The sequence below is a fragment of the Sporosarcina luteola genome, assembly GCF_023715585.1.
GTDB lineage: Bacteria > Bacillota > Bacilli > Bacillales_A > Planococcaceae > Sporosarcina > Sporosarcina luteola_D.
In genome coordinates, this window is the sequence record NZ_JAMBOK010000001.1 from 1499341 (window position 1) to 1614683 (window position 115343).

A 115343-nucleotide genomic window follows, 5' to 3' on the forward strand; every position below is an offset into this window, starting at 1 on the left:
GCCCCTATATATATAACATGTCCCCCTACTTTTTATCCACTGCATTTGCAATAGATCCCCTTGACGTCTCAGCTGCGTCCAGTAAGTTGGATTCGGCTTTAAATAGATTCTTTTCGTACTCTTTTTCGAATGAAGCTAAAAGATCCACCGCCGGACCAATTCCCATGAATATGGCCGCACTGCTTGCTGCGACAGTGATTGCCAGTAGTATTGCAGCTATCTTTTTAATCGCTCTCACTCCCCCAAGTGATGTTCTTGTCTATAACTATACGGCTTCCCAGGGGATTAGAAAATTCAATTTTATTGATAAAATACGCCATCCACTCCTCAAAATCGCCAGTAACTAAAAAGAACCCATTTGCATCGACAGATTATATTGTCAAATGCTGAGGGAACTTGGGGAAACATTCATTTTTCGCAACATGCATATATTGAAAAAGGAAGCCGGTTTGCTGAGCCGACTCCCTTCATTTCAAATGATTTCAGTAAAATAGGCGACTGTCTTCATATCGTCCCCGACTTTTCGCAATGACCATGTATCTTCGATATAAATCTCTGCTAGTTTTTCAAATTTGCCTCCATGTTTCTTTGCCCATTCAAGCGCTATGACGCTTTCGTAGAGATGGGCCATACGCTTCATGAAACCTTTCGCTTCAAAGGTTTGGAGGTCATTGTCGTAGCCTGCAAATGCTTTAAGATCAGTGGATAGCTTAGTTAGTTCCTCCACTAACGCCTGTTTCATCTCGCTGTCATTGACAATGACGAGGCGGTTGCGCATTTCGTCGATGAACAGGTTATGTGCTCCGAATTTATTGACGAGGCGGATAAGTTCAAGTGCTAAAATATTGGCGGTGCCTTCCCAGACGGTGAGCACTTGGGCGTCCCGCAAAAGGCGCGGCGTGACGAAATCCTCGATATAGCCGTTGCCGCCATGCATCTCAATCGCTTCGTGGGAAAAGTGGATTGCCTGCTCGGCCGTCTCTTTTTTGATGAGTGCGATTAAAAGCCGGTTCAGAATCTTTTCCCGGTCGGACGCTGCGCCTTCCGTGACACGTTCGTATAGTTGAATGAAATCAAAGACGGTTGCCACTTCAACATGAAGCCTCGACGCCATTTTTCCGAGTGTGTCCTGCACCATCGGATAGTCGGTGAGCCGCTTGCCGAATGCAATCCGGCGGGTTGCGTACGCTTTTGATTCCAGCAAAGCGCGCCGCATGATGCCAATGGAGGCAACCGCGTTGCAAATACGCGACAGGTTGAGGGCTTCCATCATATAGTAGAGCCCTTTCGTCGGATCCCCGATCGTATAGGCAAGTGCGCCGCCGAACTCGACTTCTCCGGAAGGGACTGCCCGGACTCCTAATTTATCTTTCAAACGGCGGATGCGGAGCCCGTTCGGTTTGCCGTCTTCGCCTCTCCATGGAACCGCGAACAACGTCAATCCGCGTGATCCTTCCTGCGCGCCTTCCATTCTCGCAAGCACCATCGCAACTCCCGCCATGCCGGCATTCGAAGCGAAGTATTTCTCACCGTAAAGGCGGTGGTGATCCCCGTCTTTTACAGCTTTCACGACATTCGCCCCGACATCCGATCCGCCTTGTCGCTCGGTCAGAAACGTTGCACCTTCGTATAATGGTACTTCCCCTGTCGAGCACACATTGCCGAGGAACAGGTTTTTCACTTGGTCATCCGCGTAATGGTCGAGCAAATAGGCGGTCGCCATCGACAATGTGACGGGGCAATAAAACCCGGGCTCTGCATGTGACAGCAAATAGCCTTGCGCGAAGCTGTACGTGTAGTTCCCCTTATGGCCAAGCTCCGGGATTTCCTTATGGACATACCCGACAATCCCGGTGTCATACGTTTCCTGGACGGTTTTCTTGTAGCCTTCATTCACCCAAACTTCGGAAGCTTCCTCTCCGAATTTGTCGTATCTTATAAGGCGCGGCTCCCCTTCACTGTCGGTATGCTTTGCGCGCTCGTCGATTTCATTTGCGCAAAGCTCGCCGAATAGGGAAAGCTCGCGTTTCGCGTATTCGAGGAATGGCCCATGCAAATGCTCTTCGAGAATTAAACGGAGCGTGTCATCGCCTTCATAGAAGTTTTCAGTTTTGATGGATTCCGCTTCCTGCACGACTTTCATTGGACAGTCACCCTTTCATCCTTTGCTATGAATATACCATTGACGGTAACGTAGAGGTCAAGTGATTGTTTAGAATTATAAATCAAGTCCAACTACTTTTCTTCTACTGAATGAAACCAAGAAATATGTACGCTTTAATGTATTTTACAAGAATTTCAAGTTTTTGTTACATTTTGACTATTATTACACAAACCTCCGTGTTATACTAAATACACTATGAAAAAAGGAGGATGTCTAATGTCCTTGGAACGTTTTTCACATGACCGCCAGACTGTTCACGCCTTATGTTGGGCGAAAACGAACCCCGGCATGTCGGAGATCATTACGCCACATGGTCCTTATCTTTCTGATCTATCTCCTTTGGATTTGCTCAAGCAACTTCCCGAGGAAAATCAAGTACTTTTTCAAACAGAACCGTCAGATCATATCGATTGTGTATGGATCTTTAGTCGTTCTTTTGAAACCAACGAGGTGGAAGAGTATCTCACAGATGTTGTTTTCGCTGATGGAACAAGTCTTTTAATTCCTGTCCGTAAAACGTTCATTGACGAGACAAGTAAGCATTTACATACCTTCACGTATTCTGAAGGGCAGCTGAACTACATATTTCCTTGCATCAAAGAGTTCAACCGACAATATTACTCGATTGAATATACAAGATAGAAAACAGGCAGCCCACTATTGTAGCGGACTGCCTGTTCTCTTTTTATTGCTTCGGGTCATCAATCGAAGCGATGTTCATTCGCATAAATTGCTGATTGTGCGCATAAAACGTTGGATTCGCGCATAAATGTCGCAATCGAAGCATAAATGTCATTATCAACGCATAAACCATTACAGATAAGCATAAATCCCTGTAAAAGCTCATAAAACGTTGCAAAGACGCATAAACGTAACAAACGCGTCCCCACTGCATTCATAAAACGGTTATAATACTTTACATACACTGATCGCATCGCAAAAGGAGGCATCCGGATGCAAAAAACAATACCGCTATTAATGCTCTTGCTCGTCATCGGCAGCGTGTCGCTCGTTTTTTCATTGACCCTATCGCTACCGAACACTGTTGAATGGATTTTGCTCATTTTAGGTGTCCTGCTCAATATTACAAGCGCAGTTGGCCTCATGATTATTGGCGTAAAGAGGACAAGAGGATCATAACAAGCTGTTTCGAAGTCGGACTCCACTTCGAAGCGGCTTTTTATATTGTGGGGAAAAATTATGTCTAGTACGCAAAAAGGCGACCATATACATTCCATCGAATGTCAGTCACCTTTCTCTCCAATATTCATTCACTTTGATGTAAGCGTATTGTTTAATTCATCGTAATCAACCGATTTCAATAAACCATTGGACTGCATCTTCTTCACAAATTGTAAGAGCTCCATCTTCATCTTCATGATCTCGATGTCCAGGAATTCCTTGTCGCACGTTACCTCTTTGCTTGCTATCGTCATCCCCTTCACACTCCTTTTGTACTGTTTTATTTAGATGAACATCCATGGCGTGGGACTATTACCTATAATATAGCATGAGATGTCTTTCTAAAGAAGTATAACCGGTTGGGACATTTTTTTCAAAAACATCTTTTTTTTTCGCTTTTCCAAGAAAAGTTTCTTACTTTGCAGGAATATGCTTTATACTGTAAATTAGGATAAGATAGATAAAGAGAGGGATCGGCAAATGAAAATAGGTCATTTGATACGTGCGGAACGTGTACGGCAAGATATGAAGCAGATTGTCCTAGCCAAAGGGATTTGTACGCCATCTTATTTATCAAAAATCGAACGGAACCAGATTGAACCGAGCGAAGACATTACAGAAATGCTGATGGAGCGGCTTGGGATGGATCCTGGGAAGCTGCAGGAGAATGATGAGGAAACGGAACTAGAGTTTGAGAAGATGTTGATGGAGAGTTATCGACTAGTCATAACGTCCAGGGATATGGAGCTTGCTAAAGAAAAAATAGATTTCCTGGAGAAGAATAGTCCTTGGTTTGAAAATGACTCGCTACATTATACCTACTTGCTAATCCTCTTGAGGTTCAGATTGATCGTTGGTAAGGACTTTAATGAAATGGAAAAAGAGATTGAAGCGTTGAGCCACTCAGTTGGCGAGTTCGATGCTTACCAGATGTATTTATTTAAAATGAACAATGCATTGTACTATTATAATTCGGGGATTCAAAAAAAAGCGACTTCATTTTTCCAGGAGATAATGGATAATCTTGAAAAAATACCGCTTAGTGATTGGGAAAAAGCTGAATTTCATTATACAATATCTATAATCTATATAGCAGAAGGACAAATCTTCATCGCTATTGAATATATTAGAAAAGCCTTGGATTTCTTCATGGGAAATCTAATGATGAAACGTGTTCTGGAATGTTATATCATCATCGGAATTACGCGAAAAAGGACTGAACAATTCCCAGAAGCACTCGAAGCTTATTCAAAGGCTATGCAAATTTGCGAGGAATTTAATTTACACAGCGAAAAAGGTATAATTTACCATAATATAGGATCGCTTAATAGTACTTTACGTAATAGTGAACAAGCTATCGAATACTTCTTAAAGAGCATTGAGAGTAAATCGGAAAATGATGAAATGATGATTACAATCTTTTGTTTAATCGTAGAATACTCTAAGCTAAATATGAAGAAAAATGTTATTCATTGGGCTGAAGGTGGTATAAATTTATATCACAAATTAAATGACGAAAGTCTGATTTCTTATTTCCATCATTTCAATTTCTACAAATCACTTCATAGTGAAGGAGGCTTGTCTGTAGAAATCGCAGAACTCGCTATACAACATTTTAAAGAAATTCAGGATTTCAGACATATTAATAAATATTGCATTGCGCTAGCAGAATGGTACTATAATAATAGGAAATATAAGCTATCGTCTAGTTATTATCGCGAAGCGAATAGATATGGCTATATTTATAACAAAGTAGAGAAATGGGAGGATTTGTAATGAAGAAAATTGTAATGGCTTTTTTACTTATTGTTGTCTTAGGTTTAGCAGCTCAAGCTAATACTGCTTCGGCAAATAACTCTGGTGCTGATCAATTGCCTAGAGTCTTCAAAACATTCTCGTACACAATTCAAGACTGATTAAAAAAAGGAATGCATCGTTGCGGATGCATTCCTTTTCTACTATTCAACCTCCGTGAACATTCTCCACCACAACCGATATCCCCTGTCCGACTCCGATGCACATCGTTGCTAGTCCTCTTCTTGCATTTCTTCTTTTCATTTCGTGGATCAATGTCGTTAGAATTCTTGCTCCGCTTGCCCCGAGCGGATGGCCTAATGCGATTGCGCCCCCGTTGACATTTACTTTTTCGCTATCCAGCTCTAGCTGTTTCACACATTCCACTGCCTGGGATGCAAATGCTTCATTTATTTCAATGAGATCAATGTCGGATGGCCCCAAATTGTGTTTCTTCATTAATTTCTTCGTTGAATAAACCGGTCCCAATCCCATAATGGATGGGTCCAATCCTGCCGTTGCGGAACCGATGTATTTGACGAGAGGCGTAAGGCCGTGTGTACGCGCAAATTCCCCGCTTACGAGCAATATGGCAGAAGCACCATCGTTCAATCCGGTCGAATTGCCTGCCGTCACTGTCCCACCTTGGAAGATTGGAACTATAGCCGATAGCTTTTCTATTGTCGTGGCTGGTCTAGGGTGTTCATCCCGATCTACAATTTGCGTGCTGCCCTTCCTATCCCTAATCGCAACGGGAATGATTTCATCCGTGAACTTGCCTTCCTCGATTGCTAGTTTCGCCTTTTGTTGGCTGTTAACTGCAAAGGCATCTTGCTCTTCCCTCGTTACGCCAAAACGTACTGCAACGTTTTCCGCTGTCTGCGGCATCGAATCCGTTCCAAACAAGCGCTCCATTTCTGGATTAAGGAATCTCCAGCCGAGCGTTGTATCGTACATTTTCATGTCTCCGCGTTGAAATTCCGACTCAGGTTTCTTCATGACAAGAGGTGCCCTTGTCATGCTTTCGACGCCTCCGGCAATGACAGCCTCGCACTCCCCCGACAAAATGGAACGCGCTGCTAAACTTACCGCATCCAAACCCGATCCACATAGTCTGTTGACGGTTGTCCCGCTTATTTCTTTTGGAAATCCTGCTAGCAGCAACGACATCCTTGCCACATTCCGGTTCTCCTCACCCGCCCCGTTCGCGTTTCCGAATATGACATCATCGATCAGTTCCAATGGAAATCCCGGATTCCTTTCGGCCAATCCCTTCAGAACGATAGCCCCCATATCATCCGGACGGACATTCTTTAACAGCCCTTTATATCTACCAATCGGCGTCCGGACTGCATCGATGATAAACACTTCCCTCTCCATATCGCATACCTCAATTCCGAGTTTTTTTCGGTGCCTCTTTTTCGGTGCCTGTGCAGGGAACTATTCTGATTATTAACTACAATTGTATAAAAAATATGGAGAAGTCATCCATATCAATCTTCGGATGACCTCTCACTGTATTATTATTACTAAAGTTGAATTGTCATAATTGCACCTTGCACAGGCACCCATACAATTCTCGAACAATTTATAGCATTCCTGTTAGTCCTGGCAGGTATGAGAGGACGGTGGAGTCGCTTAGGAGTTTGAATAGGAGTCCGAATAGGATGATGACGAGGACTGTGTATGCTGCGTATCCGTGGAGCGGGTCGATTCCTTTTGGCTTTCTGGATAGGAGGACGCTGATCACATACCCCGGTGAGAGCATTAGGATATAAAGCAAACTGACAGCGAGTAGAAATAGTCCGTACCAGTAGGAGTTCATTGCCAACAAAAATAGGGATACGATTCCGATGACGAGTGCCGGCAAGGAGTGTGCACCGTATAGCACCACGATTTGCTTGAATGGGTAGGCGGGTCCAAAATTTTTCCCAATGATGAAGAGACCGAACGATATAATTACGATGCAAACTGCAACAAACCCCGCTACATTGAGGAAAACTGATGAAAAGGAAGGACTGCCAACTGTTTCAAGCGTAGCTTCTTTAAGTGTCGTGAAAACTGAGAGACCTACTATAATGGCATAAAGAAGCAGTGAAATGAAGCTGTTCCTGAACTCATCGTCCTGTTTTGTCAGGCTGATCGATGGGTGTTTCAGGTGCTGTACGAAATAGGACCAGTACTCCTTTGTCAGGTTACTGACGTTTTCAAGGTGTACGTTTGATTCAGCATTGATAACAGTCGCCTCGACGACCGTCTGTCCATTTTGAAAGCCGTCCGCCGCCTCGGCCATTCTTATGCCGCAACTTCCGCAAAACCGTCCGTTCGCCTGCTCATTTCCGCAATTCGTACATATCAAATTTTCTCCTCCTGTTTTTATTGTCAGTTCATCATCCGAGACTACGGCAGCCAATCAAGGTATTGGCCTTCTATAGTAACTGTATTACGATGATCCATTCATTACGACTGATTTGTAGATTATGCAGACAAAAAAAAGAGCACGTATCGTTACGTGCAGATAGAAGTATGAAATTGCTATCTCATTTACCCCCTGGCATGTGGCGGGCCTACATCCTCATAGCCAAGTCCATGCGTGCTGTAATCGCTAGCGTATGCAAGATTCATTGATGGAGAAAATACCGCTAACCCAAGAATGAGGCACATCATCAGCACTTTTTTCTTCACTTTTCTTCACCTCCCTTCAGCTCCATCGTTAATCGCCTGTAGGCTTCGATGCAAAGTTCCTGTAATTTGAAGGCGTTTTTATATTTTTTATTCGTTTCATAATGGAGGGATAGATGGCGGGCAGCGTCCTTCAGTGCATTCCAGTCTTCATTTTCATGCAAGTGGACTATGCAATTCTTCATCTTCTGTTCATACAGATCATACTCGCCAAGAGCGTGGTATAATTTCGCCTCAAAATAGTCGAGATTCGCTTGCTCCAGCTCATTCTGGATGGAGACTTGCAGTCGAGTAATATTTTCCCGCAATGCCAATAGATCACCGAGGCGGAATAAAATCCTCAATTTCAGCAGTTGCGAGTCAAAGAGAGTTGTACATTTCAACAGTTTTTTCAAATCTATACATTGATTGACCGTTTTCAATGCAAGGGCATAGTCGTTTTCTTTCATCATAACGGTAGCCAGATTATGATACAGCCGGCCATGAGTCTCTGACATGGGACTTCCCAAAACACTGAATCCCTTTTCAATGTATCGTCTTGCTTCTGTCGGCTTATGCTGTGCGAGATAAAGTGCTGCAATCAGATTATAGCAATCTCCGGACCTCCCCCAATTATGCATATGCAAATACTGCTCCTTTGCACGCTTTGCATATACGTGGGCGGCGCCATAATCATAAAGCTTGTAAAGGGCTAAGGAAATATTGTAGTTAATTTTAGCTGAAAGGGGTTCCTCTATCGTCAAGAGGAGGGCGTCTTCAAAATGGGTCATGCTCGCCTTATAGTCCTTTTTGAAATAGTAATACACACCTGATGTATACGTATATTTTTCAAGGAGCGATCTGCTGGCATTTTCAAAGAAAGCTTGTGGAATGTGGGCGACTTCTGAGGAGTAATGGGCTTGTGCATCTGGGATACGTCCGACTTTAACCAGTTCGGTGTATTTTAATAAATGAAACATGATTTCCTGATGGATGGAGGAGATATAGGAAAAACGCTTATGATGCTTCTCAATAAATTGTGGGATTGCCTTTATATCTGAAGCTAGCAGTTCCTCATATTGTGTCAATAAGGTTTGGAGGAGTGGATCATCTTCATGAATTTTTTGGAAATAGCTAACTGGCACATCGAGCCGATCAGCTAACAGTCCAAGGACATCGCTCGAGGGTTCAAAACGGCCGCTTTCAATATTACTATAGTGGGAAGTTGATATGATTCCTGAGCTCGCCTCCTTTTGAGAGAGGCCTCTGCTCTCCCGCAGCCTCCGTATCCGACTGCCGATGTGCATGTTGTCACCTCTTTTCCTTCTTTCCACCATTGTACGTAATTTATTTGTTATATACAACAAGAATTTTATGTATTGTTAATTTTCATTCTTTTGTACTTGTTTTGCGGACAGGCAAATGATTCTTCCATCACTATAGGGAAAATCCATTCCTCAATTTGTTCTATTAAGTTTTTTATCATTTCATTATTTCAAACGCCTATTTACCTAGCAAGCGGCGTTCATCTTTGCATATTCACAAAAGGTTCCCGGATTTTCATTCAATAAAATACTAGAATATAGTGCAAACCCCTTATTGTCACAAAATTTTAACTATTACATTATACATGCTATAGTGTAAGTATGTTGGACAACATACTAAATTGAAGGCGAAACTGGCCAGTTGCCTTCGCAAAAGGAGCGAGTAACGTGAAAAGATTCATTGCAATTGCATTGGCAGGAATTCTCGTTATCGGTGTTCAGTTCCCTATCCGCGCTTCAGCAGTCCAGCAACACAAGTTTGAAATCGTAATGAATCAGCCTAATGTCTACGTCGAGGATTTCGTATCTACTAGATTCCGCGAAATCAAGATCAACGGTCAGATGGACAAGGAAATGAATAAACAAAAGCAGTTGTCCATTACAATTGCCAAGCTGTTGGCCGAGCATTTCGGCAAAAATGGAAAGGTTCAAGGCGGGGGATCTGCAAACTATATCATTGGTCCGAGCGAAAGCGGTGATTTCTTCTATACACCGGCCTCGACCGCCTTCGTAAACCATGGTCATGTCGGATTATACTATTCCAACAACACAATTGTGGAATCCGTCTTCCCTACTGGCGTCCGCAGCATTTCTGCCAACGTCAAGATGGTAGAAAAAGGGGCAGTCGTGAAATCCGTTTCCACAACAAATACGGTCAAGCAAAATGCAGCAAACTGGGCGTACACCCAAATTGGACAGCCGTACTCATTGAACTTCATGAACAACCGAAACACAGGACATATGGGCGCGAAAAACTGCTCCAAACTCATCTGGTCAGCTTATTTATTGTATGGCGGATTGGATTTGGATGTAAATAAGGGCTTTGGCGTCTATCCACGAGATATCCGTGACGCAAAACAGACTAGATTCGTCCGTCAAATTTAATGATGCCGAGACGCATTTGATTCTTACAAAGGGGCTGTTCGTTAGAGACCAGCTCCTTCATTCAGCTAAGGGGGTTTCGGAACATGAAAAAGAAGTTGTTATTCGCCGGCATCACCGTATTGTTTGTCGTCGTCATGACCACTGCCTATTATGCTTTCAGCCGCCAACATTCGATAGAATTCCTATCGGGGTCTGACCTGTCAAGTCCTGATTTGCTGAAGGATACTGCGGCAATTCTGTATTTCTCGACGACTGCGAATCAGGACATGAATCGGGATGGTCTCAGCTTTACAGTTTTTGTGGATCAGGCAGGAAATACGAAGATGTTGAAAATGAAAGGCCTTGAGCTTGGAACAATCTTCGCAACAAAGGAATCCTTCTTTTTAGCAGACCGCGGTCATATCTATCTGGCCGATTCAGATGGGACTAAAACATTCGCAATGCTGCCTGAAGAACATACCGGTGAGTTGATGGCTTACAGTGAAAAGGACAATCTCTTTTACGCCATCTATAACTCTGGCTTCATGGAGGATGGCGGCTATCGGGCGAATATACGGTTTGGAAATGCGAACGGATTCAATACAAACCACATCCCCCATTATTTGCAAATGTCCGGCAAAGCAGACGGGAACCTACTGATGGTGATCGGTGTCGATGACGGCATTTCATTGCAAAAGATGCCCCTTCAAAAAGATGTCCAGCCTGAAGAAATCGTGTCGCTCGGCCCGATTGGCGAACGGATCGGATTGGCATCGATTTTGAAGGAAGGCGACTACTATTATCTTCTGATGGCCGACACGGAAAAGCTGACAAGCGATGTATACCGCATCCATGAAAAGACGAAGGAAATCGTGACGTTTCCACTAACCACTTACAAGGACATCAAAGAATACATCATCCGCCTTCCCTATAACCTTCGGAACGCCGCCACCATCCATGACGGCACCCTCTACTATGTGGATGGTATCGGGGATGTGTACACCCTCACCCCCGAAACAGGTGAAGTCCATATTGCCTTTAGCCTTCAAGGAGCGAGTCAAGGACAAATGAAAATGTCCGAACAAATATACTTCCGAGACGGCAAGCTCCACTTCTTCCGCTACCACGAATCTTCAGACACTCATTCAATCGACACATATGACATAACGACAGGTAAATTACTAAGCGAGCTTCCAATCAAAGGCCTCGATGAGATGTACCACTACGCACAACTAAAGCACAAGCGCCTCTCCTCGTATGACTTAATAGTACGTTGAAGGCGGTTAGGGCGGTGCCTGTGCAGCAAACTATTCAGACAATACACTACAATTGCATAAGCAAAATGCGAAAGCCAATCTCAATGCGAGGAGATTGGCTTTTTTGTGTATTATTAGTCAGGATGGTGAATTAACATAATTGCATCTTGCACAGGCACCGACACAATTCTGACTATGCACTACAATTGAATAGAAAATATAGAGAGTCCACTCGAATCACTAATGTGGCGGTCTCTCACTGTATAAAAATACCGTTGATTGAATTGTCATAAATGCACCTTGCACAGGCACCCGCTCATTATGCACCTTGCACAGGCACCCGCTCATTGGCACTCGATCATTACTGTTATTATCTATGCTTAATATATTTATAAAAATACTTATAGTTTGATATTAATATGATGCAATTTCAACCGAAATAAAGATGGTGAGAGAGAATTAGGGAGGATGAATGTTTGTGTTTAGTACTATTCGAAAGAAACTCATTTCGGCGTTTGCTTTAATTTTGATCATTCCATCGGTAAGCATCGGATTTTTATCCTATACGAGTGCGAAAACTGCAGTGGAAAGTCAAATCATGGGAGAAGCGACCGATAATATCGCCATTTTAAATACGACGATCGATAATACGCTTAGTCCGAAGATCCACGATATCGAGATGTTGAGCGGGAATATTACGTCAAGTCAATATGATGGGAATGAGAGCCAAGAACTTAGGAGTAAACTGGCTCACTACGCCGATTTGCATCCGGAAATATTGAGTATCTATGTCGGGACGGAGAAAGGGCAATTTTTCGAAGGAGGAGGTTCCACCGTCCCCTCATCGTATGATCCACGGACGCGCGATTGGTATAAGCAGTCCATGGAGCATAAAGGTGAACTCCAGATTTCAAAGCCTTATGAAGATGCGGCTGAAGACGTCATGGTTGTCACAATTTCCAAAACGACGAAGGATCATTCCGGTGTCGTTAGCGTCGATATTAGGCTGGATGTGATCAATCAGCTCACGAGCCAAGTAAAGATCGGCGAAAAGGGATACGCAATGTTGATGGATGAGGATATGAATTTCATTTCGCATCCGACAAGTAAGGCAGGTACAGTTGCGGAAGAGGCCTTCTATAAGAAGCTCTATGAGAAGGATAGCGGCTCTTTCAAGTATGATTATCAGGGCCAAGGGAAGTTCATGACATTTATTACGAATGAACTATCCGGTTGGAAAATTGGGGGATCGCTTTATGAATCCGAAGTGGGAGATGCTGCAGCCCCGATTCTGAAGACGACGATGATTGTCATAGTCATCGCGCTGCTTATTGGAATCCTCATCGTTTATTTCGTCATAAGATCCGTCCTTAGACCAATTCAGGATTTGAGGAATAAAGCAAACACGATCAGCCGCGGAGATTTGACCACGGAAATCGTTGTCAGTTCGAAAGACGAAATCGGCCAATTGGGACATGCATTCATTGACATGCAGGAAAGCTTGAAGAACCTGATCGGGAAGATCGAGAAAAACACGGAATTCGTCGCAGCCTCATCCGAACAATTGACGGCAAGCGCAGAACAGACGACGTACGCTACGGAACATGTTGCTGAAGCCGTTCAGGAAGTGGCGGGCAACGCGGAAAACCAAATGAGCAGCATCGAGAAGAACGTCCAACTGATCGAGCAAGTGACGGAAGGGATTGCACATATCGCGGAAAGTTCGCTTAAAGTGTCGGAGCTCGCCATCCATACGATGACGCAAGCCGAAGTCGGCGGCAAAGCGGTGACTGATACAGTGAATCAAATGTCGTCCATCCAGTCTTCTGTATCCGAATCGAACAAGATGATCAGCTCTTTATCCGAACGGTCGAAAGAAGTTGGCACGATCTTGAATGTCATTACCGGCATTGCACAACAGACGAATCTGCTGTCCCTGAACGCTGCCATCGAAGCGGCTAGAGCGGGAGAACACGGCAAAGGATTCGCAGTCGTCGCCGATGAAGTGCGGAAGCTTGCAGAACAATCACAGCAGTCCGCCACGGAGATTTTCAACATCATCCAAGGCATCCAGCAGGATACCGAAAGCTCAGTTGAGATCATGGCGAAAGTGACAGAAGACGTCAAAGAAGGAATGGCCATCTCGAACGGAGCAATTGAAAAGTTCCAGCAGATCTTGGCGAGCACTCAAGAGGTCACCCCGCAGATGGATGACATTTCCGAAACGGCGCATACCGTCCGAATCGCCATCCGGGAAGTGAATGAGACGGCGAACGAGCTCGAAAACATGGCGAAAAGCAATGCCTCTTCCTCCGAAGAAGTAGCGGCCTCCACTGAAGAGCAGCTCGCTTCCATGGAAGAAATCACCGCCTCCGCCAAAACCCTCTCCCACATGGCAGAGGAACTGCAAGAACTCATCTCGACCTTTAAACATTAAGACGGTGCTAAATCGGTGCCTTTTACCTTTTTACCGGTGCCTGTGCACCACACATTTATGACAATTCAAAAATAGTTATATAAATGCAACTAGAAGCCAACCAACGATTGACGTGGTTGGCTTCTTCTTTTATTTTATGCAATTGTAGTGCATAGTCAGAATTGTTTCGGTGCCTGTGCACGGTGCAATTATGACAATTCGATTCTATGAATAAAAATGCATATAAATTTATTAATTCTATTAACTCCACCGCATTTTCATTTTTCCTCATACAATTGTAGTGCATAATCTGAATAGTGTCTTGCACAGGCACCGTATTTTCCCAGGAATTTAACATTTACATATCAATGTTGTTACAATGCGTTGAATTGGGGATAAGGGGGTATATACTAGCAGCATAGTTAGGTAGAGGTGTTTGTTTATGAAGAAGAAAAGGTTAACGTGGGTGGATGTCACGAAAGGGTTTTTGATGATTCTCGTTGTCATCGGGCATTATCCTGGAGAGCTTGATTTTCCGCTCGCGAAATATATTTACTGGTTCCACATGCCGGCGTTTTTCATTTTAAGCGGGTTGTTTTTCAAGCCGGTTCTCGAAAAAGGGCTTATGAAACCGACAATTCACAAGCGTTTTATGCAATTGATCGTCCCCTATCTGTTTTTCCTTGTCAGCATTACGCTGATCCGTTACGGGATGGAGATCAGTTCGGGCAATCTGGATCTTTCATGGTATCTCAATGATCTGTGGACGCTTGCCATCGGCGGTCGCTTTATTCGCGGAGCGTACGGGGTCTTCTGGTTTGTTACGACGTTGTTTTTCACTTATATATTTTTCTTGCTACTCACGAAATATTTCAATCGGACGAAGCAGTTCATCATTCTCGGCGTTTTCTATATCATCGCCCATCTCGAAAGCATCATCGCCATGCATGTCATCGGCGGAAAACCATCCGAGGCGGCACAATCGATCCCGATGATTTGGAATATCGATGTCGCGCTTATGGCAATCGTCTACTTTGCAATCGGATATTATTTGAAGGATTTCTGGATGGATATTTCGAAGCGCGTAATGGTTGCGGCACTGCTCGTCAGTGTCACGGCGGTCCTGCTCGACAGTTTCAAAGTCATCGACTATCGGCTCAGCATGAAATTTTTACGGTACGACCATTTCGTATTGGACCTGGTCATACCACTTTCATTCACAATTCTATTGATCGGCGCTTTCCAGTTCATGACGGCCCGGCTGTCGCTCAGCTGGCTGCGGAAAATCGAGCAGCACTCGCTGTCGATCATGTATTTGCATATTTTTGCAGACATCATTTTGAATGATTATTTCAAGTATGGCCTGATCGGATTCACTGCCATTGGAGTTTTCATTCCCATCATCGTTTCAATTTTAATCAATAAATTGCTGCCGCATGGAAAACTTCTGCTTGGCGGATTTTCACCGAAGAAAAAGTCAACACCAATAGCGACTTAAAAAGCTGAACCTCCTAACAAGAGGTTCAGCTTTTTTCATACAAATCGTCATCTTGAACGGAGCCTGTCCACCCAAACTTCATATCCTTTCCCATTCAAATGCAATCCATCAACCGTGAACTTCTTATCCAGCTGCCCGTTCTTATCAGTAAAACTCAGATGCAGGTCGATATACTCAATTCCGTTTTCATCCGCAATCCGCTGTAAAATTTCGTTGAACCGCTTTACTTTTTCATTCGTTACTTCATTCCCGAAAAGGCCGTTATTCACCGGCAGGATTGATTGAATGAAAAGCTGGGTTTCCTTCCCTTCAAAAGAGTCGACAATCTTATTGACACGTTTTTCAAAGTCCTTAATGTCGGTTCGATAACGGATATCATTGACCCCAATCATCAAATACGCCTCTCTCGGATTCCGGTCCACGACTTCCCCGATCCGGTCCAACACACCCTTCGCTACGTCATTCCGGATTCCCCGATTCAATACAACCTCGGCAGGGAAATACTCCTGGAACTCCCCGTAATCGGTAATGCTGTCACCGATGAACACCTTATCCACATCACTCGCAGTGGACTGCTCAAAAACACTCTTTTTTGTAAAATAATATGCAGAATCCCTTTTCACAGGAGGCGTGTTTTGCATTTTCGTCTTTACAAACTCAATTCCACCAATCTTGTGCACCACATAACTTCCCGTTCCGATCAACAGGACATTTACTACTAATGATATTGCCAATAAAACATTTGCTTTTTCCAATCTAGACACTCCTGTTCTTCCTCAATAAATCTTGCTATACCCCGATTTGAATGGAAAATAACCGTAAAAGATGAAACCTATTTCATAATAGGCCGTAAGCATATACAATGGTTGTTTATAGGAGGGATATATTAATGCCATCTAAAATAACAAATTTATTCACTGGTATAGGATGTAGTACACCAATTTTTGGCTTAATTTTGCTTGGGTATTTCTTCTATAACCGATCCTTCATGCTTGGCATCGGCGCATTGGTCTTATGTTTCTTGGCTGGCGTACTAGTTCTCGTAATCGTATCGCAAGTTGAAGATAAACGTAAAAAAACACAGACGGAATTCCTTCAAACCTTCCAACCTGACCAATTCAATAGCAACAGACATAAATCCTTCACCTCTGACGATTTATTATCTAAAATCGCACTTGATGAGCAGCGGGAGAAGATCTATTTATGGATGCCGGACTTGTATAAAGATGTAAAAGTCACAAAAGCCTATATGAATATGCCTTACATAATTAAAACCTATAACTATTCCGATATACTGGCAGTGAACCTCAAAGAAGATAATTATGAAACTGCATCGTTTCAAAGAGATACGCATTTCGCCAACTTCCTAGTGAATAAAGTGAAAGAGGAAGAGGCAGCTGCGGGCTCTCCAGCCAATCAACCTATAGATAAAATTACTTCAATGGATCTTGAAATCATCGTTGACGACAATACGAACCCGAGACACCTCATTCGTTTTTATTATGCTCCTTACACCCCTTTACGAAAAGACTCACTTGGCTATGCAGCACATGTAAAAGAGCGCCAGGAATGGTTTACAAGGTTGAAAACCATTATCGAACAGCAGAACGCCGCTACACAGGAAGTTGAAAGCCCGATTAAAACGCTTGAGTCCCCTATTCATGCGGGAACTTCGAGACCGGTTGCTATGCAAAAAGAGACGCGACTTACGGTGGAAGTCGACATGGACCGATACGCAATGTCATTGCATGATCACACGGAGAAGAATGCGGAAGAAAACCCGGAAATCAACGTAGCCGAGCCCCAGCATGAACAAGAGATCGTCAAACCCACATCATACTTCGAACAACTTCTGGAGAAAAACAGAAGACAGCTCCGCGGCGACTACACCGACGAAGAAAAGTAAGCCGAAATTGAGCGGGTGCCTAATTGTGTCGGTGCCTGTGCATGGTGCAATTATGACAATTCATATCAGTGAATAAAAACACGGAAATCGCCAATCAAGTTGTTGACTTGATTGGCTTTTCATTTTTTCTTATGCAATTGTAGTGCATTATCTGAATTGTTTTCTACACAGGCACCGAAACTATTCCGAATAGTCTAATGACAAACAGACACAAAAGTCTATTTAGTGATAGTATTTTCATATTTTTGTAGGTATAATGAGATAGTAATATTCTTTTTGTTTTTACTACTTTGGATTCAGTCAGGGGGAAGTTCTTTGTTTAGGCAAAAGGGAAGCGTTCGGAAGAAAATTATTCTAGGGACATTGATTCCTATTTATCTTCTAACGATGCTGTTCGGCTTTGTGTTTTATTTCACGTCGATGCGCATTGTGGAAGTGAATGTCATGCCGGAGTTCGAAAAATCGCTGAACTCGGCGATGGATGACGTGAAGGAGAAAGTGACGGGGCGTCTCGTCAATCGCGCTTTGAAAGATAAGAATGCACATAACCAGCTTATGAACATCATCAATGGCGTGAAGAAGAAGAACGGCGTGGAGAACATTTCGATACATAGCAAAGTGGATGGACAGGACATGTTGCTAGCCTTCTCGGATTCCACGGATTATTTAGTGCAGCAGTCATTCAATGCTGATCATAACCGGGCACTGGATAAGGCCGAGCCGTTGTTCAGCGGCGTCTACAAAGATGGCAGCGGGGTTCATAAGTCTCTTTATTACCCGATTCCAGAGTCGGATACGGTACTCGTTGTGAGCCAGGATGCTTCGTCAATCACTGATCTGCAAAGGACAATCATCATTGTGAGCATTGCCCTTATTGTACTCGGCAGCATCCTTGGTGTCGCAATTCCTTCCATTATATCTAGAAAGATCACGCAGCCGCTTCAGGAATTGGTCCGTTTCACCGATGTCATTGCGCAAGGCGACTTGACGCAAACGGTTCAATTGAATAGTAAGGATGAAATCGGCCGGCTTGCTCACAGCTTCAATCATATGAAAAATGAACTGAGCGGCATGATTAAACATGTAAATGTTGCGGCGGACAATGTTGTTAACTCGTCCAGTGAATTGGCGTACAGCGCGGAGCAGATGAGTGACGTCGTAAATCAGTCGACTGTTGCGACGCAGGAAGTATCCACTGCAAGTGAATCGCTTTCCGTAGCTGCAAATCAAAATTTGACGGCACTCGAACAGATTACAACGGGAATTCAAGACATCGCGGACTCCACTTCGAAAGTGGCGGAAGAAACGTCGGAAGTTTCAGAAGCGGCTGAGCAAGGCAGACAGCTTATCACCGACTCAATTGAAGGCATCCATACGATCAATCAGTCCGTGCAGGCATCAATGAAAATTACGGAAACGATGCATATCCGTTCATCTGAAATTGAAAAGATCATCGGCATGATTACCGATATTTCCGGTCAGATCAACCTTCTCGCCTTGAACGCAGCCATCGAAGCGGCTCGCGCGGGAGATGCAGGCAAAGGTTTCAGTGTTGTAGCGAGTGAAGTGCGCAATTTGGCGGAGCAATCAGCCGCTTCGGCGAAGCAGATCCGCGGGCTTATCACTGAAATGCAGAACGGTTCCCGTCAATCTGTCGAGGCGATGGCCCAAGTATATTCAGATGTTGAACGCGAAACGACCATCGTCAATGATGCCGGCAAAACATTCGGCAGTATTATGGCAAAAATCGCGAATATCTCGGATAACGTCCAGTCCGTTTCCGCTACAGTCCAGGAAATTTCCGCAGGATCCCAACAGATTCTGGCATCCACCCACGATACCGTGCAGTCACTAGGTGTATCCTCCGACCATACGCAAAACATCGCAGCTTCCATGGAAGAGCAACTCGCATCAATGGAGGAAATGGTCGCAACGACGGATACATTGAACAACTTGGCAAATGAATTGAAATTGGAAATCAGTAAATTCAAAGTGGATGAAGAAGTGCCCGTTGAAGAAAATCAGATTGAAGAGATACATGAAACTCTCAGTGAAGAAGAGATCGTTCAGGACGAACAATCCATAACCTAAAGCAACACCGCCTATCAATTGATGGGCGGTGTTTTCATTTCATTCAACTTAGGTATGGTGCCAGTAGGTATGGTGCCTGTGTAAGACACATTTGTGACTATTCATCCCTAATCATATTCATACAGTGAAAATTCAACCGAAGATAGACATGGTCGACTTCCTGTTTTTTGATTATACAATTGTAGTGTATAGTCTGAATTGTGTCGGTGCCTGTGCATAGTACATTTATGACTATTCAACCGTAGGAATAAAAATTCACTTTTGGAGCTGTTCTCTACTGGTAGTAGTGGGTTTCTAGTTTTCAATATGCAATTGTAGTTCATAATCTGAATAGTGTGCTGCACAGGCACCACAAACTTCAAACCCACCAAAAAAGCCCTGTAGTATCGACTACAGGGCCATTCGAGTTTCATTTTTTACCCGCTCCGGGCTTAGGTGCCGGGGCTTCTTCCGCTGATGCAAAAATGCTGTTTGCCAGCATGCGGTAGTAATGTTTCGTATGGGCTCGGAATGCGAGATCGTTTGCGAAAAGTGTGATGGTTGCATCGTCCAATTGCTGTGTGAAGGCAAGGGTTTGTCCCTTCGCTCCTTCATGGCCTGGCCACCAACCGGCGACGTAGAAATCATCAGTGCCTTTCACTGTCGCCAACACTTCCGCTCCCTCAGGAACTGCGGTAATCCATGAACCTCGCGTTGTATAGAGGAGTTCATCTGGACGATAACCCGCCATTAACGGATGTTCCGCGTTGACCGCCGCCTTGATCAACCCTTCGTGTCCGCTTCTAGTCGTTTTATACTTAAATCCTTCCAGCAAGCCCGACTCATGGACCGCCTTCAACACGCTGTTGCCGATTCCAACAAACGTCTTACCGGCAAGCTCCTTCGGCAGATTCGAATCGGAAACAACGACATTAGCCTGTTCCTCGTCCATCAAGTTGAATCCTAATTCTTTCAATGAAAAGATCAATTGGCTGGATCCGTTGCTTGCCACTTTCGGTTCAGCGATCCATTTCAAATCAATTGCTTGGTAGGCAGGCAATACGGCAGCTTCGAACACGTACTTGTCCTTTAACGGAGCAATATCTACCGTCCTGACGACGAAATCGCCGACTTTGAATCCGAATTTTTCTTCTTGGACAAGTCCTACATGCTTGCCGTCCTTCAACAGTTCATTCACCAATCTGATCGTATCGTTATTGACATTTTTCAATACTTGCATCGCTTTTCTTTCATCCAAATTGCTGGCTGGCACCGCCATTTCCGTCACTTGCTCGGTCAGCCCTTCAAGCACATCTTTCTCGCCCATCCTCACGTCGACGATATCGAATCCTCTCAATGCCGGGAAGTTTGTAACGACCGGATCGTACATTGCCTTCCAATCAGAAACGTCGTCACCTTTATAAAGCATTGCGTTTGCCAAGCCGCGTTTCGCCTGCTTCATCGGGACGACATAGGCGCCTTTCGGGTACGTCGTCGGTCCAATTTTGACAGTTTCAGTCGTGCGCTCGACTTTTACGCCATTGCGGAGCAAATAATCTACCATATTGTATACTTCTGACACGTTCTTCTGATTCAACGAGTCAGTCGGGAGCAAATAATAATCAGGGAAGAAGTTTTCATGCTCTCCGCGGACACGCCCGATTGATTCCCCCGCCGCATTCGTTAATAGCGGGTCCACCGCGCGATTGTCTTCCCCTTTGACGCCCCTGTTGAAGATTTCTACCTGCCGTGCATACAAATCATCTTTATTCTCAAACACGTAATTGATCATACCGAAACCTGCGCCAACCATTGCATCATAAGCATCTTGGCTGAGCGTCGGCACTTCGACAGTATGGCCAAGCGTGCCGTGCAGCATTGAGAATATCGGAGTATAGGAAGGGCCCATATCATCCCAGCCGTCCTCATATTCTTCGGACGCCAAGAAGTACGACGTCAACCCCGAGCTGCCGATGCCTGCCTGTCCCATCGCATGTGCTTGCGGAATCATTCCTTCTATTAATAAATCATATTCGAAGTTCGGATTATGCGGAGGTGTTGCAGGCTCGATCAGGAACCCCTTCACATACCCGTGACCTTCCATCATCGCAAGCGGCGTCCATTTTGCGATCACTTGATTCAACTGGATCGTTTCAACTTGCGTCTGATAAGCATTATCCCGATTCAAATCGAATCCGTTCGCGTTCGCCCGCGTGTTGTGGACACGGCCGTCCGGGTTATGCGAGAAGTTGAAAATGAAAATCAGATGGTCGAGCACCTCGTCCACATTTAAAACAACTTCCTCGTCTTCCCCGTTCTCATTCGTTTTCGTGAATGAAACCTCTGATTCCAATGCGAATTGCTTCAACAATCCCGTTTGGAAATCAATCCCTTCCACTTCGTCCGGGTGGATATTATTGAACCAAATCGGAATCTGGTAATCACCCATCGTCCCGTCTTTCAGCTTCGCTAATAAATCTTCAGGAGATTCAAGCGCAGCCGGCAAAGTGTTCTCCAAATAATTGTTCACCGCGTTCTCATCTTTCGCTAGAACGACAAGGTGCATATCTTTGCCTTCCACACTTTTCCCGGGGCTTTCATAATGCAAATAACGATCATTCAATTCGTTAGCCTCTATAAAAATCCGGTCGATCTCAGGCTTGATTTCATCCCATTCAAGGAATTGGTCATATACATTCAATTCGACCGTTGTTGCAGCTTTCACTTCGTTTTCCGAATCAACTAACGCAAGCTCATAATCCCCAAGCAACTCCTTGTAGATGACCCGGATTGAGCGCGGCGATAGATCATCCGTACCGAACGGCAACCCGAATTCAAGTTCTGCTGAGATTTTCGTCGTGCCGTCTACATAATGGGGCTCTTTTTTCACGAGGATGAACGGCTTCCCGGAATACGATTTGGCTTCCGCATTCCATTGCTTCCATTCATCGAGCGCTTTCCCGCCGAATTGCAGTTCAAGGCCATCCAAATCAATATGTCGGCCAAAATCCGCCTCAATCGTCACATCTCGGATTTCCGTCAGCGACAATACCGACCGACTGACATCAAGTTCGACCGTATCGGCAACTTGTACCGTTTCAGCCGACTGGACAGCTTGTGCAGATAGTGGCACTGCCGTCGCAAACATCATGAACAACGCTAAGAATCCAACTAAAAACCGTTTCAACATCTCATCCCCTCTACCCTTTTTATTGCAGACTAATAAACTACAATAGTCTGACTATAACAAACCGGTAGACAGTTAGATAGCAATTCTCTTCGAAACTTGAAATAAATCCAAAAATGCGCAGAAGGATTCAGGCCTTGAATACTAGGTATTGCCCTCACTTTAGAGATTCCATCTAAACAATCTGCAATTTTTACCAATTCCCTGTGCATAAGTGATATGCCATCTTATTCTTTTTGACGGGGTGCCTGTGCACCGCACATTTATGACAATTCAAGTAAAAGTATATTAATACAACAGGAAGTCAACCAATGCCCGACAAAGTTGACTTCCTTTTTTTCATTATGCAATTGTAGTGTATTGTCAGAATTGTGTTGGTGCCTGTGTAAGAGACATTTATGACTATTCAATACAAAGAATATTAATAAACTAAAATGAGTGCGGAAAGTTGAAACGCTGAGATTACACCTTTTGAATATACAATTGTAATGCATAATCTGAATTGTTTGCTGCACAGGCACTGAAAAAAAAACCTAAAAATGAAAATATAATTTTGCCGGCATATTGCTGTTTTTAAATTTGATTCCCCCGCTTTTTCGCAGTAAAAATTCATTTTTTCGTTTTCTGATGAATTCGGACAGTTGTCAGTCTATTCGTCTAGCGATATGGTTGGAAAAAATGAAAGTGGTGATGAGCAATCGCATCGGTAATTATTAGTGTAGGGCTGCTAGGTATGAAGGGTCACAAGGTTGCTGTTGAGGCAAATGTCCGAGTGGACAGAGATCATCGGGTGGGTGATTGACATGGCGAGGAGAAGACGGTATTGGAATCCGTATGGATATTTCCACGTGACAATGCGGGGTAATAATCGGCAAGCGATCTTTCGAACTGAAGAGGATAAATTGAATTTGATGCGGGCTTTTGAATATGCGTACGAAAAGTATCCATTTTCCATGGTTGCCTATTGCATCATGTCCAATCATTATCATTTACTGATACAATCCGAGGTGGAATTAAGTAGTGTCATGGCCCGCATAAACCGCAGATACAGCGATTATTATGCCAAGAACTATGATCATGTCGGACGCATTTATGAGAAGAGGTATTATTCAAAACTCGCCAACGGACCGAGAGCCATCCTGGATATTAGCAGTTACATCCATCGGAATCCGATTGAGACGTCCGTCCGGATGGTGAAATCATTGGAGGATTACCGTCACAGCTCGTTTCCCTACTACGTTGACGATAATAAAACGCCGCCGCGGTTCTTATGTACGGATCTTGTACGGACGTTTTTGCCAAAGCCTTTTGAAACGACGAATCACGCGTACCACCTTTATTGCTTATCGTACAAACAGGAAATCGAGAAGATATATGAAGCGATGCCTTCTGAAGAATTTTTGGTGCCTGTGCAAGGTGTAATTATGACTATTCATGAGTAGGTATATAAATACTGCAGGAAGCTAACCAAAGAGTGACATGGTTGGCTTCCTGTTTTTAGAATGCAATTGTAGTGTATTGTCTGAATTGTGTTGGTGCCTGTGCATGATACATTTATGACAATTCAATACAGTGTATGAAGATACAATTTGAGGCGGCTGAATTGTTGATACTACTGGATTCTTAGATTTTCTTATTCAATTTTAGTGCATTGTTTGAATTGTTTGCTGCACAGGCACCGACTTTTGGGCACCAATTTTACTTAATCTTTCCTGTTTGAGCTGTTGTTTAACGGGAAACATGTTAAGACTGACGATATTAGTATTTAACGGATTGGAAGGATTGAGATGATGAAGCAGCAATTGATGAATATGCTAGAACAACGCAAGGACGAGATGATACAGATCAGGCGTCATTTCCATGAGTATCCTGAGCTTTCGTTCGAAGAGGAAAAGACTGCACAGTATATTGCAGATTTTTATGCAGGAAAAGATGTTGATGTCCAAAGGAATGTAGGAAATGGATATGGCATCATCGTGACGATTAAAGGTGGTAAGCCCGGGAAGACGATTGGGCTTCGAGCGGATTTTGATGCGTTGCCGATTCATGAAGAGACGGATGTGCCTTTCAAATCGAAAATCGAGGGAGTCATGCACGCTTGTGGACATGACGCGCACACGGCCTATCTGCTCGTGCTTGCGGATTGTTTGATTCAACTGAAGGACGAGCTTTCAGGGACGATTAAAATCATTCATCAGCATGCGGAGGAAGTTCCGCCGGGCGGTGCAAAAAGCATTGTTGAGTCTGGTGTACTGGATGGTGTTGATGCAGTATATGGTGTGCATTTCTTCCCAACGAATCCAGCGGGTGATGTCGGATACCGTAGCGGCTATTCGATGGCGGGCCGGACTTACTTCAAACTGAAAATTCAAGGTGTCGGCGGTCACGGATCGTCTCCACACTTGGCGAACGACGCCATTGTCGCAGGCGCCCATTTTGTCACCGCGATCCAAACCGTCGTGAGCCGCCGGTTGAACCCTTTTGACATGGGCGTTATCACAATTGGTTCGTTTGACGGGAAAGGGCAATTCAATGTTATCAAGGATAGTGTCGAACTAGAGGGCGATGTGCGGTATATGACCGCCGAAGTCCAAGAGTTGATCAGCAAGGAAGTTCACCGGATTACCAAAGGGATTGAAGAAGAATTTAGGGTGAAGTGTGAACTTGAATATGTGCCGGATTATCCACCGCTATTTAACGACCCGGAAATTACGGCTGAGGTTGTCGCCGCCCTTCAAAGCTCCACAGAGCCTGAAATCAAGTCAGTGATGGAGTTCCCTATGTTCTCCGGTTCGGAAGACTTCGCCTATTATGCAGCGAAGTACCCGTCTTGCTTCTTCTACATTGGCAGTAAACCGAAGGGCGTGGAAAAAGCGTATTTCAACCACCATCCAAAATGGGACATCGACGAAGATGCCTTGCTCGTCGCCGCAAAAGCAGTCGCTGAGGTTGTTTGCAAAGGATGAGAGATGCTCGCCTGATGAGGTGCTTTTGTGAGGTGCCTTTTCAGGGGTGCCTGTGTAAGACAGACTTATGACAATTCCATTTGATGTATATAAATTCATGAGAAAGCTGACCTGCAATTGACACGGTCGGCTTTCTCTATTTTGATTATGCAATTGTAGTGTATTAACTGAATTATGTCGGTGCCTGTGCAAGAAACAGATATGACTATTCATTGAAGTTCATTAACAAATAAAGCTTTCCATATAGCATTTATTCAATTGTAGTGAATAAACTAAATTGAATCCTGCACAGGCACCATCTCCATTCCGAGGGAGATGAACTGGCAACGAGCAGAAGATAAGTGTAGAATAAAAAAAACTGCTTAAAAGAGGAACAACAAATGCCAAAAACCCAACAAAAAACAGCTATATGGAAATTGTTTGCTCGCGGCGCCTTGGTTATGCTCGGTGCCCTCATTGCCGCCTACGGATTAGAATCTGTTCTTATTCCAAACAAGGTATCAGATGGAGGCGTGACAGGTCTAAGTATCGTTGGATCAGAATTATTCGGCTTTCCATTGGGACTTCTCATCGCGATTTTAAATATCCCTTTTGTCTTTTTAGGCTATAAACAAATCGGGAAAAGCTTTGCCATCTACTCTGTGCTCGGAATTGCTACACTGGCAATCAGCACGAGCTTGATGCATCATGTGCCCATAATCATTCACGGAGATACGCTGTTAATAACAGTTGTCGGCGGAATCATCCTCGGTTTCGGAATGGGGTTAGCGCTGCGTAATGGAGGGGCTCTTGACGGAATCGATATGTTAGCTGTCTTGCTTTCACGGAGAATGCCGTTCGGAACAAGTGATTTGATCCTATTTTTGAACGTCTTCGTTTTCGCTATCGTTTCGATTGTCTTCGGACTTCAAGGAGCTTTCTTATCCGCAATTGCATACTACATCGCCACTAAAGTGATCAGCATTGTCGAAGAAGGACTTAGCGGTTCTAAAATGTATAAGATTATTACGAATGAACCTGAAGATATGGTCGAAACGATTCGCGATCGTCTTGGCCGCAGTTCGACGTATAGTATCGTTCAAGGCGCATATTCCAATGAAGAATTCCGGGAAATTACGTGCATTATCAACCGGCTCGAAGATAGCAAAATGAAGGAAATCATTCTTGAAATCGATCCGTCAGCGTTTGTCACTGTTTACGAAGTCGCTGAAGTGCGTGGCGGAAGTTTCACAAAGCGCAATATCCATTAATAAATTATGTGAGAATTGTGTGGGTGCCTGTGCATGGTGCAATTATGACTATTCATTGAAGTTCATATAAATTCAAAGGGAAGCTGGTCAAAGATTGATTTGATCAGCTTCCCTCTTTTTGTTTATGCAATTGTAGTCAATAAACTGAATTGCGTGCTGCACAGGCACCGAAAGCAGCACACAAATTTCGGCATTAACAAATCACAATCACCTTATGTGGTGTAGTTTGGGCGGGAATGCTGCGGGTCGTAGTGCTATAAATGACAATCAGCTCACGATTTGCTGGACTTCCCGCAAATAACTGTCCATTTTCAAGTAAAATCGGCGTATTTCGATTTATGTTCAATTTCAAGGTTCCGTCGCTGCTTACTAAATTCCGATCAAAGAAATCTACTTTTACAAACTGGTCGGCTCTCTCTTTCGCCATGACAACCGTCCGATACTGCGGTGGGTAAATTAGAGGGGTCGGTGCATTCGCATCATAAAAACCCGTTACGATATCTCCGACCTTCACTAAAACATGATCGACAAAATATGTGCCCGGCTCGATGACAAAATTGACGACGGAACCTTCACGATCAGCGACCGTAAATATTTTATAGCACCCAGACCCTTGATCATCCTGCTGTATCGAAAAATCATTAATTTCCATTACTCTGCCGGTGAAGAATCTAAAATTCATTCGCATACCTCCATTGTAAAACTCTCGTCATATAGACTATGCAACGGGTGTTTTGGGTGTTCAGCAGAGATATGATAGTAATTCCCTCACGTCCAATCCAATACCCTATGCACTTTCCACTTGCAAATCGTTTCCATAGGAGTCAGCTCAGCGGTTTGCTATACTACACGTGTCAACGTATAAAGAAGGGAGATTTAACTATGCAAAACATATCTGGAAAGAATGCAATCATTACGGGAGCTGGACGCGGAATTGGCCGGGCGACGGCAATCGCTTTTGCGAAGGAAGGCATCAATGTCGGGCTTATCGGGAAGACCGAGGCGAATCTTCAAAAGGTCGCTGAAGAGCTTCGCGAATTCGGCGTAAACGTTTCGATCGCTGCAGCGGACGTGTCTGACAATAAATCGGTAACTGACGCTGTCGAGCATGTCAAATCGGAACTCGGTCCAATCGACATCCTCATTAACAATGCCGGCATCGGCAAATTCGGCAAGTTCCTTGAACTTACTCCGGAGGAATTCAAAAACATTATCGATGTCAACCTGATGGGCATTTATTACGTTACACGCGCAGTGCTACCTGAAATGATTGAGCGTCAAACAGGTGATATCATCAATGTCTCTTCAACTGCCGGCCAAAAAGGCGCTCCTGTCACAAGTGCATACAGTGCTTCCAAATTCGGTGTGCTTGGACTGACGGAATCCCTCATGTTGGAAGTGAGAAAGCACAACATCCGCGTCACCGCCTTAACGCCGAGCACAGTAGCAACCGACTTGGCATTTGAAGAGAATCTCACGGACGGCAATCCGGATAAAGTGCTGCAGCCGGAGGATCTTGCGGAATTAATGGTTGCCCAACTGAAACTGCACCCGCGCGTCCTATTAAAATCTGCTGGCCTATGGTCAACAAACCCTTAAGTAAACTGAATTGTTCCGGAGTTGTGTGGGTGCCTGTGCAAGGTACATTTATGACAATTCAATGGATTTCATAAAAACCCAAAGGGAAGCCGATCAATTGTTGATTTGATCGGCTTCCCTCTTTTCATTTATGCAATTGTAGTTAATAAACTGAATTGTGCCCTGCACAGGCACCGTTCCCTAGGCACCGTTTCCTAAAAAAACTCCCTACAGCTTGCTCAGTTCATCCAAAAAAGCGGGGCGGTTTTTGTATGCTTGCTCGAGCTCTTTGGCTAAGCTTAATTGTGCTTCACGACCGGCAACCTTCCGGAATCGCTTCAGCAGTTGGCAAACTTCTTGATACTGCTGGCGATTGAACGCATTTTCCGCAGATACCCTCACATGATATTCGAACAGCTCAATTGCCTCATCTTTATAAGACTCCAACAAGAGATTCAAATAACGTTCCACCAACGAAGGTTGTTCACGTACATATTCCAGAATTGCTTCTACATCGTTTTCAGCCTCAATGAGCTGTGCATAGACATAATTCCCCTTACCTGCCAATTCCCGTTTTAAGTCTTCATAAAGTGCAAGCTGATCCACAGCGAGCGCTTTCAACTCCCAATAATACTCAACTTCCCCTCCTGCCAACAGCTCCCGGCCAATTTTCATCTGCTGTTCGTGAGCATTTAAAAGTTTATACGCTCGATAGCGCCATTTTTTCCATCTCGTTACTAAGCCCGGATAGTCTTTGTCGATGACCTCTCCCTCAGAAGCCAACGCCAACACATTATCAAAATTGCCTTCCTTCAATTCAGCTTGCATCAACCGCTTTCGAAATGATGAATAATTCAAGTTCTCCTGTAGTAACTGTCTCGCTTTCTCTTCCTCGCCATGCGTTTCAATAATGTCATACATCAAGTTGTAAATCCGCTCATTTTCATAACGGCTATAATCATTCGCAGACGAATCGTTCACCATTGCCTCCAACTCATCCATTAACGTTTTCCGCAATTGGTCATTTCCAGCAAATTTCATACCAATGCCGAGCACATCGATTCGGAAATCATTCCACCCTTCGAATACGTCCATTTTCGATAAATGAATGAGCCTGTCCAACATCTCACTTTGTTCGGCAGCCCCTAAAGGTCCGTTCGCAATCGTGTCCATCGTTTCAATCGTTTGATCTAATAAATATCCGATATTGCCGCTCGAGTCATCTGCATATTGAAACGATTTTATCCCTTCAATTAACAGCCCTTGCGCAATTTCTATAGCAATCAACGGATTTTTCATCGTCTCGACTTTATTCAAAACGGCGGACAGTTCATTCGTGAAGTCGCCAACATATTTATATGTAATAAATCCATTTCCACCACAATATTTCTCAAGGATTGAATCAACCATCTTCTTGTAGCGAGCAGTCTCTTGCTTCTCATCGACAGTTGCATAATTGAAAAGCAACTCATTATGAAAACTCGGATCATCGTCCGCTAAATGAAGGAGTATATCGATCAGTTCCGCTTTGGGTAGGCTTTCAAGCACCAGTTTAAGATCTGGCTGAGTTGCCCCCGCCACCTCCGGAAAATCATCATCTTTCAGTCTGTCAATCAACTCATAATAAACCGCCACTTCATGTTTACACACCGGCCCCAAATCATAAGGGCAATCGCAATAAGATGAAAGGATATTGCCCTCCTCATCTAGCTGGATGGCAATCTCATACACATCAGCGCCCTCAACACGCGCACCATATCGCCCCGCTTCCTTGCGTGCTAGCGTTGAAACAAATCCTGCATGATAATACTCGGAACCACGATCGACGATAGCAGAACTCACTACCTGTTCAAAATCATAAAGATTCATCGACCTTCCCCCTCTCTCCCTACGGCACACCATCTATTCTTATACCAATACGACACCCAACCGGAAATTCCTTTATTCTGTAAGTGTTGGTGCCTCAGTGTTTGTGTTTGTGTTGGTGCCTGTGCATGGCACATTTATGACAATTCAACGGAAGGTATATAAATACCAAGAGAAGCAGCCTAAAGGTCGGTATGGACAACTTCCCTTTTCTATTTTATACAATTGTAGTGAATAAACCGAATTGTTCCGGTGCCTGTGCACGGCACATTTATGACAATTCATCGGTATGCATTTAAATAAAAAGAAAAGCAGGTCAAATATTGCCATGACCTGCTTCCCCTTTCTACTTTATACAATTGTAGTGAATAAACTGAATAGTGTGCTGCACAGGCACCGTTTTTTGGGTAACGCTTTTTTACTTCTCACACGCTATTCCGTCTTTATCACGGTCCATATTTGTGTGCATTTTATAGATTTCAGCTGAAACAAAAGGCTTGTACTTCGTTTTTCCGCCTACGTTCCGAACTTTAGCATCTTTAGCGACGCCGCCTGGATATGTTTTATTCAACTCGGTACAATTTTTGAACTTTGCAGGTGCTTCGTTAGCTGTGTGGATTGGCATTGTTATCATTAGGAATGCAAGGGACATTGCGATAAATCCAGGTAACATCTTCTTCACTTTCATCTCTCCAATCACAATTATTTGTAAATAATTGTAACATAAAATCCCTTTTACGCTAAAGTTTTTTCTTCCAACACCTATCCGATCAATAATTTTCTACCCATGTACCCGCTTTTAAAGAACAACTGTGATTATCAGCCCATTGCCTTGACTCTTCAACGTGAGGGATAATGAAAAGATTACACCATAAGAGAGGTTTACAGATGAAAGGAAGTTCACATGCACTTATCGGCATCACTGCCGGAGCATTTGCAGGGTATCAAGTGCAGCCCGATCTTTATACAATCGCAATCGCCTCTGCGGTTGGCGGCGTGTCGGCGCTCGTTCCCGACTTGGACACGAACGGATTGGCGAGCAATCGCATCACCGTTTCAAAGCAGATTACCCAATGGCTGATGCAACTTGTCGGCGCAGGCATTCTCGTCGCGATTATCTACCAGTACTTCACAAAAGGATTCAATCCGTCCATCTTGCTCTACGCTGGAATCGGCTTGCTCTTTTTCATCGTATCGCGCTTCATTACACAGAGAAGAATGTTGACACTCACGGGCGTCATGGTGATGTGGCTCGGAATTGTAATGCATCAATCGATCGGCATTTTATTTGTCGGAAGCTATATCGTAATCGCGTCCTTCCTATCACACCGATCCTACACCCACTCATTCCTCGGGCTCGCTTTTTACGCGTTCATTTTGAATCAATTACAACAAGAATCGCAGATTGACGTTCTGCTCATTGCGGGGATAGCCGGGTACGCCAGCCATCTAATCGCCGACATGAAGATCTTTCCAATGAACCGCCGAGGCGTAAAATGGTTTGCACCAATCTGGAATAAAGAATGGTGACTGAATTTTGTTAGAATTGTGCCGGTGCCTGTGTAAGGCGCAATTATGACAATTCACGTAAAGGAATAATAATACAAAGGGAAGTCTACCAGATACTAATCTGACAGACTTCCCTTTTCGACAATATACAATTGTAGTTAATAACCTGAATAGTGTGTTGCACAGGCACCCAAACAATTCCCAAACAATTCTCACTCAACCCTCTCCTCCTGCACGACGAGCCTGTATTCATTGGAATTGGCGGGGTAGCAGGTGATGAGGGACATGAGCGCTATTCCTTCCTGCGGCTCGCGCGACTTGATTCACAGGTCTGACCGCAGTTTCTTCAAGGGCTTCGTTCGCAATAAATTTTGTATCGTCATCTACTACCGATTCAGTAAATTCGAGGACTACCTGGGAATTAACCTTGGGACTCTGGTCGCCATCTGTCACATCTTCATTGGAATCAAAAACAGGTTTTCCAACCACTTCATCAGGCTGTACATTGATGGCGGGTGCATCTTCATTTTGTGGCGGTATTTCATTCCTAACAACCTTTTCAAATGAATCAGCCACCTCTTCAATTTCAACAATGTCCATCACCGTCGAAGTTGTAGTGCTTGCAGTTTCCATCGTCTTTTCAACAACCGGAACGACATTATCGACAGTTCCTTCGACAAATTCAACCGTATGATCCAAAATCTTAGAAACGGGCCGTTTCGTAGAAGGTTCGACAAGCGTTTCAACCGTATCTTCTGTGATAGAAACAGCATCCTTCACCGTTTCATCGACCCCCTCGACTGCAGATCCGACAACGTCTCCAACCGATTCAGTCGTTTCTATCACCGTCGTTTCCACCTTCTCCAGCACACCAGACATAATGCCCCTGCCATTCCCAGCTTCCTCTTCTGCATGCGCAACAGCAAGCGGCGCAACAAACACACAGCAAAAGAGACTGCCACAAAGGAGTACCCTCCTCACATAAAGTCACCTCCTTCGAACAAATCCAATAATTTCAAAATACTCGATCACCTTCTCACGTACCCGCATATCAAAGAGCTAAACACATTAGTTGGTACTGCCCTCTGTAGGTGCCTGTGCGTGGCATATTTATGACAATTCAACGCGAGGCATGAAGATACAATAAAAAAACATCCAGTTACTTATACAACTGACTTCCCCATCACACAATATACAATTGTATTGAATAAACTGAATTTTGTCAGTTCCTGTGCAGCACATATTCGCTTTATAAGAAGATAAACATGGGAAATCTAATTGTTTCTACACTAAATCTCTCCAAGAACTCATTTCAATTCAGCAAAGCGAATTGTTTTTTATCGACCAGTACTACGTCGTTCTCCATTAAGAATGAAGGCAACGTCTACCCAAGTTGGAGCCTCGATATTGAAGATGGCCGATTGAATCCGGGAATGAGCACAACTGCAACTGTCACTTTCCGAATGAAGGATTCCTACCTGATGGATGGGGAACCATTGATGATCATTAAAAGAGGTATCTTTTTCCCTACAATCATGCAGTTCGAGTTGGAGAAAGATTATTAATTAAACTGAATTGTATCGGTGCCTGTGAAAAGCGTATTTGTATCAATTCAACAGCATGCATACAAACAAAACAAAAAGTCAGTCAAGTCATTCATGGCTGACTTTTTGTTTCTCGAATATGCAATTGTAATGAGTAAATTAAATAGCTCAGGCACCCAAACAATTGAGGTTTTTCGTTTGCCTAAAAAGAAACACACTGGTAAAATAGTAATATGAAAATAGTAACAAGAAAGGATATAAAAATGAAACTACTAAAATGGGCGATAGTCATTATATTAAGCTTTTGCCTGCTACCAAAGACAGCATCAGCACAAGGTTTCAAGGATGTACCTACAGATCATTGGGCGCATGATGAAATCCATTTTCTGACGGACAAGCAGGTGATTCGTGGATTTTCGGATGGTTCATTCAAGCCAATGGCTGTGTTATCAAGAAAAGACGCATCTGTCATGCTTGTGCGGGCTATGCAGCTACCAACAATCCAGCTACCAAAAGTCAAACCTGTGGATCTGAAGCCGACGATGAGCGGTTATTCGGAAATGATGATAGCTGCGAATAAAGGGCTATTCACAATTTCATCAAACCGTTTCAACCCAAATGAGCCGCTCACTCGTGATGAGATGGCAAAGGCACTTGCCGTTGCATACAACTACAGTGGCAAAGGAAGCTCTTCCTTTAAAGATGTGGCGAAAGGCAATACATATTACAAATTTATTGACGGAATTGCGGAAAATAGTATCACTACAGGCTATAGCGACGGCACATTTAAGCCAAGCGTCGCTGTCAACCGAGCGCAATTCTCCACTTTCCTGAAGCGCGTCTATGATAAACCACATGAATACATAGTGAAAAAAGACGGTCGTGTAGTAAAATCCTTCAAAGATGAGGCGGCCGCTATCGCGTATGCAGTAAGCCAGAAGGGTTCGACGGTTCATCCCGTCAGCAACTCACTTATGAAATACGCACAAAAACCTGCCGACTTGAAGGCGACGGGAATGAATAACGGTGTGTTGATCTACAGCGGCACTGAAAAGGAGTCATTCAACAAAGAGTTCTTTGCTCCATACCTTGCTGAAGGCAGTGCTACCTATTTTGACACATATGTCATCATGGGTCGGCAATATCCTGGTGGTGAATTCCAAGAAACGCCTAAAAACAAGGCGAATTATAGTGATTGGAAATGGTTTGCGGATAAACTTTTCTCCACGACCGGTCCATTAAAGCCATTGAACGATACAGCCGTAAAGGCTAATAGAAAGGCAAAAGTCTATATTGGAATCCCATACCCGAAACGTAATGAGGCCATTATTGACGTGAACGGTAAAAAACTGCCAAACACTCTAGCTGCCCGAAAACAAATGGTCAACTGGTACATTTCAACGATCGAGCAGCAATGGAAGCGCGCAGGATTCACAAACCTGACGTTCGCCGGCTATTACTGGGTGAATGAAACTGTCATTCACGCGGAGGACGAATTGCTCGTTACAGCTACAGCAGAGACAGTCCATAAGCTGAAGAGGAAATTCATCTATGCACCACATGCACGGACAACGAATTTTGATAACTGGAAATACTACGGGTTCGACGGAGCTTACTTGCAACCTAACACATTCCGACTAAGTCTTGGTGACCCTCAGGCAAGACTACACAAAGCCTTCCTCGAAGCGCAAATTAAAGGAAGCAGTATTACGCTAGAAATCGACACGTACTCCCCTCACCAAATGGGCGCAGGCTTGCTGAATTTCGAAACATATCTTGAATTTGGAAAACGATACAATTTAAACGGTTTCCTTCTTTATCAGGGAACGGATATGGTCTATCGAATGGATACGATGAAAAATGATGCATATCAACGAGCTTATCAGCAACTATGGGATTTTATGAATTGATATTGGAGTTAATGATGATAGGCGCTAGGTTCCGAGGGCAACCGCTTTCCCGTCCTCCACTTTCGCAAAGTTAATATCGTCACGGAGAATGAAGTAATAATCCGAATTACCTTCACCAATCGCATAGTTATATGAAAGCGAACCGTCCGAAACGACTTGGTCGTCATCCGTCAAATTGACGAGGCGCACGCACATATTCGTATTCAACGTATTGATCGAGCCGTCATTCCCTTTAATCGGGTCAAGCGATGAATGCTTATTCGGCGGACTTTTCGTTTCTTAAATATACAATTGTAGTGAATAAACTGAATTGAACCGGTGCCTGTGCAAGGCACATTTATGACAATTCATCATTCTGGATGAAAATGCAAAAGGAATCCAATGATTTGTTGCAATCATTGGATTCCTCCTTTTCCACCATACAATTGTAGTGCATAATCTGAATAGTGTGCTGCACAGGCACCGTCAAAAGCGCTATCAAGAAGCTGTCAATTCTTCTCCCACTTTACCTGTTCTCCGTCTAGATAAAACAAACGTTGCCGCGAGGAGAAGTGCAATTGCTAAAATAAGTGTGTATGCACTTCCCGTCAATCCTGCTACTACAAATCCGATGAGAGCAACGGATGCGTTCAACGCTGCATATGGAAATTGCGTTTTGACATGATCCAGATGATCTGCACCCGCGCCTGTCGAGGATAGGATCGTCGTATCAGAAATTGGCGAGCAATGATCTCCGAAAATCCCACCGGATAAAACTGCCCCGATGCATACGAGCATATGGGCATCTAGTGAAACGGCCATCGGAATTGCAATGGGCAGCATAATCGCGAACGTTCCCCAAGACGTCCCGGATGCAAGGGACATGACAGCACCTACGATAAATAATATGGCAGGGATGATGAATGCCGGCACGTTTCCTTTCGTCACTTCTACGATGAAAGCCGCCGTTCCCATCTCCCCGATCACCTTACCAAGCGACCAAGCAAGGACAAGAGTCACCGCCACGTACACCATCTTCTGCATACCGGAAGTATAAATATCGAAAATCTCATTGAACTTTTTCACCTTATATACAATCATGAGGATAACAATCGTAATGGCTGCAAACAGATACGCCGTGCTAAGCGCGACACGGAAATCGCCGCCTGGAACCGGAGTGACCGGAAAGCCCTTTGAAACGAGCAAACCGAACAACGTAACGAATAAAACTAGAAGCGGAAGCCAAATGAGAATCGTGCGGCTGCCCGTCGTATATTCCTTCATTTCCTCTGCCTTCCGCAACGGCTTCGACTCAGGCCAATAAAGCTGGCCTGTCCGGCGTACACGGTTTTCAGCTCTCGCCATCGGTCCAAAATCAAGCTTCGTAAAGGCAATCAAAGGCACGAGCAATACCGTCAAAATCGCGTAAAATTGAAATGGAATCACTTGAATGAGTGTACTGAATTCAGAATCGGCGATGCCCAACTTATCGAACTCCGCGCGAATCAACCCCATAATATAAACGCCCCACCCGATGAATGGGATGAGAACAGCTACCGGCGAAGCAGTGGAATCAATAATCCAAGCGAGCTTCTCCCGGGATAATTTCACTTTATCAAAGATCTTTTCAAAAACCGGACCAACAATAAGCGGCGTGCCAAGGTCCGAGAAGAAAATGAGGATGCCCCCGAACCAAGCTGATACTTGTGCATTCGCCCGTGTTTTAATGTATTTCACCGAAGCAGCAGCAAGCGCCGCTCCCCCGCCCGACTTTTCCATAAGAGCGACAAATCCACCAATGAAAAACAATAGCACAAGCACAGCTGCATTATAACTATCCGTCAGCTGCGGAAATAAATAATCGCCAATCACACCTGTCGTAGCTGTTAGCGGATTTCCGCCGACGAGAATAATAACACCGACAAAAACGCCGGAGAATAATGAGATAATAACATTCTTCGTAACAATCGCTAGAATAACCGCAATAAGCGGGGGAAGTAAAGATAACAAACCCATATGTTCCATAGCCTACACTCCTTTTAATATTTATTTATAACATTGCATTATTATACATACTTAGTATTAAATATGCAACAAAGGATTTTTGCCCTTCGTCGGTGCCTGTGCATGGTGCATTTATGACAATTCACCAAAGTGGATGAAAATACGGTAGGGTGCTGTTTTTTTGTTGACCACATTGGCTTCATCCTATTTTATATACAATTGTAGTGAATAAACTGAATTGAACGGGTGCCTGTGCAAGACACATTTATGACTATTCATCAATTCGAATGAAAATACAAAGAGAAACCAATGACTTAGCTCAGCCATTGGTTTCTCCTTTTTCAATATACAATTGTAGTGCATTATCTGAATTGTTTGCTGCACAGGCACCGCTCTCATCAACAGGTCTCAATTATTAATATACTTCTCAAACACATCCCCAAAGTCTTTCACATGGTATTTGTCGCGGGCGGATGTTAGCCATGAGAAGCTGAACTCTGTTAAATGCTTGTATTCGTCGGCCAGTTGAATGTCGGACGGACGTGAGTTTTGCAGCACGCTGGCAGCTTTATCGAGGCTCTGCGTCGCCATCTCAAACAAAATATTGTTGTCGTGCGCCTTTTCCGAAATGTACACCAATGCTTTGTAAAGATCATTCAACTTCGCAAGCTGCTTCTTATCAACGTCAATGCTATAAGATTGATTGCCTAACGTAAACTTGATCTCCACATCCAAATCCACCTTGCCCGCCGTTTCCAGCAGCACATCCGTGATTTGATAGCGCGAATACGGGTAGCGTTTCAATACACGCTTCGAAGAAACCGCCTTCTCCCCATCGACATGAATAAACGCGATGTTTGTAAAGCAATATTCATCCGCTTTCGTCTTAATCAGGAAATAGATCTTCTCATTATCCTCATGTCGAATATAATCATCCGCATCCGTTTTATCATAATCCTCCGGTCCGATGATCTTACCAATATCCGATAACCCTAGAGCATCTGACGCCAACTTCTTCAGCATAGGACCAACCTCTCTTCTCTACTAGATTTTATAGTGGTATTATAACATTTTTATAGGAGAAGGAAATCAGTATTTAGAGGGGAGATACCATTTTCCCTACCAACTTCCCCGGTGCAACGAACCTTGTTTTCAGCTATAATACTAGTTATCATTTATATACACTTTCCCATGAGTTACATCTCATAAATTTAGAAAACGTAATAGAAAGGGATATTATCTTGAATCAGCATATAATAAAACGAAATCACGTGCAGGTGAGTGGGTCAGGTGAGCGGACAATCGTTTTCGCACATGGGTTGGGCTGCGATCAGACTGTCTGGAAGAATATCGTACCGGCTTTCGCTGCCAACTACCGTGTCGTTCTGTTTGATTACGTAGGGGCCGGTAGGAGCGATGCATCCGCCTCCTCCGCTGAACGATATAGTTCGCTACATGGGTATGCGCAGGATCTGTTGGAAGTTTGCGATGCCTTGCAATTGGAAAACATCATTTTCGTCGGGCATTCCGTCAGTGGCATGATCGGGTCACTGGCCGCCATCCAAAGGCCCGGTTTGTTTGACAAACTTATCATGATCGGAGCGTCACCATGCTATTTGAATGAACCCGGCTACAATGGGGGATTTGAATTGGAAGAAATCAGTGAACTACTGGACATGATGGAAATTAATTATAACGAATGGGCTAAATACTTGGCGCCGATTGCAATGCTAAACGAGGAAAAGCCTGAGCTGACAGCAGAATTTGAAATGATGCTCAATGCCAACTCACCTGTCATCGCCCGCCAATTCGCAGAAGCGACGTTTATGTCCGATCATCGGCATGATTTACAAAACATCCCTGTTCGGACACTCATCATTCAGACGAAAGAGGACGCAATCGCCCCTTTAGAAGTTGCTCAATACCTTCATAGGCATATACCGAACAGTGAACTGTCCATCATGGAGACAGCCAAAGGGCATAATCCACACATTAGCCACCCAGAAGAGACTGTCCAGGAAATTAAACGGATCATCGGATAAGATGGGAGCGAATTTTATGGATGAACAATTGAACGCTGCCCCTTGCGGCTACTTCATCATGCAACACGACTGGAAAATCATTGACATGAATCAAACCTTAAAGGATATGATGAAGACCGAACAGAGTCCTTCCCATATCCACGACGTGTTGACCGTACCATCCCGCATCTACTTTCAAACCTACTTCCCTCCTGCAATTGCAGTCCACAAAAAAGTAAGGGAAATGTATTTGAATGTCAAAGTGGATGGCCGGTCGGTTCCTGTCCTTCTGAATGCCAATGAGCGCAACGGTCTGTTGGAATGCGTCATCGTGCAAATTAAAGCACGGGACGAATACGAAAATCAGCTAATGACAGCAAAAAAGAATGCTGAACGAATCCAAAAAGAGACTGACGTCACCTATACAAAATTGCTCGGCATCCTGCGGGAAGTAGAAGAGAAGCAGCAACAATTACTGGAACTAAACAGCGTACTTGAAAAACTTGCGGCAAGAGACGAACTAACAGGTCTGCATAACCGAAGGATCTTTCAAATAGAGCTGGCTGCCGCCATCGAAAACGCTGAAGAAAATGACGATCAGTCATTTTCATTGCTGCTATTAGACATCGATCATTTCAAACATGTGAATGATACATACGGGCACGCGACCGGGGATCTTGTATTGAAGGAACTGGCAAGGAAAATGGAAAGCGCCGTTCTCCCCCCTCATACAATCGCAAGAATCGGCGGTGAGGAATTCGCAATCCTGTTGCAAGAACCAATCCCTGAAAAAGCGATTGAAAAGGCGGAAGACCTCCGCAAATTTCTAGTCTCCGCCAAATGGGAAATCCTACCGATTACAGTCAGCATGGGCATTACTCACTTCCAACAAGGTGACACGCGAAACAGCCTATACATAAGAGCAGATGACGCACTATATGCCTCCAAACGAAACGGCAGGAATCAGCTGACATGTAATTAATAATAATTTGGCTACAAACTAAAAGCCCCTTGCCTAGTTGAAGGGCGAGGGGCTTTCTGGAAGATGAAAGGCAACAAACTTCGGCACTCCCATGAATCTTTACAGCCCACAAAGAATAAAATGACTTAAAAAGGGGGCTCAATAGCTATTTCTAAAACGATTCTTCTGCCATTCCAAATCAAACATGCTGACACGTTTTGGAAGAGATTTATGGGGCGCATCAGTCACAATGGTCAGCTTGTCAATAAAGGGCTTCTACTGACACCTTGCAATTCTCTCCGGATGTTCATAATCAGGCATCCAATTGACGTCATCTTTCTAACCAAATCAAACCGTGTCATCAAATCAATGTCGTATCGTCGACCTTGGCGAGTCGTGCCTCCTGTAAAAAACGCACACTCGACCCTAATCCTCCCCCTTGGCACAATAAAAAAAGAGAAAATCCGCGTCGACGACACCCTCCAATTCAATTTCAACACAACTAACGAATCCTAATTGTGTCGGTGCCTGTGCATGGTGCATTTATGACAATTCAACTTTAGGTATTAAAATACAAGGAAAAGTCGGCCATTCGCTTTTATGGCCGACTTTTCCTTTCGAAAATATACAATTGTAGTTAATAAACTGAATAGTGTGCTGCACAGGCACCTTAGTTAAGTACTGACAAACGGCAGTTCGTTAGAGGATAATAAAGATAAATAAAGAGCAAATCGCTAAGAAGGAAGTGCTAAAAGAATGGATTTCGAAACAGTTATGCAAGAACTAGAAGCGCTTGGCAAAGAACGAACGAAGAAAATATACATCTCGAACGGCGCGCATGAACCGCTTTTCGGCGTCGCAACGGGTGCGATGAAACCGATCGCTAAGAAAATTGGAATTGACCAAGCTTTAGCGGAAGAGCTTTACGCGACAGGGAACTACGACGCCATGTACTTCGCAGGCATCATCGCAGATCCGAAAGCGATGACTGCAGCGGATTTTGACCGTTGGATGGATACTGCGTATTTTTATATGCTCTCCGATTATGTCGTGGCGGTCACGCTGGCGGAAGCGGATATTGCACAAGAAATTGCCGATAAATGGATCGCTAGCGGTGATGAACTGAGGATGTCTTCTGGCTGGAGCTGCTATTGCTGGCTCCTAGGGAACCGTCCCGACGTTGAATTTTCCGAGGACAAGCTTGCCGGCATGCTTGAAACCGTCAAAAACACGATTCACGATGCGCCAGAACGCACAAAGTCTGCCATGAATAATTTCATATACACTGTCGGCTACTCCTATTTGCCGCTCCATGAAATAGCGGTCGAAACCGCAAAAGAAATAGGCCCAGTCGAAATGAAACGGGACAATAAAAAACCCGCCATCCTCAACGCTTACGAAAACATCCAAAAGGAAATTGAGCGAGGAAGGATTGGCTTTAAACGTAAGTATGTAAGATGTTAAACAGTAGCTTCAAGAGCATTGATCCAATGTGGATGAATGCCTTTTTGTTGTAGTTGCCCATAGGTTGACCAACCAAGGACTCCCCAGATTACAACATATAGTAAGGGTGAAGCCGTAGGGAGGTTATCGTATGAGTTCACATAATTGCTGCTGTTCGCATCGACGGCATGAGAATTATGAAGGGATAGGCAGGTGCTGTTCAAAATGCTGCCGCCACTTCGATTGTTGTGGGCACTCCCACCATCGTTGTGGTTGTTGTCGGTGCAGTGGTTGCCATCACTTCAGTATCCGATTGGCTGGATTGCAAAACGGACTCCTTTCCAGGCTCCACCGGTTGTTGTGGAGTGAAGTGCAGTTCAAGTTGGAGGATAGCACTGAAGTAAAAGGGACCATCGTCTCGGTAGGGTCAAATTTTGTTGAAGTTCTCCTGTCAGACACCCATTCCCAAGAGAATGAGACAACCCTTGCCTTACAACAGAAAGGAAAAGAAGTGGACATCGAAGAAGAGTCGGCGACCGAAAAGCGGGAGCATCCAATTGGACGGTCTTGGATCTTTTCAATCGATAAAATCGCGCATGTGGAAGTCCCCTGTGAGAAGCCGCACTGACCTGGTCATTAACGATCCAATTAGAAAGAAGTCAGCTACCGTGGAGAACTAGCTGACTTCTTTATTTAGCACCTACACTTGGATAAGATAGATCGCACCAATTGGAATCTCAATATCCTTTTCCTTCATGGAAAGACAGACGGTTTCTCTGTCCACCTGTTTTAAAGTTCCGATGAATGTCGCATCTTCCGTAACGACTTGAAGTGCATGTGATTCCAGTGTCAGCAAATAGACGTCCAACCGGATTCTAAAGAACAGGTGGATCAATTCAGGCGAGGAAGCTACCATCTCACCGAAACGGAAGGTCAGTGCCTGCTGACAGCCCGGGGAGGCGTCCTTTAATCTTGGGTCAGGAAATGGTTCGGCAAATCGGCCTGCAGGCTTGATTTTTTCGATTTGTACATACGGTACAATGAAAGTGCCCTCCTCTGCTTGGAGTACGACAAAATCGAAACCTGCGAGCGTCGCCCTTCCCACGACAGACTTTCCTGCTCGAATGGGAACTTCAATGGACAAGCCAATTAATCCATCGAAGACTTTTTGATATACTTCATTCGTCGATCGATCATCTGATAGAGCCAAATCTAGCAATAACTCATTGGCATCATGGATTTTTTCTAGGAGTTCAGGAGGCAAATTATCCGTCGGAGAAGGGAGGTGAGGGTTTGGAAGGGTTTCCGGACATTCCTTCCGATTCTCTTCATTTTTCATTTTTCAACCCTCCTCTCCCTATTGCTCCAAAGGCGGCAGTTCAGCAATCGGTTTATCGTGGACGCGCATTATGCCCCACATGCCTTGTTCGATATCCCAGCGGATATTCCCGGATCGGTACAGATAGTCCCCCGGAAATTTCCCATAGGCCCCTGCTCCTCCAAGCAACTCCAAGTTCTTCACTGCTCCCGCGACATGGAATCCGACAAAGGCTTCTGTACGCGATTCGATGTCTTTCGTATCAAACCGCCAACGATGGCCATGCAAATGGAAAGAATGCGCCCTTCTTCTTTCTGCCGGCGTCACGAGCCGGATGGTTACAGGATCTCCTGCATAACATTCAAAAACGGGAGTCGCCGGGTCCCCGAACACGTTGGAATTGAACAACTCATGCAGCTTCGGATGTTTCCGATAACGATTGATTAACCGTTCGCTTCGATAATTAATTCCCCGGGAACCTTGGTCGTACGTATCGAGTAAATCTTCGTCGATCTCCGGAGGCGGGATGAGAATTCCGTCAACCGGATCAAAGATGACCTGCCCTTGCTTATCGTACAACCGCACCCCATCATGCAGTATGACGACAAACTCCCTAATGTCGGGCAAGAACGGATTGCGCAACACAACATTCGCTCCCGATGAAACGGGTTGCAGCGTATACGGATCAACATACTCCGTTCCTCTCGGCTCTGCGATGAATGCCCCGAACGCTCCTTGTGATTTATGGTTCCGGATATCCGCCATATCCCATAGCCCGCAAGCGCCTACTTGGGTATCCACCACCCAACGATACGTCCGTTTCTCCCCGGGTCCAACGGTTTGGTCGCCATTGAATCCGACAGTTTCCCCGGCAGACGTTTTGACGTCATATTGAATTAATTGAGGATGCAGGGAAATGCGTAAAGAAGGTGGGTAATACGCTTGTTCTTTAACAACAGGATATGGATAGATCCCATCCGGAAACGGAAACTTCTCCATTTCCAACTCGCTCGTCAATGTCACTTCAACGGTATCCCCTACATTGGCCCGGATAATGAGAGGCTCCGGCTTTTTCGTTCCATTTACAATGGCCTCTTGATCTTCTTTCAAGGCGACCATGATGCCATGCGGATCATGGTCGCCAAAGTCGTTATACATCAGCTTCGTTTGGAAAGCGACAACGTCAAAATAGCGGACCGGACCCTCCACAGGGTGGACAGTTGGATCTTCTGCTTGCGGCGGCTTGTCACCCGTGTATTCCGGCAACGGTTTGGAACGCTTTAACGGCTCGGGTCGGTCAGTTAATGAGATTAAATCCGGTACTTTCTCATCATACGCACGGATTAATCCCCATAGCCCGTTCCATAAATCCTCCTCCGTTTCAAACGCCCATAAGTAGTCGCCCGCTCTTTCAATATACGTTTCCATCGTGAAGGATTCCGATATTCCGATATGCTGCTGTTCTTTCAATGACGAGTTCAGACTGCCTCGCTCCTTATGCCATCTGAGCCCGTGCACATTGAAGCTATGGGACTCTTCCTGCGAGCCTTGCAGCAGCCGGATCCGGATCGAATCCCCTTCATAAGCCCTCAAAATCGGGGTTACGGGATCTCCATTCTGATAAGAGCTAAACGTATAAGCGGGATCACAATCTTTTCCTAACCGGAATTGCAGCGGCTCGTTCTTATAATTCACGCCGAATAAACCCGGATCGTCATCAGAACTCGGAAACTTTGGCGGTTGCAGCGGTTTTCCGTTTTTATCAAACAATAAAGTGAAATCCTGTACAAATAATGCAAAGTCCCGGTAATCCGGAATTAATGGATTTTTGGACGTGATTTGTGTCCCATGCACGACAGGCTCTCCTGTCCGCGAATCAAGGAATTCCGTAAAGCGGGGGTGGACGACGCCGGAGCCAAAAACGCCATGCTGCTGATGGGCGTTCGGATAGAGATGATCATGGAAAAACCACGCTTTTAATTCAACTTCGGCATAATAGCAGTACTGGATCGTTTCACCCGGCAATACAGAGGAATCATAGTTCCAGCCCACATTCGCCCCATCGTTCACGAGCACATCGAATTTGACAAAATGGATATGAAAACCGGTTTCATATGCTCGGGTGACTAGTTGAAAAGCATCCCCGTCCAAAATATGCGGCAAACGGTTCGTATAATTGATTCTAAAAGACGTATGGGCAGGTGTATGAATGACGAGTGGCTCCGGCTCTTTCCTCCCTGCGCAAATATCTTCCAAATCTTCATCCAGTACATATATTCTTCCTTTAGGATCATGCCAACCTTGCTTATTGTACGTAATCGGCAGCTCGATCAACGAGATGTTAAATTCCCGGACCGGCGCACTTTCGGGGCTGGGATCCGTAAAGACGGCTCCAGGTCTTGGATTCTCTATGGCGGCATGCCGCTCCAACTCTGTCAACCCCCGCCCCCCTACGATGCCGAGCGGTGGACGGGGTGCTTTATAACCCACCTTGCCGGGAATGAAATTCGGAAACCCCGGTTTTTCGAATGTCGGCTTAGGCGGCGCTTCCCGGTCGGGCAATGGGTGCAGCGGCTTGATCGGAACGCCATTCGGATAGCACTGGCTGCCATCTTGAAGCGTATTAAAAACCCGGTTCAGTCCCCACATGCCCGCCGCAAAATGCGGGTATAAGTGGCAATGAATGATCGAATCACCGAAAGAACCCTGCAAGCTGCCTAATCCATAAAGCGGTTCCACTGTATAATGGGTTTGCGGACTGATCGATTGAGCGTCAATAATCTCTGATTCCAAATCATCGGGATCGCTGAGCCATTGATGGACATGGTAATGAAAAACATGCGTTTCCTTTACTCCCCCGTGAACGACCCGGACTTTTGCGGGATCTCCGACATAGCCACGTAAAATAGGAGTCGAGGGATCTCCGTACACCCACGAATCATGGTGGACTTCCTCCCCTTCACAATTGGGGCAGACCACTCCTTCGGCAATCAATTGCTGCCGTCGGTTAATCGGTTCAAACCGATAATTGGCGCCGTGGAACGAACTTTCCTCTTGGTTTGTCAAATGATGGATCGGCCGATTCCCGGTTAGATCATCCACTTCCATTTCATCATGGAAGACCCAAGCATATTCGCGGAACGACGGCAAAATAGGATGATGGATATCCGCGAACACCCCGCTATTCATCGGCTTCCCCGTCTCCGGATCCGTCCACCACGAAAAACGCCGTTCAACAAACAGAGCCCCGAATAATCCATTGCCATTCGAGCCGTTTTCACTGCTTGCAGGATTCCCCAGATCCGAAAAGAAATAGATCCCCTCTTTTACAACGTTAATCCGGTACTGATATGATTCGCCGGGCGGCACCGTACTTTCTTCATTCAACCCGACGTTGGCACCATCCGCAGTCCGGACATCATACTCCGCTTGCTGGAAATGAAGCCCTGCGTGGAACGGCAATTTATTCTCAAGAAGAATTTCCACCGCATCCCCTTCATTCGCCCGAATAATGAGGGGCTGTACGAGAGGTACCGGCATGAACGGATTTTCCTTCACCGACTGCTTCACTTTTTCTTCGTTCTCTTTCAACACATACATCATGCCGTTCGGATTATGGTCGCCAAACGTGTTCAAGACGATTCGAATCGGAATAGCGACTACGTGATACTTTCTAAGCATTGACAACCCCCTCTTTTCTAGCTGTCTTTCAGATGAGGAATTTTGGCACCAAGCCCTGTTTCAATATAAAAGACTTCAATGGAATGGATATGCACCGTCCATTCCTTTCCCTCCAATGAGGGGATGGATGTCGTCTCCACATCCAAAACAACCATGTCTTCAACAATCGACTTGATTTTCCCAATGAACATAAAAGGAAACGCTTTGGTTAAAATAAAAACTCTGCGCCCCATATTCTTCCGGAAATAATGGACGATCCCTTCCTCTTTTTTGTCATTGTATGATTGACCCAATTACCATCGCTCCTCGCTTATGTTAGTGGAAATGCCATATCACTCGGCACATCAGTTGAATACGAGACAATTTGCTCAAGAGGAATGCTTAATGGAAAAGGAAACCGGTAAAACGGGGCATTCACCATTTTTATAATGACGGGTGTTAACGTTATATGGCCCGGTTGGACATCTGACACCGTCCCAGAAAAAACAGGGCGGAACACTTGACCTAATAAATTTAATTGTGTCGCTTTCGTAATGATAAGCATCTCTTCCCCTATTAACATTTCTAACTTCCCTTGCAAGTCTTCTTCTTTCAGTCCCATTCACTTCGCCCTCCATCCCTTTATTCTTTGGCTGCAGGCAGTGACTGCTTGTAGCCCGAACCTCTTCCATAAAGAAGCTGGCCCGATCGTTGTAATGAATCGTATTTCGCTTAACGGGATCCGGTGTTCACTACTCATTCGTTGTAAAACACATTCCGTTTTGCAAGCGCCTTTCAGTTTCCCGAAGAATGAACTTTCCACTGTGTTGACCTCTACCCAGACACCATTCCAAGTCGACAGATTCGTATGGAGCGTTTCCTCAAAAAATTGGCGAACCAATGCATCTTTTGCAGCTACGGTCTCACCGAAACGCAATACAAGCTTTTGTTGAAGTTGATTGTCATAGATATGGTGTTGATGCGGGGTTGAATAGGTTGGAAATCCAAAGGGGATGGTAGCGGAGTCGATGGCTTCGTATGGTATCCAAATCCTCTTTTTCAAATCGGTCACCATAACAAAATCTCTTCCGATTGTGGCAACCTTCCCCACGGTAGTGATCGTTTCATTCTGTTTGATTGCTGAAATTATGCTGACTTGCTGATGCCGTTTCATTTTAAAGAACTGCTTTAACAGAAGTGTTTTCCGGAGGGATTCGTCTCGACGAACCACATGGAATAGATTTTTCTGTTGGATATATTCTGCGAGAATCCGGGTTTCCTCCGCTGAAACTGCGCTCGTTGGTGATGAATACGGCGGAAAGCGTGGCTTGTTGGACTCCGGATGCTCACCTATCGCCAACTCACTGAACTTATTGGACATGCTGGGGACCCCCTTCCATTAGTTGATGAACTGCTCCAATTGGTCGGCAATTTCCTCGACATTGACCCGTTTCGTCCCCACTGACATGTTATGAAGCGATCGAATACGGTCCTCTGAATCGACGATATACATGGAAGTGGAATGAGTGACAAACCCATCGGCATTTTTCGTATATGTGAAATGAAAGCTTTGTGTAAATTGCTTCGTCTCTTCTTCCGTACCTCTTAGAAACAACCAATTGGGGCCTGTTATCCCCATATTTTCTGCATACTGACGTATTCTTTCCTCCGTATCAAATTCCGGGTCCAACGTAACGGCCAGGATAATGTACTCATCGTCCGCAATTCCTTTTTTCTGCATCTCCCCCTGGAGTTCTTGTAATTCAATGAAAGTCATCGGGCAGACATCCGGACAATTGGTAAAGAAAAAAGTCACAAGCTTCGGCTTATCTTGCCGGGACACCTCTTTTCCATTCACTTCAGTAAATGGCCATTCTTCCACAGTTCCGATTTGCGGGAGGTCAAGCGCACGAGGCCAAAACAAGTAGAACGCAGCCAACCCGAGAGCGAGGACAACGATACTCCATACAATTTTCAGCAACCTCATCCCTTCCTATTTTGTCAGCGAATTGCGTATGAAATGATGGACAAGCGTATGGAGCGCGGCACAAAAAAGGACAAGGCTCACTAGAGTAGATGTGAAGGATGCTTCCGTTTCAATCGGGATGTTGCAAATCGCCGGGTTTTGAAGGACAGCGCCAAACATCATGCCCATTATGCCGCCGATCGCGCCGTTATACATGCCGTTCAAAGAGGCAGGAGCTTTCATGAATGAACCAAATTTCCAACCGATCCAAAGCCCTGCGCAGGAAGGAAGAAAATACGTAACAAAGTGAAGCGGGAGAAGCAATTGCAAATAAAGGGCGATGACGAATGAAGAAATCGAGGAAAGCGCCATGCACATCGTCTTCGTATACCGATCGTCAAAAAGAGTTTGCTTCTTCCGGAAGATCCCGTAAATATAAACCATCTCGCCGACATTCCACAGAAGTAAAACGAGGATGAGCAACATGGCGCCTCACGACCTTATAACGGAACTCAAAATGACAACCATGACCATAGCGAATAAAATGTGAAGGCCCCAAACGAATCTCCCGGGCATCTCGGCAACTGTCCCGATCATCGGTGCCATTAAACCGACAATGGCCCCATTCGTCAGGCCAGCCACAAACGTCTCATAATCAAAAAGTTTACCGAATAGGGCCCCCGATCCCATTCCGATCAGGGCGGAGAGCATTGTAATATATGTGAAGTGGAAAGGAAATTGAAGAATGAACAGAACACCGGACAGCATTGCCATCATTCCGCCCATCACCATGCTTACATTCATCCCCAATTGAAAACCGATCCGCTTTTTGATTTTCCGTACATACAAATAACAGATGAGAAACAAGCAACTATCCACATAGATGAACAGCCAAATGGGTATATCCAAGACCTCACCTCTACTTACGTTATGGCAATTTGTTTCCAAACGAAACTAGTCCTAGTGAATTGACCCTATAAAAGAGGACGCACTGATTCAATTGTCCCCCCTCTGCAAAAGCCTTGGGCATATAGTAGATTCAGAGGATGTGGTGAAGGAGGAAATTTAATGGAGCGGTGTCCAAAATGCAATGAGAATGCCTTTTGTAAATGCAGTAGTGAAAGCAGAGGACGAAGAGGCCCGCGCGGCTATCAAGGACCACCAGGAGAACCGGGGTGCCCTGGGCCAAAAGGAGAGCGGGGACCCCGGGGTTATCAAGGACCGGATGGCCAGATAGGAGAACGGGGCGAAAAAGGAGAACGGGGTGAAAGAGGACCTCAAGGACCACAAGGGGAACGCGGGCCTGCCGGGACGTTTGATACGACATACGGATATGCCTATACAACAACGAAAAGCTCGGCGTCAGGGACTGTCAATTTCCAAATTGCCGGACCGTTACAAGACATCAAAGTCGTTCGCAATGGATTACAAGTATTAAAGGACGGAATTTACCAAATTAGCTACACCGTCGTTCTGGATTCGAAAGTCATCAGCTGCACCCCTTCAACATTTCGGGTAAAAATAAATGACAACGTCCATGTCCATTCATCCGGTACGGAATCCTTGATTTCCACGACATTGACAAACACTCAACTAGTCTCCTTACAGGAAGGCGATATCGTCCAACTGATCGCCGACTTACAAGAACATTGCAGTTATAAAATGGCTAGTCTGCAACTTATGCGAATTGGATAGGCACGCAAAGGAAGACAACCTGACAGTATCAATTCCCGCTGCCAGGTTGTCTTCCTCATGTAGAGTCCCCTTCTGGTCTAGATTGTCTCTTTGGAAAAACAGTTCAGCAGTTCCTGCTCCCGTTCCCGTGAGATTCCTGCTTTCCATTCTGTTTCCTTTACCTTTACGCATTGATAAATATCGGAAATTGTTTCCTCAAGCGGTCGGAAGGACAGGCCATCTGTGACCGCTTTCTCTATACTAATGAATGAACTACCTTTCCAAGGTTCGGCTGCTCCTTCCAACGCGAATTGTTCAGGAATCCATAACGGCATTTCCGTCCATGGCTACACCTTTTGCTCAAGCATGAATTGTTCGTCCGCCCATACAAATTCGGCATTACTTTCCGTCACGGATTTGCACGTGTTCAAGAACTCTGCCATCGTTAATTCACTACCCGGCCCCGTTACATTGAACGTACCCGCTTTTCTGTTTTCCGCCTTATGGAGCGCCCATGCTGCTAGATCTTTGACGTCAATGAATTGGACAGCCCGCTCCGGACGCCCTGGCACCAACACCGTCCCGCCTTGCGCAACACGCTGAACCCAGTACGGAAGCCGGTCAGTATAATCATACGACCCAACGAGCAGCCCGGCTCTCAATTGCAATACCCCACCAGGCCAATACTTCTCCGCTTCCGCTTCACATGCTACTTTCATTCCACCGTAAAACTCGTAAGGAGATACAGTACCCTCCTCAATGTCTTTCAGCACATTTTCCGGTGGGATGGAATGCACATGATAGTCCTCCGCAATATTTAGAGGAATCCAATCCGGGTAAACGGAGATACTCGAAATATAGGTCATATGCTTTACGCTATCCCCAAGTACAGCAGCGATTTTCCCGATTTGATGCGGCGAAATCCCACACGTGTCCATGACAACATCCCACTTCCGATTTTCCAGTTGGGACACATCACCGTTGCGATCGCCAATCAGCTGTTCCACTTCAGGAAAAACTTCAGGATTAGTGCCACGATTAAACAAAGTTACCTTGTGCCCTCTATTTAACGCTTCCTCCATTAAAGCCCTGCCTAAGAATCTTGTGCCTCCTAATATAAGAACATTCATCTATCTCTCCCCGTTCGCTTTAATGAATTTCATTTTCAAATACATTCGCCACAAACGAATGGAATCCTCTTTATAAAACCCACTATCATATGAAATAACATTACTTTTTATCCTTCAATCGCCAGGCGGATAGTCCCGTATTGGTGATAACTTCCCATAAATAGATAACTTCTTGGATTCGATAGATAATTAAAACCCATTCAAAGATCGCATACCATTTGACAATAGGGAGGAGGGCAAGGTACTTTTTCTATTGATTGAGCAAAAAATAAGTGTGCTTTGTACTAGTTAATGATATAATTATAAATAACTATAAAGTTTTCTGAAGGGGAGAATAAGTTGGTTAATTGCTATGTTCATGCCGAGGCAAGTTCCGTTGGTACATGTGTAGGATGTGGGAAATTCATTTGTGAAAACTGTAACACTGAAATTAAAAGAAAGAACTATTGTAAAAGTTGTGTTGATGAACTGTTTGATGATAGTAAAAGAAAGATTGAAAGACTAGAAGACAACATGAATAAAAATCAACCAATGGTATTTATGAATGCAGGTGGGGCTAGTTCAAGTTCCTCATCCTCCTCAAGTGCAGCAGTTGGAAATGAGGGACAGGCATTTGGACTCACAAAAAGTAAGACAACTGCAGGTTTATTGGCAATCTTTTTAGGTGGTTTAGGAATTCACAAATTTTACCTTGGTAAGTGGGGTTGGGGGATTCTTTATATTCTTTTTTGTTGGACATACATCCCCTCACTTATCGGATTAATTGAAGGGATTATCTACCTTGTATCAAACCAAAATAATTTTGCAAGAAAGTACGATCCAGGATTCCTGCGATAAATGTGACGGTACCTGTGCATAATGCATTTAGTTAAAACTCAACAGGAAGAATGAATATACAGAGGATAGCCAGTCAATATCAAATATGACTGGCTTTCCGTTTTTCTATTATACAATAGTAGTTAATAAACTGAATTGTGCGTTGTGCAAGCATCGTTTATTCAGCATTTTGAAGCCACACTTCCAATAGCTCCAATTCCCGTTCTCCTGAGATTCTTGCTTTCCATTCTGTAGTCTGACCTATTGCCCTCTTTCCACTGTTTCCTCCACTAAAGCTTTTCCTAAAAAACGTGTTGTCACTAATATTAGAAACTTCTTAGCTCTCCTTATAAAACTCAATATCCTATGAAATAACATTACCTTTTATCCTTCAATCGCCAGGGGAGAATTCCACAAATTCGATAGATAAATCGCCGTATTCAATCGATGACTTTGTTCATTCAATAGATAATACTAATCTTTCCCTAATCTACAGCTAATTTACACGGCCTAGAATGCAGTGGTATAATTAGTTGAATAAACCTAAATATTCTAAAATAAATCACGAAAACAGGAGGAAATTATGGGGAGATTAGTTCATTTTGAAATTCATGTAGATGACATGGAGCGGGCAAAGAAGTTTTATGGCGAGGTATTCGGTTGGTCATTCCAGGATTGGAGTGATTTTGCGGGAATGCCTTACTACGGAGCAGTGACGGGTGATGACAGCGAACTTGGAATCAATGGTGCTCTAATGCAGCGACAAAGCCCTCCACCTCAGGCAGGACAAGCCATGAATGGATTTGCTTGCACAATGGGTGTGGAGAATTACGATGCAACCGAAGAGAAAATCCTGGCAAATGGCGGCACCGTGGCCATGCCTAAATACGCCCTTCCCGGCATGGCGTGGCAAGGCTATTTTATCGACACGGAAGGCAATGTGTTTGGTATCCATCAACCTGATGAGAATGCCAAGTAGAATGTAATTCAACGAGATCAGGGTTGTCATGGAAAATCGGTTTGCGCCGGATTTCTGGACAACCCTTCCTTACTATATAAAGTGTCCTGGAGAAGCCCTGCATTCTGCTCAACTTGGTCCGATTGCGACATAAGACAAAGCAAACAAATAATAATCTGCTGACTGCGTCATTTCCGTACAACTACATCCTTAAGCATTCTACTATTGTGCCAGAATGGAAAGAAGAATACATATACCCGCTAAGGTGAAGAAGATGAGAGCTATTTTAAGATTCTTTCTGAACTTAAAACCATAGGTGCAAAAAAAGATAGCAGCAGCTAATTTTGAATAAACCTGAAAGACAATGTTATTGGAGAATAATGAACTACTAAAAACAATTGATAAAAGCAAACTTGCAGATATTAGGATTTTAAACCACAAAGGCTCTTGGAGAAATTGCAAGATCGTAAGTTTAATTCGTTGCAATACTAAAAAACTCTCCTCACATTTTTTGATTTTAACTTAACGTAAAAGTAATCTTATTATTTTATGCGAGCATTTTAAATTAGTCTATTCTGTTTTTAATTGCGTTATTCTTTGGTGGTTACTGCCCAATACCCCCACTATGAAGTTGAATCAATAACGATCAGTAAATTAGAAAGGGCTGTCCCGAAAGTCGGTTTTCACCGCTTTTCGGGACAGCCCTTCTTCCATACGCCATCTATTACACTTTCCGTGCCTGTGCATGGTGCATTTATGACGATTCAAAGCAGGGTATGAATATACAGTGAAAAGTCAGCCAAATGTCTATTTGACTGACTTCCCTTTTTGATAATATACAATTGTAGTTAATAAACTGAATAGTGTTGGTGCCTGTGCACGGCGCATTTATGACAATTCACCTAAATGTATAAACAAACAAATAGAAGCCAGTCATTTCCCTAAATGACTGGCTTCCCAATTTACCAATATACAATTGTAGTTAATAAACTGAATCGTGTGTTGCACAGGCACTGGTTCCAAGGCTTACACTAGCACTTCACACAGAAGGCCTTTTCCTGACCGGCATGCCGACATGGCGACTGCTTGAGCTACACTATCCACCACTCTGCTGTCAAATGGATTGGGGACGACATATTCCTCAGATAACTCCTCTATCGAAACGAGAGAAGCAATGGCTTTGGCGGCTTCCCTCTTCATATCTTCATTGATTTGACTTGCGCGAACTTGCAGGGCGCCCTTGAATATTCCAGGGAAGGCAAGCAAATTGTTAATCTGATTTGGATAATCCGAACGGCCAGTGCCTATGACGCGTACGCCTGCCAATTTTGCTTCCTCCGGCATAATTTCTGGCGTGGGATTAGCTAGCGCAAATACGATAGAGTCTTTATCCATCGATTTGATCATTTGAGCCGTTAATGCCCCGGCAGCTGATACTCCGATAAATACGTCTGCGCCTTGGATGACATCCGATAAATCCCCCCGTTTGCGTTGGAGGTTTGTAAATTCAGCAATGACGTCTTTCAATCCATTCATCCCAAGTGGGCGCCCTTTGTAAATCGCGCCCTTCGTATCGCAGACGATAATTTCATTTGCTTCGAATGAATGCAACAGTTTTGCAATCGCAATACCTGCTGCACCCGCGCCATTAATTACAATTTTCATCTCACTGATTTCTTTGCCTACAAGTTTTCCAGCATTCAACAGAGCGGCAGCTACAACGATTGCAGTTCCGTGCTGGTCATCATGAAAAACAGGAATATCCAATTCCTCTTTCAAACGTTCTTCTATATAAAAACAATCAGGAGCCGCAATATCTTCTAAATTAATGCCACCGAATACAGGGGCAAGGTTTTTAACGGTACGGATAAAATCTTCAGCATCACGAGTATCCAGGCATAGGGGAACAGAGTTAATCCCCGCAAATCGCTTAAAAAGCGCGGACTTCCCTTCCATTACCGGGATTGCCGCCTCCGCTCCAATATCGCCCAAGCCTAGGACAGCTGTCCCATTACTGATAACTGCCACCGTATTACCTTTCATCGTATATTTATAGATGGAGTCCTTTTCGTTGGCAATTTCAATACAGGGACCTGCAACTCCTGGAGAATAGGCCTGACTTAGATCCTCCGCATTATTAATAGGAGCTTTGACCGTAATCTCTAATTTCCCTTGCCACATTTCATGAAGATCCAAAGACTTTTGATATCTTTTCATTTTTATCCGCTCCTCTATTATTCTGCTCACTCTGGGGGTTATAAGCTGCCCATTCCCCATAGCTATTCATTCATTATCGCTCCCGAATACAGAAAAATCAATATATACAATTAAATTTAATGTAAAATTTAAATCCCGGTGCCTGTGCATGGTGCATTTATGACAATTCAAAGCAGAGTATGAATATACAGTGAAAAGTTAGCCAAATGTCTATATGGTTGACTTCCCTTTTTGATAATATACAATTGTAGTTAATAAACTGAATTGTGTTGGTGCCTGTGCACGACGCATTTATGACAATTCACCTAAATGTATAAATAAGCAAATAGAAGCCAGTCATTTCTCTAAATGACTGGCTTCTCAATTTAACAATATGCAATTGTAGTTAATAAACTGAATAGTGTTCTGCACAGGCACCTATTTCTAGAAAGGGCTGTCACGGAAAATTGGATTACGCCGTTTTTCTGGACAGCCCTTCTTATACTCCACCTATTATGTTCTTACATTGATATTATTTTAGGGTGTCTTTTCAATGACCTTCACGTCCGTTTGACCAGCAATAATAATCGTATCGGTCATTCCGATGAACAAGCCTGTTTCCACAACTCCAAGCATTTGTTTCAATTGTTGGTGGAGTTCTTGTGGATTAGGAATCGTTTTAAAATCACAGTCAACAATGTAATTTCCGTTATTGGAAATGAAGGCCTCTCCCTCAACCATTCTCAATCTGGGGCTACCGCCAATTCCCATAATTTTTTTAGCTGTAAGCTCCCAACCAAATGGAAGGATTTCAACTGGCAAAGGAAATTTGCCGAGTTGGGTAACCATCTTGGATTCATCACCGACAATGATCAATTTCTTCGAATGAACATCCACAATCTTCTCCCGTACTAATGACCCTCCTCCTCCTTTTATCAAGTTAAAGTTCGGGTCGATTTCATCGGCTCCATCGATCGCCAAATTCAACATTCCAACTTTCGAGAAATCGGTCAGCGGAATACCGAAATCGTGTGCCCATCCCTCTGTTCTTTTAGACGAAGGAATTCCTTTGATATCCATGCCTTGCGCAACGAGTTCGCCTATCTTTTTCAATGTCCAATAAACAGTGGATCCGGAACCAAGTCCAATGACCATGCCATCTTCAATATATTCCGCAGCCTTTTCCCCTGCTGCTTTTTTTAACGTATCGATTTGCTCCTTCATTTTGCACCTTCTTTGGTATGTATGACTCTATTCAGCTTAAATAGCCGACAACCTCTTCTACCGCTTCTTCACAATCTTCACCGATTGCGCTGACGACAAGATGATCTCCATTACGGAGCTGCAATGTTATCAGGCCAAGAAAACTTTTTAGATTTATTTCATGAATGTGTCCATTTACATTCTTTTTAAGATAGATTTCAGATGTAAACTTCTGCGTAGCTTGACTGACCTCAATAATCGTTACATCCTTCGAAATATTAACGACAACATTTTCAGTGTATTTTTTCTCCATATACCTCTCTCCTTTACTTAGTCTTTTTCTTTCAATTTAACCTGTTCTTTCACGTCTTTATTTACGAGATAGGTTGGATAAAAACCGGATAAGACATCTGCAACATTTTGTGCGGTTTTCTTTTTCAGTTCATTTTCCGCTTCTATAGAATAAAAGGCTGCATGTGGTGTGAGGATGACATTATCCATTTTCAACAACAATGGGTTCGTCAGGGCAATCGGTTCCACTTCAAGAACATCCAGCGCCGCCCCAGCAATTTTCCCTTCTTGTAATGCTTGGATCATTGCTTGCTCGTCAATGATGGGCCCTCGGGCAGTATTAATGATAAAGGCCTCTTCCTTCATTTTCGCAAACTGATTTACACTGATCATTCCTTCTGTATACTGATTCAGCGGGACATGAACAGAAATGAAATCCGACATTTCACAGAGGTCACCTAAACTCACCAAACGGATACCCAGTCCACTTGCTACAGTTTCAGGCACGAAAGGATCAAAAGCAATGACGTCCAGACCGAATGCCTGGGCTTTTTTCGCAACTGCACGGGGGATATTCCCCAGTCCGATGAGACCTAGTGTACGTCCTCTTAAACGGAAAACAGGAACAGCAAGGTTGAAATCCCATATCCCTTTTTTCACTGCATTATTCAGAGTTGTAATTTTGCGGGCACTTGCAAGAAGCAAAGCGATTGTATGATCCGATACTTCATCCAAACAATAGTCAGTCACATTCCCCACAATAATGCCTTTTTCGGTTGCCGCCTCCACATCGATTGTATTGAAGCCGACTCCATAACGGGCAATCACTTTACATTTTTCAAGATTTTCTATGACATTCCGGCTGATAGGTGCATATTGACTGATCAAAGCATCAGCATCTTTACACGCAGAAATGACTTCCTCTTCTGTATGACATTGCTCCAAGGTCAGTTCTACACCGATCTTACTCAACACCTCTTGTTCTGGTGCAAATGTTTCGTATTCATAATCTGTCACTACGACTTTAAAACGGCTCAAATCAGCCACTCCTTCTCGCCCCGACTCGTACTTCTATTTTGAATGTATATGGAAATTGCTTACCACTCGGCGATTGTCCCATCTTTATGTCGCCACACAGGGTTCTTCCAATTATGTCCTATCTTTGCTTGTTCCCTTACAAACTCTTCGTTTATCGAAATACCTAGCCCAGGCTGATGCAACATGTCAACATAGCCTTCTTTATAATCAAATACCTTCGGATCGTTCAAGTAATCCAATAAATCACTGCCTTGATTGTAGTGAATGCCTAAACTCTGCTCCTGAATGAAGACATTATGAGATGTCGCATCCACTTGAAGACAAGAAGCTAATGCAATCGGACCGAGTGGACAATGCGGTGCAACAGCAACATCATACGCTTCAGCCATTGAGAAGATTTTTTTACATTCCGTGATTCCACCAGCATGGGACAGATCAGGTTGGATGATATCCACATAGCCATCTTCGAGCAGCTTTTTAAAGTCCCATTTGGAATACATGCGCTCCCCTGTCGCAATCGGAATATTTGTCACGCGTGCGACTTCACGAAGGGCTTCATTGTTCTCAGGCAACACAGGTTCTTCGATGAACATTGGCCTGAACTGCTCCAGCTCCTTTGCCAATAGTTTAGCCATCGGTTTATGTACGCGTCCGTGGAAGTCAATTCCAATCCCGATATAGTCCCCGACAGCTTCACGAACGACCGCGATTCTTTCGATTGCTTCATCGATCTTTTGATATGAATCAATATATTGAAGTTCTTCCGTTCCATTCATTTTTAAGGCCGTAAACCCGGCAGCAACCGCCTCTTTCGCCGCTGTTCCTACATCACTCGGACGGTCACCCCCAATCCAGGAATAAACGCGGACTGAATCCCGGCATGCACCGCCCATTAATTCATAAACCGGCGCATTATAAAATTTACCTTTGATATCCCATAAAGCCTGGTCAATCCCTGCGATTGCGCTCATCAGGATGGGACCTCCCCGATAAAAACCGGCACGGTACATCGTTTGCCAATGATCCTCAATTCGAAGAGGGTCTTTGCCGATAATATACTCGCTTAATTCCTTGACGGCTGCTTCTACTGTGGCCGCCCGACCCTCGACAACCGGCTCTCCCCATCCGACAATTCCTTCATCCGTTTCAATCTTCAGGAACAGCCATCTGGGTGGTACGATGAATGTTTCCATTTTGGTGATTTTCATGTATATGGCCTCCCTTAATTGCAACAACAAGCGGGAATCTCAGTTCCTTGCCTGTTGGATTTTCTTGATGAACTGCTCGGCAATCTTCGTAAGCTCGTCATAACGCTCTTCAGCGATCGCTTTTCCATCAACCAACGTTCCGCCGACTCCAACTGCAACCGCGCCATTCTTAATGAACTTCTCTACATTATCCAGACTCACTCCGCCTGTTGGCATCATGGGTATATGTCCAAGTGGACCTTGTAAATCTTTCAAGTAATTGGCACCAAGTGCATCACCCGGAAAAACCTTAAGAATATCAGCCCCCGCCGAATAGGCTTGGACGATTTCTGTAGGGGTCATAACACCAGGGATGGAAATCTTTCCGTAGCGGTTCGTAATCTGGATCGTATTAACATCGAAACTGGGAGAGAAAATAAAATCTGATCCTGCATCAATTGCCGCTTTTGCTGATTCGGCATCCAACACAGTACCTGCTCCGACGAGGGCTCTATCTTTGAATGTCTCTTTTAAGCTTTTTATCATGGCAAAAGCGCCGGGGGTATCAACTGTAATTTCCAAAGCGCCAACTCCACCGAAAACGAGCGCTTCCGCTATTGAATGGATCTGTGATTGAGTAGGTCTCCGGATCACAGCGACCAATCCCGATTCTTTAAGCCGTAAAAGATCCTCCCATTTTTTCATGAGTGAACGCTCCCTTTATCATCTTTTTACATCCCGTCCATCAGCAGTAGGATCCATGTATCTTTCGACAGCAGAAAGTGTCGGCAAGCCTTCTACATCACCATGGACACCGACAACCATTGCTCCGATGGCATTCGCCCGTTTGACGACAAGTCGCAGCGGTTCTTGACGTAAAATCCCACTAATGATTCCAGCCGCAAAACCATCGCCTGCACCTACAGGATCAACTAATCGCTTAACAGGAAACCCTTCTATATAAGCTTTTTCATCCTTTGTCTGTAAGTAAGCTCCTCTACTTCCGAGCTTTATGATGATTGTCTTATCGCTATCATTCATTAAAGCATCAGCCACATCTTCCACTTCCACCATGCCAGTCATAAATTGACCTTCGTCAAGTCCGGGCAAAATCACATCTGCATAAGAAGCAATTTCATTGAACACGTTTTTTGCTCGCTCCGCAGACCAAAGCTTCAGGCGTAAATTCGGATCAAAGACAATCATCATGCCGTTCTTTTTTGCAATTTCAATTGCTTTCATTACAGTTCGATAACATGATTCACTAAGAGCGGGCGTGATCCCTGTAATGTGAAGAATTTTGGCTTGCGCAATATATTGTTCATTCAAATCGGTTTCTTTCATTAAACTGGCCGCGGAATTTTTCCGATAATAGTAAACGTTGATATCTTCCGGGGTCAATCGCTCTTTAAAAATCAAACCTGTTTGTGCGTCATCCGTCAGAAGACACGAAGAGACGTCCACGCCTTCCCCCCGAACAAGTTTGAGGATGTACCTTCCGAAAGGGTCATTGCCCAGTTTGCTGAACCATCCGACAGAATGTCCCAACCTCGTCAAGCCGATTGCTACATTCGATTCGGCGCCGCCAATGCTTTTGGGGAATTGATGTACATACTCCATAGGTAGAAATTGTTCAGGTTGAAAAAGAACCATCGTTTCGCCAAGTGTAAACACATCGATTTCATTCACTAGAGAACCTGCCTCATTTAATGTAATCATTTCGCAAACCCTACCAAGAATAACGAAAGCTGCGGAATGAATGTAATCAGCAATAATGTGAAGATCATTGCAAAAACAAATGGGATTACCGCACGGGATAACGACTCAAGCGAAAGTCCCGAAATTCCTGAAGCAACAAACAGATTCACTCCAAGCGGTGGTGTGATGAATCCGATCGCCAAGTTGACGACCATCAGAATGCCGAAATGGATTGGATCATAGCCGATCTGAATAGCAATCGGCAATAGGATTGGTGTCAGAATGATAATAGCGGCAAGGGTGTCCATGAACATTCCGACAACCAATAAAAGTGCAGTGATGAGCAAGATGATGATAATCGGCTCACTTGAAACATTCATAAGAGCATTTGCCACTTTCGTCGGGACTTGTTCGATTGTCAAATATCTTCCGAACGCGGTTGCTGTTCCGACAATGATTAAAACAGTTGCAGTCGTCAATGCTGAATCAATCATGACTTTCGGCAAATCTTTAATCCGAAGTTCGCGATATAAAACAGTTGAAGCGAAAAGACCATAAACAACCGCGATAACTGCTGCTTCTGTCGGCGTGAAGTATCCGCCGTAAATCCCTCCTAAAATAATGACCGGAATTAGCAAAGCCCATTTAGCTTCCCATATGGCAACTCCTATTTTTTTGAAGGATGTAGGTTCATCCAACCCTTTGTATCCTTTTTTCTTCGAATAAAAATACGCGTAAATGATCATCGATAGTCCGACTAGAATTCCAGGTACAATTCCAGCGATGAATAGATTCCCGATTGATGCGTTTCCAACAACACCGTAAATGACCATGGGAATGCTCGGAGGGATAATGACTCCGATTGAACCCGCAGCGGCAACAACCGCTGTTGCAAATTTCTTATCATAACCGTTACGGACCATTGCCGGAATCATAATACCGCCGATCGCCGCAACAGTAGCTGGACCGGAACCGGAAATCGCAGCGAAAAACATACATGTGATGATCGTCGCAATTGCAAACCCACCCGTCTTGTTCCCGACAATTGCATTTGCCACTTTAAATAACCTTTCGGAGATTCCGCCTTTCCCCATGATTTCCCCAGCCAAAATAAAGAACGGAACTGCCATTAAAGGGAAGGAATCAACAGAAGTAACTAACTCTTTCACTAAAAACTCAACTGGCAAACTGCCGGTATATAAAATTGTAATAAGCGTAGCCAGACCGATAGAAATCCCGATTGGCACAGTTAGGAATAACAGCAGCGCAAAACTACCAAATAATACAGCAGTAGTCATCTCTTAAACCTCCACGATGATTCAGAATCATTGTCCCTATTTTTATACTTCCGTTTGTTCTTCGAGTACTTCTTTTCCTAGTAATACTTTGAAATAAGTAATAAGGTTTTGAATAAGTCGAATGACCGTCAATCCCATTCCGACCGGCGTGGCCATATATACTAATCCCATCGGTATATGTAATGCAGGTGATTGTTGACCAAAAGATAATAATTTATTCGCGATTTCGTACCCGTAGTAAACTACGAATATTGCAAATACGATAAATAAGACAGTTGATAATATATTTAAGATGACTTTCCATTTTTGATTTAACATGACGAGCAGGACATCCACTTTGATATGCCTTTGCTTTTTAACTCCGTAACTGATTCCAATGTAAACCAGCCAGATGAAACAGTACCGGGCCAATTCTTCTGACCACGATAAAGAATTATCAAGTCGTCTCATTACGACCTGAACAAATATGACAGTAACCATAATAGAAGTGAAGATTGTCAACAACAGTTCTTCAATATGCCGATCAAACCATCGGATGATTTTCATTTCGATCTCCTTTTCACTCAAAATTTACATTTCGATGAGTATGAAGCCGTATTTATAAATAAAAAGACTTAGGGGGATGCCCCCCTTTAAGTCTTTTTAGGTTCCCTTACTTTGAAGCTGCTTCAATAGCATCGAATACTTCTTGCACCGTTTCCTTACCGATTTTTTCTGTATATTTTTCAATTGCAGGTTGTACAAGTTTCACCATCTCTTCACGTGCCTCAGGTGTGACTTCCGTGTACGTGATGCCTGCTTCTTGAAGATCAGTCAAATACTTTTCGTTCGCTTCACGATTCAATTGACGCTGGTATACACCTGCTTCGATTGCTGCATCTTTAACAATCTTTTGTTGTTCTTCTGTCAACCCATCAAAGAATGATTTGCTCATTAGAAATACAAACGGGCTATATATATGATGTGTGTTTGATACATGTGATTGTACTTCGTAATATTTTTGAAGGTAGATCGTCGCCAACGGATTTTCTTGACCGTCTACAGTTTTTTGCTGCATTGCTGTAAATAATTCAGTGAAAGCCATAGGAGTCGGATTTGCACCTAATGCACGGAAAGCCTCTAAGTGAAGGTCGTTTTCCATTGTACGCAATTTAAGTCCTTTGAAGTCCGCCGCAGTTGCGATGGCATGTTTACTATTCGTTACATCACGGAAACCATTTTCCCAATACGCTAGCCCAACCAAGTTTTGGCTATCCAGTTTGTCTAGGAATTTCTGACCCACTTCACCATCTAATACTTTATCCGCAACTTCTTCACTCGGGAAAAGGAACGGGAAGTCAAACACGCTGAACTCAGGAACAAAGTTGGCCAGCGGTGCAGTTGAAGGGATCGTAACTTCCTGAGAACCTAATTGCAAAGCTTCCGTCATCGTACGGTCATCGCCAAGTTGTCCGCTATGATATGTTTCAACGGTAATGTCACCATTTGTCTTTTCTTCAACGATCTCTTTAAATTTCAATAGACCAAGATATTGCGGATGTGAATCATTTAAACCGATTCCTCCACGGATAGTTTTCTTTTCCCCTGTGTTTTTACCTTCAGCAGCACTGCCTTTTGAATCGCCGTTGTCGCTGCAAGCAGCTAGTGACAAGACCATAAATGCAGCTAATAAAACCGTCAACAATCTTTTCATACCTAATTACCCCCTAATTTTTATGTTGTAAATCTTACTTCCCGACAATTTCATGCCCACCGAATTCATTTCGTAACGCAGCGACCACTTTACCCGTGAAAGTATCATCTTCCAAGGAACGGTATCTCATTAGAAGTGACATCGTAATAACAGGCGCGGGCACTTGCAGATCCAACGATGTTTCTACGGTCCATTTACCTGATCCAGATGAATTCATGATTCCTCTCACTGCTTCTAACTTAGGATCTTTTGAGAATGCGTTTTCAGTCAGTTCCATCAGCCAAGAGCGGATGACAGAACCGTTGTTCCAAACCTTCGCCACTTTCTCAAAATCATAGTCGAAATCACTTTTCTCAAGAATATCGAAACCTTCAGCAATGGATTGCATCATACCGTATTCGATTCCGTTATGAATCATTTTCAAGAAATGACCGCTGCCTAATTTACCAGCGTAAAGATAGCCATTTTCCACTGCAGTGTCTTTAAAGATTTCCTCAATCGATGTGAATATTTCCTTATCCCCGCCGACCATCGTACAGATTCCATTTCTCGCGCCGTCCACACCGCCACTTGTTCCACAGTCAAGGAAGTGGATTCCCTTGGCCGCAAGCTTCGTCCCTCGACGTATTGAATCTTTATATTTTGAATTTCCGCCTTCAATGACGATGTCCCCTTCTTCCAACAAAATCTCCAATGAGGAAAGGATATTTTCGGTGACTTCACCTGCAGGCACCATTAGCCAAACGACCCGGGGAGTCTCTAGTTGTTGAATAGCCTCTTCCAAGCTAGTTGCTCCAATAGCGCCTTGTTCAGTGATTTTCTCCACTGCATCTCTATCAACATCATAAGCAACTACTTCATGTTTGTGGTCGATCAGGTTCAACGCTAAGTTAAAACCCATCTTCCCGAGGCCGATCATAGCCAATTTCATTGTTGTAACCCCTTTCAAAATGCTTTAAAAGAAAAAATATTTCATGTAAGCTAATTATATATCGAATTTTTTTTAATACAAGAGTTATTCGAGAATTCATTTGTGAAAAATTTCGTTATTATTAATAAAAAATATCATGTATGATTAATGAAAGATTTAATCAAGGGAGACAACGATGATGAGAGATGTAACACCACATTGCTTTACACTCATACGTGCCATTTATGCGCAACTGAGTGATAAAGAAAAAGCGATAGCAGATTTTATACTCAACCAACCAGAACGTTTCATCCATTCTACGATCAGTCAAATAGCTGAGGAACTTTCCGTAGCAGATGCCACTGTTTTCCGCTTTTCCAAACGGTTAGGTTACAAAGGTTACCAAGCAATGAAAATAGCCCTTGCATCTGAAATCATTTCAACAACGAAAGATATTCACGAAACGATTGCGGAGGGCGACGATGAAAAAACGATAGCGGAAAAGGTATTCAAATCAAATATCAGAACACTCGAGGACACACTCCAAGTAATCGATCCACAACAACTCAAAGATGCAGTGAACGCATTGGTCAACGCTAGAAAAATCGAATTCTACGGCAACGGCGGTTCCGGTTCAATCGCATTGGACGCCCATCACAAGTTCCTTAGGAGCGGCTTGTACACAAGTTGTTATACAGACGGACATCTCCAAATAATGAGTGCTGCACAATTGACTGATCAAGATGTCGTTGTCTGCATTTCACACTCAGGCACAAGCCGGGATGTCCTTGATGCATTGGAAACAGCAAAAAAAAATGGAGCTACCACTATTGGAATCACCCATTTCTCAAAGACGCCTCTAAGCGAAAAAGCTGATATCGTCCTTCAGACGGTTTCTTTGGAGACAGAATACAGATCAGAAGCATTGGCATCCCGCCTTGCACAATTAAGTATTATTGATGCGTTATATGTAAATGTGAGCATCCGACTGAATGACCGGATGAAAACTTCTTTGCAAAAAATGAGAAACGCAATTTCTGTGAAAAAGCTTTAATCAAAAAGTGATTATTAAATAAAGAAGGTGCCTCAATTGACTAACTCAATCGTCATAGGACTTGATATTGGGACTACTAGCACAAAAGCCATTGCATTCAATAGAAACGGTATTGTTATCGGTGAATATGAAGTGGAATATCCATTACATACTCCTCATCATGGATGGGCGGAACAAGATCCTCTCGAAATTGAAAACGCAACAATAACGGCAATTAATTCATTAATGAAAACTGGCACAATTGAAGCTGATGCCATTTTGGCAATTGGGTTATCGAGTGCTATGCATTCCCTAATTTGCATCGATGATGAAGGTGAGCCTTTGTCACCTTCCATTACATGGGCAGATGGGCGTGCAGCGAACCAGGCAAGGCGCTTAAAGGAGCAGAGTCCGAATCTATACCAATCTACAGGCACTCCGATCCACCCGATGTCTCCGCTCGTTAAACTAATGTGGATGAAGGAATCAGGCTATCCGCAATTTATTGCGGCTGACAAATTTGTTTCGATAAAAGAGTTTTTATTATTCCGATGGTTCGGATCACAACTTGTCGATTACTCAATCGCATCCGCTACCGGCCTGTTCGATTCACATACGTTGAATTGGAATCCAGACGCACTAAAGATAGCTGGCATTACTGAGGACAAACTGTTTACTCCTGTTCCCCCGACAACCGAAATCAGAGGATTGAAACGGGAAATTGCATACAAAACAGGTTTAGGGGAGAATGTTCCCTTCATAATTGGGGCAAGCGATGGGCCTTTGGCAAACTTGGGCATAGGGGCTATCAAACCGGGTGAAGTTGCAATCACAATTGGAACGAGCGGAGCAATCCGGCAGTTGGTACCTCAAACAAAAACAGATCTATACCAGCAGACTTTTTGTTATACGTTTACCGAATCGTTGTCACTAATTGGCGGACCGACAAACAGTGGCGGAATCGTGTTGAAGTGGTTGAAGGAGTTGGTAGGGGAAAACATGAGCTACGAGTCAATGAGCTCTTTAGCTGCGTTGGCCCCTGCCGGATCGGATGACCTCTTATTCATTCCTTATCTAAATGGAGAAAGGGCCCCGATATGGAATTCTAACGTTAGGGGTAATCTATTCGGACTCTCCTTACGACATAAAAAAGAGCATCTCGTCCGAGCAGGCATGGAAGGCGTCGTTTTCAGCATCTTCCACGTCGGCCAAGCATTAGAACGACTTGCAGGTAAACCGGAAAAAATATTGGCGAGCGGCGGATTTGCCCGTTCACCTCTTTGGCTTCAAATACTAGCAGATGTATTCAACCAGCCAGTGTACGTCCCCCTCAGTCACCAAAGCTCTGCATGGGGTGCTGCTTGGCTGGCATTATACAGCATAGGGGAAGTTGCTAGTCTCGAAGCCATCAAAGAACACATCCCCATGCAAGGCCATTTCATACCTAACATAGAAAACCACCATATCTATCTGAAAATGTTTTCTCAGTATAAAAACCTCTCAGAAACAATAAACAAACATTATCAGCTATCGTAATTATTTGGGTGCTTTTTTTTGGTGCCTGTGCATGGTGCATTTATGACAATTCAAATCGGAGTATGAATATACAGTTAAAAGTCAGCCAAATGTCTATATGGCTGACTTCCTTTTTTGATAATATACAATTGTAGTTAATAAACTGAATTGTGTCGGTGCCTGTGCAAGACACATTTATGACAATTCACCTAAAGGTATGAAAATACATAGAAAAATCAGCCATTACATGTATGGCTGATTTTTCTCTTCTGGAATATGCAATTGTAGTTAATAAACTGAATAGTGTGATGCACAGGCACCAAAAAAAATCCACAATAACTCTCAACGGAAAATAGGTCTATAAAACTATGCGGGTGATACCTGAATTACAATATCAAAAAAATTCATTCTTTTTTTCTGCATGTGTATCGTACAGGCACCCAAATTGAGCAGACACTATTTCCTATAACTGTTTTAGTAAAAAGTTTCATATGGTACTATTATCATATTACGAGAGAAGGAGGTTATGTTTTGAAAAAAACGATAGTTGGCCTATTTATTGCGGTTTATTTTTTATTCGCTAGTATTTCTGTTCATGCTGCTGTACCAACATATCAAGATGTCCCCCTTACTCATTCCGCAAGCAAGGAAATCGAGTATCTCGTCAGTCATGGGATCCTAACAGAAGGCCCATCATTAGGCGTCAATAATAGGATTTCCCGCATCGAAGCGGCTGAAATGATTATAACGGCGTTAGGGATGGAGACGGAAGGATTACCGGATGTCGATTTCATTGATGTCACCCCTTCGGATGAATATTATGCCATCATCCAGGCAGCAGCATCTGCGGGATTCATGAACGGAAATGCAAATCGGGAGTTCAAGCCCCATGAACAATTGACTCGGGCAGAAGCCGCTTCCATTTTGGTTTCCGCTTTCAGTTTGGAGGGAAAATCTCAAACGCTTTTCCGCGATGTACCTTCATCCTATTGGGCGAGCGATGCAATTGGTATTCTAGTTGAGAATGAAATTACTTTTGGTTATTCAGATGGCTCGTTTAAACCGACAGCTTCATTGACAAAAGGGCATTTCAGCATTTTTTTAGCAAGAATTCTTAACCCAGAATTCAGAAAGCGTCCTGTCTGCTATTCAACGGACAGCAAAAAGTCATACGCTATAAATGTACCGGTAACGAACGTATGGCATGTCCCTGGCAAGACGCGCCCTATCGATGAAATTTCAATCCAAGCAAAGCCGGATATGAAAAAATGGTCATCCCAATTGACGATTTCCCAAAAGCTTTGGCTCATAGGAAAAACAGATACACAAGCGTTGTACGGGGATCCTGTCGAGATTATAAAATCAAGCGGGAACTGGCATTATATCGCAATAAAGGATCAAGCGAAAACCGGACATAAGAACGGCTATCAGGGGTGGGTCCCAAAATCGCATGTTGCCGCCTCCTCTATCAACGATACGAAATGCCCAATTGCAATTGTGGATGCAAAAATCGCCACACTCTACAATGTGGCGAAATGGGATGACAAACAGAAATGGTTGGATGTGAGTTACACGACAATCCTGCCAGTCGTGGCAGAACACGGTCAGTTTCTGGAAGTTCTAACCGTTGAGGGCAACACGAAATTCATGTTGAAACGGGACGCCAAAGTATACGCGAATTATGCCTCCATTCCTAAACCGACTGCCAAAGACATCATTGACAGTGCCAAACGGTATTTGGGACTCCCATATGTATGGGCCGGGACTTCCGCTTATGGTTTTGACTGTTCCGGCATCATCTATTCCGTCTATAAAAACCACGGCATACTTATTCCGCGGGATTCCTTCGTCCAGGCGACTCACGGAAAAGCGGTCAGCCGGAGTCAGTTGCAGCCAGGAGATCTGATGTTTTTCGCACATAATGGCGGTAAGGGAGCTGTATATCACGTATCGATCTACATTGGCGAAGGCAAGATGCTCCATGCACCGAACTCATCACGGAGTATCGAAATTATTTCAATCAACACGCCATTATATAAGAAAAATCATTCCGGTTCACGCAGATATCTGACGTCGAATTGATCGACTAAATAAAAATCCGTCCACAACTTTCTCTTGTGGACGGATTTTCCCTATTTAATTAAAAGTATCTATTATTTCACCAATTGCAGAGTCGGCGATGAATAAACCGATGATAATGCCGAATATCACATTAATTACCAAATAGAACAAATAAGCATAAAAGCTATCAATTCCTTTTGATTTCAAGCTAAGCTGCCTGATCATCACAAATACAGGAATCAGTCCAAATGCGATGATCAATCCGAGATAGATGCTCATTCCAGCAATTGTATAGGATTTTATAAGAGACAAAATGATACCAAACGCCGTAAGCACAATCGGGATTACATAGTAGCCTCCGAATTTAGTAATTACCTCGGTGAATTTCAGGTTTTCCGAGAATAACATTGATGTTATGAATACTGCCGCGGCGCTGATTACGATCAATAGAACAAAGAATATGGTTGCATAGATTAAGATCTGGAAAAACGATGGACCCATATAACCGAAATATGAGTTGCTCAATAGATTCTTAATTAATGTGTATACTGCTACTACGGTCAGCAAGATATACAGTCCTATGCTAATAAGGCTATTCCTCATGTCTGATTGACCCGATGGGGATTTCAGTTGCCTTACGAAATAACCGAGATACATCTTCGATTGTTCTTTGATTTTCTCGAGCTGTTCGCTATTTTGTTGAATTGGTTGTTCTGTTTGTACTGCAGCTGCCGTCTGTTCCCCTGCATGAGATTCGAGTTTCCCGCCACATTTCCCACAAAAGTTCCCGTCATTCTGCACATGTCCGCATGCTGAACAAGTCTTCATTCCTGACACTCCTCACATTACTTTTTCGTCTTTTTCGTATCCAAATCTACTATTTCGTCAATAAAAATTTCATCGTTACTATAGGAGAAGACATATTTCTTTTTCCTCTCATAATGGAGATGGCCATCCGATTCGGAAGAGAAATTGAACGTCTCAAACGTCTGAAGTTCAAACTTGCTATCCGAGATCACTTTGAAATCAGTGATGTCATTTAAAATGAATTCATAATAGTACCCCGCGATTTCATCATGATCCGTGACGAATTTCGCATAGTCCTTTTTTATTTTACTGCCCTCTTTGAAGTACCCCTCAATATAACTGAAATCTGCATAGTAAATTGCGCTCGCATAATCAGAACGGAATCGTTTATATGCATCGCGAATTTCCTCTTCTTGTTCAGCCATCCTTTGTTCTTTCCGGAAAGATTCAAAAGGCAGATAAATATATTCTTCATCCAATGCAATGACATCGGATTTCACTTCATTCCCATCCTTATCCTTTGCCATAGCAAAGACTTCGATAGCAGGATTCACCTGCGCCGGATAAAGTGAATCCAATTCACTTACCTTCTTGCCGGTGGACTTTCCTCCAACATAGACAATCGCGTCCGCTAAATCGGAATCGATCGTAATGCTGGTGAAATCCCAATCCACATCGACAGAAGTGGAATTTGCAGCGTTATAAGAAGGTGAATACGTCCCTTTGCCGGATAACGGCATGACGCCGTCGTATTCATATGACCATTCGTAAGTGCCAGGGATGAAATTGCCGATAACAATCTCCTCATCCTGCTCCTTGCTGACGACTTCCTTGTCGGCGAAACGGAACTTCATGTTCTCGAATGGCGCCCATACGCTCACTTCGAGAGGGATGACATTGAATTCCACTTCGTTATACAATCCAAAGAAAATCGGCTTCTTATGTAGGGAAATAAATTCGCCTTCGTCATTATAAATAATGTCCATATGTCCTTTGTTCTTTATTTTTCCGATTTCTTCGGAGAGATTGTCACGCAGACGAGTCCATCCATACTCATTGACTGTTGAGTAGAAATCTTTTGCGTTTGCAACAGTCCCTTCTTTGAAATGAAAAGCATTGAAAAACGCTTCTTTGTCTTTGCTGTTATACGCAGTATTCATCGCCTCAATCTTTTTGACTGGATCATATAGATTGGACACGACCAGATGGGCAATAATGCAAGCCAAAATAATAAATCCAATAACTGATAAAAGGGCTTTCTGCATTTTGCCCATCGGCTTCCGAGGAACCGGCGCTGTTGATGACTTTGTTTCAACCGACTTTGATTGGGGCGTTTTTGCTACTGTAGGATGTGTTTCCGTTCCCGTCTTAGGTTCTGTTTCCGCCTGGAACGTCACTCCGCAATTCGTACAAAAAGCAGCCTCTTCACTGCTCTGCTGCCCACAATTCTTACAAAACTTCATAGTTCCAACTCCTTTCCAAAATAATTCCTATACTAGTATACAGGGTAGACTTCAAGAAAAACAGAATGAGTATATAGACACGTTTGTCAATAGCTATTATTGGTTCTATTTTACTAACAGACATTTCGTGTTTCGGGTACCTCGTGTTTCGGGTACCTGTGCATGGTGCATTTATGACAATTCAAAGCAGAGTATGAATATACAGTGAAAAGTCAGTCAAATGTCCATCTGGCTTCCCTCTCATTTTGAGAATATACAATTGTAGTTAATAAACTGAATTGTGTCGGTGCCTGTGCACGACGCATTTATGACAATTCACCTAAATGTATAAACACGCATAGAGAAGCAAGTCATTTCCCTAAATGACTTGCTTCCCAATTTAACAATATACAATTGTAGTTAATAAACTGAATAGTGTGCTGCACAGGCACCGAACAAAGTGGGATCTGACTTGGCATTGTGTTATTTTGCCAGAAACTTTATAATTATATTTGAGCTTTTATTTCATCTTTCGGCGTGGCGGGAACGGCTACGTTATTTTTTTGTAATATTGCGGAAACATGTAGAGTAGAACTTGCATCATTGAATGATAGATTCGGAGGAGAATATGAGAAATCAAGACGCTTTTTACATAGTAGAATCGAATCATTTTTGTGTTGAGGCTGGCATGGATCCGAATATTGTCGCCAAGCCAAAACGATTTTTATCGGTACAGGAGCTCGCCGAAAAAAGGAATTCCTACAGTGAAATTTTATCCGTCGTCAGTTATTTTTCCAATAAATTGCTAGACTCATTGAAAGGTACGCCGATTCTCGTTGTTGTATCAGACTCCAATGGATATCTTCTGGAAATTGAAGGGGATGAAAACATTAAGGAGACAATTCAACAATTCGGTATACAGCTCGGCAGTCTGTTCGTCCGTGAAGATACGGGAACGAATGTAGTCAGTCTAGCTTTACAGCAAAAGCATCCGATCAGCATTATTGGTGAGCAGCATTTTCATACATTTCTCCATGAGATTGCTTGCTATGGGACTGCATTTCATTATACCGATGACAATAATTTGCTTGGCAGTGTGTCCATTATGATGCCGATACAATTCCAGAATCCTCTCTTCCTTACGATGCTGACGCAAGCGGTGGATTCGATTGAACGGGAACTTTTATTGCGAAAACAGAATAGGAAGCTCAACATTCTGAATCAAATCATGATGAGCAGAACTAACAATGGCATTGTCCTTACGGATGAAAATGGAATCACTACTGAATTCAACGAGTTCGCCCAGCAACTTTCGAATACGGGCAGGGAGACGGTAATTGGGAGAAATATTCGCGAATCCCCAATAACCGGGACCTATTTCAAAGAAGTTCTGGGGCAAGGGAAAATTTTCAGAGATGAAGAGATTCAATTCATCAACCAAAAAGGGAAACTTGTCGTCTGCCTGTTCGATGCACAGCCGATCCATGAAGACGGCAAGATGATTGGCGCATTCGGACAGTTCCGTGACATTTCGGACCGCCATTTCTTGCAGGAAAAATACAATTATCTTGCTTATCACGACGACCTGACAAGCCTTCCGAACCGCAGATTCATTAATGAAGAAACCGAAAAGATTATTGAAGAAATCAATTCCGGCCACAAGCGGACTCTGGCTCTCCTCTTCATCGATCTGGACAGGTTCAAAGTGATAAACGATAATTTCAGTCATGCATCGGGGGATATGTTGCTGAAAAAGGTGAGCGAACGACTTTCTGATTGTCTTGGGAAAAATGATATGCTCGGCCGGACAGGGGGAGATGAATTCATTTTCCTGCTGAAGGATTTTGAGGGCTCCGACTACGTCACGGATAAGGCTGAAGAAGTTCTACACGTGTTTGATGCCCCTTTCCACATTGAAGGTCACGAATTGCATACGACGGCGAGCGTGGGCATCGCAATCTATCCGGACTATCCCATTACGATGGAAAAACTGATGGTTTTTGCAGATAATGCAATGTACGAGGCAAAAAAACAGGGAAAAAATCGTTACAGTATCTATACTTCAGCTCTGCTGGAAGAGGCAAAGGATGAATACAGGCTTGAGACCGAATTGCGAAAGGCGATGGAGCAAGAGGAATTCGTCCTTCATTACCAACCGCAGATCAATCCTCAAACCGGTAAGATATTCGGAGTGGAAGCGTTAATCCGTTGGCAACATCCGTCGCTCGGTCTTCTGTCTCCCGACAAATTCATCAAGTTGGCCGAAGATAACGGGTTGATCAACCAAATTGGCAAGTGGGTCATTAAAGAGGCTTGTTCCCAAAATAAAAGATGGCAGGATGCCGGGTACAAGCCGCTCAAAGTATCCGTCAACCTATCCACACAACAATTCCTGACGAGTGATCTCGTCACGTACATGGAACATACACTTCGGGAAACCGGGCTGGATCCACAATGTCTCGTAGTTGAAATCACTGAATATATGGCAATGGAATACGAGTATTCCTTGAAAGTGTTGAAGCAGCTGAAGGAAATCGGGATCGGGATTAGTATAGATGACTTCGGGACCGGGTATAGCTCGCTCGCTTATTTAAATAATTTTCCGATCGATTTCATTAAAATCGACAAATCGTTCGTCTTTGAAATCATCAATGACCAACCAAGCGCCTTTATCGTGAAAGCGATCATCACGCTTGCACATAATCTTCAGATGCAAGTTATCGCTGAAGGAGTCGAAACTGAGGAGCAGCTCGACTTTCTAATTAATCAACAGTGCGACTTAGTTCAAGGGTTTCATTTCAGCAGGCCCCTTCCGGCAATTGAAATCGAGAAATCTTATTTGGACGGAAATCATAATGGGAAGAGAGAGAATACGAAATGAGAACAGCGGCTTCTGTGTTAGCAACGAACTTTAAACATTGGGGACTTCAGCATATTTTCGGCATTCCAGGAAAAGCGATATCCCCCATTCTTTTTGAGCTCTTAACTGAAGAAATCCAATTTGTATTAAGCAAGCACGAAGCGGCGGCCGGATTTGAGGCGGCCGGCTACGCCTTAATGAACGGGAAAATCGGAGTGGCCATCGGTACGTCAGGGCCTGGCGGGACAAATCTCATCACGGCAGCCGGTCAGGCAAAAGCCTCGAATTTGCCGCTATTGATCATCACGGGGCATCCTTCCATGAAGGATACAGGCAAGGCTTTGGGACAAGACTCCAGTACATTCGGCACCGATTTAACGAACTTGTTCAGCCATGTAACAAAGTTCAGTGCACGGGTCGAGCGTGGCGACATGTTGAGGCCTTACTTGCAGCACGCCCTCGAGCAAGCACTATCGGGAGTAAGGGGGCCAGTGCATCTATCCATTCCATTTGATGTGTTATTGGAAGAAATCGAACCGTTCACACTGGATCTTCCGACACCGTATGAAATGATTTCACCGAATTTGCCGGATGTGATCGATAAATTGAATGGCGCAACCCGTCCCCTTCTTTTCATTGGAAAAGGAGTTCATTCCAGCAAAGCATATGAAGAAGTGCAACATCTTGCGGAGCTATGGAAAATTCCGGTCGTCACGACACCTGGAGGCAAAGGGGCATTCCCGTCAAACCATTCACTGTCGTTAGGCGCGTTTGGACTCGGCGGCACGCCGGAAGCGATGGCATATTTCCAGGAAAATATTGATCTCTTACTCGTCATCGGCTCCAGCCTCAGCGATATGTCCACCGCCGGATTAACCGAAGCCATGTATCCAAAACATGTTATCCATTTTGACTATAACCCGACGTTCATTGGCAAGTCGATCAATGTTCCAACAACACCAGTACTCGGCGATATCAAATCGAACTTGAAGACAATGCTTAAGGGAATGCCGGCAACAAACAGTGAAGCGTTTCGATTGACCCCGGAGCCGATGACGCTTCAACAGAACATCCCAGGCGAACGGATGTCAGCAGTCCAAGTATTGCATGCGATGCGCAACACATTGCCCGAAGACGCCATCATATTCGGCGACGACGGAAGCCACTCCTTCTATGGAATTAAGCATTTTGACATTTACAAGCCAGGCACTTACTACTTCGACGATATTTTCGGAGCGATGGGCAACGGGATCGGCTACGCCGTCGGTGCGCAACTAGCTGCTCCAGAGAAAACCATCGTCTGCTTAGTCGGGGATGGCTGTATGTTCATGCACGGCACAGAAGTGTCAACAGCATACAACTATGATGCGCCTGTCCTCTTTATCGTCGTCAATAACGGACGATTGGATATGGTGGAAAAAGGGATGCGGAAAATGATCGGCACATCCATCGGGGGCATTTATGAAACGCCGCTCGATGCAAAACTTTTCGCGGAATCAATGGGAGCCCAAGCTTTCACATGCCTGACCCCTCACGAATTGAGCTACCGTATCGAGGAAGCTCTTCAACTCATAAAAGAAACAAACAAACCGATCGTCATCGAAGCGTTAGTAGATGAAAACGAAATTCCACCAACGATGGGGAGACAATGAAAACGCAATTCGGCGCGTAAATCGGTGCCTGATTCGGTGCCTGATTCGGTGCCTGTGCAAGACACATTTATGACAATTCAATAAAACACATATATATACACGTGGAAGTCAACTAAACGCCAATTTGGTTGGCTTCCTAATTTGCATCTATGCAATTGTAGTGCATTATCTGAATAGTGTGCTGCACAGGCACCCTAATTACATTGGTGGAAATAAATTTCAAAAAAGAAGCCCTTTTTATTTAAATTATGATACTATTTATGTAGGTCTAACATCATGGAATCAGTCCGTGTAAGTTTAGGATTGATAAACACTCTACAGAACGGAGAGCCAAGTTGAAACTATGAGAAAAATAGACAAAATGGATACATACCTTAAATCGTTTGGTGAAAAAGTAAAGGGCAATGAAGTTCGGAAAGCTGTTAATGCTGTATTTAACATTGACTTAGATTACGTTTCTTTACACAACTACGGAAACAAGTTAAATAGTTATGACCCTGCTATTATGAAAACCCTTCGTGAAGCTAAAAAACTGACTGATGCAGAAATCATGAAATTGCCAAAAGCGAAAGTTATGGATGTCTATCTCAAAGCTCATGATTATGCCTTAACTGGCGCTGAACACCGAGTTTTAATCAATCAGATCTTTGGAGTGAATCTTGATGGTATTTCTTCTGTAGAAGGTCTGCAACTTGGAATTAATTCCAAAGGTACTTGGATAACTAGAACACCAACAGATATGTTAGTGATTTCATCCAGCCTTGATGACGTGGAGTTATATGTCTATACAACAGCTTATTGGGAGCAAGTAACAGGAACAAGCGAAGTACCTGATTCATTAAAACAATACCTGATCGACAACAGATTTACGTATGATGAATCCACTAAAAAATTTACATGGGTTAACCCTACTAGCGAATCTGCTCCTGAAAAAATTAAGACTCAAACCATTAACAATTTAATCGAAACTATTAAGCAGGTAAACGATAGTCTATAAGCAAAAGAAATGTACGGTGCCTGTGCAACACACATTTATGATGATTCATAAAAATGTATAAACAAACAATTGAAAGCCAGTCATTTCCCTAAATGACTGGCTTATCTATTTAACATTATACAATTGTAGTTAATAAACTGAATAGTGTGCTGCAAAGGCACCGAAAAGAGATTAAGAAAAATCGTTTCGGTCCGCGTACATATCAATCGTCTAATTAATCGATTGACTAAATAAATATCCATCCACAACTTTCTCTTGTGGACGGATTTTCCGTTTACCTGAAAACAATCTTTCACAATACACCATTCGCAAAGTCGGCTTAAAAGACCGATGGTAACAAAGTTGTTATACTAATTATTCGGCTTTCCCTCACCACAAATGCATTTGAACCGTTCATTATTAGTTATTGCTTTGTGTCGGTGCTGTGCAAGGTTCATTTATGAAACAAAAGAATTTAATTTGCGTTAATAAATAATTTTCCATCGGCGATTTTTCTTGTTTCGTTGCCATAAATATCTCTGACTTTCACTTCTATAGCAGCCCCTTTTACAGGTGTACCATATGATATAGTCCAGTAGCCCTCATAACGACCAGGTCTTACTTCTCTTAATGGCAACTCAAATGCATTTGTTTTCTTAACGCTAAATGTGGTTAGTGGCATATTAATAGAGAAAGTCGCAGTTAATCCGGCTTCACTATCAAACTCAATCTTCAATGCTTTGCCAACTTCACCATGAAAATCCTTTGTAGGGGTTAGGTTTTTAATCTTAAGTTCTGCAGTTTTAGAAAAAACTGTAACAGTCTTTGTTTCTTCATTGCCGGCAGCGTCTTTAGCAACTACTGTGATGATGTTTTCACCTTGTTCCAAAAGAATACGTTTTGTGTAATTCCCCCTAATTAAGTCGGCTTGCTGTCCATTAACAGTTACCATGTTTATATTAATACTGGAAACTTTACCTGTAACAGTTATTACTTCTTTATTCGTTTTCAAACCATTTCTAGGACTTGTGATCAATAGTATTGGTGTCACCGTGTCCAATGTCTGATAACCCAGTGTAGAACCTGTGGGTTTTCCCTTTTCCTCGGCACTTACAAAATTCGGCATGATCATTGATAACGCCATGAGAAAAATGGCGGCAATAATGAAAGTTCTATTTCTATTATGACGATGTGCTCTCTTCAATTTTACTTCTCCTTTCTTAAACATATTCTCCTTCATGCAATACATACCTTATCACTGTAGATTGACTCAATCAGTTCCCCTTATGACTAAAAATGTACTGATGGGCTTCCAACCATGTAAGCGCCAAGCCTCATGCGTAACTTGCTCCATTTTTAAAAGAAAAATATCTACCATTAACTGTACAGACGATTACTCAGTTACTTTAAAACTTAATGGGTACAGAGAAAAAGCCACCTTCCCTTTTATCCGTTCTTTCGATACTAATCCGAAATCTTTGCTTCTACTATCTAAACTTTCACCCGGTGTTCGGTTGTCACCTACGACGAAATAAGAATTTTCCGTCACCATTATGCGCTCCATATCATTTGGAATACCGATAGCATAGCTATTATCAACCTGATCACCGTTCACATAAATGACTCCGGCATTTATTTCTACAGTGTCGTTAGGCATAGCAATGATTCTCTTAATTACATCAAAACCATGTACGTCTGAAAATTGAACCACATCATTTATTTGAGGATTATAAAATATATTAGTTGTAACAATAACATCTTTATTTTGGATAGTTGGATTCATGGAGTTACCACTGATGACCGTAATACCTATCACATAGCGGAAAACAAGAAAAAGAGCTAACATCAATAATGCAAATTTTAACCAACTGAGGAAAGCATCTCTTGAACTCCCTCTATCATTTGTATTCTCCATTACTTGTGTCTCCAGTTCAATAGTAGGTCTCATTCTGTATCACGATCCTTTTTTAGAGCTGAAGCAGATTCGCCAACTGAACTTGATTCATGTTCTGGCGCAGGTTCGTTACCTTGTTCTGTACCCAGTTCAGACTCCGATTCCGGATCAAGTCCTTCTTCAAAATCATCTTCATCATTAGTTTCGGGCTCCGAACTGTGCTCTTGCTTTGAACTTTCATTATTAATTACTACTCTATCCATCTCAACAATAGCTGCTTGAAAGATACCTTCCAATTCATTCCTTAAGATTCCCTCTTCTTCCGAGCTATTAATTTCGAGGTTATTAATTAACTCATCAGTATAACGTCGCAATTCACTTGTTCGTTTCTCCTTCTCTTCCGTAGTGATTGACTGAAGTCTTTCATTGGCAGATTGAATTTCCGCTTGCAACTCTTCTTTTAAGCGTTCCGTTTGGATTTCACGTTCTGTATCGATTGCTTCCTTAATTTCTGTAATTGCGTGCCCCCTTTGGGTATTAAACCAGTTTGTCAGTAGTGATTGGATATCCTGATTCGCAAACGTAATCGATACACTGCTTCCAATAATTCCAATTAAAAGAACAGCTCCAATTAGAAATTTAGCCTTTCCCATAAGGCTTTTCTTCTTTCTTCTTCGTTTCCGAGCTTCTTTTTTATTCACAGCACACCCTCCAAATTAAATAGTAGGGCCCACAATGGGCGGGCCCTATTAACATTTCACCTATTTTCAGATTCCGTCAACAAGAGCATCTAATGCTTCTTTTGCATCTTGTTCAAGTTCATCAGCTTTATCCCGAATTAATTCTGCTTGTTCTTCTACGAGATCATTTTTAATTTGAGTGATTTGACCACGTAACTCTTCAATTTTTTTGTCAATGTCCGCTTTTAAGGTCTTTACTTCTGTATCCGCTTGAGTGTTTATTTCTGTAGTAATTGCGGCTTTGGCATTACTAATCGCAGTATCTAACGCTGACACCGCCCTCGTTTTAGCAGCATCTAAATCAGTTTGAACTTTATCTAGAGCTAATTGTCCCTTATTTCCCGTAAAAGCTTCTAAATCATTTTTAGCGTACTCTTGTGCTACTCCACCCAATCTATTAAGTTCAGTAATTGCATCTGTATAAATCTTATGAAAATCTTGACCCATACCAGCCATAATTTGGCCTTTAGCAGTATTTACAGCACCAATATAACCTTGGCTGGCAGTATTAATGGCCGTTGAAGCTCTATTGATTTCATAATTTCTTGTACTATTAATACTACCTTCTGCGTCAGTTTTCATTCCATTGTATTCATTTTGCAAACCAGGTAGCTTTCCTGCAGCGTATCCACCCAATTGACTCTCCATTGAACCCACCGCGCCATCAAATACGCCATCATACCAAGACTTTAGTGCTCCACCAACGTCCTTATTAGCAAATGCCATTCCTACACCGGATAGTAATCCTACCGAAATTGTTCCTGCCATGATTTTCTTTTTTAGTGGTGTCATTTTCATTTAAAATTCCTCCTAAGTTTTGTTGTTTCTTATTTTTAGGATTCACTTTTCAGTGAATCCGTCAAAATCATTGTCAGATAAAAGTTCAGATAAAATGTCGAAAGCTTCTTTCTCGATTACCATTTGTGTTTCTTGCATTTCTTGTTCAACTTCCATGAGATCCAATTGTATAAGTGATTCCTTTGTTTCTTCCAACCGCTGAAGGTAATCCTTTTTATAATTCTCGATATCTCCTTTTGCACTACCAGAAGCGATCAGAAAGAAATCACTCAGTTTCTGCTCAATCTCTTTTAGCAACTGCTCTTCTTGCGTTTCTACTGATTTCTTCATAGAGCTGAATCCAACTTGCACCTCTTTATTCATCTGTTCAGACACCGAATGTAACTGTTGCCTATACCAGTCTGAAAAGGTCAAGCCTGATGTCGATTGGGCATATATTGAAGTACCAATAAAAAGGAAAGAGCATATTACCAATGCAACTACAATCTTTCTCACAATCACCTACCCCCTACTCATTCTCTGAGAAGCATCATTCATTTCAGTAAAAATTGTTACGATGATTCTCGTCAGCTCCCCGTTGTCATAGTGCAAGATGCCTGATGAGCTGTGTTTTTTTAACTATTTTTAGTATAGAGTCAATTCCAATGTCCTACACACCTCTACCGGCTACTTTTACGCTATCCTTTAGATACTTCATGTTATACGCTTTTGTAATCCGCCCTACTACCTTTGTCGTAATTGGTAGACGAAAGTATAATACCGAGTAGGCTTATTCATAGAACCACTACACCTTTCAACGCTAAAACGCCAGATCCCCTTCGAACAGGATCTGGCGTTTTTGCTATTAATTGTATTTTTTCAAATTAACAGTTAATTAACAACGTATCGGACTAGACCTTTTGCATTAGCGTATAAAGCTGCTTGGGTCCTATCTGCCAAATTCAACTTTGCCAATACTTGACTGACATGTTTCTTAACTGTGTACTCCGTTACGTATAATATCTGGGAGATTTCCTTATTGGATAACCCTTTACCAAGTTCCATTAGTACTTCCATTTCTTTTGGAGTCAACTTGTCGACATCTTCAGTTGCTTTAGTAGATTTCCGAGATTTAAAAATGGCCTCAAATAGTCTTTGGTCGAAATAGTTCCGACCATTACTGATCATTCGCAATGCATGTATGAGTTCTTCAGGCAATGATTCTTTTAATATATAGCCAGAAACCCCTAAGCTTTTAGCCGCCTTAAAATCTTCTTCGCCGGATGTAGAGGACAATACCACAAATTCACAAACGACCCCTTGATTTTTTGCTTCTGCTATTAATTCTAAGCCGGATTCACCCCCTAATTGGAGGTCTACGATAGCAATATCAGGTCTCAACGAAGTAAAGACGGACAGGGCTTCCTTACTATTAGAAGCCTCCCCCACTATGTTCATTATTCCCTCATTGATAAGAATGGAAGATAACCCTTTTCTAATTAAAGGATGATCATCGACAATTACTATATTCATAAACCGAAAACCTCTCTCAATTTTTAGTTTGATCTCTATGCTCATCGTTGTTGTCAATAAACAAATATCGGAGTAGATCCTGCAACTTTAACTACTAATAACCTAGAATAACAGCTATACATACGACTCCCCCTTGTTAAATAATAAAAACCTAACTAAATTCGGAATATCCGAATTTAATCAGGCCGGTTGCACCAATAACTCCATACGCCCCAGGTGCCCAAATACAGAACGTATTTCACAGTATCCATCTTCTGTTTCATATTCTAATAACATTGTAAGCCAAATATCCCGTATATATTGTCATATAACGGAGCAATTCAACTACTATTTTTGGTATTTTCTGTCTGCAAACGTCGAATATATAGTATCCTGTTTCAATGGCCAAAACAGCAAGCTAACCAATCTCAAAACCGGTCAGCTTGCTGTTTCAATTATAAAACATCACCTCTCCCCAGCCTCCCAAATCCGAGCCTCCAACTCCCCCCAACACAACTCCTTCTCCTCATCTGTCCATCCCATCAAAATAGCCATATACTCAATAACATCCTTTTTCCACTTATTCACCCAATCGATGTCGAACAATACCGCGCCCGTCCGTCGAATGAAATAATCGCTTGGGGTTAGGGACATTTCTTCTTCGATCGCGTAGTGAAGGGTCAGTTTGATGGCTAGCGGCAAATCGGTTTCATTCAAAACCTGGTCCGCATACCTAAGCACTGATTCCGTATTGGTGGCGTATGTCGCGAGGATGCTAGTCGCATCGACCACTGAGATTCCCACCTTTGCAACTTCCCCAGCCCTGTCGTGTATAAATCGCGAATACTCTTCTGGTCTCTCAAACTCGCCACCCGATAACTTCAAGCGCTTTGTCACGGATTTGGAGCAATCCTTCCCTTCTTCATATAGCTGCTCACAAACCATATCCGTCACCGTCTCCGCCATTTTCCGGTACCCGGTCAGCTTTCCGCCGGCAATTGTAATCAACCCGGTGTCCGATGTCCAAATTTCATCTTTCCTCGAAATTTCGGACGGTCCTTTCCCTTCCTGCCGGATGAGCGGTCGTACTCCTGCCCAGGAGGATTCGATGTCATGCATGCCGAGCTGCACTTTCGGGAACATGAATGCAATGCTCGCCAACAAGTATTGTTTATCCTCTTCCGTTATTTCAGGATGGATCAAATCGCTATGATACTCGGTGTCTGTTGTACCCACATATGTCTTTCCATTCCGCGGAATGGCAAATACCATCCGGCCGTCCGGTGTGTCGAAGTAGACGGCTTGTTTCAACGGAAACTTGCCGCCATCGATGACGATATGAACACCTTTTGAATGGAAGAGACTCTTCCCTTCGATATCCTTATCCATCCCGATGACATCTTCAACCCATGGACCTGTTGCGTTGATAATCTTTTTGCCAAAAACATGATATTGATCACCACTGAACATATCCTTAAACTGCAAACCCGACACCTTACCATCCGCGCCATACGTGAACGACTCCGCCTTCACATAAGTAAGCAAGTCTGCCCCCTTCGCAAAAGCAGTTTTCGCCACTTCGATCGTCAACCTTGCATCATCCGTCCGATATTCCACATAATAGCCTGCGCCGAGTAATCCTTTCCTATTTAATAAAGGCTCCTTCCTCAACGCTTCCTTCTCCGTCAACATTTTCCGGCGCTCTTTCTTCTTCACGCCCGCCAGGAAATCATACACCTTCAATCCTAACGATGTGGAATACTTCCCGAATGTGCCTTTGCGGTAAATCGGCAAGAGCATCCATTCAGGGTGTGTGACATGGGGAGCATTCCGATAGACGACCTCCCTCTCCTTCCCCACTTCCGCGACCATGCCGACTTCAAATTGCTTCAGATAACGCAGCCCGCCATGGACAAGTTTCGTGGATCGGCTTGAAGTCCCCGCTGCAATATCCTGCATCTCGATAACAAGCGTCTTCAATCCCCTCGTCACACAGTCAAGGGCGATGCCCGTCCCCGTTATTCCGCCACCGATAATAATGACATCGTATTGCTTGTTTTCAATAACGTTCAATAGTTCCCGTCTGCCGGTAAATGAAAATGATTTCATCTGTAAAACGCTCCTATCATTGAAAAAGACCATTACAATAGCCCTGCTCAATGCAGGGTAATTGTAATGGCCTTCTCTCGTAATCTCTGACCTTATGAAATTTTCCTTTTCCTTACTACACGCTATGGTATTATAATAGTACACCACTTCGCATTTTTCGAAAGGATGAATAAATTTGAGTCTAGTTGACATGGTCGAATCCCAAATGATTGCCTCCGTAAAGAATGAGGAGGATTTGCAGCACGCCCTCACGTCCAATTGCAACATCGTCTTTCTGCTCACCGGGAATTTGATGACCATTGCAGACTATATTCGGCAGCTACGCGAGGCGGACAAGTATGTCTTTCTTCATCTCGACTTCATCGACGGCCTCTCCAATTCCAAAAATGCGCTCAACTACGTCGCAGAGTACTGGAATCCTACAGGCATCATAACAACGAAAAGTCATATTGTGAAAATGGCAAATGAAGTTGGATTGAAAACCATTCAACGCATCTTCCTCATCGATCGCGCTGCCATAAAAAAAGGAATCGAGATGGTCAAATCCTGTCAACCGGACGCCGTCGAAATTCTTCCTGGCATCATTCCGAAAGTCATCGACCAACTCTCAAGGGAACTTGATTACCCAATCATTGCTGGCGGATTGGTCACTAATCTTTCGGAGGTCCATGAAGCCCTGGAAGCAGGTGCTCTGGCGGTTTCCTCCGGTGACCCTGCAATGTGGAAATTCGATTTATAATGTAATAAGATCCTTGACGCTGTCCAATACGAGTTCAGGTATATGCTCGGAACCTTCCAGCATTTCTTCAGTCGTAATGCCGGACAGGACAAGCACGGAGTGGATACCGGCATCGTTCGCCATCTTTACATCCGTTTCCAGGCGATCACCTACCATAAAGCATTCATCCGCTTTCATGCCGAGCACATTGTCCAGTACATATTCAGCCATCAATGAAGAAGGCTTTCCAGTGATCATCTTCACCGGCTCGCCGGTCGCGCCTTCAAGGGCACCAATCATTGCGCCGCAATCCGGGATTTCGCCATCCTTGACCGGACAAGTACGATCCGGATTGGTCGCAAGTATTTCGGCTCCATTCCGCCATGCTTGGAAGGCATTGTTCAATTTATCATACGTGAATTGCCGGTCCCAGCCCAACACCACATGAGATGCGCTGGCGGGGACATCCGCCAGCTTTATGTTTGCATCCGCCAGTTCCTCGAATAAAGGCTCTTCGCCGATCACGTAAGCAGAATCCCCCTCGCCCATGACCGTTTTCAAATAGTGCGCAGTAATATAATTCGAATTAATGACCTCGCTGAGTTCGACTTCAATCCCGAGACGGTTCAACTTCTCAACATACTCCTTGCGATTCGCAATTGATTTATTCGTAAGGAACACGACTTTATCCCCGCGGCCTTTCAACGCTTTTATCACTTCAGGCGCCCCGTCGATAATATGGTCGCCAAGATAAATAGTCCCATCCAAATCAAAGATAAACCCCTTCAACACCCTCACTCCAAGTCAGTCCATAACGGTATTTGTGTACAAGCCCCAATTCCCTCTTCCAATTAAAGACGTTGTTTCTTCCCGATAATATTCGCAATGCCTTGCAGAACGAGCACTAAGACGACAAGGACGACAGACATCGCAGCTGCTGAATAGTACTCCGCACGTAGGATGTTCTGGAAGATCGCCAAACTCATCGGTGCCCATTCAGGCGGCGCCAGCAGGATTGAAACACTTGCCTCTTTGATGACTGTAATGAAAACAAGCACCGATCCGGCTGCAATTCCAGGCAGCATTAGCGGACCTACGATTGTAATCGCCGCAGTCAGAGGGGTGGCCCCCAGATTCACCGCCGCTTCTTCAATGTCCTGTTTGATCGCCCGCATGGATCCCATCGTTGAACGGACCATATAAGGAAGTCGTCGGATCGTATAAGCGATGATCAATAGCACAGCAGTCCCCGTCAATTGGAGAGGCATCGTATTGAATGTCTGGATCAGCGCGATCCCGAACGCGATTCCCGGTACGACCAACGGAATGGAAGCGATGAAATCCAGTTTCGCCGAATTCTGCCGGACGACGAAGTAGGATACAAATGTTGCGATGATCACACTTAGCACCAACGCGCCAGTCGCAAGCATGATACTGTTCTGGATATTGCCCATCGACGTTGAAAAGATCGTTTTATAATGGTTCAATGTATAGCCGCTCGGCAATAAATCCTTGCCCCAGGTCGTTGCAACCGATTGAAGAGCAACGGAAAGCATCGCCAATAGCGGAATCAAGACGACAAAGAGGGAATAGCCGGACAGCACGCGCGTCAATAATTTATTCTCAATCAGCTTCTGCTGCTTCGGCTTCCCGGAAACCGAGCCATAGTTCTTCCCCTTCGTATAGAGATGCTGTAAATAGAAGAAGAATGCCGCCACGATCACCATGACTACCGTCAGTATGGCTGCCCCGCCCCAGTTGAAGAACCCGGAAATCTCGCGATACGCTTCAACGACAAGCAAATTCAATTCTTTTGGTGCAAGCACAATCGGACTTCCGAAATCCGAGAAGCTCACCGTAAAGATGAGCAATGCGCTCGAGATGACGCCCGGCAAAGCAAGCGGGAACGTCACGAAGATGAAAGTGAACCAGTTTTTCGCCCCGAGATTTTGGGAAGCCTCTTCCAAACTGATATCACTGACTTTGAATGCCGCCACCAACGGCCATAATGCGTATGGGAAAAAGAAGAATACTTGCACGGCGACAACCCCAGCCATCGAATAGGGGTTCAACAACATGCCTTCCCCGCCCAGAGCGTTATAGATCTGCGTCACCCAACCGGCACGTCCGAACATGATGATAAACGCATATGCGGAAATGAACGTCGGTACGATCAATGGAATCATGCATAATGCGGAAATCGTCTTTTTAAAAGGCATTTTCGTCCTTGCAATTCCATATGCAAGGGGAATACAAACGAGGATAATGATGATGGTGACGGTAAACGCCAACGCAAGGCTGTTTTTCAATGCCGAGAAATACCCTTTGCCCGAGAAGATCCTCTTATAATTATCCAATGAAATGTTCTTGAACTTCTCAAGCGTTGAATTGAAAATAGCCGGATCCGTCAAGGAACCTAATAGATTTGTCGGTTCCCCGGTGAAACTGACCACGAATACGGAGAGAAGCGGCAGCAGCATGAACAGGCCAAAGAATGCATAAATAAGTACTTTTACGACCGTCAGACCATTGAAGCTGTTTTTGATACGGTTCATATTAACAGCACCCTCTCGTGGTCCACAGTCAACTTCACTTTCTTCCCTTCCTCAAAAATATTAGCGCCTGAGGAATACGTTGTATCGACAACCAATTGATAGGATCCGACTTGGACGTCATACCTGACAATCGACCCTAAATAAGTGGACATGATAACAGTTCCTTCAATTACATTCGTCGTCGCATGATCGATCACACTGTCCGCAGCTTCCACTTTTACATGTTCCGGACGGATGATGACATCCACTTCTTTTTTCTTCGCTTTAGTGGATGATCGGAGTAAAAACCCTTCCCCTTTGACGACAGTGAATCCATTCTCTTCGCCTTCGACAGTGCCTTTCAAAATGTTAGAAGTGCCGACGAAATTTGCGATGAATGGCGTAGACGGATTACTGTACAGCTCTGTCGGAGTTCCGATTTGAACAATTTGGCCTTTATCCATGACCGCAACACGGTCCGCCATGCTCATCGCTTCTTCTTGGTCGTGCGTGACGAAGATCGTCGTAATGCCCAAATCCTGCTGAATCGTACGGATCGTGTTCCTCATCGAATGCCGCAGTTTCTGATCCAAGTTGGACAATGGCTCATCCATCAGAAGAACCGCGGGCTCCATGACCAATGCTCTTGCAAGGGCCACACGCTGCTGTTGGCCGCCCGACAGTTCGCTCGTCAACCGTTCCGCATGATTTTCCAATTCAACATACTCTAATATTTCCATTACTTTTTTCTTCAGATCGTCCGGATATTTTCCGAACCGCTTCGTCAAGAGACGTGCATAGATCCCCATCTGTTTAATCGGATTGCTCGCATTGAGCTGCTTGATGTTCAAGCTGTACGCTACGTTTTCAAACACATTCATATGTGGAAATAATGCATAGCTTTGAAAGACCATACCGCAATTCCGCCGGTTTGCCGGAATTTTTTCCACTTCACGATTTCCTATGTAGATGGATCCCGACGTAGGATTTTCGAAACCGGCAATACACCGCATCGTTGTCGTTTTCCCACATCCCGAAGGACCGAGAAGAGCGAAAAATTCGCCCTCCTCGATATCAAGGTTAATGTCGTGAAGGGCAGTAAAGTCCCCAAACGTTTTTGTCATGTTCTTAATTTTCACTGACCCCATACATATTCACCCTTATTTATTGAAATTTGTCTTTCCAATCGTTACGGACGCGATCGTAGTTTGCATTCACCCAATCGATATCTAGATCGACAGCATGTTCTTTCACCTTGTCGAGCGTCAATGGAGTTTTAGATTCTACGTCCGGGTTGATCGGGATATGATACCAATCCGCCATGATCTGCTGAGCTTCTTTTGATAGAAGGAAATCCATGAACTTCTTGCCGCCTTCAGCATTCGGACCGCCTTCAATCAATGTTGCAGGATTGACGAGCACCGGTGTCTTATCAGGAACGATGAAGTCGACCGTTTCCCCTTTTGCCTTTTGCTCATACGCCATGAAGTCGAAACCGACGCCGATATGCGCTTCACCCATCGCTACAGCTTTCGTAGGAGCTGAACCGGAGTCAGGGATTGAGTTTGCTTGCTTAACAAGTTTTTCGAAGTATTTCCAGGCTTCGTCTTCACCTTGCTGCATCATTTGGTCCATAACCATTAGAGTTGCTGTACCGGATGCTGCAGGGTTCGGGAACTGAATTTTCCCTTCCCATTTCGGGTCAAGCAAGTCTGCCCACGTCTTCGGAGCCTCTTCTTCAGTCACCAAGTCCGTGTTATAAGAAAACCCTAATACGAAAAGTTCTACGCCGACATACTTACCGTCTTGATGCTTTAATTTAATGCCATTTTCCACAACATCCCAATCCGCTGCGAAATCCGGGATATAAGAAGCAAGGATGCCACGGTCTACCGCCGCCTCAAAAGGAAGGATCCCTCCACCGCCGTACCAGACGTCAGCTTTCGGATTGTCTTTCTCTGCCATCATCTGATTGACAAGGATATTCGTACCGGCGTAATGCACATCGACTTTATCGCCATGTACCTCTTCATACTTCTGCGCCAATTCCTTCGTGAAATCAGGCGTTTCCGGTGAATAAAGAGTGATCCTGCCCCCTCCTTTTCCATCTCCATCGCCTTCTGAAGCTCCCCCTGCACAACCTGCCAGCAACCCTGCAGCCAACAAGACACTCGCAGCCAACCCACCAAATCTTTTCATACAAATCCCCCTAAGATTTTATTAGGCAAGAAAAAAGAGAGGAACGCCAAATGAACCCCTTTTCCAGAAAGAGCTTACATTCTAGGCTTTCTTCTCATCGTCTCTGCCTATATTCAACTACCCATAGTATACAATAGATTCATATAATTGCAATAGTTTTCTGTTTTTTTATAATCACTATTTGCACCTTTCACGCATTTCCATAAATTTATTATGAGTAAGGCTGTAAACCTACAAGGAAACCTAGTTCATTTGAAATGAAATATGTGCAGCATCAGGTTAGAAAGAATTGTTTTTGACCACTTTACAATAATTTAACTTTCAAACAATTAAGAATCATGTATACTTCTAACCGATTGCTACCTAGGTTGCTAGATTGGCAATCTAATCTGAAAGGAGGAATTGGGATGAAGAAAGGGATTAAGAAGTTGGGCATTCTTGGCGTTATCACTTTGGTGGCGGGTCTCGGCTATTTGTTCGGCACTGGCAATATGGCGAGTGCCGATCAGACCGTACTCGTCGAAGAGGATTTTGAACAATTGGATGGCGTGCTGCCGGAAGGATGGAGCGTCATTCAAGGACAAGCATCCGTTGAAGATGGAGCATTGAAGTTGACTTCGCCTTCGTCAGCTTCACCCGCAAGAGTGCTTGTACCGCTCCCCGATAAGAACGGGAACATCGTGTTTGAAGCGGATATGACTTTCGTTTCCGCAGTCGAAGATACTCGGTGGGCATCGATGATGTTCCGTGTGCAATCTGTGAATTATCCATACTATCAATTCGCTGTCCGGAGAGGCACGACAGCATTGAATGGTGCGGAGTTTGCAGAGCGGAATGCCCAGAATAAATGGGTCGTGCCCGAAGCGACATTCTTCACGGAAAAGTTCGAGTACAACAAGCCGTACCGCATCAAAATCATTGCAAGCAATAATCGCGTCCAGCAGTTCATCAATAACAAACTGGTCATCAATACCGACCAAGCGTCCGGTCTGCTGAACGGCGACATCGGCTTCCAAGCGAATGGATCCACTGTCCGATTCGACAATGTGAAAGTTTCATCTTTCGGGCAAGGGTTGCCGCCAGTTGAAAACGCAGGTGCTTTTCTTCCGAAAGAGCCGGAGACGAATATCATAAATGCCCCTACGTTAATCGGACAATCCTTGGCTGCTGCCGAATCTTCAAATACGGCATCCGTGCTCCTGAAAGTTGAACGGAATGGTGCGGGTGAATTGGTGACCGATGGCGTTCCTTTGCATGAAGCGCTCGCCAATGTACAAAACAAGCGCATTCCAATCTTGCACGTCGAAACGGCAGGCATCGAAGAAGCACTCATAGAAAAATTGGATGCTGCACAGACGACTGACGTTCATATCGTCTCGTCCCATCCGGAAATCGTGAAGGCAATCACCAACCTGATGCCTACAGCAAGAGGAGGAATCATCTACAAGAAAAATTCCTTCAACAAGCATGACATTAACGAACTGATCCGGACCGTCCATGCGAGCAATGCAAAAGTCGCGCTCATTCCGGAAAAACTGCTCGATGCGGAAAACGTCCACTACTTGCATACGAGAATGGTTGCTGTATGGGGGATCGGTGCCGAAGATGAAGACCGTGCGCATGCGCTCATCCATACGGGAGCTGACGGCATCATCACGAATAACCCAGCCGCTTCCATCGAGGCGCTTGGAAAGTACCCTGAAAACACGATCGTCAAACGGCCAATCGTCGCCGCCCACCGCGGAGTCCCGTCGCTGGCCCCTGAAAACACAATGGCCGGGTACCGACTTGCTTACGAGCTTGGCGCAGACCAAATCGAAACGGATTTGCAATTGACGAAAGACGGCCATCTCATCATCATGCATGACCTGACCGTAAACCGAACGACAAATGGAACGGGTGCGGTCAAAGATCTGACGTTCGATGAAATCCGTCAGCTCGATGCAGGCATCAAATACAGTGAAGAATTCGCCGGCGAGCAAGTGCCGACATTCAAAGAGTTCCTTCAAGAATTCAAAGGGAAAGACGTCATCCTTCTCGTTGAATTGAAAGGCGTCGGCATCGAAGAGCAAGTGATCCGGGAAATCGAAGAAGAAGGAATGGTCGACCAAGTCGTCCTGCAAAGCTTCGACCTCGGCAGCATGATCGATTCCTTTGAAATAAAACCTGAAATCCCTGTCGGCTACCTGTATTCCGCCGCTGTACCAGCAACGACAGAAGCAAAAATCAAAAATGCCCAAAAGATGATGGACTACGGAACATCGAACCAAGTCACATTGAATGCAAGCTACGGCAGCACATACGAAGAATTCATAACGTACACGCGCCAACGCGGCATGCTGACGATGCACTGGACATTCCGCACTGAAGAGCCGTTCCGCGATAAACTCGCACAAGGACTCATCGGCCCGATCACCGACTACATGCAATGGCTGACAGATTCACCGATCAGACTCGAAACACCGATCAAGAAAATCAACCTGAAGCCAGGCAAAACATCCACAGTCCAAGCAAAAGCCTTTGTCAATTACCGCACAGCTAAAAAGGAGAACATCACCTCCGAACTATTTGTCGCTGAAGACAATGGCGTCGTCAAACTGACTGGCAACACAATCGAAGCTGTCTCTCCCGGAACCGCACAAGTATTCGTGAAGCACACATTCACGATGCTCGGAACGGAATGGAATATTGTCGGGGAGCCGATTGAAGTGATTGTGAAATAGTATAAGGCTGTAGTAAATAAATCCGTAAAGTAAGAAATTATAGAATAAACCGCCCACATCTTTCCTCAGTGGACGGTTTATTCTGATTCAATTATAAGCATTTAACCAATCGAGGAGTCTGCAATGAAATGATGATGACTCCGAAAATCCTGTTAAAATTCAAGTAGAGCATATATGCATTGAAGCTATCGATCCCTTTGGATTTTACAAAATACATAAATGGCGGTCGGCAAACTTATATCTTACTGTTCTTACCATTAGTAAGAGCTCACGCCGTTTTACATGAACCCAAATCCACCCAAAACATCTCGAACTCTTCCTTGGTGTTCTTCCAGTTTTTCACTTATTTCTTCTATTGGTGCGCCTGTTAAAAGGTATACAATAGCGGTCTTGACTTGTTCCTGTGAAATCCTAAAGGATTCCGCTGCTTCTTCATATGTAGCCCCTGTTGCCTCCACAATAATCCGTATAGCCCGATCTTTCAACTTTTCGTTGCTTGCAACTAAATCCACCATTAAATTCTTATATACTTTTCCTGCTTTTATCATCGTGGCGGTTGAGAAAATATTTAACGCCATCTTTTGGGCAGTGCCTGCTTTTAAGCGGGTTGAACCTGCAATCACTTCAGGTCCTGTATCAATCTCTACGGGCACATCAACAAAAGGAGATATCTCCGCTTTTTTATTACAACAAATTAACCCCGTGAAAGCCTGTTGAGATGCGGCATATTGGAGTGCACCCTTTACAAATGGCGTCCTTCCGCTTGCAGTTAATCCGATCACAAGGTCGTTGGAGGTGATTGAATAAGCTTTAAGGGCGGCTATCCCTTCGGACTCACTGTCCTCGACGGTTGGTTTGGAAGTTCGAAGTGCCTCATCACCACCAGCAATGATACCAATGAATTGGTCCGGCTTCAGATTGAAGGTTGGAGGAACTTCTGAAGCATCCAAGACACCCAAACGCCCACTTGAACCTGTTCCTATGTAGAAAATCCGTCCGTTTCTCTGAATACTAGTATATGCAGCATCAACCAACTTAGAGATTTGCGGGAGTTGTGGCCTTATTGCATTTGCAACGGTTTCATCTTCTTTATTCATCAAACTGGCTATTTCAAGAGATGAGCATACGTCAATCCCAATAGTTTTCGGATTGACTTTTTCAGTATTCAATTTCCCTAAATTCATTGTTTCTCCCCCTACGAACCCGTTATTTGTCGTTTCTTTCTAAAATAATTAGTGGCAGTAACACTCACCAATAACGTGAATACGGTCCCTATAACTGTCGGTAGATTTATATAATACCTTTTATAAAAATCGATAATATCCACATAAACAGTTGGGTAGTTAAACATGTAAATAACGGCAAATGTTAAGGTTAGTAAAGAAGTTAGACCTAGAATGATAATAATCTTCCAAAAATTCAACTGAAAATTATACTGACGTATTTGTTCATCATAGTCAATGTTCATATTCGCTAGTCTTTTATTCATATTCAAAAGGCTCTCCATCTCTTTCTCAAGACCCTTTTGTTTTTCTAGTTCTGCCTTAACTTGATCCTCTAATTGCATTTTTTTCTCAGTTAACACGGTTATATCATTTTTATAATCGTCTATTACTTTAAATGCCATTTTATTATCTAAGATTTCATTACTTGTTCGCGAGTAGCTAATAAGTGATTGAACCATTTCTGTAACAGGAATATCCATTAATTCCTCTAAATTCAGTATTGCGCTTATGCATTTTAATGTAGTATTCGCTTTATTATCCCAGTGGAAATTGTTTCCCAGAATGCCACTGTTATGATTAGAGAACTTTTGTATATAAATGATCGTCGGAAAAACTAAATCCTCTATCGTCTTTTCAATATCTTTGGTATCCTCTTCGCTTTCCTGTAAAATCACTAATGCTTCCATCAATAAGTTCAAGATGTTCGCAGAGACGGAAATATCAATCCAAAGATTTTCAGCGTTCTTCTTCGCTTCCAAGGTAATCACAAATTGCTTAATTAGTTGAAGATCCTTTAAGAGAATCGCGGCTTTAATGTAATGAATGATTTCAATCTCATTATATCCAGATAAATCTTTACCTCTAATCAGCTCGGTTAATTGTTTTGTTGCAAGCTCCGTCTCTATTTCTAATTCTAAAAAAGTATTATAGGCTAAAATACATTCCGATTCTGCCTCTTCACCACTTAACAGCGCCTTTCTCATCCACTCAACAGTTTTTTGATATTCCTCCTGATGTTCCCCGTAAGTAGCCCGCAGCCATAATAACGCGGAAGTTGGGACCAGTAATCCGTTATAGGAGTCTTTTTCCTTTTCCTTGACCAAGATTGGTTTGACTAATTCGGATGTAAACTTTGTATAACTGACATCGCTTTTTTCTAACGCTTTATGGGTCTTTAATGTATCGAAAGTGCTCCAAAAGCTGTCATCAATATACGTTCCTTCTCTGAGAATTTCGTGAATCTTAAGTTCCGTGTCCTGAAGAATTCTAAGTGCGGATTTTTCTCGGCCGGCAACAAAGAATTGTTTTAAACTATGATCGTTTGAGGCAATGCCAATATATTTAACATTTCCGGAAACTATATACTTATGAAGAAAGTCTTCAATCCCCTTGAGCTTTTCCTCTTGATCATTCTCAGCGTCCGAATGCGTCGGCCCCAAGACAACAATCGAATGGGTACCTTGCGTGATTTGTTTTTTGAATTCATCAATCTCATTAACAATTGACAAGTCATATTCCTGGTAACGGTAATTTAGCGAATTTAAGGTTTCGAGGAAGAATTCGAATGCCATGCTTTTATGGGATGAATCCCTTAAGATCGCAGTATTGCATTTTCCATCACTAACAAACTTAATAATATTCTCAAACAGAATCGTTTCACGTTGCCAATCAAGATTTAGCGATGAAATGACCATTCGATACTTGGATGTCTCCCTTGTAGCAATCAGTAACGCTTTCCTAGAATGCGCTTCACTTTCATCATGTATTAACGTGTCCCACTCTGCAGAACAATGGGCGTCATGCAGGTAATGCCAATATAAACCTTTTTTCTTAATGCAATACTGGCTCAGTTCATGTAGGGAGACATTGTTAGGATAATGAAAAATCGGATGGTCTTCTGACAATTTAGAATTTCGAAGATCACCGTTAATAGAATCCCCTTTTCGACGGACGGCGCATGGCGCTTCAATCGGTAAGAAATCATAGGCAGCAAATGGTTCGAAAACCTCTTTTGGAATGGAGTTTAATTGGTGTAGAATCAAGCAGCCCTTACCTTTTGAAAGAAATTCCTCTAACGACCGCTTAAATGACTCGGACTCTACTTCCGCCTTAATGGTTTTTTCACTTAATGAATTAGAAGTGAAAAGAACCATTGCTATATCGAGGTCTCTCAGATCGAACTTCAATCTTGGAATATTATGAGCGGTATATAAAATGATATCTTCAGAGTCAATGAAATCAAAGCTCTCCAACAATGGGCGAATATCCGATTTAGCAGAGTAGGACATATAGACCTGGTTTTGAATAAGAGCAATTTTCCCCATACACTCACCTTTTCTCAAGACTATCTACTTACATATTATCACAGATTGATAAAGTACCAAGCTAAAACTATGAAGGTGCTTGCGCAAGAAATATTCATGACAATTCAACCATTTTAAATGAACATAAAGGGATCCAAAACCATAATCTATTTATTTTCATACAATTGTAGACGCATGCTTTAGCGCGTGCTTTTCTTACTTTACTTTCAGACGGAAGGCAGGTGAATAGGTAGGATCGAACAACATAATTAAAAAGTGGATACCTTCAATAAAGAAGATACCCACAAGAAAATTTAAAGTGGCGACTCCAGCGAGAAGAGGACGAGTTAAATGCCCTGGGCTGAGCGAAAGACGGCACGATGTACAGCTTTTGCGACCAAAAGCGAAGCGTTCGGAGCGCATGCTGTCTAATTCCTGAAATACCGCGGAAATCTATAGTAGTAGAAGAATCATCTACTATAAATAACCTCTGTAGCAGAATTTCTATCATTGGCTAATATCTTATTATTCTTCTTATCCCTGAACACATCATACTTCTTAAACCCGTCTGGGAGTTCAAATACAACATCCAGGGAATCTGACCAGAAAATCGGCTCCACTTCAATGCTTCCATTTTGATTTTTATTTTTATAGACAACTGTATCGGTAAGTTTGGAAGGAGTGTAAGTGATTTTCGCTTCTTTTGCAGTAATCGTCACGCCATTCGTTGCCCCGACTCCGCCCGATACATTGTTGGATAGAGTAATAGAACCTTTCAGGGTCAGTTTCTCTTTCGTTTCTTTCCTATCCGAGTTCCCCACGTAGATTGCGCCTGACTTGGAATCCTTCAGCGATGAATTTGAAAGCGCCAACGAAGCTCCATTGCCGTTCACTTTAATCAGATGATCCTTCATGTCAATTCCGGCAGCGAAGTTCAGATTGTCAATGACAACGGAAGAGCTGATCAAAAGTCCTTGAGCGTTCTTTTTTGGATCCCCTTTTGAGTTGAGCGTAATCGTCTTTCCGTTCCCGTTTATGGAGATGGCTCCGGTAACAGTAAGCGGTTTGTTGGCAGTGAAATTATCGGCGATATTCATTTTCGAAGACTGCTTTTCTGTTTTTCTTAGCTGTGTGAAGGCATGAGAAAACTCCAGGTCATTGTCGATGTGGTAATAGGCATTTTGTATTTTCGTGTAAAGATGAAAATCTGCAAGTTTAAAATCGACTTCCCCATTCCCCTCCGTCAGAAATGCCGGAGTCGGTACACCTTCATAACGGTCATTATGCCTGTTATCTTTTCCGTTAACGATAATTCTACTGTTTCGTTCCGCAACTAAATGGATTCCAGTGCGCTGATTATTGGATGTTTCAACGTTGGTTAGATTGACGGTCGTTGGGGATGAAGTTCTTGATGTATAGACATGCATACCACCTTTGGAATTAGATAGTTTCACTTTATTCAACGTAACGGCTGTCGTGTTATCTGCTACAATATTGAACCCTGCAAAATTTGCGACTTCTGCATTGTCGAACGTGACATTGTCAGCATAGACAAGTATTCCATGCCCCCGGGTACTCGAATGTCCGACCAACTTCAAATTCAGCCACTTTGCATTCTTTGCATTTTCCTCAAAAGTAATGGCTGCTTCTTCAGCTTTGTATAGTAAGCCATCAGAAACCTTAATCGTCGCTCCATTGATCGCTTGGATCTTCACATTCGGATAGTTGATCGATACCGGCTTGGTGATTGTGATGTCTTTTGAGATCGTTATGTCCGGAACCTTCAAGGAGAGTGCTCTCTGTAATTCGGTTTCATTCGTAACGTTCCCTGTAGGAACAGAAATCTTCGACCCGGCAATGGATGTATACGATCCTTTTGTGCCCAAGACGGAAAATGTGGTGTTGTTCAGGAAAGTTGATGGATTATCTGTGAAACCGGTGTCGACTTCCAACCCCAAACTGCTGACGCGGTAAGTGATTTCCACTATCTTGTTCTTCAAGCGGGTATCCTCATAGAAAGTAACCGTCTTCCAGTTGCCATTCGAAGTGACTGCCGAGTAGGAAGTGGAATATTGGTTCTTTCCTTCCGTCCACGTGAATGTCCCCGCTTGGCCGTTCGTATAATTTCCATTCGCAACAGCAAGGTTTGTCAGTTCAATCGTTTGGTTTGTCTTGACGTCACCGGAATACATTCCAGTTTTCGTTGTCATCTTGTATTTCGTAGGATTTTGGTCAAATGTCATGGAGATGACGCCATTGACATCCATACTTGCAGCCCGGATTGTAATGTCCTGATAAACCGGCGGCTCATAAGGAGGCGTTTGATCCGGGTTTTTGACTCCGTTGATGCGGTCGATTCGATATTTTGCCGAATCGTAGTTCCGGATGACATCTTTAATGGAAATATTCCACGGAATGAGTACATTGGACACCCACGTCTGCGTGCCTACGTTTACATAGCCATCACGTGGAATGTCCAGCGTTGAGATCGTTCCAGCTGTATTGATTGTCACGAGTCGGTTTGTCAGAATGTTGAAGGTTGTAACCGTACCGGATCCATTCAATGTTACGTCCCGCGTAGTGGAGACCGATAGTTTAGGGACATTCGAATGGATTGCGGCTTCCGACACTGCCCCTTCCAATGAAACCTCTTCAACTCGGGAAGTATCATATGTTCTGAACGTACCGTTTGCCTTCATTGTAATGGATTTTGCAAATGACTTGTTTGTGAGTGTGAAATTCGTGTTGGATTTGGATAGTTGTACAGTAGTTAGCGTGGAGTTATTGAATGTGAAGTGTAGAGTTCGATTAGTAGTGGAAGTATATTCGTTGCTGATTGTGGAGCCTTTAATGTACAGTGCATCTCCAGTGAAATAATTTTGCGTTCCGGAACCGAAGCTGAGGTTTTTAGTGACGGTCAGATCCCTGACATTGAGGTAATCGGCATCGATAACGAGATTGCCAGTCAATGTTACGTTGTTTCCGTACAATGTGAGCACATTTGACGAAGTTCCGGAATTCCTGAGTTCAAGTTGAGTGATGGACGTCAAAGCACCTTTGTCATGAGTGAATGAGATTTTTGCGTTTTTCAACGCATCGCGGTTTTGAGAAGAGAAGAAATAGCGCAAGGATGCAGGGATGTCGAATGTGCCTTTATCAGTTTGCAACGAGTACCCATCGAACGTTGAAATCGTTGCGTTCACAGTATCCGTCCGGTTCGTCGCTAGTTCGCTCCGGTGCACGAACATCGCCATCTGTCCGCGGTCTACATATTGGTTCGGTGCAAATCGGGTAGGCGTGATCCCAAAGGTGATTTTGTTGTCAATTAAGGACTGCAAATAGCCCGCGTAAAATGCATTTGCAGAGACATCAGTGAACTTCGCTGTACGCAATGGCTGCTTTTCGAGCTCATAAGCAAGCGCCAATAGTTTCGCCATCTGCCCGCGGTTCAACGGATCATTCACTCCGAAATTGCCGTTCGAGTACCCATCAATGATGCCTGCTTCGTAAAGTGCCGCAACGTATTTGTAAAACCCATGGGAGGTCGGGACATCACGGAAATGGGGATTACGGACATTGTTCAGGTCCAGATTCAATGAAATAGCCAAGATCTTCGCAGCCTGCCCACGGGTCACTTTTTCCGAGGGGCGGAAAGTTCCATCAGCATACCCGTTAATAATACCCTTACCGGACATATACATAATGGAATCATAAGCGACATGAGATTTCGGTACATCCTTGTAATACGTCGGGGCGGCAGCAACAACAGCAGGTGCCACAATGGCACTCGTCAGCACGGCAGCTGACGTTAACAGCTTACCGTGTTTATGGTTTTTGACCAAACAGTTTCCTCCTAATTTGTTCATTCCATAACTTAGACGACAGAAGTCCGTAAAGGTTACGCTGATTTTTCAAATATCTTTTCCTAGCAAACTGCTAGTATCGTCATTCCTTTTCTAGTATAAGTGGACAACTAGTTCGTTATTCCAAATATCATTATATAGTTGGAGATCGGTTTTCGTGCTAGGTCCTTTGCACGTGACCAGGTATCGAATACCCGCTCCTGAGTTAATGAGTGATTCCGGATCCTTACCATAGAACATTTTCAGGATAGCCGCTAGTGTCTTCAACGTGATCTGCCGAATCCGCTTCCGGAATGGCAAGCTTCTCAATCTCCATCTTAATTTTCATATACTTAGCATCTTTATTTGCGACGCGTTTGGCAACGATGCTTACGTTATCCAACCGCTTCGCCTTATCCAGTTTCAAAAATTCAGTGTTAAGATAATCAATATATTGGGTGAAAAAGTTTTGATAGTATCCAATATAATTGGGAGTTAAAGAGCTCCTTAACAGCCTGAACTTACTTTCTCCAACAGTATTTTCAAGGAATTCACCAATAACCGATTGAAATAGGCGGATTTTGGCAGGAGTAGGGTCCCAGAAATGTTGTCTATTTTTTGCTGACAGTTCAATGAAATCATTCAAAACGAATCCGAGAAACAATAATTCTGGCCATAGGATCCGGATTCGAAAGTACACATTGTTCTCCGTAGAATTGATTGCCAGGCTATTCATACTCATTCGTTCCGGACCAATCGGCAGTAACGTCGCTTCCTTCTGCCCCTTCACCGCTTGATTCAATTCATTGCACAGATGAAGGACGCGAAGCCTCACCAGCTCATACCCCGGATATTCTCCCTCTTCCCCGACAACCAAATTGATCGATTCAGTTAACGAAGCAAGATCGTTCCGGTCACCTGATAGACAGACTCCCGCATAATTTGGTGTATGTTCCAACCAGATCATTTTCAGTTCTCTCCCCTGCTAGTACTAATCATTGATGTGTATAATAACACTCTAGCATAAATAGGTCTATAAAACTATCATTTATCCTGATATTGCAATCGACAAAGTTCATATTATTCATCCCCTAAAAGACCCTACCCCTACTTTTGATTCCTGGACAAAAAAAAGAAGCCAATCATAAACTACTGATTGGCTTCCCGGTTCATTCAACTTCTCACAATGTTAACCTCGTCAGTAACACTGCCAAAACGTCGGCTCCGCATTTGGAACTCCTCGATTGCCTCCAGGAAATATTCCTCGTCAAAATCCGGCCAATACACATCTGTGAAGACAAATTCGGAATAGGCTAATTGCCACAGCATGAAGTTGGAGAGCCTTACCTCGCCACTTGTTCGGATAAGCAAATCAGGCTCAGGCAAATGGCTAGTCATTAAATGCGATTCAATGAGGCATTCATCAATATCAGTAAGGTCAATTTTGTCGTCTTTAGCAAGTTCACTGATCTCTTTGACCATGTTCACCAATTCAAGCCGGCTGCCATAGTTCATAGCAAAGTTCAATATGAGTCCATCGTTATACGCTGTGGCTTCCATGGCATTTTTTATGGCATTCCTTGTATGTAGAGGTAGGGCGCTGAAATCACCGATCATTTCAACCCTGACATTTTCTTTAATAAGTTCGGGGAGATAGGTAGTCAAAAATTCACCGGGCAGTTTCATAAGGAAATCCACTTCAAATCGTGGTCTCTTCCAATTTTCAGTGGAAAAAGCATATAACGTCAACACACCAATGCCGAGTTGATTTGCAAATCTAGTCACTTTCCGAACTGTTTTCATGCCTTCATGATGACCCGCAACTCGTGGTAGATTGCGGAGTTTGGCCCAACGCCCGTTTCCATCCATGATGATTGCAACATGAATTGGGACGGAATTCTTTCGGACCTTATCCACCCGAACCGAAAATGGTTCTTCATCTATACTCGTCGGTTTCTTCCTCCAGATTTTCTCGAGCATGTTGTTCCTCCACTCCACTTTCCAAACGCAAGATTTATTACTTAATAATCAATTTCCGACTATCTTTATGGATAATTTAAATAACAGAGTAATAGAGTCACTATATCACTTTTCGTGTTCTAATGGAACACAAATCCTAATTTATTAGTTTGATATACCTATTACATGAATATGCTTCAACAGCAGTTGTCATTTTAGGTCGAAATACGCGGTCGGAATTTATCGATTAATCAATACAGAATTGTGTAGGTAAAACTACGCATACGATGTATAATAAAGAAGCCGTTATATAAAATCGTTAATTACTTCTTTACTAGTTATCCTATTCAAAGATTATTATTTATCAACAATCAATGAAAGAAAGGGGTATCGTATGAGGAATTGGTGGGGGAAATGGAGATGCAAGGTAACCGGATACCATCGAATGGACTACTATTCCAATAAATGTAGTCGTTGCGGGCATGTCAGAACTAAAAATGTGAAATAGGGATTACTATTAGTAGAATTGGAACAGGCCTATGTGATCTTTCACATTGACCTGTTTTGTTGATTTCATTCAAAAGGACACATGCATGGTTGACGTTCACTAATATGATGACTCTTCTCTAACATCCACTTCTGAATCGCCGCCTTATCATACAGGTCACTAGCCCCCTGTGGTAAACTAATAAAAAACATACAGGGAGACGATAAAATTGAACATCAACTTCACAGAAAAGCAATTCAAAGCACTGCTCGATCTCGCATTCTTAGGAGAATGGATGGCGAACTCAACCCGTTCCCATGATGATCGATTCGCCGACTATGATGAGCTGTTCCATTACATCTGCTCTCATGAAGTTCCGTCCATGTGAATGACCACTTCATAATTCTTCTTTTTCTCATAATACTTAACATTTCGATACGGCAAAGTTTGATTGCGTTGCGCCCATTAGCTTTTCAAAAACAGTCAACCACCCAGCTGAACATCTTCTTTAGTAATAAGCATCAACGTTTCTTTGTCAATATGCCCCGTCAACTTCGACAGCCTCTTCGACTGATTCAGCGTTATATCATCAAACAAATTCCGAACAAGACGACCATTTGAAAAGTAATCATCTTTTTCATTTACTTTCGTTTGCAACAAGTCACGAACCTTTTCAATAGCTTGTTCTTCAGCAACATAGTCATTTTGATTGCAGATGTAAGTAAATATCCGAACAAGTTCATCTAGTGAATAGTCACTAAACGTAATAAAAGTATTGAATCTAGACTTTAAACCCGGGTTAGATTCAAAGAACTGCTCCATCAGATTTGGATAACCAGCTACAATGACAACTAGGTCATCGCGATAATCTTCGAGAGCTTTTGTAAGCTCAGTCAGACTTTCTCTCCCATAACTATCGCTATGATCATTCTCTGTAATACTATAGGCCTCATCAATAAATAGGACTCCGCCTCTCGCACGATTAATTAACCTTTTTACCTTGATCGCTGTTTGTCCTTGATACTCAGCAATTAAATCAGTCCTACTTGCTTCAATAAATTGCCCTTTACTTAATAATCCAATAGCTTTATACATCCTGCCAACTATACGGGCAACTGTAGTTTTAGCTGTCCCGGGATTACCAAGAAACGCCATATGTAAAGTTTTGTTAGATTTCTTCAATCCGTTTTTAACTCGTAATTGTTGTATTTGATTATAGTCGATCAAATCCCGGACCTGTTGCTTCACATTTTCGAGACCAACCAGTTCGTCTAATTGGTTTATTAGTTCATCTAGCGAGAAATTTGACGACTCTTTTAATTCTTGAAAAATCCCATCAACCTTTGATGCTCCTAGATATTTGTATAGGATCTCAATAACTTTTTCTTGCTTTTGTTCCATCCTAGGCAAAGATTGTTTCTTCGTTAGGATCCCCAGATTTTTAATTAACTCTAAAACAGCCCTATCAATTTGTTCGTCAGTTATTTCTTGAACCAACTTTTCAAAATCAGTAGTTTGTCCTAAAGAATCATCTAGCAGCTTAACTTCTTTAAACAGTTGGCGTTTGTAGTTCTCTGAAATCATCAGAGCACCCCACTTACAATTAACATCACTAGAACACATATGATAGCGATGCTCGCAAATGAAATAATCTGAGTAACTTTTAACACTTTTGATAAACTTCCTGTCAACTGACGTAGTTCTGTAATCTCCTTTTTTGCACTTGCTAATTCAGAATCAACATAGGAAGAGATACTTTCTGTTTGTTGCTCGATTCCCACGTTGACTTCCTTAATGGTATTTTCAAAAATTGTTTTATTTTTTTCGACTTCGTTAATTGTCGAATCGAGTTTGGCATCCAACACAGTAATGTCCTGAATAACTTTTTCAGATAAGGTTTGGATATCATCCTGAAATAATCGTTTTAAATCAACGAGCTTCTCTCCATAAATAGCAACTTTTTTATTTATAGTTTCAATAGTAGTCTTGTTTTCTGTACTTATTGCTTCAACTTTTGATATGTTTTCATTTTGATGTAAAACCAGTTGTTTAACTGCCTGGATTTGGTCATCATGGATTTCTTCCAGTTGATTCAAATTATCTTGAATAACTAACTGTGATGATAACAATGATTTCATTTCACCAGTGAGGTCAGCTGCTGTCTGTTCATGAGCTTCAACAATTGTTTCAATTACGTTAACCTTGTCTTGTATTGTAGAAAAGACAGCGAAAATTTTATCAACATCACCTAAGTGTTCTATTCTCTCTATCTTTTCTTTGAAGTTTTTCAGAACTTGAATTACCTGTTTTTGTTGATTGATGATTTGTTTGATTTCGTCCTGGTTTGCTTGAACTCCTTCTATTCCCTTTATTGCTTGTGCATTAGCTTGTTCAGCTGCTTTCAGCGATATCAAAATCCCCTGAATGTACTCTTTATCCAACGCAGAAAACGTATCGTAGATGGTATTAAACTCTTTGATTGTCCTAACAAGAACTTTATTCTGCTGAATCATTTTATCCTGAATACTTTCAGTCAGCCTATTTAAGTCACTGCCCTTAACGTCATAATCAAACCAACCAAATAACCCGCCCGAATTCGGGACACAAGGCAACTCTGCTTCTTTAGGCAATTTCTTACTGAATGCTTTTAATGCATTTTTCTTTTTAGTGAAACCATCGCTTTTGGTCTTCATAACGACTGCCTGTTCATTCTCTCTCGTCTTTGTAGTTGTCATTTCCATCACCTTTACAGTAATTCTTCTAAATCATTTTGCATTTGAACGAAATCACTCTTATTTCCGCTACTATTGTTCCGACTCGTGGAATTATTAGCATTAGTTTCATATATATTTTTAAGAGATTGTCGCATTATTTCTTTTGCATAAGCGTGATTCTCCAAAATTCCGCTCATAACATTTTCTCTCGAAGCTTCTACATGATTTTCAGCTAAGTAAAGTTGGACATGTTGAAGATTCATAATCTCGTTTTTCTTATCGATAATTTGTCTGTCCTTTTCTTCTTTCAACTTTTTGGCGATAAACTTATCAATGAGATTCAAAACGATTGCACCGACTAAGCCAGCTACTAAACTTGAAAGAAATAAGCCGATCATATTAGCAAGAGTGCCAAGTAGCGGTAACTGAATTTGCATTCCAGGAACTGTTAGAAGGAATTTTTCAAAAACTTCTCCTAAAGCGAGCGCACTGCCGCCAGCTATTCCAACTGTTATTATTTTTCCCACATGTGCTACCTTTACAGAAAACGGCTTGTCCTTATTCTTCTTATCACGAAGGTAATTAACTGCATCCATAACAGACGAGACCCCTTGTTTAATTAAACTTGCCAATTTCTTAAAGAGGCTTACAATAGGCCCGAAGATTTCAGATACAATTGTACCTATTAATGTAGAGACCCCCGTCTGAACAAAGCTGAGAATTTTGGAAATGAAGGCTTTTATCGATTCTTTCATTTCGGATAGAAATCCATTAAACGACTTAGACTTTTCTTTTAAAAAACGGATTAGGCCATTCATTATTTCTTTCAACAAGGAAAAAAGTGCTGAGATGGCCATAGTTTTCAGAGCATCCTTCCCCGCCTTTTTCCCAACTTCCTTTGCTGCATTAACACGAATATCCTTATTAATTGCTTTTCTTGCTTCCTTATCAGCTTGCCTCATAAGTTTGTCATCAGCTGCAAGCTTATCGTTCAAACGTTTATCATTTTTTTCTTTTTGCAAACGTTTTTCAACGTCTGACATGTTTGATTCATCTACTTTTTTATTCGCCCTTTTATTTTGTTCAATAAGTGATTTCTCTCTAGTCTCGCGTGCATCAAGATAATCTTTGTTGCGCTTGGCACCTTTGCTTTTATTTAAAGATTCGTTTGTCGGCTTTAGATTTTCTTCTTTGTTGGCAAGGCCAGCTACATCTAAATTAGCTTGCTTCCTTCTTTGATTTACAAATAATTCTTTTCTGGCTACTACATGGTCTAAATTAGCTTTTTCATTAGGTCTTAAATTTTTCCCTGTATACTCATCCTTTAAATTCCCAGCTTGTTGTTGCTCCTTCATCGTCTTATTAGCATCTTTGTATCGTTTATCTCTCATAACCGAATCAGCAATATCCTTATATTGCTCAGGATGCTCCCTGTCATATTTTTGAATCAATGTCTCATTCGTCATATCGAGTCCAATTTGATTCCCAAACTGTTTCCAAACTTCATCCAAGACTACTTTTCCTAAAGAATCAGGATCTGATATCGTTGCTCTATCGTTTTCTAGGAGCTCCAAACTCGAAAAGCTTTCTTCCAACTGTTTTGATAAGAAACCTTCCACTTCTTCAAAATCAAATTCGGTTTCAAGAGTGTCAATTTCCATACTTTGAAGTGCATTTTTATTAGCCATAGTTCTCAGTCCCTCCAAATAAATTCTTAGTAAGTTCAACAAGAACGTCGGTCACAATACCACTATTTATCTTTCAGCTTAATTTTAGGGATATATTTCTCTCCACCCCATTGACACATGTTTTCGAACACCCATTTGTGTATATAGTAAATCTTGACCATTCCTATTATACTACTAAAACCAATAACTTTTACTAGGCTCTTTTTCTTTTACATCGATCCTCAATGCGACTGACTTCCTTTTCGTTACGAGCTAAAGTTCCCACTGGCCATGAGCCCCCTATGGTAAACTAATAAAAAACATACAGGGAGACGATACAATTGAATATCAACTTCACAGAAAAGCAATTCAAAGCACTGCTCGATCTCGCCTTCTTAGGAGAATGGATGGCGAACTCAACCCGTTCCCATGATGATCGATTCGCCGACTATGATGAGCTGTTCCAATACATCTGCTCTCATGCGAAAGACATGGGATGCGCGGACATTGTCCCCTATGACCATGAAGTAAATGGCTATTACCCAACACAAGAGTATGAAGAGCAGCTACACGCAATCATTGATGACAATGATGACCATGTGTTCTGGGAAAAGCTGTCCGCGAACCTGGCCAAAAGGGATCTTGACCGGGAAGGAGGAACGTTTGAATCACTGGACGATCGTTTCCGCAGATTGTTGGAGATTGAAGAGAAATACGAAACCGAATTCGAAGATAACGGCTTGGCAAATGTAGTGATTAAAGAAGACAAATGAACAAAGCAACAGGCACCCGCAATATTTATGGGTGCCTGTTGCTTTTCATCTCTATTCTATATAGGTAACCCACATCACCTATTATTCACATCACGAATTCGATAAGTACCATCCGTGTGAATAACCACTTCATAATTCTTCTCTTTCTCATAATACTTCTCTTGCCCCGCTTTATTGCGGAAGTTTAACGTTTCGTATGTGCTAACAAGCGCATAATCATCGTAGATCGTCACTCCGGTTACCGTATTTTCAATAAAGTCGAAGTGCATATCCTCACCGGCTATCTCAGCAAAGTAATCCACAAATTCTTTATGTGCACTGCCGCCCGGCAATAGATAGGGCTCGATCTCGTAAAAGTTTTCGTTAGACAAGGCATCCTCGTAAACTGTCCGGAACTCCAGAATGAAATCCTGCAGCCATTCCTCATAAAAGTAGGCATCCCCCTCGTACCCTTCAAACTCCTCCTCATGAGTGTCATTATCACTGGAGTCATTATTGTAGGGAATTGAGGACCCGAAGTCGTCGTACACACCAAAAATCGATGCGACCTGATGAGCACTCATCGGACTTTTTATCCATCCATCGAGTAAATGTGTCATCGTGTACAAAGGAATGGAGAATCCAAAACGTCTGTTATCTGTCAGCAGGAGTGAATTGATGCCAATCACTTTGCCAGATTTTGCGTCAATCAAAGGCCCCCCACTGCTGCCTTGTTCGATCTGTACATCGACCTGATACGCTTTTTCATAGACGAAATCCTTTTGGATGTCTCGGCCTGTACCCGTCAAATAACCGACAGAAGCGGAGTTTTCGAATCCATTCGGGCTGCCTAAAGCGATAACTTCGGTGCCGACTTTTGTTTCATTGACTTCTGTCTTGAGCGGATTGAGATCCTTATACGCATCAGACTGGATGAGTGCAATATCATATGTATCAGAAATCCCGATCACTTTCCCGGGTGCTTCCCTGCCGACCGAATTCCTCACGTTTACATCAGTATAGCCCAATACGACATGAGCGTTCGTGACAATATAACCGCCTTTGGCATAAAGAAAACCTGAGCCAAAACCATCCACCATCTCAATGGTGAATACACGCGGCAACGTTTCCTCGATAAGCTCTGTTTTCTCTTTTTCGATCGGCTTGTTTTTTTCAGGACGTTCCATAACTTCACGCACAATGACAGGAGCCGGCTGTTTGACAGGCTCTTCTTTTGGCTTTTCATCTGCAAGCATCGACGGATTCACGGCTTCTTGTTGATTGATTTGAATGAATGCATACCCGACACCGCCAAGCACACAGAGGCAGACAAAAATGACCAGCAGCATCCAGACTGTATGGCTCTTCTTCTGCATCGGCTTACCGCAACTCCCGCAAAAATTAACATCCGTGGCATTTTTAAACCCGCAACCCGGACAAAACATGGAAGCACCTTCTCTCAATGTTTTATCCTTTATATCGGTCTAATTAATCAGTTCTAAAGTCTCTCAAACAATATGTATTGGTTGAATCGCGGCAAGGAAACGCCTCTCCCCCATTGGTAATTCCCGCAAAACTAGCCGTCGATTCTTCGGAATTCAACTGAGGAGATCTCTCTATTGAGTTCCAGTCTTTAATAAAATAAAAGAAAGGAGATATACCATTACAAAATGGTATCTCCTTTCCAAATGATAAACGTGTTTTCAAAAGTCTTTCAACCCGCCACTATCCTACTTTAAGATCTAAATCCTTATAGTTGCCAGCTGTTCTATGCTTAATAAGCTGCCTTACAAACCAAGCGAGTACAGCCAACCAAATCACCGATCCTAACGCCAGAGAAATACCATAATCCAAGTTGAAGCCTTCCGGTGCATAGAAGAAATACGTACTGACCACCGCTGTCATGAATAATGCCGGAATGCTGCAGACCCAATGGAACTTGTTGTTTTCTACAAGGTACATAGTGGCGGTCCATAACATAACCGCAGCAACGATTTGGTTCGTTCCGCCGACATAACGCCAGAGGAAGCTATAATCAATCGTCGTTAGAAATAGCGTGATTCCTGCCACCGGAATGATAAGAAAAGCTAGTTTCCCTTTCCCGTTGAAATCCTTCTTCGTCAGCTGCGTCAATAATTCGGCAAGCATCATTCTGGAGGAGCGCAATGCCGTATCGCCGGTCGTAATGGGCAGAATAACAATCCCTAAAATTGCAATGAACCCGCCAAATGCACCAAGCGTTGTCAGGCTGATCTCATTCACGATTGCAGCTGGACCTCCCGCTGCCAGTGCTGTTTGCAATGCACCGGTACTGCCAAAAAAGGTCATCCCTGCAGCTGCCCAGATCATTGCAATAATCCCTTCGCCAATCATCGCCCCATAGAACACTTTCCTACCTTCGCTTTCCTTTTTTAAAGTGCGAGCTAAAATTGGACTTTGCGTGCTGTGAAATCCTGAAATCGCCCCGCAAGAGATGGTTACCATTAGCAATGGCCAGATAGGCATTTCGCCAGGGTGTAAATTACTGAATGTTAAATTGGGGATGGATTGCTCAAAAAAGAATAACCCAATACCGATCGACACTGCCATGAAGATTAAGATAGCCCCAAAAATAGGGTACACTCTTCCGATCACCTTATTAATCGGCAGAACCGCCGCTAGTATAAAGTACGCAAAAATGATAACTAACCAAGTCGTAAAGTTAATTGGCGTTATTTCCGTAAGCAGCTGGGCAGGTGCTGAAGTAAATGCTGCCGCCACCAAAACCATCAAAACAATCGAGACGATCGTGATAAGGAATTTCATTTTACCGCCTAAGTATTTTCCGACCAGTGTTGGAAATTGAGCGCCATTATGTCGAAGCGACAACATACCCGAAAAGTAATCATGGACCGCCCCGGCAAAGATACTGCCGATAACAATCCATATAAATGCGACCGGACCGTAAAGCGCACCCATGATCGCACCAAAGATCGGGCCGGTTCCAGCGATATTCAAAAGCTGAATTAAACTCGCTTTCCACCAACTCATCGGAATGTAATCAAGACCATCGTTGTTTGTATAGGCAGGTGTCGCATTCTGGTCATTGATGCCGAAAATTCGTTCAATCACCTTCCCATAAACGATATATCCAACAATCAATAACAAAATGGATAGAATAAAAGTAATCATCGCTGAACCCTCCCTTTTTTTCTGAATTTAAGAACAATGATATAACGAAAAGGGAGAACAATCAATACCTTAATTCAATGTTTTTCGACAAATTAAAACATTTTTCATACTTAAAAGAGGAGTGGAAGTCCAGCAATTTCTTGTGAAGCTGACTTCCCCCCTCCCTGCATAAGCTCTTACTTATCAAACTTCCTGTAATTTCGATCCTTTCCTTTCTTGCGAATGAAAAAGCCCGTCTTCGATTCAGTTTTCCCTCCAGGCGTCGTCTGCCTCTCAATCTTATATCTTAGCTTGAAAGTACGAGTATATCTCTCGTCAAATGAATAAAACTCGTATCAAGGATGATTGTGGTACCGTTGGTAAAAACGATTTCCGTCTGTTTTTTATCGATCGCTTTGTAATCCTGAATGTGGTCCGCAGCAATCCAGACGCAATCCTCCCTCACCGGCGACATATGTGGAAACCAATATAGACTCTGCGTCAAATTCAGCACAATAGGGGCCATGGATATTTCCCCTAGCAGCGTCCGTGACCCATCATTCGCGCCTCTCAGACTGGAACCGTATCGGCGAAGGCTATGATCGATCAGTTTTGTCGGCTCGATATTCACTTTAAACAACTGCGACTTTTCCATAACAACCGATAGCAATCGGCCGTTCTCGTCAAACTCCGGCAAAATGATGCTTGTCTCATTGTTCACTACATACTCTTCTCTCATTTCCATGTTAAATTCCCCCTTTTTAAGTTCCGAAAAAAGGAGTATACTGACCCTATAGGTCGGTACACTCCGGCCAGCTAGTCCTCGAGTGGGTCTCCGCAGACTCAGACACTCGGGGATTTTCCATTTCACTTCGATTGCCTCCAAAAAGCAACAACCATTCCTCCACTGCCAGTCCATAGGATTCACAATCATTGTGTTGTTCAATAAGCGCTTCTATTAGTGCCATGTCCCCTGATATTCATACATTCAGCAGCTTACAATACCCAATATGTACATGCGAATCAAAAATATTCTATTTGTCGGCGGTCGTAGTGGAATGATTTATGGAGTCTAAATGCTAGCATATATAGTTCTTTACTACTAAATTTGAGTGTAGGAAAATACACCCCCTTTAAACATTGTTTTTATTATAATACAAGTATTATTAATAGTCTACCAAATATAAGAATATTTTAAATCTTTTAGTATTTTTTATGTTATTTTCCACAAAAACAGTTTTAAAAGACCTTCTGCATCTGCAGAAGGCCTCGTCAGTATCAACTCTATCCCCCCATCATCCCCCTCAGCTTCTTCAACAGCCTCTCCCGCCTTTTCTTCACGCCCGGAACCGAAATGCCGAAACGATCGGCACATTCCGCCAAGCTGCACCCTTCGAGAAAAGTCCATTGGACGAACTTCTTTTCGGTAGGATCCAACTGTTCAATCGCGTCATGGAGCCGGCCGAATCCCTCATCTACTTCCGCACCACCAATGAAGAAAACAAGCACTTCATTCGTCGTCGACATGACATTCTCCTCGAAACGGCTTTCCCGCTTCAGCTCGTCCAACATCGCCCCACGGATACTTCGATAAGCAAAAGGAGTGAAATCGCCCTTTTCGTCATCGAATCTCGTCCATGCCTGCCATAATGCGACCCTTCCCGCCTGCCTGTACTGTTCATGGTCACGGTAAATATTCAACTTCCTAAGTGAATGTGAAATCATCGGTTCATATTGCATCAACACATCTTCAAATTCCAACACGGTGAAGCCCTTCTGATCGTGCACGACACACTGTATTCCCGGGTGATTTCATCGTAATCGGCAAATGAGTTGTTTACATTTCGAGAAAATTCATCCTGCCTGTCCAAACTTCAATTATTTAGGCTCAGAAACTGAACTTTACGTCATATTTCATGATTTTCTGCTCTTAACTTTCAATTATCGATTCATTTCGCCCCAAGATTGAGCGCACTATAAAAAATACATTTCATCGTCCAGTATCCTTTTTGACCCCTCCCCTCTATATAAAAAGAAAAGGGGAAGATGAAATGACACATTACCTAAAGGAATACACAAAATTCAACACAATCGCAGAAATGGATGCAGCTGCCGAACAGCACGCCAAACGCCACTGGAATGAAATGACGAAATCAGATCGCCAAGTGCTCGACGTCATCCGCCGCTACTCCGTGAAATACGGTGCTGCGCATTTGAAACACGCAACAATAGAAGAGGCCATAGGGAAAACGAACGTAACTGTACGACGCGCTATCCGCAAACTCGTGACGCTGCAAATCATCGAAAAGATCCATACGATCCGTCCAGTGATGAGCGGACTCGGAGCTAACATCTATATCATTTTACCCTTCGATGACCAGGGGAAAATGAACAGCCGGGATGATGACAATAAACCGCATGACAACAAGGAAAACGAACAGATTTCCATGGACGAAGCCCTTCCTTCTAAATCTATTTTAAAAGCTAAAGACCTTACCTACACGTCTCCAGAGGAACCGTCTACGTTATCCACAAGTCTGTTCAGTCGGATGAAAGATCTGCTAGCCGGAACAATCGGAGACACAAAAACAGCCCGTGAATTCTTCGGAATTCATCGGGCCATTTCGGGACCGATGTTGAAGTTTGATATCTATAAAGATGACAAGCATGTCTTCGAAGACCTTGCCTATCGTGCGCTGATGATCACTGTGATGGCGACAAAGAAGAAGGCGATCCGCAACTTGCCGGGGTATTTTAAAGGTGTGTTGGACAAGTTGGTGGAGGAAACGTACTTCAAGGATATATTTATGCTTTTTGATGCACCTGTAGAGGGGTTTTATTGTCCAGTATGAATTACTGTGGATTTTGTTATGTGTACATTCAATACCTGTTGGTGCGTTGCTAATTGTTTTCTTGGCGTTGCGACAGGGCTTTATTGTATGCCAGCAATTTTCTATACGCTGCACCATTCTTTGATGCCTGTTCATTCCGGAATTGAACGGTTTTGTCGTCTTCTCACTTGAAATAAATATACATATATAAGTAACTTTTGAACTAAAACTAAAAACAGTTAAAACTAAATTATCTATCAATCAGTAGTATTGTCATGGTACAATGTCATTAATAAACGCTGTGCCTTTCTTTTCACAAGAAGTTTTTCTGAAGCTGAGTTTTGATACTACTGAAAAATACATAATACGGAGTGAGCCAATATGAATGCGGCAAATGATATTGCCTTTTTGGAAGAGGTAAAGAAATATACTCAACATGAATTCAAGGCTTTGGTAGACAATGTTTTTAATTCCCTAAGCAAAAAATACAACAAACGTGTCAGCTTCGGGAGAAACGGCGGCAAGGAGTTTGGGGTTGCTTTACTCTTATCGGAATTTGATGGTTCAACACTTCCTTATATAGATCATGGTGTAGATCAAGTCTTTATAGGCAATTGGGGGCCAGTTGAATTCAGTAATTTCATGGATAAAGTTATCCTTGATAATAGTGTCATTTCCTATCCAGCTTGGAGCAAGGCCTACAGACTTATAGAGAAGAATCACGCTTGGCTCACAGAACATCCTTGTTCGGTATTAAATATGAATTCCACCGACATCGCAAAAAGCATATTTATTAATTCCTAATATGGAGCGTTAGCTGTACATATATAAAAACTCCCCAAGTGTAGACAAAGATTATTTTGCCTACATATGGGGAGTTATTTCTAATTGTTAAGGGTTCTTACCTCTCGTCTGCTCTGCCCGATGAAGGAATATGGCCATTTGACCACGATCAACGAATTTACCAGGAGAGAATTCATTTGGACTTGTTCCAGTTGTAATGTTCTTTTCAAGTAATCCCGTGAGATATGGGGCATAGAAAGCATTGGCATCTACATCTTTAAACTGTCCGGACTTCCATGGGTGCTTCTCAATATTATAAGCATGGGCGATCAGTTTTGCCATCTGACCACGTTGAAGTTTGTCATTGATACCAAAATTGCCATCACCATAACCACCCATGAGACCATGGAAAGCCAGGACGGCAATATACGGATAAAATTCATGATCGGTCGGTACATCGCTGAAGTTAGGATTTGGCACTTCTTGACCTGGATCCAGGTTAATAGCGCGTACAACCATTTTAGCAGCTTGACCACGTGTTACCTGGTCATAAGGACGAAACGTTCCATCACTAAATCCATGAATAATATCGGCATCACTTAACGCCATTACCGATTGGTAAGACTCCATGTTAGGATGCATGTCATTGAAAACACCTTGAGCTGATACATTCGAACTGAAAAATAAGCTAAAAAACAATCCTAACACTACCACCTTGGAAAAAAGCCTCAGAGACTTCTTCAATTTACTTCCTCCATTCTATTTAACTATTATTTCTATACTATAAATAGACAAGAAGAAGTAAACCTAAACCCCTTTTACGACAAACTTTTACAAATTCATTGCTGAAATATTAAAAGTAAATCAAGCTTTGATTACAAATTGATAAAATTTTCAAAATGCAGTTAGCTTCTTTGCATAATAGCCTATAGTCCCCGTACAAAAATAAACGACTTCAAGCATATTCAATCCGGCGTTCAACGGATTGCTCCAAGTGAGATAGATGGGTAAGGAAACGTGACTAAACTTCCGCCGCAAATATCGTATTGCCAGTGGGCACCAAACAATATTGTAGAACGAAAAAAAAGCCGTCAGCTCTATGGACCACAGTAGTATGGTCAATAGAGCCATGGCCCTTCATTTACACAGGATAAGAGTTGTTTTTAAGCAAGACATTCATTGTAACAAGCCAGACTCCCCACTGTTAACATGCCACGCAGCACCATCAATTCTCTCGGATGGCGGGATATAATAATAGTGGAATTCGATCATCAGACGATTTCGCGCATCTTCCACATAATTACTTGATGCGTATGTAATATTCCCTTGCTTCTTTAAAAACCTATTCTTCGCTTCGGGATCGATGACCGTTATGATATCCATATCATCGTTTTGCTGCAGTTCTTTAATTAACTCTTCCGTTTCCGGATAGTCCCCCCAAATATAATGTGTTCTAAACACAGGCAAA

General features: G+C 43.2%; 97 protein-coding genes, 3 pseudogenes and 1 riboswitch. Of the genes and pseudogenes, 37 read left to right on the forward strand and 63 right to left on the reverse strand.

Features of this window, described 5'->3' with window-relative positions; translation table 11 throughout:
• Positions 1 to 25: 25 nt before the first annotated feature.
• Both M3193_RS07515 and M3193_RS07520 read right to left on the reverse strand, forming a co-directional pair.
• Positions 26 to 238, reverse strand: a complete 213-nt coding sequence (locus M3193_RS07515) for a hypothetical protein (RefSeq protein ID WP_251625694.1) — start codon at positions 236 to 238, stop codon at positions 26 to 28.
• A gap of 234 nt (positions 239 to 472) precedes the next feature.
• A complete protein-coding gene (locus M3193_RS07520) occupies positions 473 to 2143 on the reverse strand; it encodes an acyl-CoA dehydrogenase family protein (RefSeq protein ID WP_251625696.1) in 1671 nt (556 codons plus the stop codon).
• 237 nt (positions 2144 to 2380) lie between these two features.
• Between M3193_RS07520 and M3193_RS07525 the strand changes: the two genes are divergently transcribed.
• Entirely contained in the window at positions 2381 to 2806 is a 426-nt protein-coding gene (locus tag M3193_RS07525) for a hypothetical protein (protein WP_251625697.1), read from the forward strand.
• Between the two features lie 312 nt (positions 2807 to 3118).
• Positions 3119 to 3304, forward strand: coding sequence for a hypothetical protein (locus tag M3193_RS07530; RefSeq protein WP_251625698.1), 186 nt, complete (start codon positions 3119 to 3121; stop codon positions 3302 to 3304).
• A 131-nt stretch (positions 3305 to 3435) separates the two neighbouring features.
• Here M3193_RS07530 and M3193_RS07535 read toward each other — a convergent pair whose 3' ends face one another.
• Positions 3436 to 3600 carry a hypothetical protein gene (locus M3193_RS07535; protein ID WP_251625699.1) on the reverse strand — a complete coding sequence of 55 codons (165 nt, stop codon included), beginning with the start codon at positions 3598 to 3600 and terminating at the stop codon, positions 3436 to 3438.
• Positions 3601 to 3826: 226 nt separating this feature from the next.
• Here M3193_RS07535 and M3193_RS07540 point away from each other — a divergent pair, with 226 nt between their 5' ends.
• Together M3193_RS07540 and M3193_RS07545 are read left to right on the forward strand one after the other, a co-directional pair.
• Positions 3827 to 5122, forward strand: a complete 1296-nt coding sequence (locus tag M3193_RS07540; RefSeq protein WP_251625700.1) for a tetratricopeptide repeat protein — start codon at positions 3827 to 3829, stop codon at positions 5120 to 5122.
• On the forward strand, positions 5122 to 5262 hold the full coding sequence (locus tag M3193_RS07545; protein WP_251625701.1) for a hypothetical protein: 141 nt from the start codon (positions 5122 to 5124) through the stop codon (positions 5260 to 5262). Before M3193_RS07540 ends, M3193_RS07545 begins: the two co-directional genes overlap by 1 nt.
• Before the next feature lie 46 nt (positions 5263 to 5308).
• Here M3193_RS07545 and M3193_RS07550 read toward each other — a convergent pair whose 3' ends face one another.
• The 4 genes from M3193_RS07550 to M3193_RS07565 all read right to left on the reverse strand — a co-directional run bounded on the left by M3193_RS07550 (position 5309) and on the right by M3193_RS07565 (position 9108).
• Entirely contained in the window at positions 5309 to 6520 is a 1212-nt protein-coding gene (locus M3193_RS07550) for an acetyl-CoA C-acyltransferase (protein ID WP_251625702.1), read from the reverse strand.
• A 208-nt stretch (positions 6521 to 6728) separates the two neighbouring features.
• Positions 6729 to 7499, reverse strand: coding sequence for a hypothetical protein (locus M3193_RS07555; RefSeq protein WP_251625703.1), 771 nt, complete (start codon positions 7497 to 7499; stop codon positions 6729 to 6731).
• 185 nt (positions 7500 to 7684) lie between these two features.
• On the reverse strand, positions 7685 to 7825 hold the full coding sequence (locus M3193_RS07560) for a hypothetical protein (RefSeq protein WP_251625706.1): 141 nt from the start codon (positions 7823 to 7825) through the stop codon (positions 7685 to 7687).
• The gene (locus M3193_RS07565) at positions 7822 to 9108 is read right to left on the reverse strand and encodes a helix-turn-helix domain-containing protein (protein ID WP_251625709.1); all 1287 of its coding nucleotides are present in this window, start codon (positions 9106 to 9108) and stop codon (positions 7822 to 7824) included. The genes M3193_RS07560 and M3193_RS07565 overlap by 4 nt, the downstream gene beginning before the upstream one ends.
• Positions 9109 to 9513: 405 nt before the next feature.
• Between M3193_RS07565 and M3193_RS07570 the strand changes: the two genes are divergently transcribed.
• The 4 genes from M3193_RS07570 (at position 9514) to M3193_RS07585 (ending at position 15379) form a co-directional block, all read left to right on the forward strand.
• Positions 9514 to 10230 (forward strand): YiiX/YebB-like N1pC/P60 family cysteine hydrolase, encoded by a 717-nt coding sequence (locus M3193_RS07570; RefSeq protein WP_251625712.1) that lies wholly within the window; start codon positions 9514 to 9516, stop codon positions 10228 to 10230.
• Positions 10231 to 10313: 83 nt separating this feature from the next.
• Positions 10314 to 11486 (forward strand): hypothetical protein, encoded by a 1173-nt coding sequence (locus M3193_RS07575; RefSeq protein WP_251625715.1) that lies wholly within the window; start codon positions 10314 to 10316, stop codon positions 11484 to 11486.
• A gap of 451 nt (positions 11487 to 11937) precedes the next feature.
• Complete coding sequence (locus tag M3193_RS07580) at positions 11938 to 13902, forward strand: methyl-accepting chemotaxis protein (RefSeq protein WP_251625718.1); 1965 nt, start codon at positions 11938 to 11940, stop codon at positions 13900 to 13902.
• Positions 13903 to 14323: 421 nt separating this feature from the next.
• Positions 14324 to 15379, forward strand: a complete 1056-nt coding sequence (locus M3193_RS07585; RefSeq protein ID WP_251625721.1) for an acyltransferase family protein — start codon at positions 14324 to 14326, stop codon at positions 15377 to 15379.
• A 47-nt stretch (positions 15380 to 15426) separates the two neighbouring features.
• Here M3193_RS07585 and M3193_RS07590 read toward each other — a convergent pair whose 3' ends face one another.
• The gene (locus tag M3193_RS07590; protein ID WP_251625724.1) at positions 15427 to 16134 is read right to left on the reverse strand and encodes a GDSL-type esterase/lipase family protein; all 708 of its coding nucleotides are present in this window, start codon (positions 16132 to 16134) and stop codon (positions 15427 to 15429) included.
• A 134-nt stretch (positions 16135 to 16268) separates the two neighbouring features.
• Between M3193_RS07590 and M3193_RS07595 the strand changes: the two genes are divergently transcribed.
• Together M3193_RS07595 and M3193_RS07600 are read left to right on the forward strand one after the other, a co-directional pair.
• The gene (locus tag M3193_RS07595; protein ID WP_251625727.1) at positions 16269 to 17285 is read left to right on the forward strand and encodes a hypothetical protein; all 1017 of its coding nucleotides are present in this window, start codon (positions 16269 to 16271) and stop codon (positions 17283 to 17285) included.
• A gap of 315 nt (positions 17286 to 17600) precedes the next feature.
• On the forward strand, positions 17601 to 19376 hold the full coding sequence (locus M3193_RS07600) for a methyl-accepting chemotaxis protein (RefSeq protein ID WP_251625728.1): 1776 nt from the start codon (positions 17601 to 17603) through the stop codon (positions 19374 to 19376).
• A gap of 409 nt (positions 19377 to 19785) precedes the next feature.
• On the opposite strand, the gene M3193_RS07605 is transcribed toward M3193_RS07600, so the two are convergent.
• Entirely contained in the window at positions 19786 to 22542 is a 2757-nt protein-coding gene (locus tag M3193_RS07605) for a M14 family metallopeptidase (RefSeq protein WP_251625730.1), read from the reverse strand.
• Between the two features lie 749 nt (positions 22543 to 23291).
• Between M3193_RS07605 and M3193_RS07610 the strand changes: the two genes are divergently transcribed.
• From M3193_RS07610 to M3193_RS07620, 3 genes are all read left to right on the forward strand, one after another.
• Positions 23292 to 23984 (forward strand): transposase, encoded by a 693-nt coding sequence (locus M3193_RS07610; protein WP_251625732.1) that lies wholly within the window; start codon positions 23292 to 23294, stop codon positions 23982 to 23984.
• 348 nt (positions 23985 to 24332) lie between these two features.
• Positions 24333 to 25508, forward strand: a complete 1176-nt coding sequence (locus tag M3193_RS07615; RefSeq protein WP_251627247.1) for an amidohydrolase — start codon at positions 24333 to 24335, stop codon at positions 25506 to 25508.
• Positions 25509 to 25888: 380 nt separating this feature from the next.
• Complete coding sequence (locus M3193_RS07620; RefSeq protein ID WP_251625735.1) at positions 25889 to 26758, forward strand: YitT family protein; 870 nt, start codon at positions 25889 to 25891, stop codon at positions 26756 to 26758.
• A 193-nt stretch (positions 26759 to 26951) separates the two neighbouring features.
• Here the strand turns inward: M3193_RS07620 and M3193_RS07625 are convergent, their stop codons facing one another.
• Positions 26952 to 27440 (reverse strand): hypothetical protein, encoded by a 489-nt coding sequence (locus tag M3193_RS07625; RefSeq protein WP_251625737.1) that lies wholly within the window; start codon positions 27438 to 27440, stop codon positions 26952 to 26954.
• A gap of 200 nt (positions 27441 to 27640) precedes the next feature.
• Between M3193_RS07625 and M3193_RS07630 the strand changes: the two genes are divergently transcribed.
• Entirely contained in the window at positions 27641 to 28357 is a 717-nt protein-coding gene (locus M3193_RS07630) for a 3-ketoacyl-ACP reductase (RefSeq protein WP_251625739.1), read from the forward strand.
• Positions 28358 to 28564: 207 nt separating this feature from the next.
• On the opposite strand, the gene M3193_RS07635 is transcribed toward M3193_RS07630, so the two are convergent.
• Both M3193_RS07635 and M3193_RS07640 read right to left on the reverse strand, forming a co-directional pair.
• The gene (locus M3193_RS07635) at positions 28565 to 30205 is read right to left on the reverse strand and encodes an SWIM zinc finger family protein (protein ID WP_251625741.1); all 1641 of its coding nucleotides are present in this window, start codon (positions 30203 to 30205) and stop codon (positions 28565 to 28567) included.
• Between the two features lie 415 nt (positions 30206 to 30620).
• Positions 30621 to 30875, reverse strand: a complete 255-nt coding sequence (locus M3193_RS07640) for an excalibur calcium-binding domain-containing protein (RefSeq protein WP_435372034.1) — start codon at positions 30873 to 30875, stop codon at positions 30621 to 30623.
• A gap of 215 nt (positions 30876 to 31090) precedes the next feature.
• Between M3193_RS07640 and M3193_RS07645 the strand changes: the two genes are divergently transcribed.
• Positions 31091 to 31732 (forward strand): metal-dependent hydrolase, encoded by a 642-nt coding sequence (locus M3193_RS07645; RefSeq protein WP_251625744.1) that lies wholly within the window; start codon positions 31091 to 31093, stop codon positions 31730 to 31732.
• A 228-nt stretch (positions 31733 to 31960) separates the two neighbouring features.
• Here M3193_RS07645 and M3193_RS07650 read toward each other — a convergent pair whose 3' ends face one another.
• The gene (locus tag M3193_RS07650; protein WP_251625746.1) at positions 31961 to 32692 is read right to left on the reverse strand and encodes a hypothetical protein; all 732 of its coding nucleotides are present in this window, start codon (positions 32690 to 32692) and stop codon (positions 31961 to 31963) included.
• Positions 32693 to 32976: 284 nt separating this feature from the next.
• Between M3193_RS07650 and M3193_RS07655 the strand changes: the two genes are divergently transcribed.
• Together M3193_RS07655 and M3193_RS07660 are read left to right on the forward strand one after the other, a co-directional pair.
• Entirely contained in the window at positions 32977 to 33276 is a 300-nt protein-coding gene (locus M3193_RS07655) for a hypothetical protein (protein WP_251625748.1), read from the forward strand.
• Between the two features lie 242 nt (positions 33277 to 33518).
• Complete coding sequence (locus M3193_RS07660) at positions 33519 to 35165, forward strand: DUF4855 domain-containing protein (protein WP_251625750.1); 1647 nt, start codon at positions 33519 to 33521, stop codon at positions 35163 to 35165.
• A 30-nt stretch (positions 35166 to 35195) separates the two neighbouring features.
• Here M3193_RS07660 and M3193_RS07665 read toward each other — a convergent pair.
• The 3 genes and pseudogenes from M3193_RS07665 to M3193_RS07675 form a co-directional block, all read right to left on the reverse strand.
• Positions 35196 to 35417, reverse strand: a pseudogene (locus M3193_RS07665) (ABC transporter substrate-binding protein); the annotation flags it as partial.
• Positions 35418 to 35642: 225 nt separating this feature from the next.
• Complete coding sequence (locus tag M3193_RS07670; protein ID WP_251625752.1) at positions 35643 to 37169, reverse strand: Na+/H+ antiporter NhaC family protein; 1527 nt, start codon at positions 37167 to 37169, stop codon at positions 35643 to 35645.
• 387 nt (positions 37170 to 37556) lie between these two features.
• Positions 37557 to 38171 (reverse strand): PH domain-containing protein, encoded by a 615-nt coding sequence (locus M3193_RS07675; protein WP_251625754.1) that lies wholly within the window; start codon positions 38169 to 38171, stop codon positions 37557 to 37559.
• A 218-nt stretch (positions 38172 to 38389) separates the two neighbouring features.
• On the opposite strand from M3193_RS07675, the gene M3193_RS07680 reads away from it, so the two are divergent.
• From M3193_RS07680 to M3193_RS07700, 5 genes are all read left to right on the forward strand, one after another.
• Positions 38390 to 39190: an alpha/beta fold hydrolase gene (locus M3193_RS07680; protein ID WP_251625756.1), complete on the forward strand. Its 801-nt coding sequence runs from the start codon at positions 38390 to 38392 to the stop codon at positions 39188 to 39190.
• 16 nt (positions 39191 to 39206) lie between these two features.
• Entirely contained in the window at positions 39207 to 40151 is a 945-nt protein-coding gene (locus M3193_RS07685; protein WP_251625759.1) for a GGDEF domain-containing protein, read from the forward strand.
• Positions 40152 to 40328: 177 nt separating this feature from the next.
• Positions 40329 to 40646: a DUF192 domain-containing protein gene (locus tag M3193_RS07690; RefSeq protein ID WP_353056394.1), complete on the forward strand. Its 318-nt coding sequence runs from the start codon at positions 40329 to 40331 to the stop codon at positions 40644 to 40646.
• Between the two features lie 240 nt (positions 40647 to 40886).
• Positions 40887 to 41594: a DNA alkylation repair protein gene (locus M3193_RS07695; protein ID WP_251625765.1), complete on the forward strand. Its 708-nt coding sequence runs from the start codon at positions 40887 to 40889 to the stop codon at positions 41592 to 41594.
• Positions 41595 to 41955: 361 nt separating this feature from the next.
• Entirely contained in the window at positions 41956 to 42201 is a 246-nt protein-coding gene (locus M3193_RS07700) for a hypothetical protein (RefSeq protein ID WP_251625768.1), read from the forward strand.
• 72 nt (positions 42202 to 42273) lie between these two features.
• Here the strand turns inward: M3193_RS07700 and M3193_RS07705 are convergent, their stop codons facing one another.
• The 8 genes from M3193_RS07705 to M3193_RS07740 are packed head-to-tail and all read right to left on the reverse strand — an operon-like array spanning position 42274 to position 49426.
• The gene (locus tag M3193_RS07705) at positions 42274 to 42912 is read right to left on the reverse strand and encodes a hypothetical protein (RefSeq protein WP_251625771.1); all 639 of its coding nucleotides are present in this window, start codon (positions 42910 to 42912) and stop codon (positions 42274 to 42276) included.
• A gap of 18 nt (positions 42913 to 42930) precedes the next feature.
• On the reverse strand, positions 42931 to 46572 hold the full coding sequence (locus M3193_RS07710; protein ID WP_251625774.1) for a multicopper oxidase domain-containing protein: 3642 nt from the start codon (positions 46570 to 46572) through the stop codon (positions 42931 to 42933).
• Positions 46573 to 46589: 17 nt separating this feature from the next.
• Complete coding sequence (locus M3193_RS07715) at positions 46590 to 46865, reverse strand: hypothetical protein (protein WP_251625776.1); 276 nt, start codon at positions 46863 to 46865, stop codon at positions 46590 to 46592.
• A gap of 17 nt (positions 46866 to 46882) precedes the next feature.
• Entirely contained in the window at positions 46883 to 47173 is a 291-nt protein-coding gene (locus tag M3193_RS07720; RefSeq protein ID WP_251625778.1) for a hypothetical protein, read from the reverse strand.
• A complete protein-coding gene (locus M3193_RS07725; RefSeq protein WP_251625780.1) occupies positions 47174 to 47932 on the reverse strand; it encodes a hypothetical protein in 759 nt (252 codons plus the stop codon).
• 18 nt (positions 47933 to 47950) lie between these two features.
• A complete protein-coding gene (locus M3193_RS07730; protein WP_251625782.1) occupies positions 47951 to 48532 on the reverse strand; it encodes an SCO family protein in 582 nt (193 codons plus the stop codon).
• Positions 48533 to 48544: 12 nt separating this feature from the next.
• A complete protein-coding gene (locus tag M3193_RS07735) occupies positions 48545 to 49003 on the reverse strand; it encodes a hypothetical protein (protein WP_251625784.1) in 459 nt (152 codons plus the stop codon).
• Positions 49004 to 49009: 6 nt separating this feature from the next.
• A complete protein-coding gene (locus M3193_RS07740) occupies positions 49010 to 49426 on the reverse strand; it encodes a hypothetical protein (protein WP_251625786.1) in 417 nt (138 codons plus the stop codon).
• Between the two features lie 159 nt (positions 49427 to 49585).
• On the opposite strand from M3193_RS07740, the gene M3193_RS16700 reads away from it, so the two are divergent.
• Complete coding sequence (locus tag M3193_RS16700; RefSeq protein ID WP_285851856.1) at positions 49586 to 50212, forward strand: collagen-like protein; 627 nt, start codon at positions 49586 to 49588, stop codon at positions 50210 to 50212.
• Positions 50213 to 50289: 77 nt separating this feature from the next.
• Here the strand turns inward: M3193_RS16700 and M3193_RS07750 are convergent.
• Positions 50290 to 51321, reverse strand: a pseudogene (locus tag M3193_RS07750) (NAD-dependent epimerase/dehydratase family protein).
• 624 nt (positions 51322 to 51945) lie between these two features.
• Here M3193_RS07750 and M3193_RS07755 point away from each other — a divergent pair.
• Positions 51946 to 52158, forward strand: a pseudogene (locus M3193_RS07755) (TM2 domain-containing protein); the annotation flags it as partial.
• A 562-nt stretch (positions 52159 to 52720) separates the two neighbouring features.
• Positions 52721 to 53116 carry a VOC family protein gene (locus tag M3193_RS07760; protein ID WP_251625788.1) on the forward strand — a complete coding sequence of 132 codons (396 nt, stop codon included), beginning with the start codon at positions 52721 to 52723 and terminating at the stop codon, positions 53114 to 53116.
• Between the two features lie 1005 nt (positions 53117 to 54121).
• Here M3193_RS07760 and M3193_RS07765 read toward each other — a convergent pair.
• From M3193_RS07765 to gnd, 11 genes are all read right to left on the reverse strand, one after another.
• Positions 54122 to 55312, reverse strand: a complete 1191-nt coding sequence (locus M3193_RS07765; RefSeq protein ID WP_251625790.1) for an NAD(P)-dependent malic enzyme — start codon at positions 55310 to 55312, stop codon at positions 54122 to 54124.
• 516 nt (positions 55313 to 55828) lie between these two features.
• Positions 55829 to 56515, reverse strand: coding sequence for a ribose-5-phosphate isomerase RpiA (rpiA, locus tag M3193_RS07770; protein ID WP_251625793.1), 687 nt, complete (start codon positions 56513 to 56515; stop codon positions 55829 to 55831).
• Between the two features lie 31 nt (positions 56516 to 56546).
• Positions 56547 to 56807, reverse strand: coding sequence for an HPr family phosphocarrier protein (locus M3193_RS07775; RefSeq protein ID WP_251625796.1), 261 nt, complete (start codon positions 56805 to 56807; stop codon positions 56547 to 56549).
• A gap of 17 nt (positions 56808 to 56824) precedes the next feature.
• The gene (locus M3193_RS07780) at positions 56825 to 57823 is read right to left on the reverse strand and encodes a C-terminal binding protein (RefSeq protein WP_251625798.1); all 999 of its coding nucleotides are present in this window, start codon (positions 57821 to 57823) and stop codon (positions 56825 to 56827) included.
• 59 nt (positions 57824 to 57882) lie between these two features.
• On the reverse strand, positions 57883 to 59031 hold the full coding sequence (gene dgoD, locus M3193_RS07785; RefSeq protein ID WP_251625801.1) for a galactonate dehydratase: 1149 nt from the start codon (positions 59029 to 59031) through the stop codon (positions 57883 to 57885).
• A gap of 39 nt (positions 59032 to 59070) precedes the next feature.
• A complete protein-coding gene (locus tag M3193_RS07790; RefSeq protein ID WP_251625804.1) occupies positions 59071 to 59715 on the reverse strand; it encodes a bifunctional 4-hydroxy-2-oxoglutarate aldolase/2-dehydro-3-deoxy-phosphogluconate aldolase in 645 nt (214 codons plus the stop codon).
• A gap of 18 nt (positions 59716 to 59733) precedes the next feature.
• On the reverse strand, positions 59734 to 60699 hold the full coding sequence (locus tag M3193_RS07795) for a sugar kinase (RefSeq protein WP_251627249.1): 966 nt from the start codon (positions 60697 to 60699) through the stop codon (positions 59734 to 59736).
• Positions 60700 to 60725: 26 nt separating this feature from the next.
• Positions 60726 to 62006, reverse strand: a complete 1281-nt coding sequence (locus M3193_RS07800) for a TRAP transporter large permease (RefSeq protein WP_251625807.1) — start codon at positions 62004 to 62006, stop codon at positions 60726 to 60728.
• A 42-nt stretch (positions 62007 to 62048) separates the two neighbouring features.
• Positions 62049 to 62552, reverse strand: coding sequence for a TRAP transporter small permease (locus M3193_RS07805; protein ID WP_251625809.1), 504 nt, complete (start codon positions 62550 to 62552; stop codon positions 62049 to 62051).
• Positions 62553 to 62658: 106 nt separating this feature from the next.
• A complete protein-coding gene (locus M3193_RS07810; RefSeq protein WP_251625812.1) occupies positions 62659 to 63699 on the reverse strand; it encodes a TRAP transporter substrate-binding protein in 1041 nt (346 codons plus the stop codon).
• Between the two features lie 34 nt (positions 63700 to 63733).
• Positions 63734 to 64630, reverse strand: a complete 897-nt coding sequence (gene gnd / locus M3193_RS07815; RefSeq protein ID WP_251625816.1) for a phosphogluconate dehydrogenase (NAD(+)-dependent, decarboxylating) — start codon at positions 64628 to 64630, stop codon at positions 63734 to 63736.
• Positions 64631 to 64805: 175 nt separating this feature from the next.
• On the opposite strand from gnd, the gene M3193_RS07820 reads away from it, so the two are divergent.
• The 3 genes from M3193_RS07820 to M3193_RS07830 all read left to right on the forward strand — a co-directional run bounded on the left by M3193_RS07820 (position 64806) and on the right by M3193_RS07830 (position 69239).
• Complete coding sequence (locus M3193_RS07820) at positions 64806 to 65663, forward strand: MurR/RpiR family transcriptional regulator (RefSeq protein WP_251625819.1); 858 nt, start codon at positions 64806 to 64808, stop codon at positions 65661 to 65663.
• A gap of 36 nt (positions 65664 to 65699) precedes the next feature.
• Positions 65700 to 67178: a gluconokinase gene (locus M3193_RS07825; RefSeq protein WP_251625822.1), complete on the forward strand. Its 1479-nt coding sequence runs from the start codon at positions 65700 to 65702 to the stop codon at positions 67176 to 67178.
• Between the two features lie 510 nt (positions 67179 to 67688).
• Positions 67689 to 69239 carry an S-layer homology domain-containing protein gene (locus M3193_RS07830; protein ID WP_251625827.1) on the forward strand — a complete coding sequence of 517 codons (1551 nt, stop codon included), beginning with the start codon at positions 67689 to 67691 and terminating at the stop codon, positions 69237 to 69239.
• A gap of 54 nt (positions 69240 to 69293) precedes the next feature.
• Here the strand turns inward: M3193_RS07830 and M3193_RS07835 are convergent, their stop codons facing one another.
• Both M3193_RS07835 and M3193_RS07840 read right to left on the reverse strand, forming a co-directional pair.
• Positions 69294 to 70046 (reverse strand): zinc ribbon domain-containing protein, encoded by a 753-nt coding sequence (locus M3193_RS07835; RefSeq protein WP_251625830.1) that lies wholly within the window; start codon positions 70044 to 70046, stop codon positions 69294 to 69296.
• A 17-nt stretch (positions 70047 to 70063) separates the two neighbouring features.
• Complete coding sequence (locus M3193_RS07840) at positions 70064 to 71488, reverse strand: TcaA NTF2-like domain-containing protein (protein WP_251625833.1); 1425 nt, start codon at positions 71486 to 71488, stop codon at positions 70064 to 70066.
• Positions 71489 to 72095: 607 nt separating this feature from the next.
• Here M3193_RS07840 and M3193_RS07845 point away from each other — a divergent pair.
• The 3 genes from M3193_RS07845 to M3193_RS07855 all read left to right on the forward strand — a co-directional run bounded on the left by M3193_RS07845 (position 72096) and on the right by M3193_RS07855 (position 76976).
• Complete coding sequence (locus M3193_RS07845) at positions 72096 to 74348, forward strand: EAL domain-containing protein (RefSeq protein WP_251625835.1); 2253 nt, start codon at positions 72096 to 72098, stop codon at positions 74346 to 74348.
• Positions 74345 to 75979, forward strand: a complete 1635-nt coding sequence (locus M3193_RS07850) for a thiamine pyrophosphate-binding protein (RefSeq protein ID WP_251625837.1) — start codon at positions 74345 to 74347, stop codon at positions 75977 to 75979. The genes M3193_RS07845 and M3193_RS07850 overlap by 4 nt, the downstream gene beginning before the upstream one ends.
• Before the next feature lie 343 nt (positions 75980 to 76322).
• Positions 76323 to 76976, forward strand: a complete 654-nt coding sequence (locus M3193_RS07855; RefSeq protein ID WP_251625839.1) for a hypothetical protein — start codon at positions 76323 to 76325, stop codon at positions 76974 to 76976.
• A 454-nt stretch (positions 76977 to 77430) separates the two neighbouring features.
• Here M3193_RS07855 and M3193_RS07860 read toward each other — a convergent pair whose 3' ends face one another.
• The 7 genes from M3193_RS07860 to M3193_RS07890 form a co-directional block, all read right to left on the reverse strand.
• On the reverse strand, positions 77431 to 78159 hold the full coding sequence (locus M3193_RS07860) for a hypothetical protein (protein ID WP_251625841.1): 729 nt from the start codon (positions 78157 to 78159) through the stop codon (positions 77431 to 77433).
• A 189-nt stretch (positions 78160 to 78348) separates the two neighbouring features.
• Positions 78349 to 78870: a signal peptidase I gene (lepB, locus tag M3193_RS07865; protein ID WP_251625843.1), complete on the reverse strand. Its 522-nt coding sequence runs from the start codon at positions 78868 to 78870 to the stop codon at positions 78349 to 78351.
• Between the two features lie 29 nt (positions 78871 to 78899).
• The gene (locus M3193_RS07870) at positions 78900 to 79550 is read right to left on the reverse strand and encodes a hypothetical protein (protein ID WP_251625845.1); all 651 of its coding nucleotides are present in this window, start codon (positions 79548 to 79550) and stop codon (positions 78900 to 78902) included.
• A 66-nt stretch (positions 79551 to 79616) separates the two neighbouring features.
• Positions 79617 to 80387, reverse strand: a complete 771-nt coding sequence (locus M3193_RS07875; RefSeq protein ID WP_251625847.1) for a hypothetical protein — start codon at positions 80385 to 80387, stop codon at positions 79617 to 79619.
• Between the two features lie 42 nt (positions 80388 to 80429).
• Positions 80430 to 80882, reverse strand: a complete 453-nt coding sequence (locus tag M3193_RS07880; RefSeq protein WP_251625850.1) for a hypothetical protein — start codon at positions 80880 to 80882, stop codon at positions 80430 to 80432.
• Positions 80883 to 81257: 375 nt separating this feature from the next.
• Positions 81258 to 81899 (reverse strand): response regulator, encoded by a 642-nt coding sequence (locus tag M3193_RS07885; RefSeq protein WP_251625853.1) that lies wholly within the window; start codon positions 81897 to 81899, stop codon positions 81258 to 81260.
• Between the two features lie 174 nt (positions 81900 to 82073).
• Positions 82074 to 82157: riboswitch (cyclic di-GMP riboswitch) on the reverse strand.
• 186 nt (positions 82158 to 82343) lie between these two features.
• Complete coding sequence (locus M3193_RS07890; RefSeq protein WP_251625856.1) at positions 82344 to 83987, reverse strand: glycerol-3-phosphate dehydrogenase/oxidase; 1644 nt, start codon at positions 83985 to 83987, stop codon at positions 82344 to 82346.
• Positions 83988 to 84162: 175 nt separating this feature from the next.
• On the opposite strand from M3193_RS07890, the gene M3193_RS07895 reads away from it, so the two are divergent.
• Entirely contained in the window at positions 84163 to 84726 is a 564-nt protein-coding gene (locus M3193_RS07895; protein WP_251625860.1) for a glycerol-3-phosphate responsive antiterminator, read from the forward strand.
• Here M3193_RS07895 and M3193_RS07900 read toward each other — a convergent pair.
• From M3193_RS07900 to M3193_RS07915, 4 genes are read right to left on the reverse strand one after another with little or no spacing between them, the layout of a single operon-like run.
• Positions 84721 to 85497 (reverse strand): HAD-IIA family hydrolase, encoded by a 777-nt coding sequence (locus M3193_RS07900; RefSeq protein WP_251625863.1) that lies wholly within the window; start codon positions 85495 to 85497, stop codon positions 84721 to 84723. The two genes, M3193_RS07895 and M3193_RS07900, sit on opposite strands and share 6 nt — an antisense overlap.
• A 59-nt stretch (positions 85498 to 85556) precedes the next feature.
• On the reverse strand, positions 85557 to 87260 hold the full coding sequence (locus tag M3193_RS07905) for an ABC transporter permease (RefSeq protein WP_251625867.1): 1704 nt from the start codon (positions 87258 to 87260) through the stop codon (positions 85557 to 85559).
• Positions 87257 to 88387, reverse strand: coding sequence for an ABC transporter ATP-binding protein (locus M3193_RS07910; protein WP_251625870.1), 1131 nt, complete (start codon positions 88385 to 88387; stop codon positions 87257 to 87259). The genes M3193_RS07905 and M3193_RS07910 overlap by 4 nt, the downstream gene beginning before the upstream one ends.
• 16 nt (positions 88388 to 88403) lie before the next feature.
• Positions 88404 to 89438: an ABC transporter substrate-binding protein gene (locus M3193_RS07915; protein WP_251625873.1), complete on the reverse strand. Its 1035-nt coding sequence runs from the start codon at positions 89436 to 89438 to the stop codon at positions 88404 to 88406.
• Between the two features lie 407 nt (positions 89439 to 89845).
• On the opposite strand from M3193_RS07915, the gene M3193_RS07920 reads away from it, so the two are divergent.
• Positions 89846 to 92161 carry a glycerophosphodiester phosphodiesterase family protein gene (locus M3193_RS07920; RefSeq protein ID WP_251625877.1) on the forward strand — a complete coding sequence of 772 codons (2316 nt, stop codon included), beginning with the start codon at positions 89846 to 89848 and terminating at the stop codon, positions 92159 to 92161.
• A gap of 278 nt (positions 92162 to 92439) precedes the next feature.
• On the opposite strand, the gene murQ is transcribed toward M3193_RS07920, so the two are convergent.
• The 5 genes from murQ to M3193_RS07945 all read right to left on the reverse strand — a co-directional run bounded on the left by murQ (position 92440) and on the right by M3193_RS07945 (position 101512).
• Complete coding sequence (murQ, locus tag M3193_RS07925; protein WP_251625880.1) at positions 92440 to 93345, reverse strand: N-acetylmuramic acid 6-phosphate etherase; 906 nt, start codon at positions 93343 to 93345, stop codon at positions 92440 to 92442.
• Positions 93346 to 93356: 11 nt separating this feature from the next.
• Positions 93357 to 95711: a hypothetical protein gene (locus M3193_RS07930; RefSeq protein ID WP_251625883.1), complete on the reverse strand. Its 2355-nt coding sequence runs from the start codon at positions 95709 to 95711 to the stop codon at positions 93357 to 93359.
• A 449-nt stretch (positions 95712 to 96160) separates the two neighbouring features.
• Positions 96161 to 99532 (reverse strand): S-layer homology domain-containing protein, encoded by a 3372-nt coding sequence (locus tag M3193_RS07935; protein WP_251625886.1) that lies wholly within the window; start codon positions 99530 to 99532, stop codon positions 96161 to 96163.
• A 247-nt stretch (positions 99533 to 99779) separates the two neighbouring features.
• The gene (locus M3193_RS07940) at positions 99780 to 100499 is read right to left on the reverse strand and encodes a DUF6904 family protein (RefSeq protein ID WP_251625889.1); all 720 of its coding nucleotides are present in this window, start codon (positions 100497 to 100499) and stop codon (positions 99780 to 99782) included.
• A gap of 206 nt (positions 100500 to 100705) precedes the next feature.
• Positions 100706 to 101512, reverse strand: a complete 807-nt coding sequence (locus M3193_RS07945) for an isoprenyl transferase (protein WP_251625892.1) — start codon at positions 101510 to 101512, stop codon at positions 100706 to 100708.
• 695 nt (positions 101513 to 102207) lie between these two features.
• Here M3193_RS07945 and M3193_RS07950 point away from each other — a divergent pair.
• Positions 102208 to 102366, forward strand: a complete 159-nt coding sequence (locus M3193_RS07950; RefSeq protein WP_251625895.1) for a hypothetical protein — start codon at positions 102208 to 102210, stop codon at positions 102364 to 102366.
• Positions 102367 to 102461: 95 nt separating this feature from the next.
• Here the strand turns inward: M3193_RS07950 and M3193_RS07955 are convergent, their stop codons facing one another.
• The 3 genes from M3193_RS07955 to M3193_RS07965 are packed head-to-tail and all read right to left on the reverse strand — an operon-like array spanning position 102462 to position 106380.
• Positions 102462 to 103562 carry an AAA family ATPase gene (locus M3193_RS07955; RefSeq protein ID WP_251625898.1) on the reverse strand — a complete coding sequence of 367 codons (1101 nt, stop codon included), beginning with the start codon at positions 103560 to 103562 and terminating at the stop codon, positions 102462 to 102464.
• A complete protein-coding gene (locus M3193_RS07960; RefSeq protein ID WP_251625900.1) occupies positions 103562 to 104713 on the reverse strand; it encodes a hypothetical protein in 1152 nt (383 codons plus the stop codon). The genes M3193_RS07955 and M3193_RS07960 overlap by 1 nt, the downstream gene beginning before the upstream one ends.
• A gap of 11 nt (positions 104714 to 104724) precedes the next feature.
• Complete coding sequence (locus M3193_RS07965; RefSeq protein WP_251625902.1) at positions 104725 to 106380, reverse strand: hypothetical protein; 1656 nt, start codon at positions 106378 to 106380, stop codon at positions 104725 to 104727.
• A gap of 320 nt (positions 106381 to 106700) precedes the next feature.
• Here M3193_RS07965 and M3193_RS07970 point away from each other — a divergent pair, with 320 nt between their 5' ends.
• Positions 106701 to 107132, forward strand: coding sequence for a hypothetical protein (locus M3193_RS07970; RefSeq protein ID WP_251625904.1), 432 nt, complete (start codon positions 106701 to 106703; stop codon positions 107130 to 107132).
• Positions 107133 to 107206: 74 nt separating this feature from the next.
• Here M3193_RS07970 and M3193_RS07975 read toward each other — a convergent pair whose 3' ends face one another.
• The 4 genes from M3193_RS07975 to M3193_RS07990 form a co-directional block, all read right to left on the reverse strand.
• Entirely contained in the window at positions 107207 to 108487 is a 1281-nt protein-coding gene (locus M3193_RS07975; RefSeq protein WP_251625906.1) for a S1C family serine protease, read from the reverse strand.
• A 349-nt stretch (positions 108488 to 108836) separates the two neighbouring features.
• A complete protein-coding gene (locus M3193_RS07980; RefSeq protein ID WP_251625908.1) occupies positions 108837 to 110282 on the reverse strand; it encodes a carbon starvation CstA family protein in 1446 nt (481 codons plus the stop codon).
• A 286-nt stretch (positions 110283 to 110568) separates the two neighbouring features.
• Positions 110569 to 111006 carry a competence protein ComK gene (locus M3193_RS07985; protein ID WP_251625910.1) on the reverse strand — a complete coding sequence of 146 codons (438 nt, stop codon included), beginning with the start codon at positions 111004 to 111006 and terminating at the stop codon, positions 110569 to 110571.
• A 539-nt stretch (positions 111007 to 111545) separates the two neighbouring features.
• The gene (locus tag M3193_RS07990; RefSeq protein WP_251625913.1) at positions 111546 to 112025 is read right to left on the reverse strand and encodes a sigma-70 family RNA polymerase sigma factor; all 480 of its coding nucleotides are present in this window, start codon (positions 112023 to 112025) and stop codon (positions 111546 to 111548) included.
• Between the two features lie 287 nt (positions 112026 to 112312).
• Between M3193_RS07990 and M3193_RS07995 the strand changes: the two genes are divergently transcribed.
• Together M3193_RS07995 and M3193_RS08000 are read left to right on the forward strand one after the other, a co-directional pair.
• Positions 112313 to 113113 (forward strand): hypothetical protein, encoded by an 801-nt coding sequence (locus M3193_RS07995; protein WP_251625916.1) that lies wholly within the window; start codon positions 112313 to 112315, stop codon positions 113111 to 113113.
• A gap of 360 nt (positions 113114 to 113473) precedes the next feature.
• Positions 113474 to 113896: a hypothetical protein gene (locus tag M3193_RS08000; protein ID WP_251625919.1), complete on the forward strand. Its 423-nt coding sequence runs from the start codon at positions 113474 to 113476 to the stop codon at positions 113894 to 113896.
• An 87-nt stretch (positions 113897 to 113983) separates the two neighbouring features.
• Here M3193_RS08000 and M3193_RS08005 read toward each other — a convergent pair whose 3' ends face one another.
• Positions 113984 to 114619: an S-layer homology domain-containing protein gene (locus M3193_RS08005; RefSeq protein WP_251625922.1), complete on the reverse strand. Its 636-nt coding sequence runs from the start codon at positions 114617 to 114619 to the stop codon at positions 113984 to 113986.
• A gap of 432 nt (positions 114620 to 115051) precedes the next feature.
• Positions 115052 to 115336: a hypothetical protein gene (locus M3193_RS08010; protein WP_251625925.1), complete on the reverse strand. Its 285-nt coding sequence runs from the start codon at positions 115334 to 115336 to the stop codon at positions 115052 to 115054.
• Between the last annotated feature and the right edge of the window lie 7 nt (positions 115337 to 115343).

Bases quoted from the DNA above. Each gene is read 5' to 3' on its own strand.
- M3193_RS07520 (WP_251625696.1), bottom strand. From the start codon at position 2,143: ATGAAAGTCGTGCAGGAAGCGGAATCCATCAAAACTGAAAACTTCTAT.
- M3193_RS07525 (WP_251625697.1), top strand. From the start codon at position 2,381: ATGTCCTTGGAACGTTTTTCACATGACCGCCAGACTGTTCACGCCTTA.
- M3193_RS07530 (WP_251625698.1), top strand. From the start codon at position 3,119: ATGCAAAAAACAATACCGCTATTAATGCTCTTGCTCGTCATCGGCAGC.
- M3193_RS07535 (WP_251625699.1), bottom strand. From the start codon at position 3,600: ATGACGATAGCAAGCAAAGAGGTAACGTGCGACAAGGAATTCCTGGAC.
- M3193_RS07540 (WP_251625700.1), top strand. From the start codon at position 3,827: ATGAAAATAGGTCATTTGATACGTGCGGAACGTGTACGGCAAGATATG.
- M3193_RS07545 (WP_251625701.1), top strand. From the start codon at position 5,122: ATGAAGAAAATTGTAATGGCTTTTTTACTTATTGTTGTCTTAGGTTTA.
- M3193_RS07550 (WP_251625702.1), bottom strand. From the start codon at position 6,520: ATGGAGAGGGAAGTGTTTATCATCGATGCAGTCCGGACGCCGATTGGT.
- M3193_RS07565 (WP_251625709.1), bottom strand. From the start codon at position 9,108: ATGCACATCGGCAGTCGGATACGGAGGCTGCGGGAGAGCAGAGGCCTC.
- M3193_RS07575 (WP_251625715.1), top strand. From the start codon at position 10,314: ATGAAAAAGAAGTTGTTATTCGCCGGCATCACCGTATTGTTTGTCGTC.
- M3193_RS07580 (WP_251625718.1), top strand. From the start codon at position 11,938: ATGTTTGTGTTTAGTACTATTCGAAAGAAACTCATTTCGGCGTTTGCT.
- M3193_RS07585 (WP_251625721.1), top strand. From the start codon at position 14,324: ATGAAGAAGAAAAGGTTAACGTGGGTGGATGTCACGAAAGGGTTTTTG.
- M3193_RS07595 (WP_251625727.1), top strand. From the start codon at position 16,269: ATGCCATCTAAAATAACAAATTTATTCACTGGTATAGGATGTAGTACA.
- M3193_RS07615 (WP_251627247.1), top strand. From the start codon at position 24,333: ATGAAGCAGCAATTGATGAATATGCTAGAACAACGCAAGGACGAGATG.
- M3193_RS07620 (WP_251625735.1), top strand. From the start codon at position 25,889: ATGCCAAAAACCCAACAAAAAACAGCTATATGGAAATTGTTTGCTCGC.
- M3193_RS07625 (WP_251625737.1), bottom strand. From the start codon at position 27,440: ATGAATTTTAGATTCTTCACCGGCAGAGTAATGGAAATTAATGATTTT.
- M3193_RS07630 (WP_251625739.1), top strand. From the start codon at position 27,641: ATGCAAAACATATCTGGAAAGAATGCAATCATTACGGGAGCTGGACGC.
- M3193_RS07635 (WP_251625741.1), bottom strand. From the start codon at position 30,205: ATGAATCTTTATGATTTTGAACAGGTAGTGAGTTCTGCTATCGTCGAT.
- M3193_RS07640 (WP_435372034.1), bottom strand. From the start codon at position 30,875: ATGTTACCTGGATTTATCGCAATGTCCCTTGCATTCCTAATGATAACA.
- M3193_RS07645 (WP_251625744.1), top strand. From the start codon at position 31,091: ATGAAAGGAAGTTCACATGCACTTATCGGCATCACTGCCGGAGCATTT.
- M3193_RS07655 (WP_251625748.1), top strand. From the start codon at position 32,977: ATGGGAAATCTAATTGTTTCTACACTAAATCTCTCCAAGAACTCATTT.
- M3193_RS07660 (WP_251625750.1), top strand. From the start codon at position 33,519: ATGAAACTACTAAAATGGGCGATAGTCATTATATTAAGCTTTTGCCTG.
- M3193_RS07670 (WP_251625752.1), bottom strand. From the start codon at position 37,169: ATGGAACATATGGGTTTGTTATCTTTACTTCCCCCGCTTATTGCGGTT.
- M3193_RS07675 (WP_251625754.1), bottom strand. From the start codon at position 38,171: ATGCTGAAGAAGTTGGCGTCAGATGCTCTAGGGTTATCGGATATTGGT.
- M3193_RS07685 (WP_251625759.1), top strand. From the start codon at position 39,207: ATGGATGAACAATTGAACGCTGCCCCTTGCGGCTACTTCATCATGCAA.
- M3193_RS07695 (WP_251625765.1), top strand. From the start codon at position 40,887: ATGGATTTCGAAACAGTTATGCAAGAACTAGAAGCGCTTGGCAAAGAA.
- M3193_RS07705 (WP_251625771.1), bottom strand. From the start codon at position 42,912: ATGAAAAATGAAGAGAATCGGAAGGAATGTCCGGAAACCCTTCCAAAC.
- M3193_RS07710 (WP_251625774.1), bottom strand. From the start codon at position 46,572: ATGCTTAGAAAGTATCACGTAGTCGCTATTCCGATTCGAATCGTCTTG.
- M3193_RS07720 (WP_251625778.1), bottom strand. From the start codon at position 47,173: ATGGGACTGAAAGAAGAAGACTTGCAAGGGAAGTTAGAAATGTTAATA.
- M3193_RS07725 (WP_251625780.1), bottom strand. From the start codon at position 47,932: ATGTCCAATAAGTTCAGTGAGTTGGCGATAGGTGAGCATCCGGAGTCC.
- M3193_RS07735 (WP_251625784.1), bottom strand. From the start codon at position 49,003: ATGTTGCTCATCCTCGTTTTACTTCTGTGGAATGTCGGCGAGATGGTT.
- M3193_RS16700 (WP_285851856.1), top strand. From the start codon at position 49,586: ATGGAGCGGTGTCCAAAATGCAATGAGAATGCCTTTTGTAAATGCAGT.
- M3193_RS07760 (WP_251625788.1), top strand. From the start codon at position 52,721: ATGGGGAGATTAGTTCATTTTGAAATTCATGTAGATGACATGGAGCGG.
- M3193_RS07765 (WP_251625790.1), bottom strand. From the start codon at position 55,312: ATGAAAAGATATCAAAAGTCTTTGGATCTTCATGAAATGTGGCAAGGG.
- rpiA (WP_251625793.1), bottom strand. From the start codon at position 56,515: ATGAAGGAGCAAATCGATACGTTAAAAAAAGCAGCAGGGGAAAAGGCT.
- M3193_RS07775 (WP_251625796.1), bottom strand. From the start codon at position 56,807: ATGGAGAAAAAATACACTGAAAATGTTGTCGTTAATATTTCGAAGGAT.
- dgoD (WP_251625801.1), bottom strand. From the start codon at position 59,031: ATGAAAATCACCAAAATGGAAACATTCATCGTACCACCCAGATGGCTG.
- M3193_RS07790 (WP_251625804.1), bottom strand. From the start codon at position 59,715: ATGAAAAAATGGGAGGATCTTTTACGGCTTAAAGAATCGGGATTGGTC.
- M3193_RS07800 (WP_251625807.1), bottom strand. From the start codon at position 62,006: ATGACTACTGCTGTATTATTTGGTAGTTTTGCGCTGCTGTTATTCCTA.
- M3193_RS07805 (WP_251625809.1), bottom strand. From the start codon at position 62,552: ATGAAAATCATCCGATGGTTTGATCGGCATATTGAAGAACTGTTGTTG.
- M3193_RS07810 (WP_251625812.1), bottom strand. From the start codon at position 63,699: ATGAAAAGATTGTTGACGGTTTTATTAGCTGCATTTATGGTCTTGTCA.
- gnd (WP_251625816.1), bottom strand. From the start codon at position 64,630: ATGAAATTGGCTATGATCGGCCTCGGGAAGATGGGTTTTAACTTAGCG.
- M3193_RS07820 (WP_251625819.1), top strand. From the start codon at position 64,806: ATGATGAGAGATGTAACACCACATTGCTTTACACTCATACGTGCCATT.
- M3193_RS07835 (WP_251625830.1), bottom strand. From the start codon at position 70,046: ATGAAGACTTGTTCAGCATGCGGACATGTGCAGAATGACGGGAACTTT.
- M3193_RS07840 (WP_251625833.1), bottom strand. From the start codon at position 71,488: ATGAAGTTTTGTAAGAATTGTGGGCAGCAGAGCAGTGAAGAGGCTGCT.
- M3193_RS07845 (WP_251625835.1), top strand. From the start codon at position 72,096: ATGAGAAATCAAGACGCTTTTTACATAGTAGAATCGAATCATTTTTGT.
- M3193_RS07850 (WP_251625837.1), top strand. From the start codon at position 74,345: ATGAGAACAGCGGCTTCTGTGTTAGCAACGAACTTTAAACATTGGGGA.
- M3193_RS07855 (WP_251625839.1), top strand. From the start codon at position 76,323: ATGAGAAAAATAGACAAAATGGATACATACCTTAAATCGTTTGGTGAA.
- lepB (WP_251625843.1), bottom strand. From the start codon at position 78,870: ATGGAGAATACAAATGATAGAGGGAGTTCAAGAGATGCTTTCCTCAGT.
- M3193_RS07875 (WP_251625847.1), bottom strand. From the start codon at position 80,387: ATGAAAATGACACCACTAAAAAAGAAAATCATGGCAGGAACAATTTCG.
- M3193_RS07885 (WP_251625853.1), bottom strand. From the start codon at position 81,899: ATGAATATAGTAATTGTCGATGATCATCCTTTAATTAGAAAAGGGTTA.
- M3193_RS07890 (WP_251625856.1), bottom strand. From the start codon at position 83,987: ATGAAATCATTTTCATTTACCGGCAGACGGGAACTATTGAACGTTATT.
- M3193_RS07905 (WP_251625867.1), bottom strand. From the start codon at position 87,260: ATGAACCGTATCAAAAACAGCTTCAATGGTCTGACGGTCGTAAAAGTA.
- M3193_RS07910 (WP_251625870.1), bottom strand. From the start codon at position 88,387: ATGGGGTCAGTGAAAATTAAGAACATGACAAAAACGTTTGGGGACTTT.
- M3193_RS07915 (WP_251625873.1), bottom strand. From the start codon at position 89,438: ATGAAAAGATTTGGTGGGTTGGCTGCGAGTGTCTTGTTGGCTGCAGGG.
- M3193_RS07920 (WP_251625877.1), top strand. From the start codon at position 89,846: ATGAAGAAAGGGATTAAGAAGTTGGGCATTCTTGGCGTTATCACTTTG.
- murQ (WP_251625880.1), bottom strand. From the start codon at position 93,345: ATGAATTTAGGGAAATTGAATACTGAAAAAGTCAATCCGAAAACTATT.
- M3193_RS07930 (WP_251625883.1), bottom strand. From the start codon at position 95,711: ATGGGGAAAATTGCTCTTATTCAAAACCAGGTCTATATGTCCTACTCT.
- M3193_RS07940 (WP_251625889.1), bottom strand. From the start codon at position 100,499: ATGATCTGGTTGGAACATACACCAAATTATGCGGGAGTCTGTCTATCA.
- M3193_RS07945 (WP_251625892.1), bottom strand. From the start codon at position 101,512: ATGCTCGAGAAAATCTGGAGGAAGAAACCGACGAGTATAGATGAAGAA.
- M3193_RS07955 (WP_251625898.1), bottom strand. From the start codon at position 103,562: ATGATTTCAGAGAACTACAAACGCCAACTGTTTAAAGAAGTTAAGCTG.
- M3193_RS07960 (WP_251625900.1), bottom strand. From the start codon at position 104,713: ATGACAACTACAAAGACGAGAGAGAATGAACAGGCAGTCGTTATGAAG.
- M3193_RS07965 (WP_251625902.1), bottom strand. From the start codon at position 106,380: ATGGCTAATAAAAATGCACTTCAAAGTATGGAAATTGACACTCTTGAA.
- M3193_RS07975 (WP_251625906.1), bottom strand. From the start codon at position 108,487: ATGCAGAAGAAGAGCCATACAGTCTGGATGCTGCTGGTCATTTTTGTC.
- M3193_RS07980 (WP_251625908.1), bottom strand. From the start codon at position 110,282: ATGATTACTTTTATTCTATCCATTTTGTTATTGATTGTTGGATATATC.
- M3193_RS07985 (WP_251625910.1), bottom strand. From the start codon at position 111,006: ATGGAAATGAGAGAAGAGTATGTAGTGAACAATGAGACAAGCATCATT.
- M3193_RS07995 (WP_251625916.1), top strand. From the start codon at position 112,313: ATGACACATTACCTAAAGGAATACACAAAATTCAACACAATCGCAGAA.
- M3193_RS08000 (WP_251625919.1), top strand. From the start codon at position 113,474: ATGAATGCGGCAAATGATATTGCCTTTTTGGAAGAGGTAAAGAAATAT.